Raw genomic sequence first — 84,971 nt, forward strand, 5'->3', positions numbered from 1 at the left:
GCCGCGGTTTGGCGACCTCACCTTCCTGCGAACGGCCACCTCGATCGCGCTCGACGCCGTCGGCCTGTCCGGAATCGCCCGCCAGCTCGAGCACACCGGCGTGGTCCAGGCGGTCGATCGCATCGGCCTCGACGGCATGCTCGCGCTCTGGACGCCCGCGCCGGGCAATTGAACTCGCCAAGACCATCCTCGGGACGATCTTCCCGTTTCGCGTGTGCCATGGCGAGGCCCCGTACCCGGCCTCGCCCCCCGATTCACGGCCGCGATGAATGATTTAGCGTCTTGACAGTCCAGCATATTTTCACGGAAATGGGACCTGTCTCCCCGGGTACATTTTCTCGATGATCAAATCCGAGCTGGTTCAGCGTATCGCCGAGCACAACCCGCATCTCTACCAGCGGGATGTCGAGAACATCGTCAACGCGATCCTCGACGAGATCGTCGCGGCGCTCGCCCGCGGTGACCGCGTCGAGCTGCGCGGCTTCGGCGCCTTCTCGGTCAAGCATCGGCCGGCCCGCGCCGGTCGCAACCCGCGGACCGGGGCGCATGTCCCGGTGGACCAGAAGAGCGTCCCGTTCTTCAAGACGGGCAAGGAAATGCGCGAGCGGCTGAACCGAGACAATCCCGCGGGCGCTGCGGCTGACGACTCAGACGATTGAAGCATCTCGCGCCGGCCGTGCTAGTCGTCGGCGGCTGATTTCGAGGCGAATCCGGCCTGACTGACACGAGCGAGCGCATGCGAAAATTCTTCACTGTCGTGGTCGTCCTTCCGCTGCTGGTGCTGTTCGTCATCTTCGCGGTCGCCAATCGGCATTTCGTTACCGTATCGTTTGATCCGTTCAACGCGACCGATCCGGCGCTCGCGGTATCGGTCCCGTTGTTCGCCTTGATCATCGCCGTCGCGATCCTGGGCGTGATCGCAGGTGGTTGTGCCACCTGGATCGGCCAACGCCGCTGGCGGCGGGCCGCGCGCCGTCATCAGGCCGATGCCGAAGCGGCCCGTGCGCAGGTGGCGCAGTTGAGCGCCGCGGCGCGTGCAAATCAGGGCTCGGCACAATCTCTGGTTACGACGGCGCCGGCGCGGCTTTTCGCCCCTTATGGGCGAGACAAGCAGGGCGCCGCGTTGTAGAAGGCGCCCAAGCTCGGCGGCCTTGGAAGCCGCCGGCTTCTGGTGATCCTTTCCGCCCGGACGTGCGTTGTTCATCGATGTCCCTGCTCGTCAAAATCTGCGGCCTGACCACGCCCGATACCCTCGCTTCGGCGCTCGACGCGGGCGCCGACATGGTGGGCTTCGTGTACTTTCCGCCGTCCCCACGCCATGTCGACCTGACGGCCGCGCGTGAGCTGGGCCGTGACGTCAGGGGGCGCGCGCTCAAGGTGGCGCTGACCGTCGATGCCGACGACGCGATGATCGAAAATATCGTCGAGACGCTGCGGCCTGATCTCCTGCAGCTGCATGGCCGCGAAAGCATCGCGCGCATCCGCGACCTCAAGCAGCGCTTCGGCCTGCCCATCATGAAAGCCATTCCGGTCGCGACCGACGCCGATCTTGCGCCGCTGGCGGGCTACGCCGATGTGTGCGACCGCATCCTGTTCGACGCGCGGGCGCCGAAGGATGCGACCCGTCCCGGCGGACTCGGGGCTACCTTCGATTGGCGTCTGCTGCAGGGCCTGAAACTCGATCGCCCGTTCATGGTGTCCGGCGGCCTGAGCGCCGACAACGTCGCCGAGGCCGTGCGGATCACGCGCGCCGGCGGCGTCGACGTGTCATCCGGCGTCGAGCGAACGCCGGGTGTGAAGGATTGCGACATGATCCGGGATTTCATTCGCGCGGCGCGGGCCGCTGAAGAGTTGAGCGTTCAATGACGACAGCCATTCCCAATTCCTACCGCAGCGGCCCTGATGACCGCGGCCACTTCGGCATCTTCGGCGGCCGCTTCGTCGCCGAAACCCTGATGCCGCTGATCCTCGACCTGGAAAAGGCCTATGCGGAGGCCAAGGCCGATCCGGCATTCCATGCCGAGATGAACGGCTACCTGAAGAACTACGTCGGCCGGCCCTCGCCGCTGTATTACGCGGAGCGGCTGACGGAGCATCTCGGCGGCGCCAAGATCTACTTCAAGCGCGAGGAGCTGAATCACACCGGCTCGCACAAGGTCAACAACGTGCTCGGCCAGATCATGGTCGCGCGCCGGATGGGCAAGAAGCGCATCATCGCCGAGACCGGCGCCGGCCAGCATGGTGTGGCCACCGCAACGCTGTGCGCGCGCTTCGGATTGGACTGCGTGGTCTACATGGGCGCCGTCGACGTCGAGCGGCAGCAGCCGAATGTGATCCGCATGGAGATGCTCGGCGCCAAGGTGGTGCCGGTGCAGTCCGGGGCCAAGACGCTGAAGGATGCGATGAACGAGGCGCTGCGTGACTGGGTCACCAACGTCCACAACACGTTCTATTGCATCGGCACCGTCGCCGGCCCGCACCCCTATCCGATGATGGTGCGCGACTTCCAGTCGGTGATCGGCAGCGAGACGCGCGCGCAGATGCAGGAGGCCGAAGGCCGCCTGCCGGATTCGCTGATCGCCTGCATCGGCGGCGGCTCCAATGCGATGGGCCTGTTCCATCCATTCCTCGACGACCCCTCGGTCGAGATCTACGGCGTCGAGGCCGCGGGCCACGGCCTCACGCAGCTGCATGCGGCATCGATCGCCGGTGGCCGTCCCGGCGTGCTGCACGGCAACCGCACCTATCTGCTGATGGATGAGGACGGACAGATCGAGGAGGCGCATTCGATCTCGGCCGGTCTCGACTATCCCGGTATCGGACCGGAGCATTCCTGGCTGCACGAGGTCGGCCGCGTGAACTATTTGTCGGCGACCGATGAGGAGGCGCTGGCCGCGTTCCAATTGCTATCGCGGCTCGAAGGCATCATCCCGGCGCTGGAGCCGGCGCATGCGATCGCCAAGGTCATGGAGCTCGCGCCGAAGAAGCCGAAAGACCACCTGATGGTGGTCAACATGTCCGGCCGCGGCGACAAGGACGTGCCGCAGGTGGGCGACATCTTGCGAGGAAGGGCGAAGGCATCGTGACCAGCCGGATGGATGCGCGTTTCGCGCAATTGAAAAAGGAAGGCCGCTCGGCGTTCGTCACTTTCGTGATGTCAGGCGACCCTGATCCTGAAACCTCGCTGGCGATCGTCAAGGCGCTGCCGCAGGCTGGCGCCGACATCATCGAGATCGGCATGCCGTTCACCGATCCGATGGCCGACGGTCCGTCGATCCAGGCGGCGGGCCTGCGCGCGCTGAAGGCCGGCATGACCCTGAGGAAGACGCTGCAACTGGTGCGCAGCTTCCGCGACAGCGATGTCGACACGCCGATCGTGCTGATGGGCTACTACAACCCGATCTACATCTACGGCGTCGACAGGTTTCTCGACGATGCCAAGACCGCCGGCGTCGACGGCCTGATCATCGTCGACCTGCCGCCGGAAGAGGACACCGAGCTCTGCATCCCCGCGCTGAAGGCCGGGCTCAACTTCATCCGGCTGGCGACGCCGACCACCGATGACAAGCGGCTGCCGGCGGTGCTCGCGAACACCTCCGGCTTCGTCTACTACGTCTCGATCACCGGCATCACCGGCGCGGCGGCCGCGGATTCGTCGGCTGTGGGCGCCGCCGTGGCGCGCATCAAGCGCCATACGGCGCTGCCCGTCTGCGTCGGCTTCGGCATCCGGACACCGGAGACGGCCCGCGCCATCGCAGCCCATGCCGATGGCGCCGTGGTCGGCACCGCCCTGGTCGACGCACTCCGCGCCAGCCTCGATGCTGAGGACCGCGCGACCGCCAAGACCGTCAGTGCGGTCGCCGATCTGGCCGCCGCTCTCGCCCAGGGCGTGCGCGGCGCGCAACAGGCCGCGGAATAGGCCGTCAACCACTATCCGAGCGGATGTCGCGGCCGCCTTGCCGTGACCCCGCCGTCCCGCCATATATCCGGGCGACCGCAACACGGAGCGACACATGAACTGGCTTACCAATGTGGTCCGGCCGAAGATCCGCAACATCCTGCGCCGCGAGACGCCGGAGAACCTCTGGATCAAGTGCCCGGATTCCGGACAGCTCGTGTTCTACAAGGACGTCGAGGCCAACCAGTTCGTCATTCCCGGCTCCAACTATCATATGCGCATGGGCGCGGTGGCGCGGTTGAAGTCGATGTTCGACAACGAGACCTGGTTCGACGTCGCGCTGCCCGAGGTCACGCCCGACCCGCTGAAATTCCGCGACGAGCGCCGCTATGCCGACCGCATCAAGGATGCGCGGGCGCGCACCGGCATGAACGATGCGGTGAAGGTCGGCTTCGGCAAGCTCGAAGGCATGGGCGTCGTCATCGCCGTGCAGGATTTCGATTTCATGGGCGGTTCGCTCGGCATGGCCGCCGGTGAGGCGATCGTGCGTGGCCTGGAGCTCGCGGTCGAGAAGAAGTCGCCGTTCATCGTGTTCGCGGCCTCCGGCGGCGCGCGCATGCAGGAAGGCATCCTGTCCCTGATGCAGATGCCGCGCACCACGGTCGCGGTCCAGATGCTGCGCGAGGCCAAGCTGCCCTACATCGTCGTGCAGACCAATCCGACCACCGGCGGCGTCACCGCGTCCTACGCGATGCTGGGCGACGTCCACATTGCCGAGCCCGGTGCGCTGATCGGGTTCGCCGGCGCCCGGGTGATCGAGCAGACCATTCGCGAGAAGCTGCCCGAAGGTTTCCAGCGCGCTGAATACCTGCTCGACCACGGCATGGTCGACATGGTCGTGCACCGTCATGACCTGCGGCCGACGCTGGCGCGGCTGTGCCGGTTGCTGACCAAGGCGCCGGCCATCGAACACGCCAAGCCCGCGCCGCAGCTGCCGCCGCCGGCCAAGCCCGCCGAAGCCGCGGAAGCGCCGGCGGTCGCAACGAGCGCGTGAACGATTCTGCCGCCCAGCCAAGACCGTCGCTCGACGAGCTGATCACGCGGCTTTCTGCCCTGCATCCGAGCCGGATCTCGCTCGGGCTGGATCGCATGCACCGGCTGCTGGCGCAGCTCGGTCATCCCGAGCGCAAGCTGCCGCCGGTCATCCACGTCGCCGGCACCAACGGCAAGGGCTCCACGGTCGCATATCTGCGCGCAATGCTCGAGGCCGCGGGGCTGCGCGTCCACGTCTTCACCTCGCCCTGGCTGGTGCGCATCAACGAGAGCTATCGGCTCGGCCGCGCCGGCGGTGGCGTCCTGGTCGAGGACGACGAGCTGATCTCCGCGCTCTTGGAGTGCGAGCGGGTCAATGCCGGCGCGCCGATCACCTTCTTCGAGGTCAAGACCGTCGCGGCCTTCGTGCTGTTCGCAAGGCATCCAGCCGATGTCGTGCTGCTCGAAGTCGGCCTCGGTGGCCGGCTCGATTCCACCAATGTTGTCGAGCAGGTCGCGGCCTCCGTGCTGACGCCGATCAGCATGGACCACATGGAGTTTCTCGGTGACACCCGCGCGCTGATCGCGGCCGAGAAGGCCGCCATCATCAAGCGCGGCTGCCCGGTGATCTCGGCGGCGCAGGAGCCCGATGCGATGGCCGTGATCGAGCGCGAGGCCAGGCGACAGCGCGCGCCGTTGTTTGCCGCGGGCGAGAGCTGGCACGTCAGTGTCGAGCGCAACCGGCTGGTCTATCAGGACGACCGTGGTCTTCTTGATCTTCCGGCGCCAAAACTGTTCGGCCGGCATCAGTTCGACAATGCGGGCCTCGCGATCGCGACCTTGCGCGCGGTCGATCAGTTCAAGCTCGCCACCAAGGCGTTCGAGGACGGCATCGTCGGCGCCGAATGGCCGGCGCGCATGCAGCGGCTGTCGAGCGGCGCGCTCACCGCGATCGCGCCGCAGGGCGCGGAGATCTGGCTCGACGGCGGCCACAATGCCGAAGGCGGCCGTGTCGTCGCCGCGGCGATCGGGGATCTCGAGGAGCGCGTGTCGCGGCAGCTCGTCGTCATCGTCGGCATGATGGGCAACAAGGATGCCGCGGGCTTCCTGGTCAACTTCGCCGGCCTGACGCGCCACATCATCGTCGTGCCGATTCCGAACGAGAGCAAGGCGATGGCACCGGCTGATCTGGCCGCCGCCGCGCGCACGCTCGGCATGCGCGTCGAGATCGCCGATGGCGTCGCGTCGGCGCTCGCCGGCATCGCGCGGCTTGCCTATGAGGTCCCGCCGCGTATCCTGATCACGGGGTCGCTCTATCTCGCGGGCCACGTGCTCGACCTCAACGGCACTCCGCCGACCTGAGAGGAATGGCGCATGCGCTTTGCCGCGATCGCAGATGTCCACGGCAACCATCTCGCGCTGGAGGCCGTGCTCGCGGATATCAGTGCGCAGGGCGTGACCGAGATCGTGAACCTCGGCGACATGGCGAGCGGCCCGCTCGACGCGCGCAAGACGATGGATCTGCTGATGCCGCTCGATGCGGTGCATGTCCGCGGCAACCACGATCGCTGGCTGATCGATCGACCGCCGGAGAAGATGGGCGCATGGGAGCGGCCTGCTTACGCCCAGCTCGAAGCTGATCATCTCGACTGGCTGCGCACGATCCCGGCGACGGCCGTGTATCAGGACGAGGTGTTTCTATGTCACGCGACGCCCGATGACGACAACGTCTACTGGCTCGAGCGCGTCGCTCAGGACGGTGCGATCACTTGCGCGCTGCTCGACGACATCGAGCGACTGGCCGCCGGCATTTCGCAATCATTGATCCTGTGTGGCCATACCCACACGGCCCGTGCGGTGCGCTTGCGCGACGGTCGGCTGATCGTCAATCCGGGCAGCGTCGGCAGCCCCGGCTATTCCTATAACGCGCCGCATCCGCATGTCGTGCAGGCCGGCACGCCTGATGCGCGCTACGCGATCCTTGAGCCGACGTCGTCCGGCTGGAGCGTGAGCTTCCGCCACGTGCCCTATGATCACCGATCCATGGCTGCGCTCGCGCGCGCCAATGGCGACGAGGAATTTGCATCGGCGCTTGCGACCGGCTGGATCCGCTGAGCTCACGCGAGCAGTTTCCAGGGATCAGCGACCCTCTGCTCGAGCTGCTCGAACGTGCATTGCCTCGGCGATTTGTCGGGCCGCCAGCGCAGGATCGAGGTGCCGTGGCGAAAGCGCTCGCCGGAGAAATGGTCGTAGCAGACCTCGATCACCAGCTTCGGTTTCAGCGGACACCACTCCGCGGAGCGCTCGGTCGACCAGCGGCTCGGCCCGCCCGGCGCATTGCCGGTGAAGCCGGGTGGCGAGATCAGCGGCTCGAGCTTGTCGGTCAGCGCGGGCTTCTCGTCCTTCTTGAGCGCGGAGGTGAAGCCGACGTGATGCAGCAGGCCGTCATCGTCGTAGAGCCCGAGCAGCAGCGAGCCGACCAGCTTGCGCCCCTGGGCGCCCTTGTTGGTGGCGTAGCGGAAGCCGCCGATCACGCAATCGGCCGAGCGATAGCGCTTGATCTTCTGCATGCCGTCGCGGTTGCCTGCCTGGTAGGGCAGGTCGATGCGCTTGGCGATCACGCCATCCGAGCCGCCGCCGGATTGCGCCAGCCAGTCTTGCGCGGTCGCAAAGCGCGTCGTCGCCGGCGACAGCCGAAACGTCGGGTGCCCGGCGAAGTTCGCTTCCGCAAACGCCTCCAGCGCCGGCCGCCGCTCGTGCAGCGTGTGCGTCACGAGCTCCTTCTTGCCACTCGCCAGCAGATCGAAGGCGAGGAACAGCGCCGGCGTCTCCACCGACAGCTTCTTCACCCGGCTGGCGGCGGGATGAATCCGCTGCAGCAACGCATCGAACGAGAACGACTTCACCTGCGGCACCACCAGCTCTCCGTCGAGGATGAAGCTGGTTGCCTTCAGTTGGCGTGCCGCAGCGACCACCTCGGGGAAGTAGCGGGCGAGATCTTCGCCGGCTTTCGACTGCATCGTCACCTGAGCGCCCTCGCGCGCGAGCAGGCAGCGGAAGCCGTCCCATTTCGGCTCGTATTGCCAGTCCTCGCCGCGCGGGATTGCATCCACCGAGCGCGCCTCCATGGCCAGCAAACCGGATTTGCGGGAGGGCGAGCGATGGGCGCGGGCGGGCATGGCGACATCCGAAAACGCTGAAACATACCCCCTCAACGCGAACGGCCGGCGATTCCGCCGGCCGTTCGACAAAAATCCTGGATCGTGAAGCGTCAGACCGCCGACGAGATCCACTGCTGCAGCTTCGCCTTCGGCGCAGCGCCGACCTGGCGCGAGGCCATCTCGCCGCCCTTGAACACCATCAAGGTGGGGATCGACATCACGCCGTACTTCGAGGCCGTCTTCGGGCTCTCGTCGACGTTGAGCTTGACGATCTTGACCTTGTCGCCCATCGCGCTCGAGATCTCGTCCAGGGCGGGCGCAATCATGCGGCACGGGCCGCACCACTCGGCCCAGAAGTCGACCACGACCGGGCCGTCGGCCTTGAGCACTTCGCTTTCGAAATCGGCGTCGGAAACCTTGCCAACGGCCATGGGATTACCTCGTTCGGTTGGAGGGAGCGGCGCGGACGCACCGCCTCAGCGTGGGTGTCAAAGTAGGAATGGCGTGATGCCGGGTCAAGCGGGCTCACTCAGACGTGCTGGGATGGCAGCACGGCGTCCAGCGCGGAGGCCGGAAGCTCCATGAATTCAGCGGCTTCGGTCCAGAGCAGCGCGGCGCGGACGTTTCGTCCGGGGTACAACTGGCCGAGCACGGCGCGGTACAGCGCGAGCTGCCGGACATAGGCCGGGGGCACGTCGGCGAGTCCCGAGGGCGGCTGCTGGTTGGTCTTGAAGTCGACGATCAGCACCTCGGCCTCGGTCACCACCAGTCGGTCGATCTGGCCGGAGACCAGCGCCGGAGGCTGGTCGGCCAGTGCGAGGCGGCCCACGATCGAGACTTCCGCCCGGCTCCCGGCCGCGAACACCGCGGCAAAGCGCGGGTCTTCGACCACGGCGAGCACGCGTTCCGCGAGTCCCGCGCGCTCGTCCTCCGGCCAGTCGGCGGCGTTGCGAATCAGATATCGCAGCGCGGCATCGCGCCGCCGCTCCGGCGGCACCTCGGGCAGCGACTGCAGCAGGCGATGCACCAGCGTGCCGCGCTGCATCGCGAGGCTGCGCGCGGCCAGCGATTCGCCCGTGCGCACCGGCCGCTCGTCGGCGGACGGATCGGATGGCCGGAGCACGGCGACCTCGCCAGGCGCCTCCGCCGCCGCCGTGCGCAGCCACGCCGGCAGCTCGACGGCCGTCTCGACCATGCGCTGCGTTTCGTCAGCAGCGGTTTCCGCGATGTCCTCGGCCCGCGCGTAGCGCTTGACCGGCCCGTCCTCGGTTTCGGTCACCTCGACCTGCAGGCCCGCCGCGTCAAGGCCGCGCGCCATCAGGTCGTACCAGCTGCCGCCGCGGACGTTGTTCATGTTGCCCGGCATGCAGCCGCCGATGACCAGCCGATCCGCGGCGCGCGTCATCGCGACATAGAGAAGCCGCCGATATTCGTCCTCGGTTTCCTTGAGCATCGCCGTGCGCGCCGCAGCCACGGCTTGCGGATCGTCGGCCTTGCGGCCGGCCCAGACCACGATCTCCTGCTCGCCATGCGGCACGTGGATCAGCCGCAGCCGCTGCGAATCCGCCGGCGATGACGTCGTGTCGACCAGGAAGACGACGGAGGCTTCGAGGCCCTTGGCGCCGTGCACGGTCATGACGCGCACCTCATCGCGCGAAATCTCCATGTCGCGCTTCACCTCGGTGTCGGCGGCGCGCAGCCAGGCGATGAATCCCTGCAGCGAAGCCGGCGCCTTGCGCTCATAGGACAGCGCCAGCTCCAGGAATTCGTCGAGCGCGTCGTTCGCCTCGTGGCCGAGCCGCGCCAGGATGCGGCGCCGGCCGCCATCGCCGCCAAGCAGCCAGGCGTAGAACGCGAACGGCGTGTCCTCAGACGCACGGCGCTCGCATTGCTGCAGGCGTCGGACGACCGCCTGCAGCCGCTCGTCGTCAGCGGCATGGGCTGTGAGTGCGTCGCGTAAGGAGCCGCGGCGCTGCCACGCCAGCTTGAACAGATCGTCGTCGTCGAGCCCGAACAGCGGGCTCTTCAGCGCGGTGGCCAGCGCCAGGTCGTCCTGCGGCAGCAGCAGCGCGTCGGCGAGGTTCATCAGGTCGATGATCGCGATGTGCTCGGTCAGCTTGAGCCGGTCGGCGCCGGCGACGGGGATGCCGGCGTGCTTCAGCGCCTGGATCACGGCATCGAAGGCGTTGCCGCGCCGGCGCACCAGGATCAGCATGTCGCCATAGCTGAGCCGCCGCCGCGCGCCGTCATGGCCGGTCATCGTGCCTGTCAGGATCAGCCGCTTGATCTCGGCCTGGATGCGGCGCGACAGCTTCACCTCGGGGCTGGTGACGGAGACGCCGTCGAACGGCGCCCGCCAGCCCTCGATCTCCTTGCGGTCGTCGCGTTCGCACAGGCTCCAGAGCTCGACCATGCTCGGCCCGGCATCGGTCAGCGCGTTGTGGATGGGATGGCCGATGTCAGGCGAGTGGATGCTGCTGTAGACCTCGCGCTCGCGGAATACATGGTCGACCGCGTGCAGCACCGTCGGCCCGGAGCGGAACGAATAGGTGAAGGACACCGGATCGAACAATAGCCCGGCGTCGGTGAAGCGCTTCTGCAATTGCCGCCGGCGCGCATCGAACTCGTGCGGGTCGGCGCCCTGGAACGAGAAGATCGACTGCTTCTCGTCGCCGACCGCGAAGATCGTCCGCGTCAGGCCGTCGCGCGCGCCGGCGCCGGCGGTGAACTCCTCGATGATGTGGGCAACGATGTCCCACTGCCGTGGGCTCGTATCCTGGGCCTCGTCGATCAGCACGTGATCGACGCCGCGGTCGAGCTTGTAGTGGACCCAGCCGGCGGAGACGCGGTTGAGCATCGCCAGTGTCTTGTCGATCAGGTCGTCATAGTCGAGCAGCCCGCGCTCCTCCTTCTCGCGGCGATAGTTCGCGGCTGCCGCTGTCGCGATCTGCAGCAGCGCCTCGGTGCGGTCGCGCACGACAGCGGCGCGGCGCTTCTCGATCAGGCGGTCGAGCCGGGCGGCCTCGGAATCGAACAGACCCGCCAACCCCGGATTGGCGTCGGCGAACTTCTTGGTCAGCAGCGATTTGCGCGGCTGCTTGTCGTCGGTGAGAAACAGCCGGAGATATTCGTCGACCTGATCGGCTCCAGAGAACGCCAGTGCAGCGCGAAGTTGCTCCGCCTGCTTCTGGTCGGTCTTGGCGCCGCCATCCAGCCGACCGGCGATCTCGGTCCAGTCCGCGCGCGGCAGGTTTGGACCGTCAAGAATGTCGCGCTCGATCGCCTCCAGCGTCTCATCAGCGCCGATGCCAAGTACTTCGCCGAGATGCTGCGCGGCGACCTCGACGCGGCCGGCGCCATCGGTCCAGGCCATGAAATGATCGCGGCTCAGGCAAGCCTCGCGCACGACCTCCTTGAAGGTCGAGTCGGCGGCATTGGCCATCGCCACCTGCAGCGCCCGGCCGACCGCGCTGTCCGGCGCCCTGGAGGCATCGAGCAGCACCTTGAGATTGGCGCGCTCCATCATCTCGGTCTGGTCGCGCTCGTCGAGCACCGAGAACCGCGCGGGAACGTTGGCCTCGAATGGAAACTGCTGCAGCAGCCGGGTGCACAGCGCGTGGATGGTCTGCACCTTCAGCCCGCCCGGCGTCTCCAGCGCGCTGGCAAATAGTTTGCGCGCCGAGGCGCGCAGCTTCTTGTCGGGGTTGGGAATGCCGGTGGATCGGATCGCGTCATCCAGCGCGTCGTCGTCGAGCGTCACCCAATGGCCGAGCGTCGAGAACACGCGCTCGGCCATGTTGGCGGCGGCGGCCTTGGTGAAGGTGATGCAGAGGATCTTCTCCGGCGGCACGCCGTCGAGCAGCAGCCGGATCACGCGCTGCACCAGCACATGCGTCTTGCCCGAGCCGGCATTGGCCGACACGAACGCCGAGGCAGCCGGGTTCGATGCGCGCGTCTGCGCCTCGCGCACGGCCTGCGGAATGGGGCGGGGCGCCTTCACCATTCCTCCACTCCCAGGCCGCCGGCCGCCGACCACTCCTTGATGCGGGCGAGGTCGTCATAGGCGCCGTAGCGGTTCGCCCACATCGACAGGTTCAGCGAGGTGTAGCCTTGATTGACGTCCTCGAAGCTGCGGATCAGCGCTTCGAGTTTTTCGCGCGCCTCCTGCGCGGCCTGGTCCGGATGCTGCGGCGCGTCGCTCTTGTTGATCTTCAGCTCGAGAATGCGCTCCTCGCCCGGCGGGTTGTTGCCGGACAGCCGGACATAAACGAGCTGGCTGATCAGGCTGCCGGCCGGAATGCCGTCGAAGCCGCCCTCGCGGAGGATCGCGGCTTCAAGCGTGAGCTGCGGCGACAGGCCCATGCGTACCTGCTTGGCCGTGGGCGGCTGTCCGGTCTTGTAGTCGAGAATGGCGTAGGTGCCCTCGGCATGCTGCTCGATGCGGTCGGCGCGCGCCGACAGGATGAAGGTACGGCCATTGTCGAGCGGAATGCCGATTTCGCCGCGGATCTCCGCGGTGATCGCGCCGATCTGCGCGCGTCGCGCGCTCTCCCACGCCGCAAACCAGCCGGCGATGCGCTGGAAGCGAGGCCACCACAGCGCCCGCGCCTCGGGACGCTCCATCAGCGGCGCAAAATGTTTCTCGCCGATCACGCGCAGCGCATGCGCCGGATGCAGCGGCAGCGCATCGGCATAAACTTGCGTGAACTCGCCGATCGCCTCGTGGATCGCCGAGCCGCGATCGGCTGATGACAGCGGCATGTCGACGGGATCGAGCGGATCGAGCCGCAGGATGTAGCGCGCGAAGATGGTGTAGGGATCGCGCAGCCAGTCCTCGATCGCGGTCACCGACATGCGCAGCGGCCGTGCTGCCAGCGGCGGCTTCGGTGCCGGCTGCTCGATCGGCTTCACGGTCGCGGGCTGGTCGAGCACCTCGGCATAGCGGACGTAGATGTCACCGCGCGCCTCCGCCGCCTTCCAGCGCTCGGCGCCGGCGACGGCTTCGAGCCGGTGCAGGAAGCGCGAGGCCACGGCGGGCGCGCCGCCGGACTTTGCGGCGTGGGTCAGGATCACCTCGGGCGCGCCGAGCAGCTGCGCGAAATCGTGTGCTGATAGTCCGATGCGGCGCTCGGGCAGGTCGAGGCCGAGCTGATGCCGCATCGGGCGGCTGAGCCAGGGATCGATGCGCGGCGCCGGCGGCCAGATGCCCTCGATCAGGCCGCCGACGATCATGCGGTCGGCCTGCATCAGCCGGGCTTCGAGCGGACCGTAGATCTGCAGCTGCGCGCCGTGGCGCTCGGGGCGGCGCACCGCGCGATCGGAGAAGGCGGTATGGAACAGATCCGGATAATCCGCCAGCGGCGCCATCAGGCCGCAGCGCTCGCCGGACGCGAGCAGGTCGTCGAAGCAGCGCGCCAGCGCGGCGCCGTCGCTATCGGTGAAGGCGGTGCTGAGGCCGACATCGTCGGTCGACAGCGCAATCAGCACCTCACGATGCCGCGCGGCGAGCTCGGCGAAATCCTGCGGGCGCGGCGAGGCGAGGTTTTCCAGCGGCGCCAGCGCCGTCTGCAACTGCGCGATCAGCGCGCCGGCGCGGTCGAGCTGCTCGGGGCTGAGACGCGCGCGCGGCTCGGCCTTGTGCAGCGATGATACTTCGCCCTGATGCAGCTTGGTGTGCTCGTCGCGGAAGCGCGCGAAGTCGCGCGCGAGCCCGCCGGTTCCGGCTTGCGGCCGCGTGCCGCGCAGCACCGCGAGCTCCAGCGTCTCGATGGCACTCTTCCAGCCATTCGCGGCGCGGCCGAGCCGGCACAGCGGATGCTTGAGCAGCGCCAGCAGGGTCGGCGGCTCCAACCCGCGCGCGGCGGCTTCGGCGGCGAGGCGCGCGAAGATGCCAGCGGGCGTCTCCAACAGCGCATCACCGCCGGAGTCGTCGAAGGTGAGGTGCCAGCGCGCTAGCGCCGCCATCACGCGGCGGGCCAGCGCGCGGTCCGGCGTCACCAGCGCGGCCGATTTGCCGAGATGGCGCGCCTCGCGCATCGCGATCGCGACCGCCAGCGCCTCCATCTCCGGATTGGGCGCAGCGACGACCGCGAGGTTGTCCATGGCTTCCGCGATGTTGGCGGCGATGTCGAACTGGCGCAGCCGCTCGTGCCAGACGGCGGTCGCCTCCGACGGCCGCATCGCCTCTGAGATCAACACCTCCCGGCCGCCGCGGCCGGTTGGGACGAGACGGACCACGTCGCGCCGGTCCAGGCCGAAGCGCTTGAGCAGCAGATGCATGGCATATTGCGGATGGTTGACCGCGGGCGGCGTCAACACGCGGCCGGCGCGGTCCCTGGCACCGCCGATCGAATTCCACGCGGCTTCGTCGAGATCGGTGTCGAGCCCAGGCAGCACCACCGCGCCATGCGGAAGCTTGGCGACGGCGAGCAGGAATTTTGCCGTCGCCGGCATCGAGCCGGTGGAGCCGGCGGCAATCACGGGCCCATCGGGATGCGCCGACAGCCGCGCCGCCTCGGCCGCGATCAACAGATCGCGCCGCGCCGCCGGCTCGATGCGCCCGATCTCCTGCAGATAGGCCGGCCACGCGGTCCGCGCGATCCGCAGGAACTCGAGCGAATACTGCCAGTATTTGTCGAGCTGATCCGGCACCAGCGCGTCGAGCGCGTCCCACGACACGCCGCGCGTCACCATGTCGTCGATCAGCCGTGCGAGGTCGCCGGCCAGCGCGAGCGTCGAGGCGGGCCCGCCGATCACCAGCGGCGCCGACACCGGCGTCTTGGCCCAGGCCGCGACCAGCCGCGCCAGCGTGAGCCGGCGCTGCAGGTCGTCGAGACGCTCCGGAATCTCCAGCGGCGCCGGCCCGAGGAACGCGTCGCGATCCTCGGCGAAGGCAAGCTCGTCCTCATCGATGTCGCCGAGCGCGACGAGGCGCGGCAGCACCGCGGCATCGGTCTTCAGCTCGTCGAGGAACATTTCGCGCGCGACACGGAGCGAACGGCGCGTCGGCAGATACAGCGTGGCGGTCGCGAGTCGGGCCGGATCGCTGCGCGCCTCGAAGCCGTCGACCAGCCGGCCGTCGACCAGCGCCGCGATCACGCTGCGCAGGAACGGCGCCGAGATGGGAACGGTGAAGACGCGCATGGCCTGCGATTCGGGTTGCTCAGGCCATCTATATAGGGAGCGATCGGGCGGAGGTCATATCCGGGGTGTGGATGGGTGTTGATAGCGCCGCGACCGCTCCGATGTTGGACGCCGCACGCGGGGAGCCCCTCTGCGGCCGCGATCTCAGCTGTCGTAACCCGCTTTCGCGGGCGGTGAGAGCTGAGTTGCTGGAACCATCCGCCCACCTTCATCGTCACCGACAGCGCGGCGAAGCAATCCACGGCTGAGCACGGGACTCTGGATTGGGTCGCTGCGCTCGCAATGACGGAGAAAAGCCGCTGCGCTCCGGATGACACCGAGTGTGAGGTGATGGCTTCGCCCGGGGGTCTACGCCGCACTCTCCAGCAGCGCCTCTTCGGCTTCCATCACAGCAGCCGGCGTGCCCACATGCATCCACACGCCTTCGAGGCGGAGGCCGAACAGGCGGTCCTGCTCGTTCGCCTTGTCGAACATCTTCGTCAGCGAGAACTCGCCCTTCGGCGCGCCGTCGAAGATCGCCGGCGAGATGATCGCGGCGCCCGCATAGACGAACGGCACCACCTGATGCTCCCGCCGCTTGCGCAAGGTGCCGTCGGCGAGCATCGCGTAGTCGCCTTGACCCGCGTAGCCGATCGAGGTCGCGGTCGGCGCCATCAGCAGCATGATGTCCATGCGTTCGGGATCGAACGCGTCGGCGAGCCGGGACAGGTTTTGGCGCACGCCCTCGATCCACATCGTGTCGGAGTTGACGTGGAAGAACGGCTCATGGCCGAGCAGCGGCAGCGCCTTGACGACGCCGCCGCCGGTGCCGAGCACCTGGTCGCGCTCGTCGGAGATGATCACGCGGGGCGTGCTGCGCGCGGCCGTGTGCTCGATGATCTGGTCGGCGAGATAGTGGACGTTGACGACGGCTTCGGTGACGCCGGCTTCGGCGAGGCGGCCGAGCACATGGTCGAGCAGCGGGCGGCCGGCGACGCGCACCAGCGGTTTGGGCATCGTCTCGGTCAGTGGGCGCATGCGCAATCCGAGACCGGCGGCGAGGACCATGGCTTTGTGCGGCTTGACGGGCATCTTCAGGGCATCTCGATCAACGGTGGTGCGAATCATACCACGCAAGAACATCTATCGTCTCGGCCGGTTGCGATAGCCTGGGCCGATGACGAATATGCGACGGCTGCCCGGCCGTCGTGATGCAAGATGCCGCAGGCTGTCGTGGCTCGGTCAGGCTTCGGCCGTGGCGCGCTTGTTGGTCTTCTTCTTGCCCTGCTTCAGGAAGGTGACGCCGATCTGGTCGCCATTGACCCAGGCCAACTCGCAGCGCCGGTAGGCCAAGCCGGTCGACGACAACAGCAGGAAGAACTCCTTCAGGTGCAGGCCTTCGACCGAGCCCTCGACCGTCAGCTTCGCCCCGGTCTCCGAGACGTCCTCGATGGTGCAGTTGCGGCGCCAGGTGCCGTCGATGCCCATCATGAAAGCCGGGATGCCGCGCTCGAAGACGACGCGTTCGCCCTTCATCCGCTCTGCCATCGCAACCTCCATTCACGCGCGGCGCGCAACCGGCGCCGCGGGCGCAAGGTAAGGGGGGATGGCTAAGAACCGGTAAAGCTACGGGGGAGCGATGTTGCGGGCTCTCGCCACAACAGCGGTCGGCTCCCCTCTCCCTTGCGGGGAGGGGTTGGGGGTGGGGGTCCGCGGATGCGGAGTGCTATTGGGTTATTCGGTTTGGCAGCTTTGAGCTATCAGCGCGATCATTGCTGCTGATGGTCAGGGTTCTGCGCTCTTCACTCACAACGTCGCCCGGAGACCCCCACCCCCGACCCTCCCCGCAAGGGAGAGCGGGCACACCGCTGTCGCCGTGAGAGGGTGCCTCAAGCCACGCCGACCGGCGGCGGCACGTTGGCCGCGTACCAGTCGCGCAGCGGCTCCAGTGCGGGATGGGCCAGCGACCGGTGGAGATAATCCCAGATACGGGGCTGGTGCTTGAGGTAATGCGGCTTGCCGTCGCGGCGGTTGAGGCGGGCGAAGGTGCCGAGCAGGCGGGTGTTGCGCTGGGCCGACATGATCGCGTAGTGCGCGCTGAATTCGTCGGCGTCGAACTCCGTCGACGCAGCCTGGCGCGCGGCGATGTAGCGCTCCCGGAGCGCCCGCTCGATCTCGGGCGACACGTCGATCCGGGCGTCCTGCGCCAGGGAGACCACGTCGTAGGCCGGCGGTCCCATCACCGCGTCCTGGAAGTCGATCACGCCCACGCGGGCGATGCCGTCGCGCGCGGGCAGCCAGAGCAGGTTGGGCGAGTGGTAGTCGCGGATCACCCAGGTCGGCTTAGATGTCGGCTTGGCCGCGAGCGGCGCCTCCAGCATCTCCCGCCATATTTCCAGGAATTCGGCCCGCAGCACCTGCGACAGCTCCACGCCACGGTCGGGCAGGTACCATTCGAGCATCAGGCCGATCTCGATCAGCATGGCTTCGGCGTCGAAGGTCGGAACCTCGTAGGTCACCTGCGGCGCCAGCGGCAGCACCGCGGGGACGTCCTGCGCGTGCAGCGCGGCCAACAGATCGGTCGCGGCCTCGTAGCGCTCCACGATCGGTCGTGGCGGGTCGCCCTCGATCACGCCCTCGCGTCCGAGATCCTCGGTGATGAGAAAGCCTTGGCCGAGATCGGCGTCGTTGATCTTCGGCGCCGAGATGCCGCGCCCGCGCAAGGCGGCGGCGATCGCGACGAATGGGCGGACGTCCTCGGCGAGATGCACGGCGCCGCTATAGGGTTTGCCGTTGTAGGTTGCCGGGCCGTCGGGCCGTTTCGGCGAGTTCATCAGGATGAAGACGCGCTCGCCCTTGTGGAGCCGCGCATAGGAGCGGGTCGAGGCATCGCCGGCCATGCGCTCGCGGCGCGATTTGGCGTGCCCGGCCTCGGCGAGGAATTCGCGCAAGGCTTTCAGCCGTGCAACCACCGCGGCCGCCTTGCCGCTGCCGGTGACCTCGGCGCTGCGGGCGGTGTCGCCCCGCGATGGATCGTGGCGCAGCGCGATGTCGATGCGGTCCAGTGGCAGAGCGCTGCCGGCGCGCTCCGGCCATTCGATCAGCACGACGGTCGCCTCCGGCAGCGGCGACAGGCCGATCTCCTCGAGCTCCGATGCATCGCTGATGCGATAGAGATCGGCATGCACCAGCGGGAAGCTCGGCAGGTCGTAGCTCTGCGCCAGGGTGAAGGTCGGACTCGGCACCTCCAGCTCGTCGTCGCCGGCGAGGTAGCGGATCATCGCCCGCGCCGCCGCGGTCTTGCCGGCGCCGAGGTCGCCGGTGAGCGTGATCAGCGCGCCCGGGCCGATCAGCAGCGCGAGGTCGGCCATGAGAGCGGCGGTGGCGGCTTCGTCCGCGAGCGCGGTGGTGAATGTCAGCTGGTCCGTCATTCCGCGGCGTTGCGTTGCGCGACGTGGTCGGTCGGGAAATCACAGGTGACCGTGGTGCCCTTGCCGACCACCGAATCCATCCGCACCCTGCCGCCATGCAGCTCGACGAAGGAGCGCACCAGCGACAGGCCGAGGCCGGCGCCGCGATGGCGCGAGCCCTGCGAATGGCTCTCGAACCATTCGAACACCTTGTCCTTCACCTCGGGCGGAATGCCGGGGCCGGAATCGGTGACCGCGAAGGTGACGCTGTGATCGGTGCGGCGGGCGCTGACGACGACGCTCGAATCCGGCGGCGAGAAGCCAACGGCGTTGGCGAGCAGATTGTAGAGCACCTGCACGACGCGGCGCTCGTCGCCGACGAAGGAGCCGACATCGGGGTCGACCGCAATCGTCAGGCGGATGCGATCGGTGGCGAGGCGGTCCTGCACGCCCTCGGCCGCGGCCTCGATCGCCTTGGCGGCGTCGACCGGCCCGAGCTCGAGCTTCATGGCGCCGGCATCGATGGTGGCGAGGTCGAGAATGTTGTTGGTGAGCGCGAGCAGCGCGTTGGTGGATTTGGTGACGTAGTCGAGATACTCGGCCTGCTTCGGCGTCAGCGGTCCCGTGGATGGATCCGACAGGAAATGCGCGAAGCCGATGATCGTCGTCAGCGGCGCGCGCAGCTCGTAGGACACGTGGTGGACGAAGTCGATCTTCATCTGGCCGGCGGCTTCGAGCGCCTCGTTGCTCTCGCGCAGCGCCCGCTCGACATTCTCGGTGTCGGTGATGTCCTGGAAGGTGAGCATGGTCGCGCCGTCGGGCAGGGGGCGGCTCATGCAGTCGAGCACGCTGCCGTCCTTGCGCTCGAGCTTCAGCGCCGCGTCGAGCCGGTTCTCGATCGAGGTGATCGCCTCGCGGATGGTGCGCCAGGCGACCGCGTCGTCATAGAGCTGATGGCACCAGGATTCCACGGTGTCGATATGCGGATGCTCGCGCAACTGATCCGGCGACAGCCGCCACATCTTGGCGAAGGCCGGATTGAACAGCTCGACCCGGCCGTTCGAGCCGAACACCGCGACGCCTTCGGCGAGGCTGTCGAGGGTCTCGCGCTGGACCCGGATCAGGCCGTCGAAGCGGCGGGCAAGCGCGAAGCTCTCGGTGACGTCGTCGAACAGATAGGTGACGCCGCCTTCCGGGTTCGGCGTGGTGACGACCGATAATGCGCGGCCGTCGGGCAGGAACCAGGTGTCCTTGGCGGCCTCGACGGCGCGATAGGCCTCGTGAAGCTTGGCCTTCCAGGCCCGGAAGTCGGCCTGCTCGGGCAACTTGCGCGCGGCACGAAGACGGTCGAGCACCGACGAGTCATCCGGCTGGCTGTCCAGGAAGGTGGGATCGAGACCCCACAGCCGGCGATAGGAGTCGTTGTAGAAGGCGAGCCGGCGCTGGCCGTCGAACACGGCCACGCCTGAGGACAACTGGTCGAGCGTGCGCCGGTGTGCTTCCCGCATCCGCACCACGGCCGCATCCAGCGCCGCCGCCTCGCTGGCGTCGATGGCGACACCGGCGCTGCCGTGGCCCAGCATGAAGGCGCGCACGTCATACATGCGGCGCTCGCCGCCGGTCACGATCGGCAGCCGGCCCTCGAAACGGCCGTTGGCGCCGAGCGCACGCTGCAGGTCGATACGGTCGGCCGAGTCGAGCAGCTCGATGTTGCGGCCGATCGCGTCCGGCACGTCGCGGGCGTCCGCGGCGCGGGCATAGGCCGGGTTGACGTAAGCGAGGGCGCCATTGGCCTGCCGCGCCCAGATCGGCCACGGCAGCGCCGATGCCAGCGCGCGCAGCGACTCCGTCTCCTCGCCGAGCGCCTTGAAGCGGAGCTGCGTCTCGGCGAGCTCGCGGCGCAGGCCGGACAATTCGCGGATGCGCACGATGGCCTGCCCGCCGATGGCGCGGCCCATCGCCTCGATCGCATGGCCGTGCGAGGTGGTGAGATTGAGCATGAAGCCTTCGCCCGCTTCGCGCAGCGCGTCGACGGCGCGGTCGAGCTGCAGCGCAGGCTCCGGCGGCAGCCAGGTTCCAAAGGCGAGAATGCGCTGCGGCTGATCCTGCGGCACCAGCATCGAGGTGTCGCCGGAGATCTGCGGGCGATGGCCGCCGGCCGGCCAGGCGATCAGGATCTGCGGCTCGGCGAACAGCAGCGCACGGTAGCGATCGGCCTGCAGTTGCAGCTCGGCGACATTGGCACGCAGCCGCGCTTCCTTGCGCGCGGCCGCCAGACGCGTGCGCACCAGCGCGACCGCAGCGACCACGGAGAAGCCGAGCAGCGCCAGCATCGCCGTGACCTCGGCGATATCAGGACGGCTCAGCTCGAACAGCGTCGTGATCGCATCCGGCGGCACGCCATCGCCTGCGAAGCCCGGTGTCGCCGGCGCAAGCGCAGTCGCAGCGAGACCCATCAGGCCTTTGCGCGCAAGTGACGTGCACGACAGCAGCGTCTGACGCATCACCACGATCACGCCCGACATATTTGCCCCAAACCGCACGAAGTTCCGCGCGGCGCCGATCGCGTCGACCGCGCCGTCTCACGAATCAATCAACCATAACCGCTTCGGGACTCCAGCGGTAAGAGTCCAGACCGTGAACGGTGGTTGCGCCTGAGGAAAATGCGTCCGCCGATCGACTCTTTCGAGTCGGAACAGTGGCAAGCCCGTAGTTCAACGGCCCGTCGAGCCGAAGCCGCCGCTGCCGCGCGCGGTCGTCGTCAAGCTTGTCGCGAGGCTGAGCTCGGCGCGCACCACGGCGGCGATCACCATCTGCGCGATGCGCTCGCCGCGACGGATCGTAAACGGTTCCTTGCCGTGGTTGATCAGCAGCACGCAGATCTCGCCGCGGTAGTCCGCGTCCACCGTGCCCGGTGCGTTCAGCACCGTGACGCCGTGGCGTGCAGCGAGCCCCGAACGCGGTCGCACCTGGGCCTCGTAGCCGTCGGGCAGCGCGATCGACAATCCCGTCGGCACCATCGCGTGGCCGCCTGACGCAAGGACGAGCGGTGCATCGGCCGGAACCGCGGCGAGCAGATCGAGCCCCGCGGCATGTGCGGTCTGATAGGCCGGCAGCGGCAGGCCTTCGCCATGCGGCAGGATCTGCACGTCGATCGCGATCGTCTGTGTCACGCAACGGGTCCCATGGTTCTGGCAATCTCGGCAACGAGCGCCGTCGCGACCTCGTCCTTGGTCATGATCGGCCAGGACGCGACATGGACGCCATCGGCGTCCTTCGTCAAGAGATGCACGGTGTTGCGGTCGCCGCCCATCACGCCGGTCGCAGGCGAGACGTCGTTGGCGACGATCCAGTCGCAGCCCTTGCGGGCGAACTTGGCCTTCGCGTTGTCGATCAGGTGCTCGGTCTCGGCGGCGAAGCCGATCACGAGACCTGGCCGCTTGTCTTTGAGCTTCGAGATCGTTGCGAGGATGTCGGGATTCTCAACCAGCGCGAGCGGCGGAATCGCCTTGTCCGTCTTCTTCAGCTTCTGGCCGCCCTCATTGGCGACGCGCCAGTCGGCCACCGCCGCGGCGAAGATCGCGACGTCGGCCGGCAGCTCGGCCTCGACCGCTTCCAGCATCTGCCGTGCCGACTCGACATGCGTGACGTTGACGCCCTTGGGATCGGCGAGCTCGACCGGCCCCGCGATCAGCCGGACGTCGGCGCCGGCGGCCTGCGCGGCGGCGGCGATCGCAAAGCCCTGCTTGCCGGAGGAGCGGTTGGCGATGTAGCGCACCGGATCGATCGGCTCGTGCGTCGGTCCGGCCGTGATCAGCACGCGGCGGCCGGCGAGCGGGCGCGGCGTCGGCGGCTTGAGCATGGCGACGACGGCGTCCGCGATCTCGATGGCCTCGGCCATGCGGCCGACGCCGGCCTCGCCCTTCTCGGCCATCTCGCCGGCGTTGGGGCCGATCATCCGGACGCCGTCGCGCTGCAGGGTGGCGGCGTTGCGGCGCGTGGCCGGGTTGCTCCACATCATCGGGTTCATCGCCGGCGCCAGCAGGATCGGCCGGCTCGCCGCGAGCAGGATGGCGCTGGCGAGGTCGCCGGCGGCGCCGTGCGCCATCTTCGACATCAGGTCGGCGGTGGCCGGCGCGACCACGATCAGGTCGCAGTCGCGCGCGAGGCGGATGTGGCCGACGTCGAACTCGCTGCGCGCGTCGAACAGATCGGTGAACACGCGGTCGCCCGACAGCGCTGACGCGGCCAACTCGGTGACGAACTGCGTCGCCGCCTTGGTCAGCACGCAGCGGACGCGGATGTGGCGTTCCTTCAGACGGCGGATCAAGTCGAGCGACTTGTATGCCGCGATGCCGCCGCCGATGATCAGGGTGACGCGCGCTTCACGGGCGGCGCCGGGCTGAGGGAGACCAGGCTCAGGCAGAGCGGCTGGAGCTGGCGCTGCCGTCGTCGGCTCGGACGGATCGACCGGCTCGATCAGCGCGCGCAGGATGACCCGGACTTCCTCCTCGACGGAGCGCCCGTTCTGCGCCGAGCGCAGTCGTAGATAGGTTTTGAGCGAGTCGTCGAGCTTGCGGATGGTCAGGCTGGCCATGTCCGCCTCCCCAGCAGGGTCCAGATGCAAGCAATGCTAGCAGAAATTGATCGCAGTGCAATCAATGTAGGGTGGGCGAAGCGGCCGCCGTAGGCGGCAGCGTGCCCACCGTCGATCGGCAGGCTCCAGGGTGAGACGGTGGGCACGGCGTCACCGCCATCTCGTACGACGAGACAGCACGGCTGCGCCTTTGCCCACCCTACGAATCTACAGCCTGAGCACCGCGAACAAAATGCCGATGAAGGTCAGCGCGATGACCCACAGCGCGATCGCGCGCCAGCGGCTCTTCTTGCCTTCGGTGCGGCCCATGGCGGCGATGGTCTCGGGCGACAGGCGGAGGCCGTCGCGGGTCATGGTCTCCATGTGCTCGAGCACGGCGGCGGCGCGGGCGGCGAGCACCGGCAGGGTCGCGGTCAGCCGGGCCAGTTCGCCGATTCCGGTGACGGCGCCCTCGATCCGGCCGATCGGCCCGAGATTGCGCTCGATCCATTCTCGCACCACGGGGTCGGCGACCTTCCAGATGTCGAGCTTGGGATCGAAGCCGCGCGCGACGCCCTCGACCACCACCATGGTCTTCTGCAGCAGGATCAGCTCCGGCCGGGTGCGCATGTCGAACAGGCCGGTGACCTCGAGCAGCAGGGTCAAGAGCTTGGCCATCGAGATTTCTTCGGCCGTGCGGTTATGGATCGGCTCGCCGATGGCGCGGATGGCCTGTGCGAAATTCTCCACCGAATGATGCGGCGGCACGTAGCCGGCCTCGAAATGCACTTCGGCGACGCGGCGATAGTCGCGGGTGATGAAGCCGAGCAGGATTTCGGCGAGGAAGCGCCGCTCCTTCATCCCGAGCCGGCCCATGATGCCGAAATCGACCGCAACCAGCCGTCCCTGCTGGTCCAGGAACAGGTTGCCCGGATGCATGTCGGCATGGAAGAAGCCGTCGCGCAGGGCGTGGCGGAGAAAGCTCTGGATCACCTTGCGGCCGACGTCGGGCAGATCGACATTCGCCTCCGCGAGCCGGGCGTGATCGTTCAGCGCGATGCCGTCGATCCACTCCATCGTCAGCACGGTGTTGGCGGTCCGGTCCCAGTCGACCGCGGGCACGCGGAAATCCGGATCGTCCTTGATGTTCTCCGCCATTTCGGAGAGCGCAGCGGCCTCCAGGCGAAGGTCCATCTCCATCGCGACCGAGCGCGACATCGTGTTGATGACCTCGACCAGCCGCAGCCGCCGCGCCTCCGACGAATGCGCCTCGGCCTTTTCGGCGACGAAGAAGAAATCGGAGAGGTCGCGGCGGAAGCGCGCAGCGACGTTCGGTCGAAGCACCTTCACCGCGACCGGACGACGAATGCCGTCGCGCTCGACCTCGCCGCGATGCACCTGCGCGATCGAGGCGGCGGCGACCGGTGGACCGAGATGCGTGAACAGCTGGCTGATCGGGCGTTCGAGCGCGGTGGCGATGACGGCCTCGGCCTCGGCCTGCGGGAACGGCGGCAGCCGGTCCTGCAGCGATTCGAGATCCCGCGCCATGATGACGCCGACGACGTCGGGCCGGGTCGCCAGGAACTGGCCGAGCTTGAGATAGGCCGGTCCCATCCGCTCCAGCGCGCGCGACAATCTTGGCCCGGACTTGGCGCCGGGGCGCTCGATGAGCCGCGCCAGCTTCAGCGCGAGCTGGCCCGGCGGCGGCGCCAGGCTCGGATCGACGGCGCCGAACACGCCCTCGCGCGCGAACACCAGGGCGGCCCGGGCGAGCCGCGTAATGTGGGTGAGTGCGGAGATCACAAACGCCAGCCGGAATGAAGCGCGACGATGCCGCCGGAGAGAGTCTGCCAGGACACGCGGGAGAAGCCGGCCGCCGAGATCATCTCGGCGAAGGCGTTGGGCCGCGGAAACTGGCGGATGGATTCGACGAGGTAGCGGTAGGACTCGGCATCGCCGGTGACGGCGCGGCCGAGCTGCGGGATCACGTTGAAGGAGAACAGGTCATAGAGCTTGTCTAGCCCTGGCATCTCGACGGTGGAGAACTCCAGGCACAGGAAGCGGCCGCCATGCTTGAGCACGCGGAATGCCTCGGCCAGCGCCAGCTCGATCTGCGGCACGTTGCGGATGCCGAAGGCGATCGTATAGGCGTCGAAGGAGCGGTCGGGGAAGGCGAGCTTCTCGGCATTGCCCTCGACGAACGAGACCTTGTCGTCGAGATATTGCTTCAGCGCGCGCTGGCGCCCGACCTCGAGCATGTCGCCGTTGATGTCGCACACGGTCGCATGGAAGCCGGCGCCGGCCTTCCTGGCGGCGCGGAAGGAGATGTCACCGGTGCCGCCGGCCACATCGAGCAGCGCAAACGGCGCATCGCTCTTCGGCGGGTTCAGCATGTTGATCATGATGTCCTTCCAGACGCGGTGCAGTCCGCCCGACATCAGGTCGTTCATCAGGTCGTAGCGCTGTGCCACGCTGTGAAACACTTCGTTCACCAGCGTCTGCTTCTCGCCCAGAGGCACGTCCCTGAAGCCGAAATGAGTGGTTTGGTCCGGCTGATCCATCACCCTTACTCCGATACGGCACCATAGCGCTGATGCGGCCAAGGCGCTATCACGTCAGCCGGACAAGGTGAATGGTCGCGGATGCAAAAGGTGAAATGAGCAGGGATGCCTGAGCTGCCCGAAGTCGAGACCGTCCGGCGCGGGTTGCAGCCGGTCATGGAAGGCGCCGTCATCGTCAAGGCCGAGGCCCGGCGCGGCGATCTCAGGTTTCCGTTTCAGCCCGATTTTGCCAAGCGCCTGCAGGGCCAGACCGTCAGGGGGCTCGGTCGGCGCGCCAAATATCTGCTGGCCGACCTCGGCTCCGGCGACGTGCTCTTGATGCATCTCGGCATGTCCGGCTCGTTCCGGGTGATCAAGCCGGAGCACGAGGAGACGCCGGGCGAGTTTCACTATCCGCGCGGCAAGGACAGCGTGCACGACCATGTCGTGTTTCACATGTCGTCGGGCGCCGACATCGTCTTCAACGATCCGCGCCGCTTCGGCTTCATGAAGATCATCGGCCGCGGCGACATCGAGACCGAGCCGCATCTGAAGGGCCTCGGGCCGGAGCCGCTCGGCAATGAATTCGATGCCGCGATGCTGGCGCGCGCCTGTGCCGGCAAGAAGACCAGCCTGAAGGCCGCGCTGCTCGACCAGCGCGTGGTCGCCGGGCTCGGCAACATCTATGTCTGCGAGGCGCTGTTTCGCGCCCATCTGTCGCCGCGGCGTCTGGCGGCGACGCTGGCAACGAAGAAGGGCGAGCCCACGGATCACGCCACGCGTCTGGTGGAGGCGATCCACGCCGTACTCAACGAGGCGATCCGCGCCGGCGGCTCGTCGCTGCGCGATCACCGCCAGACATCAGGCGAACTCGGCTATTTCCAGCATTCGTTCCAGGTCTATGACCGCGAGGGTGAGCCATGCCGGACGGACGGCTGCAGCGGCGTGGTGAAGCGCTTCGTGCAGAACGGCCGCTCGACCTTCTGGTGCCCGAAGTGCCAGAAGTGATGTCGCGGCCGAGGAGCCGGCACGGCCGGCCATCCCCGGTCTGCTTGTGGCGGACGGGAGTGGGCGTATACTGCCGCCATGGCTGTCAGCTCGCCCGACCTGAAAGCATTTCTGCTCGCGACGCCGTTCTTCGGCGGCCTGCTTGATGCGAGCCTCGATCTGCTGGTCTCGATGCTGGTCGAGCGGCGCTTCGACAAGGGCGCCGTGGTCGTCGCCGAAGGCGAGGCGGGTCGCTCGATGTTCGTCGTGCATAGCGGTACGCTGGAGGTCAGTGAGCGCCTGGAGACGGGTGCCGCGATCCATATGTCGCGTCTCGAGCCCGGGGATTTCTTCGGCGAGATGACCCTGCTCGACATGCAGAACAGATCGGCCACCGTGGTCGCGGAAGCGCCGACCGTGCTGTACGAGCTGACGGCGCAAAAGCTGTATGCCTTCTACAAGGCTGACATCCACGCCTACGTGATCGTGCTGCAGAACATCAATCGCGAGCTGTGCCGCCGCCTGCGTCGCGCCGATGCGCGGATCAAGATGCGGGAGGGTGGGTCGCGGTAGGCGAGCGGGCGGCGAAGCAGTGCGAAGCGTGCTCGATCTACGGCTGGGCTACTCCTTAACCTCGCCCCGCTTGCGGGGAGAGGTCGGATTGCATCGTGAGATGCAATCCGGGTGAGGGGGACAGGTCTCACCACGAACACTTCCCGCGTGTCTGCCCCGCGTCTGCCCCTCACCCCAACCCTCTCCCCGCAAGAGCGGGGCCAGGGAGCGCACCGCCGTCGCGGCAGAAGCTCGGGTCCAACTAACGAGGACTACAATCCCGCCTTCCAGTTGATGCCGTTGTCGGCCCAGGTCGGATACACCCGCGCCACCGGCAGTTTCGCTTCCTCGGTGGGCGGCGTCAGCATGATCGGGAACTCGACCTCGGCGTGCTCGCTCGCGTCCTTCAGTTCGCCCGCGTCGTGCATGACGTGATCGCCTGCAAGCTTGCCGGCGGTCCAGCGCCACAGGCTGCGAATCTCCTGCGCCGATTTGCCGGCCGCATCGAACTCGCTGACGCCGAGACCGGCGGCGAGCGCGTCCTGGTGGTCGTTGCGCATCATGATGAAGGGCTGCGCCAGCACCTCCGCGATGTCGCGTGGCGCGTCGGCGTCGAGCGCAGTCGTCGCATCGGTGACGCGATGGCCGCCGCGGATCGGGGCCTGGTTGAGCACGAAGGCGAACGGCTTGCGCCAGGCGCGCACGATGCTCAAGGTCGGTGCTGTCGCTTCGATGTCGGCGACGCTCGGACGCGCCGGAATGAGGCACAGATCGCAGTGGCGGATCGCGGCCGTCGTGGACGCCGTGATGCCGGCCCCGGTGTCGATCACGCAGACAGTGAAGCCGTCGCGGGCCAGCGCTTCGAGGCGAGGCTCGATCATCTTGGCGTCGTAGCCGGCTTCGACGATCGGCTCGCCCGCGGCGCGGCGCGCCTGCCATTTGGTCAGCGTGCCCTGACGGTCGGTCTCGATCACGCGCACCTTGTGGCCGGCCTGCTGCGCGGCCACGGCCAGACCAATCGCCAGCGTGCTCTTGCCGCTGCCGCCCTTCTGCGTGGCCAAAACGATCGTGTACATCGGGAGACAGTCCTTCGGATGTTGACGGAACTTATGAGAACGCCAAAGCTGAGTGCATCGCGGTTGCGCGGTGCGGAGCTATTCTCGCTCAGGACAGTCCCGGCCCGATCCAACTAACAGAGGGATCGCGGTGGTCCGAATCAGCACGCCGACAAAACTGTTCGAACTATCTCACGCTCGGCCTGTGCCTGCACAGACCGGTTGACTACGGCGGGAGCCGTTCCGAGTTGATAGCAAGGTGCTAGGAAGTTGAGCGGCAGCGAGCCGCGGGCGAGCGATCGGCATCGCCGAGCATCATCCCATGCAGTCGCGATGCTGCACGTCCGATCCCCGCCGGCCGCCGTTGGGCCCTTAATTTTTTCTAAAACGACATGCTTAACATTGCGTAAACGCTGCCGCGCTGCAGTGCACAGCGGCACGATCGCGATGCCGAACCGGTTTGGCGCAGGCTCTACTTCCGCACGCAGATCACGCGCACCGTGGCCGCCTTGGCGTCGAGCGAGGTTCCGTCGGGCTTGACACCATGCGAGGCGAGAAACGCACGCGTCGCATCGGCGCTGACCATCACGACCTGTGTCGATGGGATCAGTGCCGTGCCCGCGAGGACGCCGGGCTTGAGCAAGGTGACGCCGGCGAACTTGCCGTCGCCGTCGAGCGCTGCCGCTCCGGAAAAGCCGAGCCCGGGCGCCGGCGCCAGCGAGGCGTCGCCGGTGCCGTTGGCGGCGAGCTGCGCCTTGACGGTGCTGATCGCGGCACCGCCGCCCTGGCTCTGCGGATCGGCGATGCCGACGATGTCGACCGACGATTTCGCACTGCCGCCCGACAGCGCCAGCGGCTTCAGGCCGCGCCCGCCGTAGATGCGCAGCAGCGCCAGGCCGCGCTCCTTGTCCTCGGCCACGCGCTCGGCATGGCCGAACCCGGGAATGGTGATTGCCACGCAGCCGTCGGTCACCTCGCGATCGGCGATGATGGCGCCGTCCTGGGTGGCGACGATGCCGGTGCCGTAATCGACGCGGCGCCGTGGCGCGGGCTGCGCGGCCAATGTCGACGGGAACGCGGTGAAGGCGCTCGACATCGCGATCACGACCGGCTCGACCGTGTTCTCGGTCGCCTGGTCGTAGAGGATGGTCAGGATGCGCACCTCGTCGCCCCGAAAGGTGCCGCGGATGTAGAACTTCTTCAGGTTCTGCAGGCCCGAGAGCACGAAGAAGTCGGGCTTCACCACGCTGTAGTCGACGGTGCGGCCGGCTTCCTTCTTTTCACGGTCGGCCAGTGCCGCGGTGGTCGGGTTGGCCTCCTTGCGGCGCGACAGCACGACCTGCACGGTACCGGTGGGCGATGTCCATTTCGAGCCGTTGCCGTCGCTGGTCTGCTGCGGCACCAGCTTGGTCGGGATGCCGAGCCGGGCCCCGCTGACCGGCTCGGTCACGAGCTTCCAGCCGACGCCCTCCTGCTTGCGGCGCGCGGTGTCGGCAAGCACGGCGCGCTCCTGCGGGTTCAACACGCCGGTCGGCTTGCCGCCGGATAGCTTCTGGTACTCCTTGATCGCATTGACCATGCGCTCGCTGACGTCGCCGGTGATGGCGCCATTGTATTGGCCAACCCAGGCAAGATCGGATTGCAGCGCAAGCCGCTCGGCCTGGCTCATCGCGTTGGCGGTGTCGGCGGGCGCCTGAACGCCCGGGCGCGCTGGCTGGGTCGCGACCGGCTTGGGCTTGGCGCCGGGCATCGTGGGCGTCTGTGCCTGCACCGACGCGCACGCGGCGATCCCGCAGATGAAGGTTGCCGTGGCCAGCCGTCTCATGACAAATCCCGATGCTCTTGCCGCGCCGCTAAATAAGCACATCTGCTTGGTCGGTCACAATCCGGCGAGGGTTCAGTGCGGAGATCCGCCGTCTTCGCCATGGGCCGGCAATGGGCTGACAGCGATGCGGCGGCGGAAGGACGGTGTAACGATGCTGAGCGACGAAGAAGTGGAGCGCTATGCCCGTCACATCGTGCTGCGCGATGTCGGTGGTCCCGGTCAGGCGGCGCTGAAGCGCGCCGCGGTGCTGGTGGTCGGCGCAGGCGGCCTCGGCGCGCCGGCACTGATGTATCTCGCCGCCGCCGGCGTCGGCACGATCGGCGTGGTCGACGACGACGTCGTATCGCTGTCGAACCTGCAGCGCCAGGTCATCCATGCGACCCCCGACATCGGCAGGCCCAAGGTCGAGAGCGCCGCCGAGCGCATCAATGCGCTCAATCCGCATGTGAGCGTCGTGGCGCATCGAAGCTGGCTCAATGCCGACAACGCGCTCGATCTGATCGGCGGCTATGATCTCGTGCTCGACGGCTCCGACAATTTCGACACGCGCTATCTCGTCTCCGACGCCTGCTTCCTGGCCGAGAAGCCGCTGATCACCGGCGCGCTCGGGACTTTCGATGCGTCGCTGACGACGATCCGCGCGCATGAGCGGAACGAGAAGGGCCAGTTCAATCCGACCTATCGCTGCCTGTTCCCCGAGCCGCCGCCGCCGGGCACGGTGCCGGCCTGCGCGGAAGCCGGCGTCATGGGCGCGCTCGCCGGCATGCTGGGATCGATGATGGCGCTGGAGGCGATCCGGGAGATCGTCGGTTTCGGCGAGGGTCTGGTCGGCCGGCTCTTGATGCTGGACGCGCGCACGATGCGGTTCGAGACGCTGCGCTACGGGCGCGATCCGGCGAACCCGTTGAATGGCGACGGGCCTGTGATTGCGGATTTGAGTGCGCACCGAAAGTGAGGTGTGCGTGAGCCGAGAGGCCGCCACGCATCTAGTTGTCGGTCATGAGTTGAGAGACTCTCGCCTCACTCTCCGCTGTCGTCCCGGACAAGCCGGGGCGACGCGATAGCGTCGGCGCGGCGCCGATCCGGGATCCATACTCCGTGAACGTGATGAGGCGCGCGGAATTGACGGCCTGCCCGTTTCAGACGTCACGCGATATGGGTCCCGGCGTTCGCCGGGACGACGCCGAGGGGCTTGCCCGGTCTCGGCTCACATTCGCTTCCCGCGCTCACTGTCCATGTGGACCAGCTGCGACTCCGGATAGCGTTCGCCTGCCGCGACGCCAATCGGGAAGGCCTTGTCGAGCGCAGCGAGTTGCACTTCGGTGAGCTTGACGCAGAGCGCGCCGAGCGCCTCGTCGAGGCGGTCGCGGCGGCGGGCGCCGACCAGCGGGACGATGTCGTTGCCCTGCGCGGCCACCCAGGCGATCGCGACCTGCGCCGGCGTGGCGCCGACCTCGTCGGCGATGCTGCGCAGCGTGTCCACGAGGGTAAGATTCCGGTCGAGATTGTCGCCCTGGAAACGCGGCGAATGGCCACGGAAATCAGCGGCATTGGCGCGGTCCTTCGACCAGTGGCCGCTGATCAGTCCGCGCGACAGCACGCCGTAGGCGGTGATGCCGATGCCGAGCTCGCGGCAGGTTTGCAGGATGTCGCTCTCGATGCCGCGCGAGATCAGCGAATATTCGATTTGCAGATCCGCGATCGGGTGCACCTTGTGCGCTCGGCGGATCGTCTCGGAACCGACCTCCGACAACCCGATATGCCGGATGTAGCCGGCCTGTTTCAGCTCGGCCATCGTGCCGATGGTCTCCTCGATCGGCACCTTGGGATCGAGCCGCGCCGGGCGATAGATGTCGATGGCGTCGACGCCGAGCCGCTGCAGCGAATAGGACAGGAAGGTCCTGATGGCCTCGGGCCGGCTGTCATAGCCGAGCCAGCTCCTGTCGGGGCCGCGCAGCGCGCCGAACTTCACGGAGATCTGCACGTTGCGCGGACCGGCCGAGGCCAGCGCCTCGCGGATCAGCATCTCGTTGTGGCCCATCCCGTAGAAGTCGCCGGTGTCGAGCAGCGTGATGCCGGCGTCGAGCGCGGCGTGGATGGTGGCGATGCTCTCGGACCGGTCGGTGGGGCCGTAGAAGTCCGACATGCCCATGCAGCCTAGTCCGATGACCGAAACCTCGGGGCCGGTCGAGCCGAGTTGGCGGGTTTGCATGATCAATCTCCTCTTGCTGGCGCAGGCGGCCTGCTGATCCGCCCGGACAACGCGGATATCGGCGGATTTCCGCGGTTCGAAAAGCTGGACAATTCCGAATGGACTGTTCAGCATGCCGAACAATGAGCGAGCCGGACCTCCGTGATCTTCAAGCCTTTGCTGCCGTGGCTCGCAGCGGCAATTTCCGCCGCGCCGCGCGCGAGCAGGGGCTCGCGGCATCCAGCCTGAGCCAGCGGCTCAAGGAGCTGGAGCAGCGGCTCGGCGTCCGGCTGCTCAACCGGACCACGCGAAGCGTCGGCCTGACGCAGGCCGGCGAGGCGCTGCTGGCACGGCTCGAGCCTGCGCTGTCCGAGATCGAAGCGGCGATCCATCAGGTGCGCGGCCAGCAGCAGGTCGCGGCGGGACGCCTGCGCATCAATGCGCCGCCGCCTGCGGTCGATCTGGTGCTGGCGCCGATGGTCGCGCCGTTCCTTCAGGCCTATCCGCTGATCGAGCTCGAGATCGTCGCCGACAGCGGCTTTGTCGACATCGTGCAGGCCGGGTTCGATGCCGGCGTGCGCTATGGCGAGCACCTGGCGCAGGACATGATCGCCGTACCGCTCGGCGAAACGCAGCGCTACGCCATCGTCGCCTCACCGCAATATGTTGCGCAGCATGGCCGTCCCGCGCATCCGCGCGACCTGCTGCAGCATGGCTGCATTCGGACGCGCTTCTCGTCCGGTGCGATGCTGGAATGGGAGTTCGAGAAGGACGGGCAGGTGATCAGGATCGCACCGCCGGCTCGGCTGATCGCGGTCCAGCTCGGTCTGGCCTTCCGTGCCGCCTGTGACGGCGTTGGCTATTGGGCGACCTTCGAAGGACATGTGCGTGATGCGCTGGCGGATGGCCGCCTCGTCAGCGTGCTCAACGATTGGTGTCCGCCGTTCCCCGGGCCGTATCTGTATTATCCGAGCCGACGCCAACCACCGCCGGCGCTGGCAGCGTTCGTGTCTTTCGTCGGCGAGTGGCGGAAGCGGGCGGGCGGCCGGACCGAGCTGTCGTCCCGGCCTTGAGCCGGGATCCACAGCCACCGAACTGAATACGTTATGCGCGATCAGCCGCGTGCCCGTTTTCAGACATCGCGCGGTATGGGTCCTGCGTTCGCAGGGTCGACACCGATTGCTGAGATGGCTGGTCGGCCTACAGCATGCTCGGCAGCACGCGGTCCGGTGGGCGGTGGTTGTCGAGGAAGGTCTTGATGTTGATGATGACCTTCTCGCCCATCTCGACGCGGCCCTCGATCGTGGCCGAGCCCATGTGCGGCAACAGGGTCACCTTGCCGGCTTTGGCGAGCCGCACCAGGCGCGGGTTCACCGCTGGCTCGTGCTCGAACACGTCGAGGCCGGCGCCGGCGATGTCGCCGGCTTCGATCAGCCGCGTCAGCGTCTCCTCGTCGATCACCTCGCCGCGCGCGGTGTTGACGATGTAGGCGTCCTTGCGGATCAGCTTGAGCCGGCGCGCCGACAGGAGATGGAACGTCGCCGGCGTATGCGGGCAGTTGACCGAGATGATGTCCATCCGCGCCAGCATCTGGTCGAGGCTCTCCCAATAGGTGGCGCCGAGCTCGTCGGCGATCACCGGCGCGACCGGTCGGCGGTTGTGATAGTGGATCTGCAGGCCGAAGGCGCGGGCGCGCCGCGCCACCGCCTGGCCGATGCGGCCCATGCCGATGATGCCGAGCCGCTTGCCGCCGATGCGGTGGCCGAGCATCCAGGTCGGCGACCAGCCCGCCCAGTTCTTGCCCTCGGTGAGCACCGAGGCGCCCTCGATCAGCCGCCGCGGCACGGCAAGGATCAGCGCCATGGTCATGTCGGCGGTGTCCTCGGTGAGGACCTTCGGCGTGTTGGTGACGGTGATGCCGCGCGCCACCGCCGCCGCGACGTCGATGTTGTCGACGCCGTTGCCGAAGTTGGCGATCATGCGCAGCTTGCACTCGGGCTGATTGAGAATGTCGGCGCTGATGTGGTCGGTGACCGTCGGAACCAGCACCTCGGCGGTGCGCACGGCATCGGCGAGCTGCTCCTGGCTCATCGGCTCGTCGTCGAGATTGAGCCTGGCGTCGAACAGCTCGCGCATGCGGGTCTCGACCGAGTCCGGCAGCTTGCGTGTCACCACGACGAGGGGCTTTTTCCTACCTGACATGTGCTGCTCTCATGAGATCCTTCAGACCTCATTAACCGGGTTCGCCGAAACTACCGTCGTCGCCTGAGAGCGGCGCTTCCCTGGACTGGTCGTGTCGGATCTCGCAGGTGGGCCGATCCGTCCCTGACAGGGCTTCGCGAGCGATTCTCAGGCGCTTCCTGGTCGCTTGTGTTCGGTCCTGTCTAGCAGAAGGCCGGGCCAAGACAAGAAGCCAACGGCGGGTCGGGACTGGCGCTTTCGGCAAGCCCTCTCCGAGCACGAAGGGGGGCAGCCGGGCGGTTCGATGGGGATCGGGCGAAGGATCGCAACGCAATCCGCTTTGATCGGAGCGCGGGTCGATCCTTTCGAGGGAGAGTAAGTTGAGTAAATCGACGTTGTGGCGTTTGGGTGCTGTCGTGGTGCTGCTGGTCTGTCTGTTCGACGTTGCCGTCGGCAGGGGCCGCGTTGCGGCGAAGGACTCCGTTCTCACCACCAGCGGCCTGCCGGTGCCGCGCTATGTCAGCCTGAAGTCGGATCATGTGAACGTTCGCGCCGGTCCGACCAAGGACAACGACGTGGCCTGGGTCTATACGCGCTCCGGCCTGCCGGTCGAGATCACCGCGGAATATGAGAACTGGCGTCGCGTGCGCGATTCCGAAGGCTCGGAGGGGTGGGTCTATCACTCCTTGCTGTCGGGGCGCCGCACGGCGGTGGTCACGATGAAGAACAAGGACGATCTCGCTCCGATCTATGAGAGCGCCGACGCCACGAGCGGGGTCACCGCGCGGCTGCAGGCCGGCGTCGTCGCGCAAGTGAAGAAATGCGGCAACGGCTGGTGCCACGTGCTCGGCAATGGTTTCGAAGGCTGGATCCAGCAGCAGCGGCTGTGGGGCGTCTACGCCGACGAGCAGGTCAATTGAAAGCCCAGGTCAGCGCCATGCGCTGACCTCTATCCTGACGCACGCCCGACACAAAAATGCCCGCAGCGGCTGCGGGCATGATGCTTCGATGATGATGTTCCGGAGGCTCAACGCTTCTTGCGCAGCCGGACGACCATGTCGATCCGGGCGATCTCGTAACCTTCGGGCGCCTCCGGCAGCTTCGACAATGCCAGATGCTGGTCAGGGATGTCGACCAGCTCGTGGTTGTTCTCGAGATAGAAGTGATGGTGGGCGGTGACGTTGGTATCGAAATAGGTCTTGGTGCCGTCAACGCTGACCTGGCGCAGCAGACCGGCGTCGGTCAGCTGGTTCAGCGTATTATAGACCGTGGCGAGCGAGACCGGAACTTTGGCCAGCGTCGCTTCCTCATAGAGCATTTCGGCGGTCAGATGCCGCGCACCCTTGCCGAACAACAGCCAGCCCAAGGCCATGCGCTGGCGGGTCGGGCGCAGCCCGGCCGCCTGCAGCATCTCGTTGACGTCGTGCCATGGGCAGCCATTGAGTGCCGGCTGCCGGCCGCTCCCGAGATCCGGGTTGCCGCGATCATGACCATTCATCGAGGCGTTGTTGCTGACATCCACTTCAAGCACCGCACAATTCGCTCTCATCCACAACTGATATAGGAAGAAACCCATTCAGATGCAAGCTTATCGCAACTAACGTATCTAGAACGCCCCTAAACTGCATTTGCCGCCCGGTTCGGGCGCGGGCCCCGGTGCTGCGTCGATTTACCTGGATACGCGCATTGACGCCGCAATCCTCTATGTTAGAGAGCGCCCGGACCCGATTTGCCCTGCCATGGTGAGCGCCGGCGGCCGTGATGGCCATGTGCGCGAATCCAGGCGTCGTTAAGCCCGCCGCCGACAGCGGTCATGTTCGCCAGGTGCGATGGCCCAGCCTTCGTGCCGACGCGATGACCGGCCAGCGCGGCGCAGAAGGGGGCGGCGCGCGGGAAGGGTCCATGTCGCGCGGCACAAATTCCACCGGGGATCGTTGAGAAAGGCCACCAAGCATGCTGGATCGGCGCAGCGCATATGAATACGAGGACCTGCTGGCCTGCGGCCGCGGGGAGCTGTTCGGCCCCGGCAATGCGCAACTGCCGCTGCCGCCGATGCTGATGTTCGATCGGATCGTCGAGATCTCCGAGACCGGCGGCGAGTACGGCAAGGGTGTCGTCCGCGCCGAGCTCGACGTGAAGCCGGATCTCTGGTTCTTCGGCTGCCATTTCAAGAATGATCCGGTGATGCCAGGCTGTCTCGGCCTCGATGCGATGTGGCAGATGGTCGGCTTCTACCTCGGCTGGACGGGCGGCGCAGGGCGCGGCCGCGCGCTGGGCCTCGGCGATCTCAAGTTTTCCGGCCAGGTTCTGCCGACCGCGCGCCAGGTTGTGTACAACGTCGACATCAAGCGCGTGATGCGCTCAAAGCTGGTGCTCGGTATTGCCGACGGGTGGCTTTCGATGGATGGCGAGATTATCTATCGCGCCAAGGACCTGAAGGTCGGCCTGTTCAAGCAGGACGCCGCGCCGACTTGAACCGGCAGGCTGCGACCACAGACAGTGCAGCAGGCACGACTGCAACACAACACACGAGCAAGGTGAGGCGGACATCATGAGGCGGGTTGTCATCACGGGCATGGGCATCGTCTCATCGATCGGCAACAACACCCAGGAGGTGCTTGCCAGCCTGTACGAGGCGAAGTCCGGCATCTCCCGTGCTGAGAAATATGCCGAGCTTGGGTTTCGTTCGCAGGTGCAAGGCGCGCCGACGCTGAATCCCGCGGACGTGGTCGACCGCCGCGCCATGCGCTTCCTCGGCGAGGGCGCCGCGTGGAATCACGTCGCCATGGAGCAGGCCATCCTCGATTCCGGGCTGGAGCCGATCGACGTCTCCAACGTCAGAACCGGCATCATCATGGGCTCCGGCGGGCCCTCGACGCGCACGCTGGTGGAGGCGGCCGACATCACCCGCACCAAGGGCCCGAAGCGCGTCGGTCCGTTCGCCGTGCCGAAGGCGATGTCGTCGACGGCATCGGCGACGCTGGCGACCTGGTTCAAGATCAAGGGCGTCAACTACTCGATCTCCTCGGCCTGCGCGACGTCCAATCATTGCATCGGCAATTCCTACGAGATGATCCAGTACGGCAAGCAGGACGTGATGTTCGCCGGCGGCTGCGAGGAGCTCGACTGGACGCTGTCGGTGCTGTTCGACGCGATGGGCGCGATGTCGTCGAAGCACAATGACACGCCCGCGACCGCGTCGCGGCCCTATGACGTCACGCGCGACGGCTTCGTGATCGCCGGCGGCGCCGGCGTCCTCGTGCTGGAAGAGCTTGAGCATGCCAAGGCGCGCGGCGCCAAGATCTACGGCGAGATCGCGGGCTACGGCGCGACCTCGGACGGCTACGACATGGTGGCGCCGTCGGGCGAAGGCGCCGAGCGCTGCATGAAGATGGCGCTGTCGACCGTGAAGACGAAGATCGACTACATCAATCCGCACGCGACCTCGACGCCGGCCGGCGATCCGCCGGAGATCGAGGCCATCCGCAAGGTGTTCGGATCGGGCGAGAAGTGCCCGCCGATCGCCGCCACCAAGGCGCTGACCGGCCACTCGCTCGGCGCCACCGGCGTCCAGGAGGCGATCTATTCGCTGCTGATGATGAAGAACGGCTTCATCTGCGAGAGCGCCAACATCACCGAGCTCGATCCCGCCTTCGCCGACATGCCGATCGTGCGCAAGCGCATCGACAACGCCAAGCTCGGCACCGTGCTGTCGAACTCGTTCGGCTTCGGCGGCACCAACGCGACGCTGGTGTTCAAGCAGCTCGACGCTTAAGATTTCAATAGCACTGGTTTCGTCGGCATCATGGCCGGGCAGCAGCGCGAAGCTCATTCTTCGCACCGATGTCCGGCCATTGGCGTCTCGAAGGCGGAACGATCATCCTGGCTGGGCCGATCCCGGCATGACGAAGGAGAGACATCATGCAGGGTCTGATGAAGGGCAAGCGCGGGCTTGTGATGGGCATCGCTAACGACCATTCGATCGCCTGGGGCATCGCCAAGACGCTGGCTGCGCATGGCGCCGAGATGGCCTTCACCTATCAGGGCGACGCGCTCGGCAAGCGCGTCCGCCCGTTGGCCGACGAGCTCGGCGTCAAGCACGTGCTGTCTTGCGACGTCGAGGACATCGCCAGCGTCGATGGCGTGTTCACTTCGCTGCGCGAAGCCTGGGGCGGGCTCGACTTCATCGTCCACGCCGTCGCTTTCTCGGACAAGAACGAGCTCAAGGGCCGCTATGCCGACACCTCGCGCGAGAATTTCGCGCGCACGATGCTGATCTCCTGCTTCTCCTTCACCGAGATCGCCAAGCGCGCCGCCGAGCTGATGCCGGAGAGCGGCGGCAGCATGATCACCTTGACCTTCGACGGCTCCAACCGCGTGATGCCGAACTACAACGTGATGGGTGTCGCCAAGGCCGCGTTGGAAGCCTCGGTGCGCTATCTTGCCGCCGATTACGGCCGCCGCAGCATCCGCGTCAACGCGATCTCGGCCGGCCCGGTGCGCACGCTGGCGGGCTCGGGCATCGGCGACGCCCGCTTCATGTTCGCGTTCCAGCAGAAGCACTCGCCGCTCGGCCGCGGCGTGACCCTGGAGGAGCTTGGCGGCTCCGCGCTGTATCTGTTGTCGGAGCTGTCCGGTGGCGTCACCGGCGAGATCCACTACGTCGACTCTGGATATAACGTGATCTCGATGCCGCGCCCCGAGGATCTCAAGGCGGACTGACCTCCGCGCGCATCGGCGGTATCGGGGGGCGCGAGACTCCGTCCTCCGATCGACCCAAATTTTCCCAGTTGAAGACAATGTTCCTGAACGGCTAATCAGGAGGCATTGGCGCAACTCTTGCGGTTGGCTGTTGCGATGACGCTGCGATGCATCATGACCGGTGCATCGGCCGCGGCCGTCAGCCAGACGCTCGCGCCGGCAGCAAGACAAGTCGTGGGGGCGATTGATGCTGCGTTCGAAAGTCCGTGTCATCGCTCTCTGCGCGATGACCGGCATCGTGCTTGCGGCAGGGGGCGCAGGGCCGGCGAAGGCGCAATCGAGCGTCTGGGACTCCACGATCTCCAACACCAACTGGTATGTGCCGACGGCGCAACTGCTCGCCTACCTGTCGCCGAAGACGGGCTTCTCCAATCCGGTCCCGATCGGTGACCAGACGTTGTGGACCCTGGGCACCGCGACCAACGGCGCCTTCACCGGCACCAGCGTCGCGCAGCTCAGGATCGGCCCGGCGCTGCTGACGGACACCTCGACCATCCAGGGCTTCGTCACCACCAGCGGCCAGATCACCATGCTGTTCACGCCGACCGGCGGCGGCACTGCGACCGTCGGGCTCGGCTATATGCGCAACGTCAACGGCGTGACCAGCATGGAAATGCAGATGATCACCGGCGACAGCCTGCTGGTGACGCATTGGGCCTACATGCTGCCCTATGATCCCGCGACCTTCACGCCGCCGCCGTCAGCACCGGTGCCGGCCAACTCCGTCCCGCAATGGGCATGGACCGCCGGCACGCCGTGGCGGATCGTCAGTCCGACATTGTTCGGCACGCAGGCGCCGGGCCGCTTCGTCATCACCAACTATCAGAACGGCTATTTCTGGGGCGCGGGCGTCGCGCCGACGGGCAGCACGGCCGGTGGCTTCACCCTGCTCGGCTCGGTCACCCCGGAGGGAAGCGTGCTGTTCAATACGCTGTCGCGTGGCAGCCTGACCAGCCTCTATGGCGCGATGAGCGGCAATGCGTCGAATGCGCAGATGGTCACCTCGACGTATGATCTCACGGGAAGCATGACCGGCGATCTGGCGACGATGTCGCTGATCCAGCCCTATGGCACTGCGCTTCGGTCGGCCGGCGGCCGCGTCGGCCTGGAAGCCGCCGACGTGCTGTACCGGCTGTCGATGACGTCGGCCGGCTGGAGCGGATCGATGGTCTCAGGCTTCGCCGCGCTCGACAACCTCAGCGGCCCCTCGCTCAGCAATGCCGTGAAGCAGACGTTGCCGGTGCTGACCGGGGCGGCGTCGCAGGCAACCTATGTCAGCCAGCAGGCCTTCCGGCAGACGATGACCAACAGGCTCGATGAGGTCAGCAGCACCGGCTGGGCTGCTGGCCGCAATGTCTGGATGCAGCCTCTCGGCGGCACCGCGCAGCAGACAGGACGTGATGGCGTTCCCGGGTATAGTGCCGCCGGCGCGGGTCTGGCGCTCGGCGCCGATGTCGCCGTCTCGTCCCGCGCCATCATCGGCGGCGTTCTTGGCTATTCTCATCACACGATCAGCGGAAGCGACGATGCGGTGCCAAACCGTCTCGGTCTCGCCTCCTATCAGCTCGGGCTCTATGGGGCCTACGCCGTCACTTCTGATGTCACCTTCGACTATCAGCTCGACGGCGGATCGAGCGACAACGGCGAAAGCCGGTCGCTGAGCTTCATGGGCGCGTCGGCCGGCGGCAGCTATCGTTCCTACAACGGCCACGCCGGTGCGGGCATCAAGACCCGCATTCCGCTGCAAGACGACCTCGCGCTCGTTCCTGCACTGCGCCTGGACTACGGCACGGTTCGCAGCGGCTCCTATCGGGAAAGCGGTGCCGGCGGTTTCAGCCTCGACGTCGATCCTCAGGTCTATCAGGAATTCGTGACGACGGCGCAGCTGAAAGCGGTCTATGCGCCGACAACGCAGGTTCGTCTGATCAGCGATATCGGCGTCGGCTACAACGCGCTGAACCAGGCATTGCAGATCGGCGCCGCCTTCTCCGGCGGCGGCGACGGCTTCGTCACCCGTGGCCTCGGCCTGTCGCCCTGGGTCTACTCGGCGGGGCTTGGTCTTGTCGCTGCGGGCAACGATCGCCTCGACCTCAGCGTTCGCTACGGTATCAACGCGACGCCGTCCGGCCTCGTCCAGCAGTCAGGCCATGTGGTGCTGAAGATCAGGCTGTGACGCGCCGAGCTGATGGTTCTATTCGCGCCCGAAATAGGCCGGCAGGCGCTGGTCGAGCCGGAACTTGAGCATCGAGCGCGCCATGTCACGCAGCACGTTGTTGTTCGCGGCATCCGGCGGCGAGGCGGGAAATGCGGAGTTGTCGACGTCGCCGGCATGAGACGGCGGTCCGACGCCGGACGTCAGCCGTGAGAGCAGCGCCTTGGAACTCGTGGCAGGCTCGCGCGTCTCGAATGTCGCGCCGTCATAGAGCTGGATATCGATCATGATGAAGACGTGGCTGATCCGGCCAAATCCCTCGCCCCGGTTGATGACGCCGACGCCGGTGACCTCGTCGTTCGTCGAGGGTTCGCTGTCGGTCCGGCGGGTGATCACGAGGTAACGAGCGCACCCCGCCGAACCGGCCACCCTCCTGACGATGGGTGTGAGCTTCCCGTTCTCGGCCTTGACCGGGGGCGACTGATAGAACGAATCGAATGCTCCTTTGGGGACGCTGATGCGGCGGATCCCGGCATCACCCTGGGCTGCCTTCACGCGCGCGTAGACGAGATCGTCGAAACCCCAGGAGACCGGCACTTCGGCGTACTCGTTGCCCAGACGGGTCATGCCGTTCTTCTGCACCGTGAAGACATCGCCGAGCGCTGAGATCACCCCGAGCTCGCACGGTCCGCCCTCGCGGACGGCCCTTGCCGGCTTGGCGGCCTTGGCAACGCCGGCCGCCGGCTTTGCCGCAGGCTTGGCGCTCAGCGGCGCAGGTGACGATTGCGCCAGGGCGTTGGTGTCCGACCAGAGCACGGCAATGAGCAGCGGCGCGAGCAGGCGTGAAATCGTCACTGGGAAAACTCGTGCTGGGAGAAACGAATGCGGACGGTGAAGCCCGTTCGAGGCGTATGACAGCGGGCGACGGCTCATTCGATCTTCAGGTAGCTCGGCAGGTCGCGATCTAGCTTCGCCGCGACCAGGCTGCGCAGGCGTTCGCGTAGCACGGTGCTGGTGGCTGCGGCGGCAAGAGGCTCGGGGAAGTCGGCATTGTCGAGCTTGTTGAGGGGATCCTCGGTGAGCCTCATGGTCTCGGCCAGCCGTGCGCCGGTATCCGCCGAGAATGAGCCGATCTTCTCGTAGGAATGGCCGTCGATCAGCGTGATGTTGACGTTCGCGAACAGGTGCGAGTGCCGGATGAGTGATCCGAGGCCCTGATTGTAAGCGCCGATGCCCCTGAGCCTCAGATTGGTGTTGGGAATGGTCGCCTCGAATCTGGTGACCACGAGGTAGCGTTCGCAGTTTGCATTCGTGGTGACGTTGCGCACGATCGAGGTCAGGCTCTCCTTCGGATCTGGCAGGAAGCGCGACGTCGGATGGTAGTAGGGCTCGAACGCGCCTTTGGGATAGCCGACCCTGCGGACGGTCGGATCGCCGGCGGTCGCCGCACGCACGCGCGCCACGGCGAGGTCGTCCAGTCCCCAACCTGGCAGGGTGACCTCGTCCTCTTCGGTTTCGAACACCGTGAGGCCGAACTTGCTGACGGCGAGCTGGTCGCCGAGCGCGGCAATGACGCCCAGCCGGCAGGGACCGCTTTCAACAGCGATCGGCTTCGCCGCCGGCTTCTTTCCCGAGGACTTCTTGGCGGCGGGCGCGGCCTTGGCCGGGACTGCCATCGTCGACGGAGCCTGGGCCCAAGCCGCAGTTGTGAAGGCAGCAGCGAGACCGACGAGCGCAAGACGGGGGATCAGCAGAAGCGGTGCGGACATGGCGGAGGTTCGAGATCAACGAAGCGAGCGGGAACCCGAATTTAGTTCGCCCGCGAAGGCGCGCGCAACGGTTTCCGGCCGACGCGCGCAAGACTCGCGCTTGCACGCTCCGCGATCATGAGTCCGCCGCCCGGTCGCCACGCTTCCATCGATAATATTTCATGATGCGGCCGTGCAGCGGATCAGCCTGCTTCTTTTCCAGCACGAAGCCCTCGCGTTCGTACCAGCGCCACGCCTTCTCGTTGCCCTCGGCGCAACGCAGCCAGACCTCGTCGGGCAGCAGCTCGCGGGTGAAGGCGAGCAGGCGGCGGCCGAGCGAGCGGCCCTGATGCGACGGGGCGATCATCAGTTGGTCGAGATAGAGCAGGGGAACGTTGATCGCGAGCATCGCCGCGAGCTGGCCGCCGTCATCAGCGACATAGAGGCTCCAGCCACCCTCCATCTCGCGCGGCACGCGCTCCTTCAGCAGGCTCAGCAGCGTGTCGCTCGGGCGCTCCAGCCCGGTCGAGCACCAGCTCTCCATCCAGAGCCTCGCGATGGCGTCGTATTCGTCCGGGCGAGCGGGGCGGATGACAGGATGGTGCATGTGGGGTGACCTGAAGCGGGGTGACGGCCTGGCCTCTGCATCCGCAGCCATGACCTGGGACGCGCGAGGGTGTGCGACCGATAGGACAACAAAAAAGGGCGGCTCGAAAGCCGCCCTTTGTGTTTCACTCGAAGGGTGCCCCGGCTTTACTCGCCGGCGGCTTCGCGCGCCTCGGCGGGCGCGTCCTTCTGCTTGGCCTCGAGATCCTCGCCGGTGGTCTGGTCGACCGCCTTCATGGACAGCCGGGTCTTGCCGCGGTCGTCGAAGCCGAGCAGCTTGACCTTGACCTTGTCGCCTTCCTTGACGACGTCGGTGGTCTTCTGCACGCGCTTGTCGGCGAGCTGCGAGATGTGCACGAGGCCATCGCGGGTGCCGAAGAAGTTCACGAAGGCGCCGAACTCCATCACCTTGACGACGGTGCCGTCATAGATCTGGCCGACCTCCGGATCGGAGGCGATCGACTTGATCCACTTGATGGCGGCCTTCATTGCCTCGCCGTCGTTGGAGGCGACCTTCACGGTGCCGTCGTCCTCGATGTTGACCTTCGCGCCGGTCTTCTCGACGATCTCGCGGATCACCTTGCCGCCGGTGCCGATCACTTCGCGGATCTTGTCGGTCGGAATCTTGAAGGTCTCGATGCGCGGCGCGTATTCGCCGAGCTCGGCGCGCGCGGCGGTCAGCGCCTTGGACATCTCGCCCAGGATGTGGATGCGGCCTTCGCGGGCCTGACCCAGCGCAACCCGCATGATCTCCTCGGTGATGCCCTCGATCTTGATGTCCATCTGCAGCGAGGTGATGCCGCTCTCGGTGCCCGCGACCTTGAAGTCCATGTCGCCGAGATGGTCCTCGTCGCCGAGGATGTCGGACAGCACGGCGAAGCGGCTGCCTTCCAGGATCAGACCCATCGCGATGCCCGCGGTCGGCCGCTTCAGCGGCACGCCGGCATCCATCAGCGCCAGCGAGGAGCCGCACACGGTCGCCATCGACGACGAACCGTTGGACTCGGTCACCTCCGACACGACGCGCGTCGTGTAGGGGAACTCGTGGTGCGGCGGCAGCACCGGGTGGATGGCGCGCCAGGCGAGCTTGCCGTGGCCGATCTCGCGGCGCTTGGTGCCGCCGAGACGGCCGGTCTCACCGACCGAGTAGGGAGGGAAGTTGTAGTGCAGCAGGAACGTCTCCTTGTACGTCCCCGACAGCGCGTCGATGTACTGCTCGTCCTCGCCGGTGCCGAGCGTGGTCACGACCAGCGCCTGGGTTTCGCCGCGGGTGAACAGCGCCGAACCGTGGGCGCGGGGCAGCACGCCGACCTCGCAGACGATGTTGCGCACCGTCTTGGCGTCGCGGCCGTCGATCCGCTTGCCGGTGTCCAGGATGTTCCAGCGAACGATCTTGGCCTCGAGCTCCTTGAACACGGCGGCGATACGGAGCTTGTCGTATTTCGGCTCCTGCCCCTCGGGGAGGAAGTAGGCCATCACCTTTTCCTTGACGGCGCCGACGGCAGCATAGCGCTGCTGCTTGATCGGAATCGCGTAGGCGGTGCGCAGGTCCTGCTCGGCGATGCCGAGCATCTCCTTCTCGATCGCGGCGTTGTCGATAATCGCGACGTCGCGCGGCTCCTTGGCGGCCTTTTCGGCGAGCTCGATGATCGCGTTGATCACCGGCTGGAAGTGACGGTGACCGAACATCACCGCACCGAGCATGATGTCCTCGTTGAGCTCCTTGGCCTCCGATTCCACCATCAGCACGGCGTCCGAGGTGCCGGCGACCACCAGGTCGAGCTGGGTGTCGGCCATCTCGTCGAGGGTCGGATTGAGGATATATTCGTCATTGGCGAAGCCAACGCGGGCCGCGCCGATCGGGCCCTTGAACGGAACGCCCGACAAGGTCAGCGCTGCCGACGCGCCGACCAGCGCCACGATGTCCGGATCGTTCTCCATGTCGTGCGACAGCACGGTCACGATCACCTGGGTCTCGTTGCGCCAGGCATCGACGAACAGCGGGCGAATCGGGCGGTCGATCAGGCGGGAGACCAGCGTCTCCTTCTCGGTCGGACGGCCCTCGCGCTTGAAATAGCCGCCGGGAATGCGGCCCGCGGCGTAGGTCTTTTCCTGATAGTCGACGGTCAGGGGCAGGAAGTCGACGCCCTCCCGCGGCGCCTTGGCGGCGACGACGGTCGCGAGCACGACGGTCTCGCCATAGGTGGCGACGACGGCGCCGTCAGCCTGGCGGGCGATCTTGCCGGTTTCCAGCTTGAGCGGACGCCCACCCCAGTCGATCTCGACGGAATGCTTGGTAAACATGGGTATCTTCTTTCATGAGATGATCGAAGGCGGACTCCCCAGAAACAAAAAAACCATGCGCAAGATTGCGGGGCGCTGGAATGCGATCAGCGGCCTGCGATCCTGCCATGGTTTTCTTATTTCGGATGGCGTCCATCCTTCTCGTAAATAACGGGCACCTTGCCCGTCACGCCCAGCGGCCGGATTGCTGCTGAAGCGTACTGCATGGTCCTGGTCGGATCAGTCGAAGAGCGTATCCGCTTCTTTCCAGATCCGGCCAGACCGCATGATCCCGGATGAGCGAACGCCGCGCGTGCGGCGTCCTCAGGATCATGTCGTCAACGCGCGCAATGACGCGCGCGCTCATTCCATAGCGAAGCTCAACGACGAATGTTGTGCTTCTCGAGCAGCGCCTTGTAGCGCGCCTCGTCGTTCTTCTTCAGATAGTCCAGCAGCGAACGGCGGGTCGACACCAGCTTCAGGAGGCCGCGGCGGGAGTGATTGTCCTTGCCGTGGGTCTTGAAATGGCCGGTCAGGTTGTTGATGCGTTCCGACAGGATCGCAACCTGCACCTCGGGAGAACCGGTATCACCGGCCTTGGTGGCGTTCGCCTTGATGATTTCCGCCTTGCGCTCTGCGGTCACCGACATCGTCAGTCTCTTTCGTTGCGACCGGAGCTGGCAGTCAGTCCGGTCAGGTTGAACACGCGCTTGGGGATGAGTTCGCCATTGCCAATTTCGGCAAGCGCCAGAAGGCGGCCTGCGACCGTGACATAGACTGTGCCGCTACTATTGGGCGCATCCCGTCCGCGCAACAAAACGGCCTGGCCCCTGTGGAGCCTTGCCGCATCAGCCCGAGTGACGGCCAGTGCCGGGATGTCGTCCAGCGCGGTCTCAACGGGCAGGAGTGCGTCGGCGAGGCTTCCCTCACCGGACGCGGCTCTATTGCACAAAGCCTCCAACTGTTCCAGCGGAATCATGTCGTTCTCGGTAAACGGACCCACCAGGGTCCGCCGAAGCGCGCTGATATGGCCGTAACAGCCGAGGAGGCGGCCCATGTCGCGGGCCAGCGCCCGGACATAGGTTCCCTTGCCGCATTCCGCCTCGAATACCGAATGGTCGGTGTCGGGCTGGTCGACGAGGGTCAGTTCATGAATCTCGACCGGGCGCGGCTGCAGCTCGACGACCTCGCCGTCGCGGGCGAGATCATAGGCGCGCTCGCCCTGGACCTTGATCGCGGAATAGCGCGGCGGCGTCTGCTCGATCCGGCCGGTAAATTGCGGCAGCAGCGCCCGGATCGCCGCGGCATCCGGCCGGCTGTCGCTGGTCTCGACGACCCGTCCTTCGGTGTCGTCGGTATCGCGCTCCTCGCCCCAGGTCACGGTGAAGCGGTAGCGCTTGCGGCCGTCCATCACGAAGGGGACCGTCTTGGTGGCTTCGCCCAGCGCGATCGGCAGGCCGCCGGAGGCGAGCGGATCGAGCGTGCCGGCATGGCCGGCGCGCTTGGCCTGGAACAGGCGCTTCACCACCGCCACGGCCTGGGTCGAGGTCATGCCGATCGGCTTGTCGAGCACGACCCAGCCATGGACGTCGCGACGATCGCGGCGCGGCTGGTTGCCCTGACCGTTTCCTTGGCGCTGCTTGTTGCGCGGATCATTGTTGTCGCGCAACGGGCGTCCGTCGGCAGAATGGATCGTCTTGGCCGTGGTCGGTTCGGCGCTCGGCGCGTCGACAGTGCCGGTTTCGGGGGGAATGGTCATCAGCTCTCTTCCGAATCCGAATTGAGGTCTCTCTGCACCGCGGGTGTTCGCAGTAATTTCTCGATCCGTTCCGCTTCGTCGAATCGCTCGTCGACGCGGAAGCGGATGTCAGGTGCAAATTTCAGGTTAACGCGCCGCGCGATGTCGCCGCGCAGGAACTTCTTGTTGCGCTCCAGCGCCGTGAGCACGACGTCCGTATCCTGTCCGCCGAGCGGCATGATGTAGATCGTGGCGAGCTTCAGGTCGGGCGACATGCGGACTTCGGGCACCGTGATGATGTGTCCCTCCAGGTCCGGATCGTGCACGTCACCGTGGCTGAGAATGTCGGCGACAGCGTGACGCACGGTCTCGGCCACGCGCAACTGACGCTGCGAGCCGCCGGAAGCGGCGCTTCCCCTCTGGTGATGGCGAGGCATTTTTCAAAAAATCCAATGGATCGTCGCCCGACGTGAGCACGGGCGAGAGGATCATTCTGATTGAGTTCAACGACGCTTCGTTAAGTTCAAGAGGCGCAGCGATTCCGCATCTGCACGGAATCGCTGCTCACTCGAATTGCAGCGCTCTGTAGGATTCGGACTTACAGCGAGCGCTGGATGGTCTCCACGCGATAACATTCGATGACGTCGCCGACACGCATGTCGCCGTAGCTCTCGAAGGCCATGCCGCATTCCTGGCCGGCCTGCACTTCCTTCACTTCGTCCTTGAAGCGCTTCAGCGTCGACAGCTTGCCTTCGTGAACCACGACGTTGTCGCGGATCAGGCGGACATTGGCGCCGCGTTCGACAGTGCCGTCGGTGACGCGGCAGCCGGCGACCTTGCCGACCTTGGAGATGTTGAACACCTCGAGGATCTGCGCATTGCCGAGCATGGTCTCGCGCAGCGTCGGCGCAAGCAGACCGCTCATCGCCTTCTTCACGTCATCCACGAGGTCGTAGATGATGTTGTAGTAGCGGATCTCGATGCCGTTGCGCTTGGCGAGCGCGGCCGCTTCCTTGTTGGCTCGCACCGAGAAGCCGATGATCGCGGCGTTGAAGCCTTCGGCCAGCGTGACGTCGGACTCGCTGATGCCGCCGACGCCGGCATGCAGGATGCGGGCGGCGACCTCCTCGGTGCCGAGCTTCTCCAGCGAGCCGAGAATGGCTTCCAGCGAGCCCTGCACGTCGGCCTTGATGATCAGCGGGAATTCCTTGCGGCCCACGGTCTTCAATTGCGACATCATCTGTTCGAGCGAACCGCGCATGCCGGAGATCGAGGCGGCCGCGTTCTCGCGCTTCTGGTGCGCGCGGTAGCTGGTGACCTGGCGGGCACGGGCTTCGTTCTCGACGACGGCGAGACGATCGCCAGCTTCCGGCGGACCGTTGAAGCCGAGCACCTCGACCGGCACCGACGGGCCTGCCTCCTGCAACGTCTCGCCCTGGTCCGAGATCAGCGCGCGGACGCGGCCCATCTCGGCGCCGGCGACGATGATGTCGCCGACCCGCAAGGTGCCGCGCTGAACCAGCACGGTGGCAACCGGGCCGCGGCCGCGATCGAGCTTGGCTTCGATCACGGTGCCCTCGGCCGGGCGATCCGAATTGGTCTTGAGGTCGAGGATGTCGGCCTGCAACGCGATCATCTCGAGCAGACGATCGAGATTGGTCTTGTTCTTGGCGGACACCTCGACGTCGACGACCTCGCCGCCCAGCGATTCGACCTGCACCTCGTGCTGGAGCAGCTCGGTGCGGACGCGCTCGGGACGGGCGTCGGGCTTGTCGATCTTGTTGATCGCCACGATCATCGGCACCTTCGCCGCCTTGGCGTGGTTGATGGCCTCGATCGTCTGCGGCATGACGCCGTCATCGGCCGCGACCACCAGCACGACGATGTCGGTGACCTTGGCGCCGCGGGCGCGCATCGCGGTGAACGCGGCGTGGCCGGGCGTGTCGATGAAGGTGATCTTCTTGCCGGAATCCGGCGCGGTCACCTGATAGGCGCCGATGTGCTGGGTGATGCCGCCGGCTTCACCCGAGACCACGTTGGCGTGTCGCAGCGCGTCGAGCAGCGAGGTCTTGCCGTGGTCGACATGGCCCATGACGGTGACGACCGGCGAGCGCGGCTCGGTGTCGGTCGAATCGTCGACGACGTCGAACAGGCCCTCTTCCACGTCCGAGGCGGCGACGCGCTTGACCGTGTGGCCGAGTTCTTCCGCGATCAGCTGCGCGGTGTCGGCATCGATCACGTCGGTGATCTTGTGCATCGCGCCCTGGCGCATCAGCAGACGGATCACGTCGACCGCGCGCTCCGACATGCGGTTCGCCAGCTCCTGGATGGTGATGGCTTCCGGAATCGTCACCTCGCGGACCAGCTTCTCCTTCTGCTCGTTGGCGGCATGGCCCTTCAGGCGCTGCGTGCGGCGGCGGAACGATGCGATCGAGCGCTCGCGCACATCGTCGGCCGTGAGCGCCGTGACCACCGTCAGGCGGCCACGCTGCTTCTGCGGACCCGGCTTGTGCGTGGTCTTCGGCGGCGGCGCGGGACGTGCGGCTCCGCCGGGACCCCTGCGGATCTGGCGCGGACCCTCATCCTCGTCGGGACCGGCGGCAACCGCCGCCGGCGCGCGGCCGAGCGGGCCGCCTGCGGCAGGACGGGCGCCGGCCGGGCGGGCGCCCGCCGGCTGGGCGCCGCCGGGCCGCGAGCTCGGACCACCAATCTGCTGCGGCCGGCTGCCCGGTGCGCCGACGGGCCTGCCGGGGGCGGGCGTCGAGCGGGCCGGTGCGGTGGCGGCGGGCTGCGGCGCGGATGTCGCCGGACGGGGCGCCTCGCCTTCACCGAACCGCTTCTTGGCCTCGAGCTCGGCCTTGCGCTTGGCTTCCTCTTCGTGACGGTGCCGCTCTTCCTCGGCCTTGCGGCGCGCCTCGGCAGCCTCGCGCTCGGCGCGTTCGGCGGCTTCGCGCTCGGCGCGGCGGCGGGCTTCCTCTTCGGCCTGGCGGCGTTCCTCGATGTCGCGCACGCGGGCGTCGGCCAGCGCGCTGGCGCGCGCCGAGCGCTCGTCCTCTGTCAGGGTGCGGAGCACGACGCCGGAGCCGCTGCGCTGTGGACCGGACGACCGCGGCCCGGACGGGCGGTTGCTCGCCGGCGGCGGCGTCGGCGCCTTGGCGACGGTCGGCTCCGGCGCGTGCGGCGCATCGGGCGCCCCATCGCCGACACGGCGCTTGGTGCCGCGCTTCTCGACCACCACCTGCTTGCTCCGGCCATGTGGGAAGCTCTGGCGCACCGTGCCAGTCTCGACGCGCGGCTTCAGCGTCAAGGTCTTGGTCGGGACACTCAGTTTCTTGTCGCCCGGAGTGTTGTTGTCGGCCATTCAGTCGTCCTAATCTCGTTTACCTGCGTGCGGGTCTGCCGCACCGTCCCATTCGTGCAATCGTCGCGTATTCGTCGCTATGTCTTCGAAGTCGAAGCAGATTTCGTGGCCGCGGTTCCGGCAATCTTGTCAGCGTCGGCCGACCGGTATCGGACCAGTGTCTGGCTGCGCGACAGGAATGTCCTGCTCGCCGGGCCTGCGAGCACGGCAGCATGTATCACATTTGAGCGCCCAAGTGCCAAATCCAATTCTGCCGAAGTGAGACAGCAGATGATCGGAATTGTCGGGGCTTGGCCCTGACCCTCGGCGTTCGGCCGCACCAGCGCGTCGAGCTTGCGGATCCCGTCGGCTGCACCGTCCGCAGCATGGACGAGGGCTGCCAAGGTCGACCGTGACTGCCGCTGCGACAGCGCCGCTTCCACCTTGGAGAAACCGGAGACCACCTCGCCGGCCTTGGCGGCAATCCCCAGCGCTTCGATCGCGCTGCGGGCCAGCAAGGCTTCCAGGTCTTCGGGAAGGGTAGGCGGGACGCGGACGTTGGTCTTGAAGCCTCGGCTGAAATGGTGACGCCGCACCGCCTCCGCAACCGCCTGGCGCGAGGCGGTGATCCACAAGCCCCGCCCCGGCAGCTTGCGCTTGATGTCGGGCACGACCTCACCCGACGGGCCGACGACGAAGCGGATCAGCTCGCCGATCGGCCGCACTTCGCGGCTGACCGCGCACATGCGCATGGTCGCGGACTTCTCGGTCCGCGGTCCATTGTCGAGCTCGGGGTCGGCCAAAGCGAGCATGCGGTGATGCGGCTCCTCATCTCAAGCGAGCTGGGTCAGGGTGGGGGTCATTGCGGTGTCCATGGGGCGAGCCAAACGGGTCAGGCGGGCTGTCCTTCGGTCGTTTCGTCCTCATTCTCGGGCTCGGCTTCGGCCTTGGCGAGGTCAGCCTCACTGATCCAGCCGGCCTTGACGCGGGCCTGCATGACCATGGCTTCGGCGTCATCGCGGGAGACATCGAGACCGTCGAGGAAACCGGGGAATTTGGTGGCTTCGCCCCCCTCCTTGCGCTCGGTCCAGCCGACCAGATCGTCGGTGGCGCAGCCCGCGAGGTCCTCGACCGTCTTGATGTCGTTCTCGCCGAACTTGACCAGCATCTTGGTGGTGACGCCGGGCACGTCCTTCACCGCGTCCTCGACGCCGAGCTCCTTGCGCCTGGCCTCGAGCTCGGCTTCCTGCTGCTCGAGGAATTCGCGGGCGCGGGTCTGCAGCTCGGTCGCGGTCTCCTCGTCGAAGCCCTCGATGCCGGCGAGATCCTTGAGGTCGACCAAAGCGAGCTCCTCGACCGAGGTGAAGCCTTCGGACGCCAGCAACTGGCCGACGACCTCGTCGACGTTCAGCGATTCCATGAACACGCGGGTGGAATTCTCGAAGTCGGCCTGACGGCGCTCCGATTCCTCCTGCTCGGTCAGGATGTCGATGTCCCAGCCGGTCAGCTGCGAGGCGAGCCGGACGTTCTGGCCGCGGCGGCCGATCGCCAGCGAGAGCTGGTTGTTGGTGTCGGGGACGACCACCTCGATGCGCTCGCGGTCCTCGTCGATGACGACCTTGGCGACTTCGGCCGGCGCCAGCGCGTTGACCACGAAGGTCGCGATGTCAGGCGACCACGGGATGATGTCGATCTTCTCGCCCTGCAGCTCGTTCACCACGGCCTGCACGCGCGAGCCGCGCATGCCGACGCAGGCGCCGACGGGGTCGACCGAGGAGTCGCGGGAGACAACGCCGATCTTGGCGCGCGAGCCGGGGTCGCGAGCGACCGCCTTGATCTCGACGATGCCGTCATAGATCTCCGGCACCTCCTGCGCGAACAGCTTGGCCATGAACTGCGGATGGGTGCGCGACAGGAAGATCTGCGGTCCCCGGGTCTCGCGGCGCACGTCGAACACATAGGCGCGGACGCGGTCGCCGTTGCGGAAGACCTCGCGCGGCAGCATCTCGTCACGGCGGATGATGGCCTCGCCGCGGCCGAGGTCGAGGATCACGCTGCCATACTCGACGCGCTTGACGACGCCGTTGACGATGTCGCCGATGCGGTCCTTGAACTCCTGGTACTGCCGGTCGCGCTCCGCCTCGCGCACCTTCTGCACGATGACCTGCTTGGCCGATTGCGCGGCGATGCGGCCATATTCCAGCGGCGGCAGGGTGTCCGCGATGGTGTCGCCGATCTGGGCGCCCGGGTTGGCGCGGCGCGCATCATCCAGCGAGATCTGGTTGGAGGGGTTCTCGACCTTCTCGACCACCAGCATGTGGCGCGACAGCCGCAGCTCACCTTTCTTCGGATCGATCTCGGCATGAACGTCGGTCTCGCTGCCGTAGCGGGCGCGGGCGGCCTTGGCGATCGCGTCTTCCATCGCGGCGATCACGATGCCGCGGTCGATCGACTTCTCGCGCGCGACGGCGTCGGCGATCTGCAGCAGTTCCAACCGGTTGGCGCTGACGGCCATGGCTCAAGTCTCCTCTAATCAGGATCGATCTCGCCCCTGCGCGCGCGGTCGGCAGCGAGGCGATGTTTCTTGGTGTTGGTCGGCAGCGGCTTCTTGGCCGGCTGCTTGTCTTTCAACTTCGGCTTCGGCTTCGGCCTGGCCTGGGCCGCCGGCTTGGCGTGCGGCGCCAGCGGCGGTGCGATGCCAAGCTCGCGCTTCTTCTCACGCTCGGCGGCCTTGCCGCGGCGCATGGATTCGGCGATCAGCTCGTCGGTCAGCACCATCTTGGCGTCGCCGATGTCGGTCATCGGCAGCACGACATCGGCATCCTGGTCCTTGGCGACGTCGTCGCGGGTGATGCGGACGCCGTCACCTTCGACGCCCTTGATGATGCCGCGGAAGCGTTTGCGGTTCTGATGCGCCACCGCCATCTCGATCTTCACGAGATGCCCGACATGGCGCTCGAAATCGGAGCGGCGCACCAGCGGCCGGTCGATGCCCGGCGAGGAGATCTCGAGCCGGTAGGCACGGTCGATCGGGTCGGCGATATCCAGCACCGGCGACAGCGCACGCGACACCGCCTCGCAATCCTCGATCTGCATCGTGCCGTCGGGGCGCTCGGCCATCACCTGGACGGTGCAGCCGGCCTCGCCGGAGATGCGGATCCGCACCAGACGGTACCCCATTCCCTGCAGCACGGGGTCAGCCACCGCCGCGACGCGCGCCGCGACGCCCGGCTCGACGACGAGACGGGGCTCGGTCAGGAGGTCGGTGTCAGCGGTTGCGAACGTAGGTTCCGTCATAGAGGCGTCGATCGCGTGTCTTGCTTGGTTGGGCCGTCGGGCCTGTTCGATCGCGCTCACCGGACCGATCCCGCCCGTGGCGGAGCGATCCAGGTAACAAAAAAGAGCGGGTCCGGAAGGGCCCACCCTCACTACGCGATCGTATATGAGATGATGTTTGATGGCGCTCATATAGCCGCTTTGCCGCCTGACGGCAAGGGTCGTGTCGGCTCAAACGGCGCCTGGAACTGGGAATCTGCTCCGCGCCAGGAGTGCGGATCGGATCGTTTTCCCCGACCGGGAACGGCCGAATGCCGCGGGGTCTAACCCTTCATTCACCAAGATCGCTTAAAAATGAGCTGAGTTCGCGCTTTTTGCCTCCGTAGTCGTGCCGCACGGAGCGGAGCGCACGGAAACGTGTCGTGTTGCGTATCGAGTAGACGTCATGACCCCGGCAACCGCGCTGATCCCCGGCCTCGGCCGGATCGTCAGGCAGGGCAATGCTGAACGCGGCCTCGAGGCCACGCGCCGCATCGCCGACCTGTTCTTCGAGGATGCGACGAAGCTGCGTCCCGAGCACATCAATCTGTTCGACGGTCTCCTGATCGATCTGGTCCCTTTCGCGGATTTGCCCACGCGGATCGATCTGGCGGAGCGGTTGTCGCGGCTCCTCAGGGCGCCCCGTGCCGTCGTCAGCCGGCTGGCGCACGACGACGAGGTTGCGGTGGCGGGTCCGCTGTTGCGGCGTTCGCTCGTGCTCGACGATCCCGTGCTCATCGCCATTGCGCGCGACAAGAGCCAGGGACATCTGCTCGCGATGGCAGAGCGGACGCGCCTGTCGGCCGATATGACCGATGTGCTGGTGCGCCGTGGTGATCGCGACGTGGTGCGGCGGACCGCTGCCAATGATGGCGCCGCGTTTTCCCCGCGCGGCTATGCTGCGCTGATCCACCGCGCGAGTTCAGACGGCGTGTTGACGCTCACGGTCGGCCGGCGCGACGATGTTTCCGACGATCATCTGCGACAATTGCTGGCCGGTGCGCTCGATGTCGTCAGGCGGCGGCTGTTCGATGTGGTGCCGCCGGACAAGCAGGCGAGGATCAAGCAGGCCCTCGCCGAGCTCGCCGATGCGGCACAGGCAACAGACAGCACGCGCAATTTCGTGCCGGCGCAGCGGACCATCCTGTCGCTGTATGAAGCCGGTGCCTTGGACCAGTCGGCGCTGTTCGGCTTCGCATCCGAGCACAAATACGAGGAGGTCATCGCGGCGCTCGCCGCAATGACGGGATTGAAGATCGCGACGCTCGACCGGCTCATGTCGGGCGATCGTCACGATCCGCTTCTGATCCTGGGGCGTATGATCGGGCTCGATTGGCGCACCGTGCACGCACTGATCCTGCTGCGCCTCGGACCGAAACGCGTGCCGGCGCAGCGCGACATCGATGCGATCAGGGTCAACTACGCGCGCCTGCTGCCATCGACCGCCGAGCGGGTCGTCGCGTTCTGGAAGACACGGCATTGAATGACGCCCACGGCGCAGTGGTCAGCGCCGGCGGAAGGTCAGGTAGTTGGCGACGCGGCCTTCGCGCGTCGCCTTCCGTCCGTAGCGCGTCATGGTGTAGCCCGGCCAGGGCAGACGCCAGTCGTCGGCGCGCTCGGCCGTCCAGGCGAACTCGGGCGACCGGAGCAGATGCCACAGCGTCCAGGCGCAATAGTCGGCGATGTCGCTGACGAAGCGGAACTCGCCGCCGGGCCTCAGGACGCGCGCCATCGCGGCGATCGTCGCATCCTGCACGAAACGCCGCTTCCAGTGCCGCCGCTTCGGCCAGGGATCGGGATGGATCAGGTCGATCCGCTGCAGCGACTGCGGCGGCAGCCAGGCCAGGAGTTCGGCGGCGTCGCCGGCCAGCAGCCTGATATTGCCGATGTTGTCGGCCTCGATCGCCGACAGGATCTTGGCCATGCCGTTGACATAGGGCTCGCAGCCGATGAAGCCGGTGGTCGGAAACGCCTTTGCTTCGGCGGCAAGATGCTCGCCGCCGCCAAACCCGATCTCCAGCCGCAGCGCGTCGACCGGCGGATCGTACAGCGAAGGCAGCACGGCTTCCGCGGGAGCGGCGAGATCGAGCGCGAGATGCGGCAGCAGGTTGCCGACAAGGTCGGCCTGATGCGCCCGCAGCTTGTGGCCCTTGCGCCGGCCGAAGAACGAACCCTGACCATGCAGGGCCGCGGTGTCGGTGTGATTGTCGTCGTCGACGGGCATGTTGATCGCGGTGCTCATCGCAGCGTTTCATAGAGGCGGTAGAGCAGCCTTGTCCGCGGCTCGATCGAGGAGATGTACATCTGCTCGTAATGCGTATGCGCGCCCTTGCCATCGACGCCGAGCCCATCGAGCGTCGCCGTGAACGGTGCGGTGAAATTGCCGTCGGAACCGCCGCCGGTATAGGTGTCGATCAGCTCAAAGCCGATTTCGTCGGCGAGCGATTTCGCATGCTCGAACAGGGCGGCGCCGGCGTTGCCCTTGACGTAAGGCGGCCGGTTCACCTCGCCGCTCACTTCGACCGTGACGCCATCGCTGCGCGAGGTCAGCCCCAGGATTTTGGGCAGGATTTCCTCGGCATCGGCAGGCGTCGGCAGCCGTGCGTCGACCTCGGCATAAGCTTCCTCGGCGATCACGTTCGGACGTGTTCCGCCGCGCACGACGCCGACATTCACGGTGATGCCGCGGGCGGGGTCGTTGAGCGCCTCGAGGGCGTGAATGACGTTGGCGAGTTCGCGGATCGCACTGCGTCCATCCTGTGGACGCGCGCCGGCATGCGCGGGCACGCCGCGGATCGTCACGTCGAACCGCGCCACGCCCTTGCGTCCGGTCACGATCTTGCCGCCGTCACGCGCGGGCTCGGTGACGAGGACGTATTTGGCCTTGCGGCCTTCCTCCTCGATCAGCGCGCGCGAGGTCGGGCTGCCGATCTCTTCATCCGAGACGAACAAATGAGTAATGCCGAGCGGCGATTTTTGACCGCCTGCGCAGAGTTGACGAAAGGCGTGGAAGGCGAGATACGCGCCGCCCTTCATGTCGTAGATCCCCGGACCGTACGCGACGTCGCCGTCGACCGAGAACGGCAGCCGCGCGATGAACCCGATCGGATGCACCGTGTCGAGATGGCTCAGGACCAGGATGCCCGGCTCGTCCTGCCCCCACGACGACCGTGCGACGAGGTGGTCGCCGCAGCCGTCGCGTCCGGTGATCCGTTCGATCGTGGCATCGAGCCCCCGATAACCATCCGCGACAAGGGAAGCCAGCTTGTTGACCTGATCAGGCGCCTCGGTCGGGGTCTCGATCTCGACCCATTGGCGGATGCCTTCGAGAATTGTGCGACTATCGAACGGGCTGCTGCTGCTGGTTGTCATGAGCTTTGTAAATCGTTCTCGATGGTTACGAAGTGGTAGCAGGCGGTTGGGCGCGCTGGCGCGTCGCGGGGCGGGTTGGCGGCCGGGACGCCGGAGTTCCGGGCCACATGTGCATAAAAAGATTTAGAGCGCGATAGCCTTTCCCGAAGGGGAGCCATCGCGCTCTATTGGTCGTGATCCAACCTGTCTATCGGTTCATTCGTCTGCGGAATGAAGCGTGCCCAGCGCGTCGTCCGCAAACGTGCCCCGCTGATGGCCCCCCGAGGGCGCTGACATTCCTATGAGAGTGATCACGATAGGAATGTCAGCGCCGGCGCATCAGCTAGCCTTCTTCCGGAGCTTCGCGATCAGCGATCTGCTCGACCAGGTCGACGATGCTGCGACGAAGCTTCGAATCGTGGATCCGCGTGAATGCGCGGGTCAACGCCAGTCCTTCGGAGGTCGCCAGGAAATCAGACACATAGGCGGGCGAAGCGCCTTCGCCGAAAGCTTCACCGTTGGTCCCGCCACTCGGGACCCCTTCGAACAGGAAGGAGACCGGGACCTGCAGAACCTCCGATATCTGCTGAATCCGGCTGGCGCCGACTCGATTGGTGCCTTTTTCGTACTTCTGTATCTGCTGGAACGTGAGTCCGAGAGCCTCACCAAGTTTTTCCTGGCTCATGCCCAACATGATACGGCGCATCCGCACCCGGCTGCCGACATGCTTGTCAACAGGGTTGGGCGCTTTCGTCGACATCTCTCAACTCCTTAGAATGGGCCTCGGAACGAGGCGGTCGCAGTATGCCTCAGGCGCTCACACCGTCAATTTCTGTTCGCATGTCGTACTAACGAAGACGGCCGAGCAACGAACTGGACGGCTCATGCTGCCGCGCGAGAATGCGAATTGCAGCAGCTATCTGTCAACACTTGGGGTTTTGCTTGTCAAAAAAAATCTTACGGACCCGGAAAGAATCGAGATCTTGCTGTCGTCAGGGAAGCTTTTGAGCAACACGTCTGCGAACGACGGTGCTCAGGGCGATCACTAACAGGATCGCAACCGGAATGTCGCCGAGCCTTGCATAGACGGTCGGCTGCAACGCAACAGGCAGCGCGGAATCCAGCACGCCCTCTGCGCCGAGAGGCAATTGCTTAACGATACGGCCGACGGGATCGATCACTGCGGAGATGCCGGTGTTCGCAGATCGAACTAATGGAAGTCCTTGCTCGATCGCGCGCCACTGCGCCTGCTGCAGATGCTGATGAGGACCGGTCGAAATGCCGAACCAGCCATCGTTCGTCAGGTTGACGATCCAGCCCGGTCGTTCCTCGCTCGGCACGCTGTCACTCGGAAAGATCGCCTCGTAGCAGATCAAGGGAAGCACACGCGGGGCGTGTGGCACGTCCAGGTTGCGTCGCACCGTGCCGGGGATGAAGCCGCCCTGCACCCGCGTGAGCTGCTCGAGCCCGATCCGCTCCAGCAGAGTCTGGAACGGCAGGAACTCGCCGAATGGGACCAGATGGAGCTTGTCGTAGACCGACAGCACGGTGCCGTCGTGATCGATCACGTAGATCGAATTGTAGGCCCGGGTGATGGGGGTGTTGCGAGGCGCGTCAGGGGCGCGGACCGAACCGGTGATCAGCACAGTGCCCGGTGACAGCAGGTCGGCGATCTGGCCCATCGCGTCCGCCTCGCGGGTCAGGAAGAACGGGAACGCCGATTCCGGCCAGATCAGGACGTTGGCGTCCCGGACACCGGTGGCGTTCGGGCCGGAGGCGCGGTCCGACAGCGCCAGATAGCGGCGCATGACGTCCGCCTTGGCACCATAGTTGAACTTCACGTCCTGCTGCAGGTTCGGCTGCATGATCCGCAGCTTGAGGTCGGCGACGAAGGCGGTCGGATGCAGCCCGAGCCGGATGACGCCGAACACGCCCATCATCACGAGCAGGGCGGCCGCCGCGGCCGGAGCCCGCCAGCGCTCGCGCCAGGTCTTGCCGTCGATCAGCACTGCGGGGCTGGCGAAGATCGCGATCGTCAGGAGCGTCATGCCCCAGATCCCGATCAGCGAGGTGGCCTGCGCCAGCGCCAGCGGCCGCGACAGGGCATAGCCGAACGTGTCCCAGGGGAAGCCGGTCAGCGCGTGGCCGCGCAGCCATTCGCTCGCGGTCAGGCAGACGGCGAGCGCCAGGATGCGGGTTGCATCACGCGTCCAGATCAACCGGGCCAAGGCGAAGCCCAGCGCCGGAAACAGCGCGAGATAGGCCGGCAGGCCCAGCACGGCGAACGGCATCAGCCAGGCGAAGGTGTCGGCATCGACCAGGAACGCGTTGCCGATCCAGTACAGGCCCGGCACGAAATAGCCCATGCCGAAGCAGAAGCCGGTGAAGGCGGCAGCCGGGATGCCGCGCCGCCGTCCCGCCGCGGCGCCGTCGATCAGCCAGACCAGCACCGGGAAGGTGATCGCGAGTACCGGCCAGGCGTTGAACGGGGCCATCGCCAGCGAGGAGAGCGCGCCGGCAGCGAGCGCGATCGCCGCACGCTTCCAGCCCCAGGCCAGGACAACGCCGATGGCGAGGCCGCGAATCGTCGATGGGCGGATCACTGTGAGCTGGCTCCGTCGCCCCTTGGCGGGCTGCTATCGTCATGGACCGGCGCAGGGCCGGCCTCTGCCGGCGGCGGCTCGGCCGGGACGTCCGTGTCCGGCGGGGTCACTTCCGGCGCAACGTCTCGACGCCGGCTTTCGCGCGGCGGACGGGGCGTGGGGCGTTCCTTGCGCGGCGCGATGCGCAGCCGCTTGACCCGGCGCGGATCGGCATCGAGCACCTCGACCTCGAAATTGCCGGGGCCGGAGATCAGTTCGCCGCGCACCGGCAGCCGGCCGACATGGTTGACGAGATAGCCGCCGAGCGTCTCCACGCCCTCGCCGGCCTCGCCCGTCACGAACTCCTCGCCGATCACCCGGCGGACGTCGTCGAGGCTGGCGCGGGCGTCCGCGATGAAGGCGTTGTCGGCCTGCCGCACGATCGCCGGCGGCTCGTCGCTGTCGTGCTCGTCGTCGATCTCGCCGACGATCTGCTCGACGATGTCCTCGATCGAGACCAGTCCGTCGGTGCCGCCATATTCGTCGACCACCAGCGCCAGATGGATGCGCGAGGCCTGCATCTGCGCCAGCAGATCGATCGCGCGCATCGATGGCGGCACATAGAGCAGCTTGCGGATGATGTTGGCCTCGAACAGCGGCATCGAGAGGTCGACTGCCTTCAGGTCGAGCCCGGCCGGCAGCGGCTTCTTGCGCCGCGCCTTGACCTCGTCCGAGACGCGCGCCTGTGCGGTGGTGAAGGCGAGCAGGTCGCGGATGTGGACCATGCCCTCGGGATCGTCGAGCGTGTCGTTGTAGACCACGAGCCGTGAATGCGAGGCACTCTCGAACAGGCTCATCAGCTCGCCGAGCGTGATGTCGCGCCTGACCGCGACGATGTCGGCGCGATGTACCATCACGTCGGCGATCCGCCGCTCGTGCAGATCGAGGATGTTGCGCAGGAGCGTGCGCTCGACCGCGGAGAAGCCGATGTCGTCGGGTGTCGAGGCGTCGAGCACGACCTGCAGGTCGTCGCGCACCGATCCGCCGCCCTTCCATCCGAACAGATTGCGCAGCGCGCGAAAAAGCCAGTTCTCGCTCGGCGAGCGGCCGAGCTCGGATGCCGGCACCACGGCCGGAAGATTGCGCGTGTTGCGCGGATTGTCGTGAATGGGTTCGGAGTCGGCCATGATCAATTCGTCCGCTCCCGGTCGGCATAGGGATCGGGGATGCCGAGATGGGCCAGGATCTCGCGCTCGAGCGCCTCCATCTCCTCGGCCTCGTCGTCGGTCTCGTGATCGTAGCCGATCAGGTGCAGGAAGCCGTGCACCGCGAGATGGCTGAGGTGCTGGTCGAACGGCTTCTGCTCCTCGTCGGCTTCGCGCCGCAGCGTCTCGTAGGCGATGGCAATGTCGCCCAGCATGCGCGGCGCGTCGTCGTCGCCACGCGGGCCGGTCGGCTGCAGCGCTGGAAACGACAGCACGTTGGTCGGCTTGTCGATGCCGCGCCAATTGCTGTTCAGGGTGCGGATGCCGTCGTCGTCCGTCAGCATCACCGCGATCTCGGCGTCGCCGACGTCCGCGTCGACCGTCTCGGCGGCGGCGACGATGGCGCGATGTATGACGTCCTCGGCGTCGGGCTGGTCCTGCCAGCAGTCGGCGGCGACGATCACCTCGGTGGTTGGAATGGGACTTTGTGGCATCCTGGTCGTTCTGTGCGGATGGCGCTTGGATCACGCGCCGATCGGCGAGCTTGCTCTCGGGGTCAGCGCGCCTTTGGGCTCTCATAGGCGGCGACGATACGCGCCACCAATTCGTGGCGAATGACGTCCTCGCCGGTGAACCTGACCTGTGCGATCCCGTCGACGCCGTCGAGCAGCCGCGCGGCCTCGGCGAGGCCCGACGTCTGGCCGTTCGGCAGATCGACCTGCGAGGGATCGCCGGTGATGATCATGCGGCTGTTCTCGCCCAGGCGCGTGAGAAACATCTTCATCTGCATCGATGTCGTGTTCTGCGCCTCGTCGAGAATGATCGCGGCATTGGTCAAGGTGCGCCCGCGCATGAAGGCGAGCGGCGCGATCTCGATCTCGCCGGCCTGCAGCGCACGCTCGACGATGCGCGCATCCATCAGATCGTACAGCGCGTCGTAGATCGGGCGCAGATAGGGATCGACCTTCTCGCGGAGGTCACCAGGCAGGAAGCCGAGCCGCTCGCCGGCTTCGACAGCCGGGCGTGAGAGGATGATGCGGTCGACTTCCTTCCGCTCGAACAGCTGCGCTGCATGCGCGACCGCGAGCCAGGTCTTGCCGGTGCCGGCCGGACCGATGCCGAACACCAGCTCGTGGCGCTTCAGCGCGCGGATATAGGAATCCTGCGCGGCGGTGCGGGCGCGCACCGGACGCTTGCGCAGGTTGATGCTCTCGAACGCGTTCTTGGCGTTCTTGGCGTCGAACTCGAACAGCGAGCCCTGCGCGACCACGGCGCGGATCGCGCCCTCGACGTCGCCCTGCGCCAGATCCTGGCCCTTGACGGCCTGCGCATAGAGCGATTCGAGCACGCGCCGTGCGGCATCGCAGCCGTCCCGGGTGCCGCCGATGGTGATGTGGTTGCCGCGGGAATCGACGACGACGCCGAGGCGTCGTTCGACCAGCGCCAGGTTCTGGCCGTAGGGGCCGACCAGGGCGGATGCGGCGCGGTTGTCGTCGAAATCGATGACGACCTGGGTCTCGGGGGGCATGGACATGTCGCGGTCGTACTTGCGGCTGGGAGCGAGGGAAGACGAATCCGATGCGCTCTTGGGCAAGTGCTCAGCCTCCGATGGACACGAGGGGCGTGGGGGAGATCACTGCCGGCGCGGCCGTGACGAGCTCGCCGAGCAGGCTGTAGCGTTCGAGACTGTCGATCCGCACCGGCAGAACCTGGCCGATGATGTCGTCGGACGCCATGACGTGAGCCGGCTGCAGATACGCGGTCCGTCCGACGAGCTGCCCGGGCCTGCGCGCTGGCCGCTCGAACAACACGTCGACGACCTGGCCGATCGCGGCCTTGTTGAAGGCTGCTTGCTGGCTGTCGATCAAGCTCTGGAGGCGCTCCAATCGCTCGTCCATCTCGGTCGCTGACACCATCTCCGGCATGTCCGCTGCCGGAGTTCCCGGACGCGGCGAATACTTGAACGAATAGGCCGCAGCGTAGCCGATTTGGTCGATCAGGGCGAGGGTGGCGCGAAAATCTTCCTCGGTCTCGCCCGGGAACCCGACGATGAAATCCGAAGAGAATGCAATGTTGTCACGGACGGCGCGGAAACGGTCGACGACTTTGCGATAATCGGTCGCCGTGTGTTTGCGGTTCATGGCGCTCAGGATGCGGTCGGATCCCGACTGAACCGGCAGATGCACGAACGGCATCACCGCTGCGAGATCGCGATGCGCCGCGATAAGGCTGTCGTCGACGTCGTTAGGATGGCTGGTCGAGTAGCGGATCCGCGCCACGCCCGGAATCTCGGCAATCCTGTAGAGCAGCCGACCCAGCGTCCAGGGCCGGCCGTCGGGGCCTTCGCCGTGATAGGCGTTGACGTTCTGGCCGATCAAAGTGATCTCGCGAACGCCGTTGTCGGCGAGCTGCGCCACGTCGTCGACGATGCGCGCCACCGCGCGCGACATCTCGCTGCCGCGTGTATATGGCACCACGCAGAAGGTGCAGAACTTGTCGCAGCCTTCCTGCACGGTGACGAAGGCCGAGACGCCGCGGGCGCGGATGGCCTCGCGGCTGGGCTTCGCCAGGAAGCCGAACTTGTCGTCGGCCGGGAATTCGGTCTCGATCGCCCGCTCGCCGCGGCGGGCCTGGGCCAGGAGCTGCGGCAGATGGTGGTAGCTCTGCGGCCCGACCACGACGTCGACGGTGGGCGCGCGGGTGATGATCTCCTGGCCTTCCGCCTGCGCCACGCAGCCGGCCACGGCGATCTGCATCGTCCGGCCGGCCCGCGCGGCGTCCTCCTTGGCGACCCGCAGCCGCCCGAGCTCCGAATAGACCTTCTCGGAGGCCTTCTCGCGGATGTGACAGGTGTTGAGGATCACGAGATCGGCGTCGCTGGCCTCGGCGGTCTCGACGAAGCCCTCAGGCCCCAGCGTGTCCACCATGCGCTGGGCATCGTAGACATTCATCTGGCAGCCATAGGACTTGATGTGCAGCTTGCGCGGCGGCGTCATGAACCCTTGCATGCAGTCGGAGGCGCGCCCAATTGGCGCCGCGCTCAGATATAGGCTAGGGGGCCGGAAATCCAGCGATCGCGGGCTTTTTCTCGGCCAGCCGGCTCAGAATCGCCGGCAACTGCCGCATGTCGTCGAAAACCAGGGTGGCGCCGGCGGCGCGCAGGTCGTCGGCGTGCCCGGGCCGGCAGTGGCTGCCGCCGTGAAACCCAAGCACCGTCATGCCGGCGGCGACACCGCCCCGGATACCGGCCGTGCTGTCCTCGACCACCACGCAGGCCGCGGGACGCGCCTTCATCTGCGCTGCCGCGAACAGGAACAGATCGGGCGCGGGCTTGCCGTTCTCGACCTGGGAGGATGAGAAGATGTGCGGGGCGAGGCGATCGTAGAGCCGGGTGGCGCCGAGGCTGACGCGCATGCGCTGGTGCGATCCGGAGGAGGCGACGCACACCGGCACGTCGATGGTGTCGAGCGCCTCCATGATCCCGTCGATGGCCGCGAGGTCCTGCTCGAAGGCGCGGAACAGGCGATCCTGCAGTTTCGGGTTGAAATCGTCGGGCAGGCTGCGGCCGAGTTCGGCCTCGACCTCGAGCTTCGCCTGTTTCAGCGACCGGCCCAGGAACCGCGCGAACACCTGCTCGGTCGTGATCGGATAGCCGCACAGGCTGAGCACGTCGGCGTGCGTCTGACAGGAGATCACCTCACTGTCGACCAGCACGCCATCGCAATCGAAAATGACGAGATCGAAGTTCGAAGCCGGCGCTACGTCAGCCATTCGTCTCTTCGTCGAGCGGCACGCAATACAGCTCCAGCCGGTGGTCGACCAGCTTGTAGCCGAGCTTGCGGGCGATCTCGGCCTGCAGCTTCTCGATCTCCTCGGAGGTGAACTCGATCACCTTGCCGTCGCGCAGATTGATCAGATGATCATGATGGCTGTCGCGCATCTGCTCGTAGCGGGCGCGGCCCTCGCGGAAATCGTGGCGCTCGATGATGCCGGCATCCTCGAACAGCTTCACGGTGCGATAGACCGTGGAGATCGAGATCTTGTCGTCGACGGCGACGCAGCGCCGGTACAACTCCTCGACGTCGGGATGGTCGCAGGCTTCCGCGAGCACGCGGGCAATGACCCGCCGCTGCTCGGTCATGCGCATGCCGGTGGCGGCACAGCGGGCCTCGATTCCGGTGGAATTGAGCGCTGGCGTAGTTTTCAAGGAGGAGGTCATCGTGTCTCGCCTCAAGGATGCGCTTTCTGCCACCAAGCGCAGGTTACGACAAGTCCCGGCGCATCAGAAGCGCATTCAACTGTTCCCCGCCGGGCTGAAGGTAATAGCGTTCCCGACGGCCCACGGTCGCAAATCCGGCGCGTTCATAGAGTCGGCGGGCCGGCTGGTTGTTTTCCTCCACTTCGAGAAAGACCGTCCGGACCCCGCGCCCCGCAAGGTGCCCGAGATGCTGCAGCAACAGATCACGAGAAAATCCACGGCCGCGCTGATTTGGGTCAAGTGCAACTGACAATATTTCCGCTTCGTCCGCGCCGATCCGCGAGACGATGAAGCCTATGAGCTTCCGCCCGAGCCGCAGCCGATGGATCATGGTGTTGCGCTCGGCCAGCATCGCCTCGAACTCGCCTTCGCCCCAGCCGCGGTGAAACGAGGCGGCGTGGATCTGGGCGAGTCTGGCGGCGTCGCGCAGCGAGGCCGCTTCGATCAACGGTTTGGGGCTGCCGAGCCAGCGGAAGAACATGTTCATGACGAGATGGCCGTCTGCACCGGTTGACGCGTTGCGCCGGCGGGCGGCTTGACGTCGGGTGCGCGCAGATAGAATGGCCGCGCCGGCGCGTGCACTGGGTCGGCGGCCGCGCCGAGCCAGGCGACCCAGCCGATGTCGGGTCCGTCTTGCGAGTCGACCGCAACTGGCGCGGCTGATTCCTTCGGCCACCGCTCGGCCAGCAGCGCCGCGGCGTTGCCGACGAGGTGTGGGGCGCCGAGCCGCGCGACCGCCAGAACGTCGTCCAGCGCAGCCACCTGGGGCGCGACCAGCTCCTCGCCGTTGCCGCTCACGACTTGGTAGTAGACATGGTCGTGCCGGGCATCGATCGCCGAGATTACCGGGTTGGCGCGGTCCTCGCTGACGATCGGCGCCGCGTAGGCGGACAGCGTGGTCACGCCGACGACCGGCTTGTGGGCGGCCAATCCGATGCCGCGGGCGGCGGAGAGCCCGACCCTCAACCCCGTGAAGCTCCCGGGGCCGGTCGTCACCGCGATGCGGTCGAGATCGGCGAAACCGACGCCGGATTGCTGCATCACGCGCGCGAGCAGCGGCATCAGGGCCTCCGCGTGGCCGCGCTTCATCGGGAGTGTCTCCTGCGCCCGCATCAAGGCCGAATCAGTATCCAGCACGGCAGCGGCGCAATGGTCGAGGGCAGTATCGATGGCGAGGATCAACATCCGGTCGGGTTCGCATTGAAGAGAGCGCAAATACCTATTGTGGTACCGTGATAAAGTTAGTTGACGCCTTCTTACATCCTCATCGGGAAAAACGCATCAAGGCGCAACTACTGATACGCTAAGTTACTGAACTATATGCCATTTAAGCAAATCTTTCCGCGCCTGTGGGAATTATCCGCTCGGCACGTTCGGGGGAGAGATGACGCGCCGCCCGTTGGCGGATGGCCGCCCCCGTCCCGAGAAGAGGAATTTCCATGTCATTCTGGTCAGGCAGTTCGGCATCGCGCGATGCGATGGCGCAGGTCGCGGCGATCAACCGCTCGCAAGCGGTGATCGAGTTCGACACCGACGGCACGATCATCACCGCCAACCAGAATTTCCTCGACGCGATGGGCTACTCGCTGAGCGAGATCCAGGGCCGGCACCACGCGATGTTCGTGGCGCCCGAGATGCGCGACAGCGCCGAGTACCGCGTCTTCTGGGCCGATCTGCGGGCCGGGAAGTTTCGTTCGGGGGAGTACAAGCGGTTCGGCAAGGGCCACCGCGCCGTCTGGATCCAGGCGAGCTACAATCCGGTGATCGACGGCGGCAAGCCGGTCAAGATCATCAAATTCGCAACCGACATCACCGAGCAGAAGATGCGCAGCATCGAGGACGCCGGCAACATCGCGGCGATCGGGCGCGCCCAGGCGGTGATCGAGTTCAATCTCGACGGCACCATCATCGATGCCAACGATCAGTTCCTGAGCGCGATGGGCTACACGCTGGCCGAGATCAAGGGCCGGCATCACAGCATGTTCGTGCTGCCCGACGAACGCGACAGCGCCGCCTACAAGGAATTCTGGACCAGCCTCAGTCGCGGCGAATTTCGCTCGGGCGAGTTCAAGCGTTGCGGCAAGGGCGGCCGGGAGATCTGGATTCTCGCGTCCTATAACCCGATTCTCGATGACGAGGGGCGGCCGTTCAAGGTCGTCAAATACGCCTCCGACGTGACGCAGCAGAAGCTGGCTGCGGCCGATTTCGCCGGCCAGATCGCCGCGATCCGCAAGTCCCAGGCGGTGATCGAATTCGACCTGAACGGCATCGTGCTCGACGCCAACGAGAACTTCCTCGCCACGCTCGGCTACACGCTGGCGGAGATCAAGGGTCAGCACCATCGCATGTTCATGCCGGCGGGCATGGGCGACAGCGCCGCGTATCGCGAGTTCTGGGCCGCGCTCGGCCGTGGCGAATTCCAGATGGGCGAGTTCGAGCGCGCCGGGAAGGACGGACGACAGGTCTGGATTCAAGCGAGCTACAATCCGATCAAGGATCTCAACGGCAAGCCGTTCAAGATCGTGAAATTCGCGAGCGACGTCACTGCGCAGGTGATCAGCCGCATGAAGGGCGACAAGGTGCGCGGCATGATGGAGCACGTCGCCGCCGGCGCCGAGCAGCTCAATTCCTCGGTGCAGCAGATCGCCGATGCCATGGCGAAGTCGAAGGAGACGGCGACGGCGGCGGTATCGCGCGTCGAAGACGCGGACCAGCAGGCCAAGCGCCTGTCCTCGGCAGCCGGCGCCATGAGCAGCATCGTCGAGCTGATAGGCAGCATCACCGGCCAGATCAATCTCCTGGCGCTCAATGCGACGATCGAATCGGCCCGTGCCGGCGAGGCGGGGCGCGGCTTTGCCGTCGTCGCCGGCGAGGTGAAGAACCTGGCCACGCAGGCCAAGCAGGCCACCGATCGCATCGGCAGCGAGATCGGCAATCTCAACGGCATCTCGTCCGACGTCGTCGGCGCGCTCGGCGCCATCAAGAACGCGATCGAGAGCGTGAATGACTACGTTTCATCGACGGCGCACGCCGTCGGCGAGCAGAGCGCCGTCACCAGCGAGATGTCGGAGAACATGCGCCAGGCAGCTGCGGAGGCAGCGTCCATCGGCAAGGCGGCGTAGAGAGCGAATGGCGAATAGGGAGCAACGAATAGGGAATGCATCTACTCGCTACTCACTATTCCCTACTCGCTCGCCCCCCTTGTCACATCGGCCGGACTTCGACCACCTCGGGCACGAAATGCTTCAGCAGGTTCTGGATGCCGTGCTGCAGGGTCGCGGTCGATGACGGGCAGCCGGAGCAGGCGCCCTTCATGTTGAGATAGACGATGCCATCCTTGAAGCCGCGGAAGGTGATGTCGCCGCCGTCATTGGCCACGGCCGGGCGGACGCGGCTCTCGATCAGGTCCTTGATCATGCCGACCGTCTCGGTGTCGGCCTCGTCGTAGAACTCGTCGTCCTCGTCGGCGGAGTCGTCATTGGCGGCGCTGCCGTCGGCGAGCAGCGTCGCGCCCGACATGTAGTGCTCCATGATCGCGCCGAGGATCGCCGGCTTGAGGTGCTGCCATTCACCGTCGCTCTTGGTGACGGTGATGAAATCGGCGCCGTAGAACACGCCTGTGACGCCGTCGACGGCGAACAGGCGCTCGGCCAGCGGCGAGCGCGCGGCGGCGTCGCGGCTGTTGAATTCCATCGTGCCAGCGGGCAGCACGACTCGGCCCGGGATGAACTTCAAGGTGGCGGGATTGGGGGTGGCTTCGGTCTGGATGAACATGGTTTTCTCCGGCAGCGCCGGTTCAAGGCCGGCCTGTGGTGTCCTCATAGCAGATGGCGCGAGCGCGCGCACGATCAAGGGGGCTCGGCCGGCGTTTCCGCTCTAAGCCTATGAAAGAGCGTCGAGATCGGCGTCACCGAGATCGCCCGGCACGATCACCAGCGGGATCGGGAAGGCGCCGCTCGTCTTGGTGACATGGGTGACCAGGGGTCCCGGCCCCTCGGGGCCCGAATGGGCGGCGAGCACCAGCAGCGCGATGTCGCTGTCATGCTCGATCGTCTCCAGGATCTGCGCTGTCGGCTCACCCTCGCGGATGACCCGTTCCGGCGCGGTCACGCCGATCGCGGACAGCAGCGCCGCGGCCTGGTCGAGCTCGGCATGCGCTTGCTCCTGCGCCTCCGCCCGCATCAGGTCGGCGACCCCCAGCCACTGCTGGTTCTGGTCCTCCGTTTCGATGACGTGGAGCATGACGATGCGGCCACCGGAACGGACCGCCCAGCGGCCGGCATAGCGGACCGCGCGGTCCCATTCCTCGCTGTCGTCGACCACGACCAGGCATTTCGGCGCATGGCCGGTCTGGTAGCTCTGCCGCTGCGCCGCCATCGCGTTCCCGCCTGCTGCTGCGAGTCGATCCGGCCGCGATGCTGCCACAGCCCATCTCCGTTGGGGAGAGGGCTGCGGGTTCCATGGCGCCTGCAATGACACCGGTGGTGCGGCAGCAAGGCCGACTTCGGGAACTCGCGCCGTGCTGCTCTGGTCAGGGCTTGCGGATGAAGCCGACGATGTCCTTGGCCGTCTTCATGGTCTCCGCGGCGATGGCCTGGGCGCGGTCGGCGCCGTCGACCAGCACGGACTCGACATAGCCGGGATCAGCGGTCAGGCGCTTCATCTCGGCGGCGATCGGCCCGAGCTTGGTGACGCACAGCTCGACCAGCGCATTCTTGAAGCTGGAGAACTGGCCGCCGCCGAAATCCCTGAGCACATCGGCCTTGCTGCGGTCCGACAGCGCGGCGTAGATGCCGACGAGGTTATCGGCCTCGGGACGTGCGTCCAGCCCCTTTTCCTCGGTCGGCAGCGGCTCCGGATCGGTCTTGGCCTTGCGGACCTTCTGCGCGATCGTATCGGCATCGTCGGTGAGGTTGATGCGCGAATAGTCCGAGGCATCGGACTTCGACATCTTCTTGGTGCCGTCGCGCAGCGACATCACGCGCGTCGCGGGACCGGTGATGAAGGGTTCCGGCAGCGGGAAGAACAGGCCGTCGCCGAAGCCGTGGCTGCGGATCGAGTCGCCAAAATCATTGTTGAACTTTTGCGCGATGTCGCGCGAGAGCTCGAGATGCTGCTTCTGGTCCTCGCCGACCGGAACATGGGTGGCGCGGTACAGCAGGATGTCGGCGGCCATCAGCACCGGATAGTCGTACAGGCCGACCGATGCGTTCTCGCGATCCTTGCCGGCCTTCTCCTTGAACTGCGTCATGCGGTTCAGCCAGCCGATGCGCGCCACGCAGTTGAAGATCCAGGCCAGCTCGGCGTGTCCCGAGACCTGGCTCTGGTTGAACACGATGTGCTTCTTCGGATCGATGCCGGCGGCGATGAAGGCGGCCGTGACCTCGCGGGTGTTGCGCGCGAGCTCGGCGGGGCCGCCCCAGACGTCGATCGGCATGGTGATCGCGTGCATGTCGACGACGCAATAGATGCAGTTGTGGGTCTGCTGCATCTTCACGAAGTTGACGATCGCGCCGAGATAGTTGCCGAGATGCAGGTTGCCGGTCGGCTGGACGCCCGAGAAAACCCGTTCCACGAAGGCCATGATCACTGTTCCGGATGATGGATTTGGGCGTCGTTTGGCACGTGCGCCTCAAAGGTGCAAGTCGGCGGCGGGCTTTTGCCGGATCGCCCGGACGGTTTCGCGCCAGCTCACGGCGCCGAGGGACACGAGAAGCCCTCCGTAGAGGATGACGGCGCCGCCGATCAGGGCGCCGAGCAGCGCGGCCGCGCCGAGATGGCTGCTGCTCCAGGTGCCGGCAAAGCGTCCGGCGGCGATCCAGAGGACCGCGCCCATGACCATGGCGGCCAGCGTGATGCGCGGCAGCCGGCGTCGCGAGGCCGGGGAAAGCGCGAAGCCGAAGCGCGTGGCGCCGCGCCGGATCAGGACCGCGGCATTGGCCCAGGCACCGAGCGCGAGCCCCGCCGCGATGCCGCTTGCCGCGAAGACGTGTGCGAGCAGGAACGCCAGCGCGATCGCGACAGAGCATCCGATCAACGTCGCGCGCAGCGGCGTCTGCGTGTCCTCGCGCGCGAAGAAGGCGGGCTGCAGCGCCTTGGTCAGCACCTGCGCCGGCAACGCTGCCGCGAGCCATGTCAGCACCTGCGCCGTCGCGGCGGCATCGTCCGAACTGAATGCGCCATGTTCGAACAGCAAACGAATGATCGGCTCGTTCAGGATCATGAGTCCGAGCGTCGCAGGCAGCGCGAGCCCGATCGTCAGCTCGAGGCCGCGCGATTGCACCTCCGCGAGAGCCGCCTTGTTGCCCTCGTGCAGCGCGCGCGTCAGCTCCGGCACCAGCACCGTGCCCATGGCAACGCCGACGAGCCCGAGCGGCAGCTCGATCAGGCGGTTGGCGAAATACAGCCACGACACCGCGGACGGCGAGGTGGAGGCGATGATCGCGCCGCCGACCGCGAGCAGTTGCGGGCCGGCGCTGGCGACCATGCCGGGCAGCGCCTTGGCGAAGAAGCCGCGCATCTCGGCGTCGAGGGCGATACGCACCGGCGCGGCAATGCGGCTGCTGCGTCCGCGCCGCGCGAGCAACGCGAGCTGCAGCAGCCCGGCGATGCCGATGGTCGCGGCGAGCATCAGCGCGGCCCGCGAGGGATCCGGATGTTGCATCAGCAACACGATGGTCACGCTGATCAATGCCACGTTGAACAGCAGCGGGGCGAAGGCCGCGAGCGCGAAGCGTCGTTGCGCGCTGGACAGTGCGAGCAGCACCGTCGAGGGGCCGGCGAAGGCGAGATAGGGCAGCATCAGCCTGGCATCATTGACGGCCAAGGTGAGCGTCTCTTCACCGGCGAAGCCCGGCGCGAGCAGGGTCATCACGAACGGCATCAGCAGCGCCAGCACCAGGGTGGCGGCGAGCAGGCCGGCGCTGACGGTGCCGAGCACACGGCCGGCAAAAGCTGCCGCATGTGTCGTACCAGCCTGCTGGTATATTCGCAGCCAGGCCGGCACCAGGGCCGCATTGAGGGCGCCCTCCGTCAGCAATCGCCTGATGACGTTGACGAGTTGAAACGCTGCGAGAAATGCGTCCGCAACCGGACCGGCGCCGAGCAGCGCGGCCATCAGCGCATCCCGGATGAAGCCGAGCAGGCGCGAAGCCAGTGTTCCTGACACCACAGTCACGAATGAGCGGATCATCAGGCTTCTATAGCAGCGCCGCTTGTGATAGGCCGCAGCGTTTGCAAAACGCCGTAAACGGGGCCAGTGGATGACTGACGCGAAATACGATGTTCTCGGGATCGGCAACGCGATCTTCGACGTGCTGGTGCATGCCGATGAAGCCTTTCTCGCCCGGCACGGCATGACCAAGGGCAGCATGGCGCTGATCGACGAGGCCCGCGCGGCCGCGATCTATGCCGATATGGGCCCGGCCACCGAGATGTCCGGCGGTTCGGGGGCCAACACCATCGCCGGCCTCGCCAGCCTGGGCGCGCGTGCCGCCTACGTGGGCAAGGTCAAGGACGACCAGATCGGCCGGATGTACCGGCACGATATCCGTGCCGCCGGCGTGACCTTCGATACCGCGCCCGCTGCCGACGGCCCGGCGACCGGCTGCTGCTACATCCTGGTGACGCCGGACGGCGAGCGCACCATGAACACCTATCTCGGCGCCGCGCAAAATCTCACCGCCGCGGACATCGATCCCGCGCAGATTGCGGCGGCGCGCATCATCTATCTCGAAGGTTATCTGTGGGACCCGAAGGACGCCAAGGATGCGTTCGTGAAGGCGGCGGCGATCGCGCATGACGCCGGACGCGAGGTCGCGCTGACCCTGTCGGATTCGTTCTGCGTCGACCGCTATCGCGAGGAGTTTCTCGACCTGATGCGCGGCGGCACCGTCGATCTCGTGTTCGCCAACGAGGCCGAGCTGCATTCGTTGTACCAGACCTCGGATTTCGACGGCGCGCTGAAGCAGCTGCGCGAGGACGCCACGCTCGGCATCGTCACCCGCAGCGAAAAGGGCTGCGTCGTGGTGTCGAATGACGGCGTGATCTCGGTGCCGGCGCATCCGATCGAGAGCCTGGTCGATACCACCGGCGCCGGCGATCTGTTCGCCGCCGGCTTCCTGTTCGGGCTGGTGCGCAAGACCGGCTACGAGATGGCCGGCCGCCTCGGCGGCCTGGCTGCGGCCGAAGTGATCCAGCACATCGGCGCAAGGCCGCAGGTGTCGCTGAAGGAACTGGCGGTGCAGAGCGGGCTGAAGGTTTAGGCCTGGGCTGAGGCGGCTCGGCCATTCTCTGTCGCGTGTGACACATCTCTCTCCATCGTCATGGCCGGGCTTGACCCGGCCATCCACGATCTTCGGTTTGCAGGATCAAAGACGTGGATGCCCGGGACAAGCCCGGGCATGACGCGCAACTAACAACGATCTTGCCTGCGTGGATCGAGCGTTGGGTTCTCTCACGCCGCCTTCTTGCCCGCCGCATCCAGCCCGGCATACACGCCGCGCTCGAAGCCGGCAAAGGTCTCCAGGCACAGCCGGTCGGCGAACGGCAGCAGCTGCATCAGGATCACGCCGGTGACGTCACGCGCCGGATCGATCCAGTAGTAGGTGTTGGCAAGGCCGGCCCAGGCGAGGCTGCCGGCGCTGCGGCCTTCCGGAGTCTGCGCGGTCGTGATCATGAAGCTGAGGCCCCATTTCTTGACGATGTCGGGATAGAGATCGACGTCGTTGGTCACGCCGGGCACGGCCGCGGCCATCTTCGTCATCTCGAGCTCGCCGATGTGGTTGTCGCGCATCGCCGCGACCGTCTCGGGCTTGAGCACCTGGTTGCCGTTGCCGCGGCCATTGTTAAGGATCATCCGGGTGAAGCGGATGTAGTCGCCGGCCGTGCCGTAGAGCCCGCCGCCACCCATGTGGAATTCCGGCTCCTGCTCGAGTTCGAACGGAATCGGCGCGAGACTGCCGTCCTCGCCGCGCGCATGCATGCCGACCAGGCGGGCGCGCTGCGACGGACCGAGCTTGAAGCCGGTGTCGTCCATGCCGAGCGGCGCGAACAGATGGTCGCGCAGGTAGGCGTCGAGCTTCTGGCCGCTGGCGGCCTCGACCGCCTTGCCGACGAAGTCGATGTTGATGCCGTATTCCCAGCGCGTGCCGGGATCGGAGGCGAGTGGCAGCGCCAGCGCATCGTTCTTGCAGGTAATGATGCCGGGCGTGCCGGCCTTCTGCACATAAGTGGCCATGTCGCCGTTCCACATGTCGTAGCAGAAGCCGGCGGTGTGAGTCATCAGATGGCGCAGCGTGATCGCGGTCTTCGCCGGCCGCAGGATCGGGTCGCCATTGGCGTCGAAGCCGTCGAGCACCTTGGGCGCCGCGAGGTCGGGCAGCACCGTGCCGATCGGCGCATCCAGCGACAGCCGGCCCTGCTCGACCAGCTGCATCCCGGCCGCGCAGGTGATGGCCTTGGTCATCGAGGCGATCCAGAACACGCTGTCGGCGGTCATCGGATCGTCGCGGCCGAGGTCTCGCCTGCCGAAGGCGCCTTCGTAGATGATGCCGTTGCTGTCGGCGGCGACGGCGACGACGCCGGGGATCGCTCCCGCCTCCGCCTTCTGCCGCAGCACGCCGTCGATGTCGGTCTTGTTCTGCATGGTCTCCTCCGTTCCGTTCTTGATGACGGTAGGCGATTGTTCCTCGCGCCGGCCCGGCCAGCAAGGACCGCCGGTCCCACGGCCGGTCGCGATCTCGTGATGATGCGGCGCGAACGAAGCAGCCGGGGACAACAGCGCTGCGGAGGCCACAGCGCTTCAATTTTCCGCCAGAATCATGATTAGTTCCATGTAGCCGCGAGACCGACACATGGGGGCCATGTTCCCACCACGGGCTTGCGCCTGTTGTGAGTTGCAACCATTTTTGCATTAAAGAGTTCGAGAACCGGCTTTTTCGAGCCGATGACGTGTTTTGGCGGCAATGTCCGCCGTTGGGGGCGATATGATTTCGACATGGAGCGAGTGGAAGCGGTATCCCCGCCCGGGGCGCGGTGACAATATCGAGGCGCCCATCACGCCCGGCATCTACGAAGTGCGCATTGCGGCGACCGGAGCGCTGTACGCGTTCGGCGCGGTCGACAATGTGGCGCAGGCGCTGGCGCTGCTGCCCGTGGGGCAGAAATCATGGTTCGGCCGCCGTGATCCCGCCACCTTGCCGGACCTGGAATACCGCACCTGCGCCACCTCGACCAAGGCCGACGCCAAGGCGGCGGCGGAGCGCATGATCGGCCGCCGCGAGACCTATATGAGCGGCGCGGCCTGATCCCGCGCCGGCGCGTCGGCATTCAGCATCCGGTGCCGTACAGGCACGGATCGCCGGATCGAATGTACCGTTGAGGAGGCGCACGAGTCGTGCGCTGCCGCCGGGGCTTGGCTATAGTCGGGGGAAAGATCGCTCGCTCCGAGGAGTAGCCCGATGACACCGCCCGCCGCCGCCCGTGCCTCCACTGCCGCTCCGAGCCTGCGTGACCGCCTGAAGGATCCGTCGCTGCTGCGCGAGCAGTGCTACATCGATGGTGCGTGGGTCGGTACGCCGGTGCTCCCGGTCAACAATCCCGCCACCGGCGCCGAGCTCGCCAAGGTCGCGCAACTCGGTGCTGCGGAGACCACGCGAGCCGTCGAGGCCGCCGCGCGCGCGTTCCCGACCTGGGCCAGGCTGACCGCCAAGCAGCGCTCCAACATCTTGCGCAAATGGTTCGAGCTCATCACGGCCAACCGCGAGGACCTCGCGCTGATCCTGACCTCCGAGCAGGGCAAGCCGCTGACGGAGGCGCTCGGCGAGGTCGATATCGGCGCCGCCTATATCGAGTTCTTCGCCGAGGAGGCGCGCCGCGTCTATGGCGAGACCATCCCGACGCAGAAGCCGGATGCACGTCTCCTGGCGCTGAAGCAGCCGATCGGCGTCTGCGGCGCCATCACGCCGTGGAATTTCCCGAACTCGATGATCACCCGCAAGGTGTCGCCCGCGCTGGCGGCCGGCTGCACCGTGGTGCTGAAGCCGGCCAACGAGACGCCGCTGTCGGCGCTGGCGCTCGCCGTGCTGGCCGAGCGCGCCGGGATTCCTGCGGGCGCGCTCAACATCATCACCGGCGATGCGCCTCCGATCGGCAAGGTGCTGTGCGAGCATCCGTCGGTGCGCTTCGTCGGCTTCACCGGCTCGACCGAGGTCGGCAAGATTCTCTATCGCCAGTCGGCCGGCACGGTGAAGAAGCTCGGCCTCGAGCTCGGCGGCAACGCGCCGTTCGTGGTGTTCGACGATGCCGACGTCGATGCCGCCGTCGAGGGCGCGATGGTCTCGAAATATCGCAACATGGGCCAGACCTGCGTCTGCGCCAACCGCCTCTACGCGCAGGACGGCATCTACGACCAGTTCGTGCACAAGCTCGCCGCCAGGGTCGCGGCGATGAAGATCGGCGACGGCACCGAGGCCGGTGTGGTGCAGGGACCGCTGATCAACGAGGAAGCGGTCGAGAAGGTCGAGCGCCACATCGCCGATGCGGTCAAGGGCGGCGCCAGGATCGTCACCGGCGGCAAGCGCCATGCGCTCGGCCGCACCTTCTTCGAGCCGACCGTGCTGTCGGACGTGAAGGCCGATGCGCTGGTCGCGCATGAAGAGACGTTCGGCCCGCTCGCGCCGGTCATTCGTTTCCATAGCGAGGCCGATGTGATCGCGATGTGCAACGCCTCGCCGTTCGGTCTCGCGTCCTACTTCTTCGCCCGCGATCTCGGCCGGGTCTGGCGCGTCGCGGAGGCGCTGGAGTCGGGCATGGTCGGCGTCAACACCGGCCTGATCACCACCGAGGTCGCGCCGTTCGGCGGCGTCAAGGAAAGCGGCCTCGGACGCGAGGGCTCGCATCACGGCATCGAGGAATATCTCGAGATCAAATACGTGATGATGGCGGGCGTCTGAACCTCGGACGCCTGAGTTCAGGCGATCTTCGGCAGCTTGTCGACCGGCACCAGGTAGGACTTGTTGCCGACCTGAAAGATGACCTTGCCGCTCTTGCCGTCGGTCGTCGAGATCTGCGACTGGCCGAACATGATGACGTTGTTGTAGACGATCCCCGTGCCCTCGCGCGTGACGCCGTTGGTCGTCACGCTGACCTGCGCCTCCTTGCCGCTGACGGACAGCACGCGAAAGCTCGCGCTCTGGCCGTTCTCGCCGGAGTAGCCGGCCCAGCTGCCGACCAGATTGCTCTCGTCGGCTGGAGGCGCCTGCTTTTCAAGCATCGCGGTGGCCTTGCCGCCGCCGGCCGAGAACAGCAGCACCGCGTTCTTGCCGTTCTTGGTGCCGAGCGTGACCGCGCCGAAGTCGATGGTCGAGCCATTGACCTGGCCGATGCCGCGCTCGGTGCGGCCGTTGTGGGTGTATTCCACCGTGGCCGCGGCGCCTCTGATGTTGACGACCTTGAAGCTCACGGCCTGGCCGTTGGCCGTCCAACTGCCCTTCCACTCGCCGAGCAGGTTGCTCTGGCGATAGACCCGCTCATTGGCGGGCGAGATCTGGTTGGTGCTTTGGATGGCGACCATGCGTGCTTCCAAGGAGCTCGATTGCTCGTTTACCCCGTATGTCGGATCGTTGCAGAGTGTTGCTAACGAGACGTAGGTCGAGGGGGTTAATGAAACGTAAACTGGCCCCGGCGAGCCGCCCGGGTCGCGGTGCGGCCCATCGTCTCAGCGTCCTCCGGAGCGATGGCGGTCATGGCCGGATGAATGCAGCAGCGAGGGGCACCTGGCGACCTGGGAGCGAGCGGGCGCTTGCCGCGGAGCGCCGGATCGCCGACCATGATGCAGCGAACCACGCCCTCTGTTTTGCGAGCCCACTATGACCGCAGCCCTCACGCGCAGCAGCGTTGGCCAGCTTCAGGACGCGGAGGCGCGCCGCCTCGATGGGGATGGCTATCTGCTGCTGCGCGGTGCGATTCCGGCGGACTGGCTTGTCGCATTACGCGACGCCTTCGAGCTGGGCACGCGGCCGTCCGAGCAATGGCCGGTGCCGCGCGGCCGCGACTGGCGCCACGCCATGGTCGATCTCGATGCGACGGTGCAGCAGGTTTGCCGCCTGCCGGTGATGCTCGCCGCCGTGCATCATGTCCTGAAGGCGCCGTTCTTCCTCGGCCAGGTCGAAGGGCGCGAGCCGTGTGCCGATGGCGGCCAGCAGCCGCTGCATCGCGACGGCGTCGATCGCCGGCGCACCGACGCCGTGTCGGCGCTGGCCTTTCTCGATTCCTTCGGCCCCGACAATGGCGCCACGCAAGTGGTGCCGGGCTCGCATCGCCTCGACGCGGACGATGCGCGGGCCGCGTCGTCTGCGTTCGTCACGGCGGGCGAGGCCGGCGACATCCTGCTGTTCGACGTCAACCTGCTGCACGGCGCGACGCGCAACCGCAGCGGCGCCCGCCGTCGCTCGCTGCTGATCACTTACGCCGTCTTCTCGCAGCAAGAGGACTGGCGCAGGACGCGCAAGTTGCGCGCGGTGCGGATGGATCAGGACGAGATTTTCGGGGCTGACTGATCCGGCTGCGTCATGACCGCCGTCATCCCGCGGCGAGGCCGCGGGCCTGGGAACATGCCACGACGTCGATCGTGACAGCGCAGAACGACCCGCGCCGACTCGTTCCGACGTCACGCGCCCGTGGTTTGGTCAGACAGAGAGAACGCTCATGAAGCTGTACGATGCCGCAGTCGCCCCAAGCCCGCGCCGCGTGCGGATCTTTCTCGCCGAGAAAGGTCTCGCCATTCCCATGGTTCGGCTTGATCTGCGTGCCGGCGAGCAGTTCGAGCCGGAGTTTCGCGCGCTGAATCCGCAATGCACCGTTCCGGTGCTGGAGCTCGACAGCGGGGCTGCCATCACCGACGTCATCGCGATCTGCCGCTATCTCGAGGAGCTGCATCCCGCACCGCCTCTGATGGGCCGCGACGCCGAAGAACGGGCGCTCATCGAATGCTGGATCCGGCGGATCGAATGGGACGGTCTCTACGCTCTCCAGGAGGCCTTTCGCAACGGCACCCCTGGGCTGGAGCGCCGGGCATTGCCGGGTCCGCTGCCGCTCGAGCAGATCCCGGCGCTCGCGGAGCGCGGACGCCTGCGCGTCGCGCACTACTTCGCATGGCTCGACGCGCGGCTGGCCGAGCACGCCTTCGTCTGCGGGCCCGATTTCAGCATCGCCGACATCACCGCCATGGTGTCGGTCGACTTTGCAGCCCGCGCCAAGCTCGATCCGCCGAATCATCTCCATCATCTCAGGCGATGGTACGGCGAGGTTTCGAGCCGTCCGAGCGCAAAGGCTTAGGGCGGATGCGTGCCCGCGAGTCTCTTCAGCGTGATCCGAAGCGCTGTTTGGCGGTGTCGGTGACCGGCGTATAAAGACTGACGATCGTGCCCTCCGGGTCGCGGAACTGAGCGGCGCGGTTGCCCCACGGCATCGTCTTCGGCGCGTGCACCACCTCGACCTCGTCCTTCAACCGCGCGAAATCACCATCCACGTCGTCGACCTCGAACTCCAGAATGGCGCTGCGATTGGCGCCGGGCTCGGCGCTGCCCTCCTTGAACAGCGCCACGGTCTCGGCGCTGCCGATCGCGAGCGTTGCGCGCGACGTGACGATCTCGGCGAACACCGGCGCCGGCCAATCCGCCGTCTGCTCGGTGACCTTTTCGTAGAAGCTGACCACGGCCTTGATGTCGGCCGCCACCAGACGGGTCGATGCGAACTTCATGACTTTTACCTTGCGTTCGAGGATCGGTCCCCGACCCGCTATCGCAGGGCTGCTGACAGCCTTGTGTCAGCAATGGTGTCCCAGCATCGGCCGCATTACGCCGCGAGCTTCGCCAGCCCCTCCCAGTCGAACGCGATGCCATGGCCCGGCCGCGCCGGCGCCTGGGCCAGGCCATCCCTGAGCACGAGCGGATGCTCGATGTAGCGGTCGAGGCCAAAACCGTGCGCTTCGAGGAACGAGCGGTTCGGGCAGGCCGCCAGCAGGTGCACGGTGATATCGTGCGCGCCATGGCTGGTCACCGGCAGATTGAACGCCTCGGCGAGCCGCGCGATCTTCATGAACGCGGTGACGCCGCCGCAATTGGTCACGTCGGGTTCGGGATAGGACACCGCACCGGCGGCGATGTAGTTCTTGAAGTCCCACAGCGAGCGCAGATTTTCACCGGCCGCGATCGGCACGCCGCCGGCGCTCAGGATGCGCGCGTGGCCGGCGATGTCGTCGGGAATGGTCGGCTCCTCCAGCCAAGTGAGATCGAACGGCTGCAACGCGCGGGCGGCGCGGATCGCCTCCTCGACCGTCCACTTCATGTTGGCATCGGCCATCAGAGGAAAGCCGTCGCCGAGATGTTGCCGCATCGCCTGCACGCGCGCGACGTCGGCGGAGAGAGCCGGCCGGCCGACCTTCATCTTGATGGCGCGAAAGCCCTTGGCGAGATTGTCGTCGGTCTGCTTCAGCAGAGCGTCGACCGACAGATCGAGGTCGATGCCGCCGGCATAGCAGGGCACCCGGGCATCGAAGCCGCCGAGCAGCCGGAACAGCGGCAGCTTCGCGCGCCGCGCCTTCAGATCCCACAGCGCGATGTCGAGCGCCGACAGCGCCAGCACGACTGGACCGCCGCGCCCGCCATAATGCAGGCCCCACCACACCCGATGCCAGATCGCCTCGGTGTCGTCGGCCTCGTGCCGCGCAACCAGATCGGGGATCTCGCGCCTGACGATGTCGGCGACCGCGGGGCCGTTGCGGCCGACCGTGTAGGTGTAGCCGACACCCTCCGCGCCGTCGGCATCGCGCACCCTGCACGTGATCAACTCGAAGGCTGTCATCTCGCCATGCGTGCTGTCGGACAGCGTGACGGAAAGTGGGATGCGATAAAGACCGGTCTCGATCGATGCGATCACTGCCATCGGCTCGGTTCCTTCCTTGGCGTTTCTTATCAGCGTAGGCCTGCGGCGGACCGCGGGCAATTGCTCAAGCCATCGGCCTGATGCATTCATTGTCGCGGCGGAACTGATGCCCGCGTCTGCGCGGCGCGGAGCGGGCGTTTACGCGTCTCACACCGGCCGCTATGCTCGGACATGTCTCCGGTTCACTCAGCGCTGCTCGACCTCGACGGCACGCTGATCGACTCGCGCCCCGGCATTGTCGCGAGCGCGCTCGCGGCAATGCGGTCGCTCGGTCATGCGCCTGACGACACGCTCGACGTCACCGCCGTGATCGGTCCGCCGCTGCAGGACATGCTGCGTGTGCTGCTGCAGGCCCACGGCGACGGTCGCGTCGACGAGGCCGTCGTGGCCTACCGCGAGCACTATGGCGAGATCGGTCTGTTCGGCAGCACGCTCTATCCCGGCATCCGGGAGGCGCTGCAGGCGATGCACGATGCGGGCTTGCGCATCTATCTCGCAACGTCGAAGCGCGAGCTGTTCGCGCGGCGCATCCTGGAGCATCTCGATCTCATATCGTATTTCCAGGCCATTCATGGCTCGGTGCCGTCGGGTGCGCTGGATCACAAGCCCGAGTTGCTCGCGCATATCCTCACCGAACGGAATATCGCCGCGCGCGACAGCCTCATGGTCGGCGACCGCCGCCACGACATCGCAGGCGCCCATGCCGTGAAGATGCGGAGTCTCGGCGCGCTCTGGGGCTATGGCAGCCGCGACGAGCTCGAAACCGCCGGTGCAGACCGTCTCGTGGAAAATCCAGATGATCTGGCGCGCGCGGTGCTGACGATGCTGAGGCGTTAGTCCGGTTCGAGGCGGTGACGCAGATGATCGCCTGCGCGTCGCAACCTTGCACTGGAACCGGAAAGTCGCGAAGATCGCGGCCAGCTCAGTGATCATTCCGGGAATACCAGCATATGCAGTTTGACGACGTCATCCTCGGCCGCCGCAGCATCCGTGGCTACAAGCCGGATCCGGTGCCGCGGGCGCTGATCGAGGAAATCCTCACGCTGGCGATGCGCGCGCCATCGTCGATGAACACCCAGCCGTGGAATTTCTACGTCATCACCGGCGAGCCGCTCAACCGCATCCGTGCCGGCAACACCGAGCGCATGCTCGCCGGCGTGCCGCAGTCGCGCGAGTTTCGCATCGGTCAGCCGTTCGACGGCGCGCACCGCGAGCGCCAGATCGGCGTCGCCAAGCAATTGTTCTCCGCGATGGGCATCGCGCGCGACGACAAGGAGAAGCGCCAGGACTGGGTGCTGCGCGGCTTCCGCCAGTTCGATGCGCCGGTCTGCATCATCGTCACCTATGACCGCGTGCTCGACGGCAGCGACGACACGCCGTTCGACTGCGGCGCCGTCACGACCGCGCTGGTCAATGCCGCATGGTCACGCGGCCTCGGCGCCGTCATCAACAGCCAGGGCATCATGCAGTCGCCCGTCGTGCGTCAGCACGCCGGCATCGCCGACGATCAGGTCATCATGAAGAGCATCGCGCTCGGCTGGCCGGATCATGATTTCCCGGCCAATGCCGTGGTGTCGGAACGGAAGTCGGTGAAGGACGCGACGGTGTTCGTGGGGTTCGGGGATTAGTGGCGGGCCGGGAGATGAGGTCCGTAGACCGATGAGGCCAATGACGTGCGTTGTCGGATCCAAGCTGTAGCGTGGGCAAAGCCGCCGCCGAAGGCGGCAGCGTGACCACCGTCGACCGGCGCATTCGTCTGCCGATAGCGTCACTGCACGTGCTGCAGCGGCAGCGGTGCCGCGGCCTTGCGGGTCTGGATCGCGATGTTGCTTTTGACCTCGCGGACGATGGGCAGGTTCAGCAGCCGCTCGACCAGGAACTGCCGGTAGTGCTCCAGGTCGGCCGTGACGACCTCGAGCAGATAGTCCGACTCGCCGGAGACCAGATGGCAGGCCAGGACTTCCGGCATCGCGCAGACGGCCTCTTCGAAGGCCAGAGCGTGCTCGTTCGCATGTCCCGCGATCTTGATCGCGAGGAATGCCGAGAATCCGAGGCCGACGCCGTCGCGATTCAGGACCGCGCGATAGCCCTGGATGACGCCGTCCTGCTCCAGCCGCTTGACGCGACGAAGACAGGGAGACGGGGACAGGCCGACCCGGTCGGCCAACTCGACATTGCTGAGCCGGGCGTCGGCCTGCAATTCCCCGATGATGCGCTGGTCGATCGCATCGAGCTTGGCTTTTGGCATATCTCTGACATCAGTCGCGGAAAACAGCGGGTTTATTGCGTAACGAGCCCGTACGTTAGCACAGTTCGCAAGGACATGCGCGCCGGTTCGGGGCGAGGATGACGTGCTTCCCACGAGCCTCCGGAGACCTGGATATGACCGACACCGCTGTGCCCCAGACGTTGCTCGATGCCGTCGAGCGATACTTCGACACCATGTTCGACTCTGATGTCGAACGATTTGACCGGGTGTTTGCGCCGACCGCGCAACTGCACGGCCTGCGTGACGAGGCTCTGCGCGTCCTGACCGCGGCCGAGTATCGTCAGCTGTTGACGACCACCCCCTCGCCGCAGTCGAAGAGCGCGCCCCGCCAGCAGGAAATTCTGCTGATCGACTTCGCATCATCCACGCAGGCGGTCGTGAAGGTTCGCGTCAGGATCGATCTGATTCTCTATCTCGACTATCTCTGCTTTCACCTGATTGGCGGCGAGTGGCTGGTGACGGCCAAGTCGTTTCATGTGGAGCGGCGTTTTGCGGACGGGAAGTAATTGTTCAGCCGACCTGCGCCAAATGCGCGCCGTACGCAACTGCCCGTCGGGCTATTCTGCCGCACCAGTTTGTGTTTGCTAATTTTCCGAAATCATGTTCTTATCCCTGCATCCCGTCCTCATGCAGAGGGGCGTACGCGTCGTCACGATACGTAGAGGCGGGGAGCGGTGGCCGCGGGTCTGTCAGGTGCTGATGCGCTGGACGATGGACAGCTCGCGGACGTTCAAGCTGTGTGGTCCTGGCGCCCCGAAGCTGGCGCCAAGTCCGCGGTGACGCGATCCCTGACAGGACGTGTCATCAGGGCGACGGGGGCAAACAAGCCGGTCCCCGGGGAGCAACTGTCTTTTTTGTAGACCGGTGATCGGCCGGCCTCAAGGCTGG

78 protein-coding genes (1 of these 78 cut by a window edge) are annotated in these 84,971 nt (G+C 66.7%); 29 read left to right on the top strand and 49 right to left on the bottom strand.

The genetic code is table 11. The features are described from left to right. The 9 genes from sppA to ACQR1H_RS20695 form a co-directional block, all read left to right on the top strand. Window positions 1-172, top strand: partial view of a signal peptide peptidase SppA gene (gene sppA, locus ACQR1H_RS20655; RefSeq protein ID WP_315803968.1) — the 3' portion only. The gene continues 809 nt to the left of window position 1, outside the view; the window shows 172 of its 981 coding nt (coding positions 810-981); its start codon lies off the left edge, out of view; it ends in the stop codon at window positions 170-172. A 169-nt stretch (window positions 173-341) separates the two neighbouring features. Then, window positions 342-659, top strand: a complete 318-nt coding sequence (locus tag ACQR1H_RS20660; protein ID WP_315803967.1) for an integration host factor subunit beta — start codon at window positions 342-344, stop codon at window positions 657-659. Between the two features lie 77 nt (window positions 660-736). Further along, window positions 737-1,129, top strand: a complete 393-nt coding sequence (locus ACQR1H_RS20665; RefSeq protein ID WP_434889986.1) for a lipopolysaccharide assembly protein LapA domain-containing protein — start codon at window positions 737-739, stop codon at window positions 1,127-1,129. A 77-nt stretch (window positions 1,130-1,206) separates the two neighbouring features. Further along, entirely contained in the window at window positions 1,207-1,866 is a 660-nt protein-coding gene (locus ACQR1H_RS20670; RefSeq protein WP_434889985.1) for a phosphoribosylanthranilate isomerase, read from the top strand. Next, the gene (gene trpB, locus ACQR1H_RS20675; protein WP_316178990.1) at window positions 1,863-3,086 is read left to right on the top strand and encodes a tryptophan synthase subunit beta; all 1,224 of its coding nucleotides are present in this window, start codon (window positions 1,863-1,865) and stop codon (window positions 3,084-3,086) included. The genes ACQR1H_RS20670 and trpB overlap by 4 nt, the downstream gene beginning before the upstream one ends. Further along, the gene (gene trpA, locus ACQR1H_RS20680; RefSeq protein ID WP_316178992.1) at window positions 3,083-3,919 is read left to right on the top strand and encodes a tryptophan synthase subunit alpha; all 837 of its coding nucleotides are present in this window, start codon (window positions 3,083-3,085) and stop codon (window positions 3,917-3,919) included. The genes trpB and trpA overlap by 4 nt, the downstream gene beginning before the upstream one ends. Window positions 3,920-4,013: 94 nt before the next feature. Continuing rightward, window positions 4,014-4,952, top strand: coding sequence for an acetyl-CoA carboxylase, carboxyltransferase subunit beta (gene accD / locus ACQR1H_RS20685; RefSeq protein WP_315803962.1), 939 nt, complete (start codon window positions 4,014-4,016; stop codon window positions 4,950-4,952). After that, entirely contained in the window at window positions 4,949-6,292 is a 1,344-nt protein-coding gene (locus tag ACQR1H_RS20690; RefSeq protein WP_434908116.1) for a bifunctional folylpolyglutamate synthase/dihydrofolate synthase, read from the top strand. The genes accD and ACQR1H_RS20690 overlap by 4 nt, the downstream gene beginning before the upstream one ends. 12 nt (window positions 6,293-6,304) lie before the next feature. After that, window positions 6,305-7,045 carry a metallophosphoesterase family protein gene (locus ACQR1H_RS20695; protein WP_434908117.1) on the top strand — a complete coding sequence of 247 codons (741 nt, stop codon included), beginning with the start codon at window positions 6,305-6,307 and terminating at the stop codon, window positions 7,043-7,045. Between the two features lie 2 nt (window positions 7,046-7,047). On the opposite strand, the gene ACQR1H_RS20700 is transcribed toward ACQR1H_RS20695, so the two are convergent. The 12 genes from ACQR1H_RS20700 to ubiE form a co-directional block, all read right to left on the bottom strand. Then, window positions 7,048-8,058, bottom strand: a complete 1,011-nt coding sequence (locus ACQR1H_RS20700) for an ATP-dependent DNA ligase (protein ID WP_316179411.1) — start codon at window positions 8,056-8,058, stop codon at window positions 7,048-7,050. A 143-nt stretch (window positions 8,059-8,201) separates the two neighbouring features. Next, the gene (gene trxA / locus ACQR1H_RS20705; protein ID WP_015663255.1) at window positions 8,202-8,522 is read right to left on the bottom strand and encodes a thioredoxin; all 321 of its coding nucleotides are present in this window, start codon (window positions 8,520-8,522) and stop codon (window positions 8,202-8,204) included. Between the two features lie 98 nt (window positions 8,523-8,620). Beyond that, a complete protein-coding gene (addA, locus tag ACQR1H_RS20710; RefSeq protein WP_434908118.1) occupies window positions 8,621-12,094 on the bottom strand; it encodes a double-strand break repair helicase AddA in 3,474 nt (1,157 codons plus the stop codon). Then, on the bottom strand, window positions 12,088-15,234 hold the full coding sequence (addB, locus tag ACQR1H_RS20715; RefSeq protein WP_434908119.1) for a double-strand break repair protein AddB: 3,147 nt from the start codon (window positions 15,232-15,234) through the stop codon (window positions 12,088-12,090). The genes addA and addB overlap by 7 nt, the downstream gene beginning before the upstream one ends. 348 nt (window positions 15,235-15,582) lie before the next feature. Further along, entirely contained in the window at window positions 15,583-16,305 is a 723-nt protein-coding gene (locus ACQR1H_RS20720) for a nucleotidyltransferase family protein (protein ID WP_434908120.1), read from the bottom strand. A 150-nt stretch (window positions 16,306-16,455) separates the two neighbouring features. After that, on the bottom strand, window positions 16,456-16,761 hold the full coding sequence (locus ACQR1H_RS20725) for a PilZ domain-containing protein (RefSeq protein WP_008963143.1): 306 nt from the start codon (window positions 16,759-16,761) through the stop codon (window positions 16,456-16,458). Between the two features lie 341 nt (window positions 16,762-17,102). Next, window positions 17,103-18,644, bottom strand: coding sequence for a tRNA (adenosine(37)-N6)-threonylcarbamoyltransferase complex ATPase subunit type 1 TsaE (tsaE, locus tag ACQR1H_RS20730; RefSeq protein WP_434908121.1), 1,542 nt, complete (start codon window positions 18,642-18,644; stop codon window positions 17,103-17,105). Then, entirely contained in the window at window positions 18,641-21,148 is a 2,508-nt protein-coding gene (locus tag ACQR1H_RS20735; RefSeq protein WP_434882294.1) for a PAS-domain containing protein, read from the bottom strand. The genes tsaE and ACQR1H_RS20735 overlap by 4 nt, the downstream gene beginning before the upstream one ends. A gap of 189 nt (window positions 21,149-21,337) precedes the next feature. Then, a complete protein-coding gene (dut, locus tag ACQR1H_RS20740; RefSeq protein ID WP_316179005.1) occupies window positions 21,338-21,796 on the bottom strand; it encodes a dUTP diphosphatase in 459 nt (152 codons plus the stop codon). After that, a complete protein-coding gene (coaBC, locus tag ACQR1H_RS20745; protein WP_316179007.1) occupies window positions 21,793-23,220 on the bottom strand; it encodes a bifunctional phosphopantothenoylcysteine decarboxylase/phosphopantothenate--cysteine ligase CoaBC in 1,428 nt (475 codons plus the stop codon). Before coaBC ends, dut begins: the two co-directional genes overlap by 4 nt. Window positions 23,221-23,427: 207 nt before the next feature. Next, on the bottom strand, window positions 23,428-25,002 hold the full coding sequence (gene ubiB, locus ACQR1H_RS20750) for a 2-polyprenylphenol 6-hydroxylase (protein ID WP_316179009.1): 1,575 nt from the start codon (window positions 25,000-25,002) through the stop codon (window positions 23,428-23,430). Beyond that, window positions 24,999-25,760, bottom strand: a complete 762-nt coding sequence (gene ubiE / locus ACQR1H_RS20755; protein WP_316179011.1) for a bifunctional demethylmenaquinone methyltransferase/2-methoxy-6-polyprenyl-1,4-benzoquinol methylase UbiE — start codon at window positions 25,758-25,760, stop codon at window positions 24,999-25,001. Before ubiE ends, ubiB begins: the two co-directional genes overlap by 4 nt. Before the next feature lie 105 nt (window positions 25,761-25,865). On the opposite strand from ubiE, the gene mutM reads away from it, so the two are divergent. Both mutM and ACQR1H_RS20765 read left to right on the top strand, forming a co-directional pair. Beyond that, entirely contained in the window at window positions 25,866-26,747 is an 882-nt protein-coding gene (gene mutM / locus ACQR1H_RS20760) for a bifunctional DNA-formamidopyrimidine glycosylase/DNA-(apurinic or apyrimidinic site) lyase (RefSeq protein WP_316179012.1), read from the top strand. A 78-nt stretch (window positions 26,748-26,825) separates the two neighbouring features. Then, window positions 26,826-27,299, top strand: a complete 474-nt coding sequence (locus tag ACQR1H_RS20765; RefSeq protein ID WP_315803949.1) for a cyclic nucleotide-binding domain-containing protein — start codon at window positions 26,826-26,828, stop codon at window positions 27,297-27,299. Window positions 27,300-27,550: 251 nt separating this feature from the next. Here the strand turns inward: ACQR1H_RS20765 and ACQR1H_RS20770 are convergent, their stop codons facing one another. Together ACQR1H_RS20770 and ACQR1H_RS20775 are read right to left on the bottom strand one after the other, a co-directional pair. Then, the gene (locus tag ACQR1H_RS20770) at window positions 27,551-28,354 is read right to left on the bottom strand and encodes a ParA family protein (protein WP_316179014.1); all 804 of its coding nucleotides are present in this window, start codon (window positions 28,352-28,354) and stop codon (window positions 27,551-27,553) included. 451 nt (window positions 28,355-28,805) lie between these two features. Beyond that, window positions 28,806-30,158 (bottom strand): peptidoglycan-binding protein, encoded by a 1,353-nt coding sequence (locus ACQR1H_RS20775; RefSeq protein ID WP_316215373.1) that lies wholly within the window; start codon window positions 30,156-30,158, stop codon window positions 28,806-28,808. Window positions 30,159-30,309: 151 nt separating this feature from the next. On the opposite strand from ACQR1H_RS20775, the gene ACQR1H_RS20780 reads away from it, so the two are divergent. Then, entirely contained in the window at window positions 30,310-31,113 is an 804-nt protein-coding gene (locus tag ACQR1H_RS20780) for a HesA/MoeB/ThiF family protein (protein WP_315803981.1), read from the top strand. Window positions 31,114-31,365: 252 nt separating this feature from the next. On the opposite strand, the gene ACQR1H_RS20785 is transcribed toward ACQR1H_RS20780, so the two are convergent. After that, complete coding sequence (locus ACQR1H_RS20785) at window positions 31,366-32,370, bottom strand: aldo/keto reductase (protein WP_316179020.1); 1,005 nt, start codon at window positions 32,368-32,370, stop codon at window positions 31,366-31,368. Window positions 32,371-32,492: 122 nt separating this feature from the next. Here ACQR1H_RS20785 and ACQR1H_RS20790 point away from each other — a divergent pair, with 122 nt between their 5' ends. After that, window positions 32,493-33,422, top strand: coding sequence for a LysR family transcriptional regulator (locus ACQR1H_RS20790; protein ID WP_315803945.1), 930 nt, complete (start codon window positions 32,493-32,495; stop codon window positions 33,420-33,422). 127 nt (window positions 33,423-33,549) lie between these two features. Here the strand turns inward: ACQR1H_RS20790 and ACQR1H_RS20795 are convergent, their stop codons facing one another. Beyond that, window positions 33,550-34,551: a 2-hydroxyacid dehydrogenase gene (locus ACQR1H_RS20795; protein WP_315803944.1), complete on the bottom strand. Its 1,002-nt coding sequence runs from the start codon at window positions 34,549-34,551 to the stop codon at window positions 33,550-33,552. A 413-nt stretch (window positions 34,552-34,964) separates the two neighbouring features. On the opposite strand from ACQR1H_RS20795, the gene ACQR1H_RS20800 reads away from it, so the two are divergent. Next, complete coding sequence (locus tag ACQR1H_RS20800; protein ID WP_315803980.1) at window positions 34,965-35,450, top strand: SH3 domain-containing protein; 486 nt, start codon at window positions 34,965-34,967, stop codon at window positions 35,448-35,450. Window positions 35,451-35,557: 107 nt separating this feature from the next. Here ACQR1H_RS20800 and irrA read toward each other — a convergent pair whose 3' ends face one another. Next, the gene (gene irrA / locus ACQR1H_RS20805; protein WP_315803979.1) at window positions 35,558-36,028 is read right to left on the bottom strand and encodes an iron response transcriptional regulator IrrA; all 471 of its coding nucleotides are present in this window, start codon (window positions 36,026-36,028) and stop codon (window positions 35,558-35,560) included. Window positions 36,029-36,483: 455 nt separating this feature from the next. On the opposite strand from irrA, the gene fabA reads away from it, so the two are divergent. The 4 genes from fabA (at window position 36,484) to ACQR1H_RS20825 (ending at window position 41,464) form a co-directional block, all read left to right on the top strand. Continuing rightward, window positions 36,484-37,005: a 3-hydroxyacyl-[acyl-carrier-protein] dehydratase FabA gene (gene fabA / locus ACQR1H_RS20810; protein WP_315803943.1), complete on the top strand. Its 522-nt coding sequence runs from the start codon at window positions 36,484-36,486 to the stop codon at window positions 37,003-37,005. Between the two features lie 76 nt (window positions 37,006-37,081). After that, entirely contained in the window at window positions 37,082-38,305 is a 1,224-nt protein-coding gene (fabB, locus tag ACQR1H_RS20815) for a beta-ketoacyl-ACP synthase I (protein WP_434908122.1), read from the top strand. Between the two features lie 146 nt (window positions 38,306-38,451). Beyond that, the gene (gene fabI, locus ACQR1H_RS20820) at window positions 38,452-39,252 is read left to right on the top strand and encodes an enoyl-ACP reductase FabI (RefSeq protein WP_434908123.1); all 801 of its coding nucleotides are present in this window, start codon (window positions 38,452-38,454) and stop codon (window positions 39,250-39,252) included. A 226-nt stretch (window positions 39,253-39,478) separates the two neighbouring features. Then, window positions 39,479-41,464, top strand: coding sequence for an autotransporter outer membrane beta-barrel domain-containing protein (locus ACQR1H_RS20825; RefSeq protein ID WP_434908124.1), 1,986 nt, complete (start codon window positions 39,479-39,481; stop codon window positions 41,462-41,464). An 18-nt stretch (window positions 41,465-41,482) separates the two neighbouring features. Here ACQR1H_RS20825 and ACQR1H_RS20830 read toward each other — a convergent pair whose 3' ends face one another. The 4 genes from ACQR1H_RS20830 to pnp all read right to left on the bottom strand — a co-directional run bounded on the left by ACQR1H_RS20830 (window position 41,483) and on the right by pnp (window position 46,101). Next, window positions 41,483-42,298: a hypothetical protein gene (locus tag ACQR1H_RS20830; protein WP_434908125.1), complete on the bottom strand. Its 816-nt coding sequence runs from the start codon at window positions 42,296-42,298 to the stop codon at window positions 41,483-41,485. 74 nt (window positions 42,299-42,372) lie between these two features. Then, window positions 42,373-43,212, bottom strand: coding sequence for a hypothetical protein (locus ACQR1H_RS20835; protein WP_434874543.1), 840 nt, complete (start codon window positions 43,210-43,212; stop codon window positions 42,373-42,375). 115 nt (window positions 43,213-43,327) lie between these two features. Then, window positions 43,328-43,798 (bottom strand): GNAT family N-acetyltransferase, encoded by a 471-nt coding sequence (locus ACQR1H_RS20840; protein ID WP_434888209.1) that lies wholly within the window; start codon window positions 43,796-43,798, stop codon window positions 43,328-43,330. 146 nt (window positions 43,799-43,944) lie between these two features. Then, window positions 43,945-46,101, bottom strand: a complete 2,157-nt coding sequence (gene pnp, locus ACQR1H_RS20845; protein ID WP_434908126.1) for a polyribonucleotide nucleotidyltransferase — start codon at window positions 46,099-46,101, stop codon at window positions 43,945-43,947. On the opposite strand from pnp, the gene ACQR1H_RS20850 reads away from it, so the two are divergent. Beyond that, window positions 46,100-46,252: a hypothetical protein gene (locus ACQR1H_RS20850; protein ID WP_315803935.1), complete on the top strand. Its 153-nt coding sequence runs from the start codon at window positions 46,100-46,102 to the stop codon at window positions 46,250-46,252. The two genes, pnp and ACQR1H_RS20850, sit on opposite strands and share 2 nt — an antisense overlap. 208 nt (window positions 46,253-46,460) lie before the next feature. Here the strand turns inward: ACQR1H_RS20850 and rpsO are convergent, their stop codons facing one another. The 7 genes from rpsO to rimP all read right to left on the bottom strand — a co-directional run bounded on the left by rpsO (window position 46,461) and on the right by rimP (window position 54,455). After that, complete coding sequence (gene rpsO, locus ACQR1H_RS20855) at window positions 46,461-46,730, bottom strand: 30S ribosomal protein S15 (protein WP_015663225.1); 270 nt, start codon at window positions 46,728-46,730, stop codon at window positions 46,461-46,463. Between the two features lie 2 nt (window positions 46,731-46,732). Continuing rightward, entirely contained in the window at window positions 46,733-47,839 is a 1,107-nt protein-coding gene (gene truB / locus ACQR1H_RS20860; protein WP_315803934.1) for a tRNA pseudouridine(55) synthase TruB, read from the bottom strand. Then, on the bottom strand, window positions 47,839-48,255 hold the full coding sequence (gene rbfA, locus ACQR1H_RS20865) for a 30S ribosome-binding factor RbfA (RefSeq protein WP_315716923.1): 417 nt from the start codon (window positions 48,253-48,255) through the stop codon (window positions 47,839-47,841). Before rbfA ends, truB begins: the two co-directional genes overlap by 1 nt. Window positions 48,256-48,416: 161 nt before the next feature. Further along, window positions 48,417-51,179: a translation initiation factor IF-2 gene (infB, locus tag ACQR1H_RS20870; RefSeq protein WP_315803933.1), complete on the bottom strand. Its 2,763-nt coding sequence runs from the start codon at window positions 51,177-51,179 to the stop codon at window positions 48,417-48,419. Window positions 51,180-51,256: 77 nt separating this feature from the next. Further along, complete coding sequence (locus ACQR1H_RS20875) at window positions 51,257-51,970, bottom strand: RNA-binding protein (protein WP_315803932.1); 714 nt, start codon at window positions 51,968-51,970, stop codon at window positions 51,257-51,259. An 80-nt stretch (window positions 51,971-52,050) separates the two neighbouring features. Beyond that, window positions 52,051-53,673 carry a transcription termination factor NusA gene (gene nusA, locus ACQR1H_RS20880; RefSeq protein WP_316179038.1) on the bottom strand — a complete coding sequence of 541 codons (1,623 nt, stop codon included), beginning with the start codon at window positions 53,671-53,673 and terminating at the stop codon, window positions 52,051-52,053. A 14-nt stretch (window positions 53,674-53,687) separates the two neighbouring features. Continuing rightward, on the bottom strand, window positions 53,688-54,455 hold the full coding sequence (gene rimP / locus ACQR1H_RS20885; RefSeq protein ID WP_434908127.1) for a ribosome maturation factor RimP: 768 nt from the start codon (window positions 54,453-54,455) through the stop codon (window positions 53,688-53,690). A gap of 424 nt (window positions 54,456-54,879) precedes the next feature. On the opposite strand from rimP, the gene ACQR1H_RS20890 reads away from it, so the two are divergent. Next, the gene (locus ACQR1H_RS20890) at window positions 54,880-55,956 is read left to right on the top strand and encodes a DUF2336 domain-containing protein (protein WP_434908128.1); all 1,077 of its coding nucleotides are present in this window, start codon (window positions 54,880-54,882) and stop codon (window positions 55,954-55,956) included. Between the two features lie 21 nt (window positions 55,957-55,977). Here ACQR1H_RS20890 and ACQR1H_RS20895 read toward each other — a convergent pair whose 3' ends face one another. The 12 genes from ACQR1H_RS20895 to tsaB all read right to left on the bottom strand — a co-directional run bounded on the left by ACQR1H_RS20895 (window position 55,978) and on the right by tsaB (window position 67,054). Continuing rightward, window positions 55,978-56,715: a tRNA (guanine(46)-N(7))-methyltransferase TrmB gene (locus ACQR1H_RS20895; RefSeq protein ID WP_434908129.1), complete on the bottom strand. Its 738-nt coding sequence runs from the start codon at window positions 56,713-56,715 to the stop codon at window positions 55,978-55,980. Then, window positions 56,712-57,845, bottom strand: coding sequence for a M20 family metallopeptidase (locus ACQR1H_RS20900; protein ID WP_434908130.1), 1,134 nt, complete (start codon window positions 57,843-57,845; stop codon window positions 56,712-56,714). Before ACQR1H_RS20900 ends, ACQR1H_RS20895 begins: the two co-directional genes overlap by 4 nt. A 322-nt stretch (window positions 57,846-58,167) precedes the next feature. Then, window positions 58,168-58,584, bottom strand: a complete 417-nt coding sequence (locus ACQR1H_RS20905; protein ID WP_006615449.1) for a helix-turn-helix domain-containing protein — start codon at window positions 58,582-58,584, stop codon at window positions 58,168-58,170. Between the two features lie 232 nt (window positions 58,585-58,816). Next, the gene (gene lnt / locus ACQR1H_RS20910) at window positions 58,817-60,427 is read right to left on the bottom strand and encodes an apolipoprotein N-acyltransferase (protein ID WP_434889968.1); all 1,611 of its coding nucleotides are present in this window, start codon (window positions 60,425-60,427) and stop codon (window positions 58,817-58,819) included. After that, window positions 60,424-61,593, bottom strand: coding sequence for a hemolysin family protein (locus tag ACQR1H_RS20915; protein WP_315803926.1), 1,170 nt, complete (start codon window positions 61,591-61,593; stop codon window positions 60,424-60,426). The genes lnt and ACQR1H_RS20915 overlap by 4 nt, the downstream gene beginning before the upstream one ends. Window positions 61,594-61,595: 2 nt before the next feature. After that, a complete protein-coding gene (gene ybeY, locus ACQR1H_RS20920) occupies window positions 61,596-62,105 on the bottom strand; it encodes an rRNA maturation RNase YbeY (protein ID WP_315803925.1) in 510 nt (169 codons plus the stop codon). A 62-nt stretch (window positions 62,106-62,167) separates the two neighbouring features. Next, window positions 62,168-63,145: a PhoH family protein gene (locus ACQR1H_RS20925; RefSeq protein WP_316215359.1), complete on the bottom strand. Its 978-nt coding sequence runs from the start codon at window positions 63,143-63,145 to the stop codon at window positions 62,168-62,170. Window positions 63,146-63,209: 64 nt separating this feature from the next. Further along, complete coding sequence (miaB, locus tag ACQR1H_RS20930) at window positions 63,210-64,607, bottom strand: tRNA (N6-isopentenyl adenosine(37)-C2)-methylthiotransferase MiaB (RefSeq protein ID WP_434908131.1); 1,398 nt, start codon at window positions 64,605-64,607, stop codon at window positions 63,210-63,212. A gap of 55 nt (window positions 64,608-64,662) precedes the next feature. Then, window positions 64,663-65,382: an HAD family hydrolase gene (locus ACQR1H_RS20935; protein ID WP_315803922.1), complete on the bottom strand. Its 720-nt coding sequence runs from the start codon at window positions 65,380-65,382 to the stop codon at window positions 64,663-64,665. Continuing rightward, a complete protein-coding gene (locus ACQR1H_RS20940; RefSeq protein ID WP_315803921.1) occupies window positions 65,375-65,830 on the bottom strand; it encodes a Fur family transcriptional regulator in 456 nt (151 codons plus the stop codon). The genes ACQR1H_RS20935 and ACQR1H_RS20940 overlap by 8 nt, the downstream gene beginning before the upstream one ends. 43 nt (window positions 65,831-65,873) lie before the next feature. Continuing rightward, the gene (gene rimI / locus ACQR1H_RS20945; RefSeq protein WP_315803920.1) at window positions 65,874-66,356 is read right to left on the bottom strand and encodes a ribosomal protein S18-alanine N-acetyltransferase; all 483 of its coding nucleotides are present in this window, start codon (window positions 66,354-66,356) and stop codon (window positions 65,874-65,876) included. Continuing rightward, the gene (gene tsaB, locus ACQR1H_RS20950) at window positions 66,353-67,054 is read right to left on the bottom strand and encodes a tRNA (adenosine(37)-N6)-threonylcarbamoyltransferase complex dimerization subunit type 1 TsaB (RefSeq protein ID WP_315803919.1); all 702 of its coding nucleotides are present in this window, start codon (window positions 67,052-67,054) and stop codon (window positions 66,353-66,355) included. The genes rimI and tsaB overlap by 4 nt, the downstream gene beginning before the upstream one ends. Window positions 67,055-67,308: 254 nt before the next feature. Here tsaB and ACQR1H_RS20955 point away from each other — a divergent pair, with 254 nt between their 5' ends. Beyond that, a complete protein-coding gene (locus ACQR1H_RS20955) occupies window positions 67,309-68,991 on the top strand; it encodes a methyl-accepting chemotaxis protein (protein WP_315803918.1) in 1,683 nt (560 codons plus the stop codon). Between the two features lie 82 nt (window positions 68,992-69,073). Here the strand turns inward: ACQR1H_RS20955 and ACQR1H_RS20960 are convergent, their stop codons facing one another. The 4 genes from ACQR1H_RS20960 to murJ all read right to left on the bottom strand — a co-directional run bounded on the left by ACQR1H_RS20960 (window position 69,074) and on the right by murJ (window position 73,061). Continuing rightward, a complete protein-coding gene (locus ACQR1H_RS20960; protein WP_315803917.1) occupies window positions 69,074-69,643 on the bottom strand; it encodes a NifU family protein in 570 nt (189 codons plus the stop codon). 108 nt (window positions 69,644-69,751) lie between these two features. Then, window positions 69,752-70,246, bottom strand: coding sequence for a universal stress protein (locus ACQR1H_RS20965; protein ID WP_315716941.1), 495 nt, complete (start codon window positions 70,244-70,246; stop codon window positions 69,752-69,754). A 154-nt stretch (window positions 70,247-70,400) separates the two neighbouring features. Next, entirely contained in the window at window positions 70,401-71,453 is a 1,053-nt protein-coding gene (gene trpS / locus ACQR1H_RS20970; RefSeq protein WP_315803916.1) for a tryptophan--tRNA ligase, read from the bottom strand. Between the two features lie 48 nt (window positions 71,454-71,501). Beyond that, on the bottom strand, window positions 71,502-73,061 hold the full coding sequence (gene murJ / locus ACQR1H_RS20975; protein ID WP_315803915.1) for a murein biosynthesis integral membrane protein MurJ: 1,560 nt from the start codon (window positions 73,059-73,061) through the stop codon (window positions 71,502-71,504). A gap of 70 nt (window positions 73,062-73,131) precedes the next feature. Between murJ and ACQR1H_RS20980 the strand changes: the two genes are divergently transcribed. Continuing rightward, window positions 73,132-74,133, top strand: a complete 1,002-nt coding sequence (locus ACQR1H_RS20980) for an adenosine kinase (protein ID WP_315803914.1) — start codon at window positions 73,132-73,134, stop codon at window positions 74,131-74,133. Window positions 74,134-74,324: 191 nt separating this feature from the next. Here the strand turns inward: ACQR1H_RS20980 and ACQR1H_RS20985 are convergent, their stop codons facing one another. After that, window positions 74,325-75,515 (bottom strand): serine hydrolase domain-containing protein, encoded by a 1,191-nt coding sequence (locus tag ACQR1H_RS20985; RefSeq protein WP_316179059.1) that lies wholly within the window; start codon window positions 75,513-75,515, stop codon window positions 74,325-74,327. 340 nt (window positions 75,516-75,855) lie between these two features. Here ACQR1H_RS20985 and ACQR1H_RS20990 point away from each other — a divergent pair, with 340 nt between their 5' ends. Together ACQR1H_RS20990 and ACQR1H_RS20995 are read left to right on the top strand one after the other, a co-directional pair. Then, window positions 75,856-76,176: a hypothetical protein gene (locus tag ACQR1H_RS20990; protein ID WP_315803912.1), complete on the top strand. Its 321-nt coding sequence runs from the start codon at window positions 75,856-75,858 to the stop codon at window positions 76,174-76,176. Between the two features lie 153 nt (window positions 76,177-76,329). Continuing rightward, entirely contained in the window at window positions 76,330-77,823 is a 1,494-nt protein-coding gene (locus ACQR1H_RS20995) for an NAD-dependent succinate-semialdehyde dehydrogenase (protein WP_434874877.1), read from the top strand. A gap of 17 nt (window positions 77,824-77,840) precedes the next feature. Here ACQR1H_RS20995 and ACQR1H_RS21000 read toward each other — a convergent pair whose 3' ends face one another. Further along, the gene (locus ACQR1H_RS21000) at window positions 77,841-78,443 is read right to left on the bottom strand and encodes a hypothetical protein (protein ID WP_316237964.1); all 603 of its coding nucleotides are present in this window, start codon (window positions 78,441-78,443) and stop codon (window positions 77,841-77,843) included. Window positions 78,444-78,738: 295 nt separating this feature from the next. Here ACQR1H_RS21000 and ACQR1H_RS21005 point away from each other — a divergent pair, with 295 nt between their 5' ends. Both ACQR1H_RS21005 and ACQR1H_RS21010 read left to right on the top strand, forming a co-directional pair. Beyond that, entirely contained in the window at window positions 78,739-79,428 is a 690-nt protein-coding gene (locus ACQR1H_RS21005; protein ID WP_315803909.1) for a phytanoyl-CoA dioxygenase family protein, read from the top strand. 148 nt (window positions 79,429-79,576) lie between these two features. Continuing rightward, window positions 79,577-80,206 (top strand): glutathione S-transferase family protein, encoded by a 630-nt coding sequence (locus ACQR1H_RS21010; protein WP_315803908.1) that lies wholly within the window; start codon window positions 79,577-79,579, stop codon window positions 80,204-80,206. Window positions 80,207-80,231: 25 nt separating this feature from the next. On the opposite strand, the gene ACQR1H_RS21015 is transcribed toward ACQR1H_RS21010, so the two are convergent. Together ACQR1H_RS21015 and ACQR1H_RS21020 are read right to left on the bottom strand one after the other, a co-directional pair. Continuing rightward, window positions 80,232-80,630 carry a VOC family protein gene (locus ACQR1H_RS21015; protein WP_434908132.1) on the bottom strand — a complete coding sequence of 133 codons (399 nt, stop codon included), beginning with the start codon at window positions 80,628-80,630 and terminating at the stop codon, window positions 80,232-80,234. 95 nt (window positions 80,631-80,725) lie between these two features. Further along, entirely contained in the window at window positions 80,726-81,814 is a 1,089-nt protein-coding gene (locus ACQR1H_RS21020) for a mandelate racemase/muconate lactonizing enzyme family protein (protein WP_316215349.1), read from the bottom strand. Window positions 81,815-81,985: 171 nt separating this feature from the next. Here ACQR1H_RS21020 and ACQR1H_RS21025 point away from each other — a divergent pair, with 171 nt between their 5' ends. Together ACQR1H_RS21025 and ACQR1H_RS21030 are read left to right on the top strand one after the other, a co-directional pair. Then, the gene (locus tag ACQR1H_RS21025) at window positions 81,986-82,651 is read left to right on the top strand and encodes an HAD hydrolase-like protein (protein ID WP_434908133.1); all 666 of its coding nucleotides are present in this window, start codon (window positions 81,986-81,988) and stop codon (window positions 82,649-82,651) included. Window positions 82,652-82,764: 113 nt separating this feature from the next. Further along, a complete protein-coding gene (locus ACQR1H_RS21030; protein WP_434908134.1) occupies window positions 82,765-83,442 on the top strand; it encodes a nitroreductase in 678 nt (225 codons plus the stop codon). Window positions 83,443-83,582: 140 nt separating this feature from the next. Here the strand turns inward: ACQR1H_RS21030 and ACQR1H_RS21035 are convergent, their stop codons facing one another. Further along, on the bottom strand, window positions 83,583-84,062 hold the full coding sequence (locus ACQR1H_RS21035; protein WP_315803903.1) for an Lrp/AsnC family transcriptional regulator: 480 nt from the start codon (window positions 84,060-84,062) through the stop codon (window positions 83,583-83,585). Window positions 84,063-84,196: 134 nt separating this feature from the next. Here ACQR1H_RS21035 and ACQR1H_RS21040 point away from each other — a divergent pair, with 134 nt between their 5' ends. Continuing rightward, window positions 84,197-84,589, top strand: a complete 393-nt coding sequence (locus tag ACQR1H_RS21040; RefSeq protein WP_315803902.1) for a nuclear transport factor 2 family protein — start codon at window positions 84,197-84,199, stop codon at window positions 84,587-84,589. The last annotated feature ends 382 nt before the right edge of the window (window positions 84,590-84,971 follow it).

Source organism: Bradyrhizobium sp. HKCCYLRH2015 (assembly GCF_051168215.1).
In the GTDB taxonomy this organism is placed as follows: domain Bacteria; phylum Pseudomonadota; class Alphaproteobacteria; order Rhizobiales; family Xanthobacteraceae; genus Bradyrhizobium.

What these genes read in the sequence shown, in the direction of transcription:
- rimP (WP_434908127.1), bottom strand. Translation starts at nt 54,455, where the DNA reads ATGACGGAACCTACGTTCGCAACCGCTGACACCGACCTCCTGACCGAG.
- fabI (WP_434908123.1), top strand. Translation starts at nt 38,452, where the DNA reads ATGCAGGGTCTGATGAAGGGCAAGCGCGGGCTTGTGATGGGCATCGCT.
- coaBC (WP_316179007.1), bottom strand. Translation starts at nt 23,220, where the DNA reads ATGGCCAGCCTGACCATCCGCAAGCTCGACGACTCGCTCAAAACCTAT.
- ACQR1H_RS20665 (WP_434889986.1), top strand. Translation starts at nt 737, where the DNA reads ATGCGAAAATTCTTCACTGTCGTGGTCGTCCTTCCGCTGCTGGTGCTG.
- tsaE (WP_434908121.1), bottom strand. Translation starts at nt 18,644, where the DNA reads ATGACGGACCAGCTGACATTCACCACCGCGCTCGCGGACGAAGCCGCC.
- ACQR1H_RS20725 (WP_008963143.1), bottom strand. Translation starts at nt 16,761, where the DNA reads ATGGCAGAGCGGATGAAGGGCGAACGCGTCGTCTTCGAGCGCGGCATC.
- ACQR1H_RS21015 (WP_434908132.1), bottom strand. Translation starts at nt 80,630, where the DNA reads ATGAAGTTCGCATCGACCCGTCTGGTGGCGGCCGACATCAAGGCCGTG.
- ACQR1H_RS21000 (WP_316237964.1), bottom strand. Translation starts at nt 78,443, where the DNA reads ATGGTCGCCATCCAAAGCACCAACCAGATCTCGCCCGCCAATGAGCGG.
- ACQR1H_RS20775 (WP_316215373.1), bottom strand. Translation starts at nt 30,158, where the DNA reads ATGAGACGGCTGGCCACGGCAACCTTCATCTGCGGGATCGCCGCGTGC.
- infB (WP_315803933.1), bottom strand. Translation starts at nt 51,179, where the DNA reads ATGGCCGACAACAACACTCCGGGCGACAAGAAACTGAGTGTCCCGACC.
- ACQR1H_RS20965 (WP_315716941.1), bottom strand. Translation starts at nt 70,246, where the DNA reads ATGGCGGCGCAGCGGCAGAGCTACCAGACCGGCCATGCGCCGAAATGC.
- ACQR1H_RS20770 (WP_316179014.1), bottom strand. Translation starts at nt 28,354, where the DNA reads ATGTACACGATCGTTTTGGCCACGCAGAAGGGCGGCAGCGGCAAGAGC.
- trpB (WP_316178990.1), top strand. Translation starts at nt 1,863, where the DNA reads ATGACGACAGCCATTCCCAATTCCTACCGCAGCGGCCCTGATGACCGC.
- ACQR1H_RS20720 (WP_434908120.1), bottom strand. Translation starts at nt 16,305, where the DNA reads ATGCCCGTCAAGCCGCACAAAGCCATGGTCCTCGCCGCCGGTCTCGGA.
- ACQR1H_RS20780 (WP_315803981.1), top strand. Translation starts at nt 30,310, where the DNA reads ATGCTGAGCGACGAAGAAGTGGAGCGCTATGCCCGTCACATCGTGCTG.
- pnp (WP_434908126.1), bottom strand. Translation starts at nt 46,101, where the DNA reads ATGTTTACCAAGCATTCCGTCGAGATCGACTGGGGTGGGCGTCCGCTC.
- ACQR1H_RS20790 (WP_315803945.1), top strand. Translation starts at nt 32,493, where the DNA reads ATGAGCGAGCCGGACCTCCGTGATCTTCAAGCCTTTGCTGCCGTGGCT.
- fabB (WP_434908122.1), top strand. Translation starts at nt 37,082, where the DNA reads ATGAGGCGGGTTGTCATCACGGGCATGGGCATCGTCTCATCGATCGGC.
- ACQR1H_RS20925 (WP_316215359.1), bottom strand. Translation starts at nt 63,145, where the DNA reads ATGTCCATGCCCCCCGAGACCCAGGTCGTCATCGATTTCGACGACAAC.
- ACQR1H_RS21040 (WP_315803902.1), top strand. Translation starts at nt 84,197, where the DNA reads ATGACCGACACCGCTGTGCCCCAGACGTTGCTCGATGCCGTCGAGCGA.
- ACQR1H_RS20985 (WP_316179059.1), bottom strand. Translation starts at nt 75,515, where the DNA reads ATGCAGAACAAGACCGACATCGACGGCGTGCTGCGGCAGAAGGCGGAG.
- ACQR1H_RS20795 (WP_315803944.1), bottom strand. Translation starts at nt 34,551, where the DNA reads ATGTCAGGTAGGAAAAAGCCCCTCGTCGTGGTGACACGCAAGCTGCCG.
- rpsO (WP_015663225.1), bottom strand. Translation starts at nt 46,730, where the DNA reads ATGTCGGTGACCGCAGAGCGCAAGGCGGAAATCATCAAGGCGAACGCC.
- ACQR1H_RS20850 (WP_315803935.1), top strand. Translation starts at nt 46,100, where the DNA reads ATGGGTATCTTCTTTCATGAGATGATCGAAGGCGGACTCCCCAGAAAC.
- ACQR1H_RS20875 (WP_315803932.1), bottom strand. Translation starts at nt 51,970, where the DNA reads ATGCTCGCTTTGGCCGACCCCGAGCTCGACAATGGACCGCGGACCGAG.
- trxA (WP_015663255.1), bottom strand. Translation starts at nt 8,522, where the DNA reads ATGGCCGTTGGCAAGGTTTCCGACGCCGATTTCGAAAGCGAAGTGCTC.
- murJ (WP_315803915.1), bottom strand. Translation starts at nt 73,061, where the DNA reads ATGATCCGCTCATTCGTGACTGTGGTGTCAGGAACACTGGCTTCGCGC.
- ACQR1H_RS21005 (WP_315803909.1), top strand. Translation starts at nt 78,739, where the DNA reads ATGACCGCAGCCCTCACGCGCAGCAGCGTTGGCCAGCTTCAGGACGCG.
- truB (WP_315803934.1), bottom strand. Translation starts at nt 47,839, where the DNA reads ATGACCATTCCCCCCGAAACCGGCACTGTCGACGCGCCGAGCGCCGAA.
- addA (WP_434908118.1), bottom strand. Translation starts at nt 12,094, where the DNA reads ATGGTGAAGGCGCCCCGCCCCATTCCGCAGGCCGTGCGCGAGGCGCAG.
- ACQR1H_RS20825 (WP_434908124.1), top strand. Translation starts at nt 39,479, where the DNA reads ATGCTGCGTTCGAAAGTCCGTGTCATCGCTCTCTGCGCGATGACCGGC.
- ACQR1H_RS20695 (WP_434908117.1), top strand. Translation starts at nt 6,305, where the DNA reads ATGCGCTTTGCCGCGATCGCAGATGTCCACGGCAACCATCTCGCGCTG.
- ACQR1H_RS20670 (WP_434889985.1), top strand. Translation starts at nt 1,207, where the DNA reads ATGTCCCTGCTCGTCAAAATCTGCGGCCTGACCACGCCCGATACCCTC.
- ACQR1H_RS20905 (WP_006615449.1), bottom strand. Translation starts at nt 58,584, where the DNA reads ATGTCGACGAAAGCGCCCAACCCTGTTGACAAGCATGTCGGCAGCCGG.
- ACQR1H_RS20940 (WP_315803921.1), bottom strand. Translation starts at nt 65,830, where the DNA reads ATGACCTCCTCCTTGAAAACTACGCCAGCGCTCAATTCCACCGGAATC.
- mutM (WP_316179012.1), top strand. Translation starts at nt 25,866, where the DNA reads ATGCCTGAGCTGCCCGAAGTCGAGACCGTCCGGCGCGGGTTGCAGCCG.
- ACQR1H_RS20660 (WP_315803967.1), top strand. Translation starts at nt 342, where the DNA reads ATGATCAAATCCGAGCTGGTTCAGCGTATCGCCGAGCACAACCCGCAT.
- rbfA (WP_315716923.1), bottom strand. Translation starts at nt 48,255, where the DNA reads ATGCCTCGCCATCACCAGAGGGGAAGCGCCGCTTCCGGCGGCTCGCAG.
- ubiE (WP_316179011.1), bottom strand. Translation starts at nt 25,760, where the DNA reads ATGGATCAGCCGGACCAAACCACTCATTTCGGCTTCAGGGACGTGCCT.
- trpS (WP_315803916.1), bottom strand. Translation starts at nt 71,453, where the DNA reads ATGGCCTTCGTGGAACGGGTTTTCTCGGGCGTCCAGCCGACCGGCAAC.
- ACQR1H_RS20700 (WP_316179411.1), bottom strand. Translation starts at nt 8,058, where the DNA reads ATGGAGGCGCGCTCGGTGGATGCAATCCCGCGCGGCGAGGACTGGCAA.
- ACQR1H_RS20840 (WP_434888209.1), bottom strand. Translation starts at nt 43,798, where the DNA reads ATGCACCATCCTGTCATCCGCCCCGCTCGCCCGGACGAATACGACGCC.
- ACQR1H_RS21030 (WP_434908134.1), top strand. Translation starts at nt 82,765, where the DNA reads ATGCAGTTTGACGACGTCATCCTCGGCCGCCGCAGCATCCGTGGCTAC.
- ACQR1H_RS21025 (WP_434908133.1), top strand. Translation starts at nt 81,986, where the DNA reads ATGTCTCCGGTTCACTCAGCGCTGCTCGACCTCGACGGCACGCTGATC.
- tsaB (WP_315803919.1), bottom strand. Translation starts at nt 67,054, where the DNA reads ATGTTGATCCTCGCCATCGATACTGCCCTCGACCATTGCGCCGCTGCC.
- accD (WP_315803962.1), top strand. Translation starts at nt 4,014, where the DNA reads ATGAACTGGCTTACCAATGTGGTCCGGCCGAAGATCCGCAACATCCTG.
- ACQR1H_RS20765 (WP_315803949.1), top strand. Translation starts at nt 26,826, where the DNA reads ATGGCTGTCAGCTCGCCCGACCTGAAAGCATTTCTGCTCGCGACGCCG.
- ACQR1H_RS20835 (WP_434874543.1), bottom strand. Translation starts at nt 43,212, where the DNA reads ATGTCCGCACCGCTTCTGCTGATCCCCCGTCTTGCGCTCGTCGGTCTC.
- ACQR1H_RS20915 (WP_315803926.1), bottom strand. Translation starts at nt 61,593, where the DNA reads ATGGCCGACTCCGAACCCATTCACGACAATCCGCGCAACACGCGCAAT.
- ACQR1H_RS21020 (WP_316215349.1), bottom strand. Translation starts at nt 81,814, where the DNA reads ATGGCAGTGATCGCATCGATCGAGACCGGTCTTTATCGCATCCCACTT.
- ACQR1H_RS21035 (WP_315803903.1), bottom strand. Translation starts at nt 84,062, where the DNA reads ATGCCAAAAGCCAAGCTCGATGCGATCGACCAGCGCATCATCGGGGAA.
- ACQR1H_RS20895 (WP_434908129.1), bottom strand. Translation starts at nt 56,715, where the DNA reads ATGAGCACCGCGATCAACATGCCCGTCGACGACGACAATCACACCGAC.
- nusA (WP_316179038.1), bottom strand. Translation starts at nt 53,673, where the DNA reads ATGGCCGTCAGCGCCAACCGGTTGGAACTGCTGCAGATCGCCGACGCC.
- ACQR1H_RS20995 (WP_434874877.1), top strand. Translation starts at nt 76,330, where the DNA reads ATGACACCGCCCGCCGCCGCCCGTGCCTCCACTGCCGCTCCGAGCCTG.
- rimI (WP_315803920.1), bottom strand. Translation starts at nt 66,356, where the DNA reads ATGAACATGTTCTTCCGCTGGCTCGGCAGCCCCAAACCGTTGATCGAA.
- ACQR1H_RS20960 (WP_315803917.1), bottom strand. Translation starts at nt 69,643, where the DNA reads ATGTTCATCCAGACCGAAGCCACCCCCAATCCCGCCACCTTGAAGTTC.
- miaB (WP_434908131.1), bottom strand. Translation starts at nt 64,607, where the DNA reads ATGACGCCGCCGCGCAAGCTGCACATCAAGTCCTATGGCTGCCAGATG.
- ACQR1H_RS21010 (WP_315803908.1), top strand. Translation starts at nt 79,577, where the DNA reads ATGAAGCTGTACGATGCCGCAGTCGCCCCAAGCCCGCGCCGCGTGCGG.
- irrA (WP_315803979.1), bottom strand. Translation starts at nt 36,028, where the DNA reads ATGAATGGTCATGATCGCGGCAACCCGGATCTCGGGAGCGGCCGGCAG.
- ACQR1H_RS20990 (WP_315803912.1), top strand. Translation starts at nt 75,856, where the DNA reads ATGATTTCGACATGGAGCGAGTGGAAGCGGTATCCCCGCCCGGGGCGC.
- ACQR1H_RS20890 (WP_434908128.1), top strand. Translation starts at nt 54,880, where the DNA reads ATGACCCCGGCAACCGCGCTGATCCCCGGCCTCGGCCGGATCGTCAGG.
- addB (WP_434908119.1), bottom strand. Translation starts at nt 15,234, where the DNA reads ATGCGCGTCTTCACCGTTCCCATCTCGGCGCCGTTCCTGCGCAGCGTG.
- ACQR1H_RS20980 (WP_315803914.1), top strand. Translation starts at nt 73,132, where the DNA reads ATGACTGACGCGAAATACGATGTTCTCGGGATCGGCAACGCGATCTTC.
- ybeY (WP_315803925.1), bottom strand. Translation starts at nt 62,105, where the DNA reads ATGCCACAAAGTCCCATTCCAACCACCGAGGTGATCGTCGCCGCCGAC.
- ACQR1H_RS20900 (WP_434908130.1), bottom strand. Translation starts at nt 57,845, where the DNA reads ATGACAACCAGCAGCAGCAGCCCGTTCGATAGTCGCACAATTCTCGAA.
- fabA (WP_315803943.1), top strand. Translation starts at nt 36,484, where the DNA reads ATGCTGGATCGGCGCAGCGCATATGAATACGAGGACCTGCTGGCCTGC.
- ACQR1H_RS20935 (WP_315803922.1), bottom strand. Translation starts at nt 65,382, where the DNA reads ATGGCTGACGTAGCGCCGGCTTCGAACTTCGATCTCGTCATTTTCGAT.
- ACQR1H_RS20955 (WP_315803918.1), top strand. Translation starts at nt 67,309, where the DNA reads ATGTCATTCTGGTCAGGCAGTTCGGCATCGCGCGATGCGATGGCGCAG.
- ACQR1H_RS20735 (WP_434882294.1), bottom strand. Translation starts at nt 21,148, where the DNA reads ATGTCGGGCGTGATCGTGGTGATGCGTCAGACGCTGCTGTCGTGCACG.
- ACQR1H_RS20785 (WP_316179020.1), bottom strand. Translation starts at nt 32,370, where the DNA reads ATGCAAACCCGCCAACTCGGCTCGACCGGCCCCGAGGTTTCGGTCATC.